The sequence below is a fragment of the Flavobacterium sp. GW823-FHT06G12 genome, from assembly GCF_058794775.1.
Genome location: NZ_JBXAHE010000001.1, coordinates 692,419 through 807,761, shown reverse-complemented (window position 1 = coordinate 807,761; position 115,343 = coordinate 692,419). Strand labels below are relative to the sequence as shown.

At 33.5% G+C, this 115,343-nt stretch carries 104 protein-coding genes (1 of these 104 running past the window's edge); 58 read left to right on the top strand and 46 right to left on the bottom strand.

All coding sequences use genetic code 11. The features are described from left to right. The 5 genes from AC1Q5Z_RS03525 to rpsF form a co-directional block, all read right to left on the bottom strand. A protein-coding gene (locus AC1Q5Z_RS03525; RefSeq protein WP_492443825.1) for an Ig-like domain-containing protein crosses the window boundary here: on the bottom strand, positions 1-6,505 show its 5' portion. It extends 4,601 nt beyond the left edge of the window; only the first 6,505 of its 11,106 coding nucleotides appear in the window; its start codon is at positions 6,503-6,505; its stop codon lies beyond the left edge, outside the window. Between the two features lie 1,174 nt (positions 6,506-7,679). Next, on the bottom strand, positions 7,680-8,153 hold the full coding sequence (locus AC1Q5Z_RS03520; RefSeq protein WP_492443824.1) for a DUF6495 family protein: 474 nt from the start codon (positions 8,151-8,153) through the stop codon (positions 7,680-7,682). Positions 8,154-8,285: 132 nt separating this feature from the next. Further along, positions 8,286-8,726, bottom strand: a complete 441-nt coding sequence (gene rplI, locus AC1Q5Z_RS03515) for a 50S ribosomal protein L9 (RefSeq protein WP_198856110.1) — start codon at positions 8,724-8,726, stop codon at positions 8,286-8,288. Positions 8,727-8,792: 66 nt separating this feature from the next. Next, entirely contained in the window at positions 8,793-9,089 is a 297-nt protein-coding gene (rpsR, locus tag AC1Q5Z_RS03510) for a 30S ribosomal protein S18 (RefSeq protein WP_002987043.1), read from the bottom strand. Between the two features lie 5 nt (positions 9,090-9,094). Further along, a complete protein-coding gene (rpsF, locus tag AC1Q5Z_RS03505; protein ID WP_068842999.1) occupies positions 9,095-9,436 on the bottom strand; it encodes a 30S ribosomal protein S6 in 342 nt (113 codons plus the stop codon). 177 nt (positions 9,437-9,613) lie between these two features. Here rpsF and AC1Q5Z_RS03500 point away from each other — a divergent pair, with 177 nt between their 5' ends. Beyond that, entirely contained in the window at positions 9,614-10,312 is a 699-nt protein-coding gene (locus tag AC1Q5Z_RS03500; protein WP_008463025.1) for a LytR/AlgR family response regulator transcription factor, read from the top strand. Positions 10,313-10,321: 9 nt separating this feature from the next. On the opposite strand, the gene priA is transcribed toward AC1Q5Z_RS03500, so the two are convergent. The 5 genes from priA to nadC all read right to left on the bottom strand — a co-directional run bounded on the left by priA (position 10,322) and on the right by nadC (position 15,866). Then, a complete protein-coding gene (priA, locus tag AC1Q5Z_RS03495; RefSeq protein ID WP_492443823.1) occupies positions 10,322-12,772 on the bottom strand; it encodes a replication restart helicase PriA in 2,451 nt (816 codons plus the stop codon). A 24-nt stretch (positions 12,773-12,796) separates the two neighbouring features. Further along, the gene (gene bla-B1-FLAV, locus AC1Q5Z_RS03490) at positions 12,797-13,555 is read right to left on the bottom strand and encodes a subclass B1 metallo-beta-lactamase (RefSeq protein ID WP_492443822.1); all 759 of its coding nucleotides are present in this window, start codon (positions 13,553-13,555) and stop codon (positions 12,797-12,799) included. A gap of 10 nt (positions 13,556-13,565) precedes the next feature. Next, entirely contained in the window at positions 13,566-13,994 is a 429-nt protein-coding gene (locus AC1Q5Z_RS03485; RefSeq protein ID WP_198856113.1) for a DUF2147 domain-containing protein, read from the bottom strand. Between the two features lies 1 nt (position 13,995). Next, positions 13,996-14,919: a YihY/virulence factor BrkB family protein gene (locus AC1Q5Z_RS03480; protein ID WP_198856114.1), complete on the bottom strand. Its 924-nt coding sequence runs from the start codon at positions 14,917-14,919 to the stop codon at positions 13,996-13,998. An 89-nt stretch (positions 14,920-15,008) separates the two neighbouring features. Further along, a complete protein-coding gene (nadC, locus tag AC1Q5Z_RS03475) occupies positions 15,009-15,866 on the bottom strand; it encodes a carboxylating nicotinate-nucleotide diphosphorylase (RefSeq protein ID WP_198856115.1) in 858 nt (285 codons plus the stop codon). Positions 15,867-16,070: 204 nt separating this feature from the next. On the opposite strand from nadC, the gene AC1Q5Z_RS03470 reads away from it, so the two are divergent. The 7 genes from AC1Q5Z_RS03470 to rlmH all read left to right on the top strand — a co-directional run bounded on the left by AC1Q5Z_RS03470 (position 16,071) and on the right by rlmH (position 21,587). Beyond that, positions 16,071-17,171 (top strand): DNA alkylation repair protein, encoded by a 1,101-nt coding sequence (locus AC1Q5Z_RS03470; protein ID WP_492443821.1) that lies wholly within the window; start codon positions 16,071-16,073, stop codon positions 17,169-17,171. Positions 17,172-17,422: 251 nt separating this feature from the next. Next, positions 17,423-18,304, top strand: coding sequence for a pirin family protein (locus tag AC1Q5Z_RS03465; protein ID WP_343588831.1), 882 nt, complete (start codon positions 17,423-17,425; stop codon positions 18,302-18,304). 2 nt (positions 18,305-18,306) lie between these two features. Continuing rightward, positions 18,307-18,702 carry an OsmC family protein gene (locus tag AC1Q5Z_RS03460; protein ID WP_198856118.1) on the top strand — a complete coding sequence of 132 codons (396 nt, stop codon included), beginning with the start codon at positions 18,307-18,309 and terminating at the stop codon, positions 18,700-18,702. A gap of 5 nt (positions 18,703-18,707) precedes the next feature. Beyond that, on the top strand, positions 18,708-18,992 hold the full coding sequence (locus AC1Q5Z_RS03455) for a GNAT family N-acetyltransferase (protein WP_343588833.1): 285 nt from the start codon (positions 18,708-18,710) through the stop codon (positions 18,990-18,992). Between the two features lie 211 nt (positions 18,993-19,203). Continuing rightward, positions 19,204-20,616 (top strand): adenosine deaminase, encoded by a 1,413-nt coding sequence (locus tag AC1Q5Z_RS03450; protein ID WP_343588834.1) that lies wholly within the window; start codon positions 19,204-19,206, stop codon positions 20,614-20,616. A gap of 50 nt (positions 20,617-20,666) precedes the next feature. Beyond that, positions 20,667-20,969 carry an antibiotic biosynthesis monooxygenase family protein gene (locus AC1Q5Z_RS03445; protein WP_343588835.1) on the top strand — a complete coding sequence of 101 codons (303 nt, stop codon included), beginning with the start codon at positions 20,667-20,669 and terminating at the stop codon, positions 20,967-20,969. Positions 20,970-21,113: 144 nt separating this feature from the next. Next, a complete protein-coding gene (gene rlmH, locus AC1Q5Z_RS03440; protein WP_035648259.1) occupies positions 21,114-21,587 on the top strand; it encodes a 23S rRNA (pseudouridine(1915)-N(3))-methyltransferase RlmH in 474 nt (157 codons plus the stop codon). Positions 21,588-21,634: 47 nt separating this feature from the next. Here the strand turns inward: rlmH and AC1Q5Z_RS03435 are convergent, their stop codons facing one another. Continuing rightward, positions 21,635-22,273, bottom strand: a complete 639-nt coding sequence (locus AC1Q5Z_RS03435) for a hypothetical protein (protein WP_492443820.1) — start codon at positions 22,271-22,273, stop codon at positions 21,635-21,637. Between the two features lie 139 nt (positions 22,274-22,412). Then, on the bottom strand, positions 22,413-23,237 hold the full coding sequence (folP, locus tag AC1Q5Z_RS03430) for a dihydropteroate synthase (protein WP_343588836.1): 825 nt from the start codon (positions 23,235-23,237) through the stop codon (positions 22,413-22,415). A gap of 217 nt (positions 23,238-23,454) precedes the next feature. Between folP and AC1Q5Z_RS03425 the strand changes: the two genes are divergently transcribed. The 7 genes from AC1Q5Z_RS03425 (at position 23,455) to tpiA (ending at position 28,597) form a co-directional block, all read left to right on the top strand. Further along, positions 23,455-23,997, top strand: coding sequence for a DUF1599 domain-containing protein (locus AC1Q5Z_RS03425; protein ID WP_198856124.1), 543 nt, complete (start codon positions 23,455-23,457; stop codon positions 23,995-23,997). A gap of 87 nt (positions 23,998-24,084) precedes the next feature. Then, positions 24,085-25,206 (top strand): BT_3928 family protein, encoded by a 1,122-nt coding sequence (locus AC1Q5Z_RS03420; protein WP_278022072.1) that lies wholly within the window; start codon positions 24,085-24,087, stop codon positions 25,204-25,206. Between the two features lie 86 nt (positions 25,207-25,292). Continuing rightward, on the top strand, positions 25,293-25,748 hold the full coding sequence (locus AC1Q5Z_RS03415) for a DUF2750 domain-containing protein (RefSeq protein ID WP_343588837.1): 456 nt from the start codon (positions 25,293-25,295) through the stop codon (positions 25,746-25,748). Positions 25,749-25,811: 63 nt separating this feature from the next. Beyond that, positions 25,812-26,267, top strand: a complete 456-nt coding sequence (locus AC1Q5Z_RS03410) for a hypothetical protein (protein WP_343588838.1) — start codon at positions 25,812-25,814, stop codon at positions 26,265-26,267. Positions 26,268-26,308: 41 nt separating this feature from the next. Then, entirely contained in the window at positions 26,309-26,968 is a 660-nt protein-coding gene (locus AC1Q5Z_RS03405) for an alpha/beta hydrolase (protein WP_492443819.1), read from the top strand. 325 nt (positions 26,969-27,293) lie between these two features. After that, entirely contained in the window at positions 27,294-27,788 is a 495-nt protein-coding gene (locus AC1Q5Z_RS03400; protein WP_488753904.1) for a TlpA family protein disulfide reductase, read from the top strand. A 56-nt stretch (positions 27,789-27,844) separates the two neighbouring features. Further along, a complete protein-coding gene (gene tpiA, locus AC1Q5Z_RS03395; RefSeq protein ID WP_198856130.1) occupies positions 27,845-28,597 on the top strand; it encodes a triose-phosphate isomerase in 753 nt (250 codons plus the stop codon). A gap of 164 nt (positions 28,598-28,761) precedes the next feature. Here the strand turns inward: tpiA and AC1Q5Z_RS03390 are convergent, their stop codons facing one another. Both AC1Q5Z_RS03390 and AC1Q5Z_RS03385 read right to left on the bottom strand, forming a co-directional pair. Further along, complete coding sequence (locus AC1Q5Z_RS03390; protein ID WP_492443818.1) at positions 28,762-31,095, bottom strand: hypothetical protein; 2,334 nt, start codon at positions 31,093-31,095, stop codon at positions 28,762-28,764. Then, positions 31,055-32,194: a hypothetical protein gene (locus tag AC1Q5Z_RS03385; RefSeq protein WP_343588842.1), complete on the bottom strand. Its 1,140-nt coding sequence runs from the start codon at positions 32,192-32,194 to the stop codon at positions 31,055-31,057. The genes AC1Q5Z_RS03390 and AC1Q5Z_RS03385 overlap by 41 nt, the downstream gene beginning before the upstream one ends. A gap of 112 nt (positions 32,195-32,306) precedes the next feature. Between AC1Q5Z_RS03385 and prmA the strand changes: the two genes are divergently transcribed. The 11 genes from prmA (at position 32,307) to AC1Q5Z_RS03330 (ending at position 40,039) form a co-directional block, all read left to right on the top strand. Beyond that, positions 32,307-33,140 carry a 50S ribosomal protein L11 methyltransferase gene (prmA, locus tag AC1Q5Z_RS03380; RefSeq protein WP_343588843.1) on the top strand — a complete coding sequence of 278 codons (834 nt, stop codon included), beginning with the start codon at positions 32,307-32,309 and terminating at the stop codon, positions 33,138-33,140. Positions 33,141-33,176: 36 nt separating this feature from the next. Beyond that, complete coding sequence (locus AC1Q5Z_RS03375; protein ID WP_198856133.1) at positions 33,177-33,452, top strand: ATP-dependent Clp protease adaptor ClpS; 276 nt, start codon at positions 33,177-33,179, stop codon at positions 33,450-33,452. 65 nt (positions 33,453-33,517) lie between these two features. Further along, positions 33,518-34,789: a sterol desaturase family protein gene (locus AC1Q5Z_RS03370; RefSeq protein ID WP_492443817.1), complete on the top strand. Its 1,272-nt coding sequence runs from the start codon at positions 33,518-33,520 to the stop codon at positions 34,787-34,789. Between the two features lie 8 nt (positions 34,790-34,797). Continuing rightward, complete coding sequence (locus AC1Q5Z_RS03365) at positions 34,798-35,484, top strand: lysoplasmalogenase (RefSeq protein WP_343588845.1); 687 nt, start codon at positions 34,798-34,800, stop codon at positions 35,482-35,484. Between the two features lie 20 nt (positions 35,485-35,504). Further along, a complete protein-coding gene (locus AC1Q5Z_RS03360; protein WP_343588846.1) occupies positions 35,505-35,957 on the top strand; it encodes a 2-dehydro-3-deoxyphosphooctonate aldolase in 453 nt (150 codons plus the stop codon). A 142-nt stretch (positions 35,958-36,099) separates the two neighbouring features. Next, a complete protein-coding gene (locus AC1Q5Z_RS03355; protein ID WP_492443816.1) occupies positions 36,100-36,441 on the top strand; it encodes a hypothetical protein in 342 nt (113 codons plus the stop codon). A gap of 230 nt (positions 36,442-36,671) precedes the next feature. Continuing rightward, positions 36,672-37,490 (top strand): 3-deoxy-8-phosphooctulonate synthase, encoded by an 819-nt coding sequence (kdsA, locus tag AC1Q5Z_RS03350; RefSeq protein ID WP_095927741.1) that lies wholly within the window; start codon positions 36,672-36,674, stop codon positions 37,488-37,490. Between the two features lie 19 nt (positions 37,491-37,509). Then, positions 37,510-38,415: a hypothetical protein gene (locus tag AC1Q5Z_RS03345; RefSeq protein ID WP_343588848.1), complete on the top strand. Its 906-nt coding sequence runs from the start codon at positions 37,510-37,512 to the stop codon at positions 38,413-38,415. Between the two features lie 99 nt (positions 38,416-38,514). After that, entirely contained in the window at positions 38,515-39,189 is a 675-nt protein-coding gene (locus AC1Q5Z_RS03340) for a YiiX family permuted papain-like enzyme (protein ID WP_492443815.1), read from the top strand. 88 nt (positions 39,190-39,277) lie between these two features. Continuing rightward, complete coding sequence (locus AC1Q5Z_RS03335) at positions 39,278-39,730, top strand: hypothetical protein (RefSeq protein WP_492443814.1); 453 nt, start codon at positions 39,278-39,280, stop codon at positions 39,728-39,730. Positions 39,731-39,736: 6 nt separating this feature from the next. Next, a complete protein-coding gene (locus AC1Q5Z_RS03330) occupies positions 39,737-40,039 on the top strand; it encodes a hypothetical protein (RefSeq protein WP_492443813.1) in 303 nt (100 codons plus the stop codon). 79 nt (positions 40,040-40,118) lie between these two features. On the opposite strand, the gene AC1Q5Z_RS03325 is transcribed toward AC1Q5Z_RS03330, so the two are convergent. The 15 genes from AC1Q5Z_RS03325 to AC1Q5Z_RS03255 form a co-directional block, all read right to left on the bottom strand. Continuing rightward, positions 40,119-40,643 carry a PsbP-related protein gene (locus AC1Q5Z_RS03325; protein ID WP_343588851.1) on the bottom strand — a complete coding sequence of 175 codons (525 nt, stop codon included), beginning with the start codon at positions 40,641-40,643 and terminating at the stop codon, positions 40,119-40,121. Positions 40,644-40,651: 8 nt separating this feature from the next. Further along, on the bottom strand, positions 40,652-42,043 hold the full coding sequence (locus AC1Q5Z_RS03320; protein ID WP_343588852.1) for a M20/M25/M40 family metallo-hydrolase: 1,392 nt from the start codon (positions 42,041-42,043) through the stop codon (positions 40,652-40,654). A gap of 164 nt (positions 42,044-42,207) precedes the next feature. Then, a complete protein-coding gene (locus AC1Q5Z_RS03315; protein WP_492443812.1) occupies positions 42,208-44,124 on the bottom strand; it encodes a discoidin domain-containing protein in 1,917 nt (638 codons plus the stop codon). Between the two features lie 31 nt (positions 44,125-44,155). Next, positions 44,156-44,929 carry a glycerophosphodiester phosphodiesterase family protein gene (locus tag AC1Q5Z_RS03310; RefSeq protein ID WP_492443811.1) on the bottom strand — a complete coding sequence of 258 codons (774 nt, stop codon included), beginning with the start codon at positions 44,927-44,929 and terminating at the stop codon, positions 44,156-44,158. Positions 44,930-45,021: 92 nt separating this feature from the next. Beyond that, a complete protein-coding gene (gene bglX / locus AC1Q5Z_RS03305; protein ID WP_492443810.1) occupies positions 45,022-47,322 on the bottom strand; it encodes a beta-glucosidase BglX in 2,301 nt (766 codons plus the stop codon). A 10-nt stretch (positions 47,323-47,332) separates the two neighbouring features. Then, positions 47,333-48,046, bottom strand: a complete 714-nt coding sequence (locus AC1Q5Z_RS03300; RefSeq protein WP_343588856.1) for a carboxylesterase family protein — start codon at positions 48,044-48,046, stop codon at positions 47,333-47,335. Between the two features lie 6 nt (positions 48,047-48,052). After that, positions 48,053-49,429, bottom strand: a complete 1,377-nt coding sequence (locus AC1Q5Z_RS03295) for a glucoamylase family protein (RefSeq protein WP_343588857.1) — start codon at positions 49,427-49,429, stop codon at positions 48,053-48,055. Positions 49,430-49,504: 75 nt separating this feature from the next. Further along, positions 49,505-50,962 (bottom strand): RagB/SusD family nutrient uptake outer membrane protein, encoded by a 1,458-nt coding sequence (locus tag AC1Q5Z_RS03290; protein ID WP_343588858.1) that lies wholly within the window; start codon positions 50,960-50,962, stop codon positions 49,505-49,507. 4 nt (positions 50,963-50,966) lie between these two features. After that, positions 50,967-53,975 (bottom strand): SusC/RagA family TonB-linked outer membrane protein, encoded by a 3,009-nt coding sequence (locus AC1Q5Z_RS03285; protein WP_198856150.1) that lies wholly within the window; start codon positions 53,973-53,975, stop codon positions 50,967-50,969. A gap of 244 nt (positions 53,976-54,219) precedes the next feature. Continuing rightward, the gene (locus AC1Q5Z_RS03280) at positions 54,220-56,964 is read right to left on the bottom strand and encodes a helix-turn-helix and ligand-binding sensor domain-containing protein (protein ID WP_343588860.1); all 2,745 of its coding nucleotides are present in this window, start codon (positions 56,962-56,964) and stop codon (positions 54,220-54,222) included. A gap of 96 nt (positions 56,965-57,060) precedes the next feature. Next, entirely contained in the window at positions 57,061-58,245 is a 1,185-nt protein-coding gene (locus AC1Q5Z_RS03275; protein ID WP_343588861.1) for an acetate/propionate family kinase, read from the bottom strand. A 164-nt stretch (positions 58,246-58,409) separates the two neighbouring features. After that, positions 58,410-60,503, bottom strand: coding sequence for a phosphate acetyltransferase (gene pta, locus AC1Q5Z_RS03270; RefSeq protein ID WP_343588862.1), 2,094 nt, complete (start codon positions 60,501-60,503; stop codon positions 58,410-58,412). Positions 60,504-60,570: 67 nt separating this feature from the next. Continuing rightward, positions 60,571-61,644: a magnesium/cobalt transporter CorA gene (gene corA, locus AC1Q5Z_RS03265; RefSeq protein WP_343588863.1), complete on the bottom strand. Its 1,074-nt coding sequence runs from the start codon at positions 61,642-61,644 to the stop codon at positions 60,571-60,573. Positions 61,645-62,399: 755 nt separating this feature from the next. Then, positions 62,400-62,702, bottom strand: a complete 303-nt coding sequence (locus AC1Q5Z_RS03260; protein WP_492443809.1) for a hypothetical protein — start codon at positions 62,700-62,702, stop codon at positions 62,400-62,402. Between the two features lie 206 nt (positions 62,703-62,908). Then, a complete protein-coding gene (locus AC1Q5Z_RS03255; RefSeq protein WP_492443808.1) occupies positions 62,909-64,627 on the bottom strand; it encodes an FAD/NAD(P)-binding protein in 1,719 nt (572 codons plus the stop codon). Between the two features lie 331 nt (positions 64,628-64,958). Here AC1Q5Z_RS03255 and AC1Q5Z_RS03250 point away from each other — a divergent pair, with 331 nt between their 5' ends. After that, entirely contained in the window at positions 64,959-65,465 is a 507-nt protein-coding gene (locus tag AC1Q5Z_RS03250; RefSeq protein ID WP_492443807.1) for a Crp/Fnr family transcriptional regulator, read from the top strand. A gap of 56 nt (positions 65,466-65,521) precedes the next feature. After that, positions 65,522-66,073: a DinB family protein gene (locus AC1Q5Z_RS03245; RefSeq protein WP_492443806.1), complete on the top strand. Its 552-nt coding sequence runs from the start codon at positions 65,522-65,524 to the stop codon at positions 66,071-66,073. Between the two features lie 80 nt (positions 66,074-66,153). Here AC1Q5Z_RS03245 and AC1Q5Z_RS03240 read toward each other — a convergent pair whose 3' ends face one another. The 7 genes from AC1Q5Z_RS03240 to AC1Q5Z_RS03210 form a co-directional block, all read right to left on the bottom strand. Continuing rightward, positions 66,154-67,785 (bottom strand): sensor histidine kinase, encoded by a 1,632-nt coding sequence (locus tag AC1Q5Z_RS03240; protein WP_492443805.1) that lies wholly within the window; start codon positions 67,783-67,785, stop codon positions 66,154-66,156. Positions 67,786-67,791: 6 nt separating this feature from the next. After that, positions 67,792-68,805, bottom strand: a complete 1,014-nt coding sequence (locus AC1Q5Z_RS03235) for a SpoIIE family protein phosphatase (protein ID WP_492443804.1) — start codon at positions 68,803-68,805, stop codon at positions 67,792-67,794. Further along, positions 68,798-69,088 carry an anti-sigma regulatory factor gene (locus tag AC1Q5Z_RS03230; protein WP_492443803.1) on the bottom strand — a complete coding sequence of 97 codons (291 nt, stop codon included), beginning with the start codon at positions 69,086-69,088 and terminating at the stop codon, positions 68,798-68,800. The genes AC1Q5Z_RS03235 and AC1Q5Z_RS03230 overlap by 8 nt, the downstream gene beginning before the upstream one ends. A gap of 103 nt (positions 69,089-69,191) precedes the next feature. After that, positions 69,192-69,590, bottom strand: coding sequence for an STAS domain-containing protein (locus AC1Q5Z_RS03225; protein WP_144338689.1), 399 nt, complete (start codon positions 69,588-69,590; stop codon positions 69,192-69,194). 18 nt (positions 69,591-69,608) lie between these two features. After that, complete coding sequence (locus AC1Q5Z_RS03220; RefSeq protein ID WP_492443802.1) at positions 69,609-70,436, bottom strand: STAS domain-containing protein; 828 nt, start codon at positions 70,434-70,436, stop codon at positions 69,609-69,611. Positions 70,437-70,564: 128 nt separating this feature from the next. Next, complete coding sequence (locus AC1Q5Z_RS03215; RefSeq protein ID WP_492443801.1) at positions 70,565-71,221, bottom strand: DUF6766 family protein; 657 nt, start codon at positions 71,219-71,221, stop codon at positions 70,565-70,567. Between the two features lie 23 nt (positions 71,222-71,244). Continuing rightward, positions 71,245-71,430, bottom strand: coding sequence for a hypothetical protein (locus AC1Q5Z_RS03210; protein WP_492443800.1), 186 nt, complete (start codon positions 71,428-71,430; stop codon positions 71,245-71,247). Positions 71,431-71,737: 307 nt separating this feature from the next. On the opposite strand from AC1Q5Z_RS03210, the gene AC1Q5Z_RS03205 reads away from it, so the two are divergent. Both AC1Q5Z_RS03205 and AC1Q5Z_RS03200 read left to right on the top strand, forming a co-directional pair. Continuing rightward, positions 71,738-73,879, top strand: a complete 2,142-nt coding sequence (locus AC1Q5Z_RS03205; RefSeq protein WP_492443799.1) for a catalase — start codon at positions 71,738-71,740, stop codon at positions 73,877-73,879. A 16-nt stretch (positions 73,880-73,895) separates the two neighbouring features. Continuing rightward, complete coding sequence (locus AC1Q5Z_RS03200) at positions 73,896-74,465, top strand: YciE/YciF ferroxidase family protein (RefSeq protein WP_492443798.1); 570 nt, start codon at positions 73,896-73,898, stop codon at positions 74,463-74,465. 393 nt (positions 74,466-74,858) lie between these two features. Here the strand turns inward: AC1Q5Z_RS03200 and AC1Q5Z_RS03195 are convergent, their stop codons facing one another. Further along, the gene (locus tag AC1Q5Z_RS03195) at positions 74,859-75,659 is read right to left on the bottom strand and encodes a DUF2490 domain-containing protein (RefSeq protein WP_492443797.1); all 801 of its coding nucleotides are present in this window, start codon (positions 75,657-75,659) and stop codon (positions 74,859-74,861) included. 647 nt (positions 75,660-76,306) lie between these two features. Here AC1Q5Z_RS03195 and AC1Q5Z_RS03190 point away from each other — a divergent pair. The 3 genes from AC1Q5Z_RS03190 to AC1Q5Z_RS03180 all read left to right on the top strand — a co-directional run bounded on the left by AC1Q5Z_RS03190 (position 76,307) and on the right by AC1Q5Z_RS03180 (position 80,138). Continuing rightward, positions 76,307-77,362 (top strand): HAD family hydrolase, encoded by a 1,056-nt coding sequence (locus AC1Q5Z_RS03190; protein WP_492443796.1) that lies wholly within the window; start codon positions 76,307-76,309, stop codon positions 77,360-77,362. A 19-nt stretch (positions 77,363-77,381) separates the two neighbouring features. Then, the gene (locus AC1Q5Z_RS03185; RefSeq protein WP_492443795.1) at positions 77,382-78,239 is read left to right on the top strand and encodes a hypothetical protein; all 858 of its coding nucleotides are present in this window, start codon (positions 77,382-77,384) and stop codon (positions 78,237-78,239) included. Between the two features lie 279 nt (positions 78,240-78,518). Next, the gene (locus tag AC1Q5Z_RS03180) at positions 78,519-80,138 is read left to right on the top strand and encodes an arylsulfatase (protein ID WP_492443794.1); all 1,620 of its coding nucleotides are present in this window, start codon (positions 78,519-78,521) and stop codon (positions 80,136-80,138) included. Between the two features lie 1,600 nt (positions 80,139-81,738). Here AC1Q5Z_RS03180 and AC1Q5Z_RS03175 read toward each other — a convergent pair. Together AC1Q5Z_RS03175 and dnaK are read right to left on the bottom strand one after the other, a co-directional pair. After that, the gene (locus tag AC1Q5Z_RS03175) at positions 81,739-82,998 is read right to left on the bottom strand and encodes a tyrosine-type recombinase/integrase (protein WP_492443793.1); all 1,260 of its coding nucleotides are present in this window, start codon (positions 82,996-82,998) and stop codon (positions 81,739-81,741) included. A 639-nt stretch (positions 82,999-83,637) separates the two neighbouring features. After that, a complete protein-coding gene (gene dnaK, locus AC1Q5Z_RS03170; RefSeq protein ID WP_492443792.1) occupies positions 83,638-85,521 on the bottom strand; it encodes a molecular chaperone DnaK in 1,884 nt (627 codons plus the stop codon). 265 nt (positions 85,522-85,786) lie between these two features. Here dnaK and AC1Q5Z_RS03165 point away from each other — a divergent pair, with 265 nt between their 5' ends. The 6 genes from AC1Q5Z_RS03165 to AC1Q5Z_RS03140 all read left to right on the top strand — a co-directional run bounded on the left by AC1Q5Z_RS03165 (position 85,787) and on the right by AC1Q5Z_RS03140 (position 91,015). Beyond that, positions 85,787-87,271, top strand: a complete 1,485-nt coding sequence (locus tag AC1Q5Z_RS03165; protein ID WP_492443791.1) for a TlpA family protein disulfide reductase — start codon at positions 85,787-85,789, stop codon at positions 87,269-87,271. Positions 87,272-87,279: 8 nt separating this feature from the next. Then, on the top strand, positions 87,280-88,581 hold the full coding sequence (locus AC1Q5Z_RS03160; protein ID WP_198856158.1) for a Na+/H+ antiporter: 1,302 nt from the start codon (positions 87,280-87,282) through the stop codon (positions 88,579-88,581). Positions 88,582-88,595: 14 nt separating this feature from the next. Then, positions 88,596-89,063, top strand: coding sequence for a hypothetical protein (locus tag AC1Q5Z_RS03155; RefSeq protein ID WP_198856159.1), 468 nt, complete (start codon positions 88,596-88,598; stop codon positions 89,061-89,063). Positions 89,064-89,145: 82 nt separating this feature from the next. Continuing rightward, positions 89,146-89,607 (top strand): SRPBCC family protein, encoded by a 462-nt coding sequence (locus AC1Q5Z_RS03150; protein WP_492443790.1) that lies wholly within the window; start codon positions 89,146-89,148, stop codon positions 89,605-89,607. Positions 89,608-89,667: 60 nt separating this feature from the next. After that, the gene (locus AC1Q5Z_RS03145) at positions 89,668-90,453 is read left to right on the top strand and encodes a TlpA family protein disulfide reductase (RefSeq protein WP_343589868.1); all 786 of its coding nucleotides are present in this window, start codon (positions 89,668-89,670) and stop codon (positions 90,451-90,453) included. 124 nt (positions 90,454-90,577) lie between these two features. Then, positions 90,578-91,015: an acyl-CoA thioesterase gene (locus AC1Q5Z_RS03140; protein ID WP_198856162.1), complete on the top strand. Its 438-nt coding sequence runs from the start codon at positions 90,578-90,580 to the stop codon at positions 91,013-91,015. Positions 91,016-91,102: 87 nt separating this feature from the next. Here the strand turns inward: AC1Q5Z_RS03140 and AC1Q5Z_RS03135 are convergent, their stop codons facing one another. Beyond that, positions 91,103-91,795, bottom strand: a complete 693-nt coding sequence (locus tag AC1Q5Z_RS03135; RefSeq protein WP_492443789.1) for a hypothetical protein — start codon at positions 91,793-91,795, stop codon at positions 91,103-91,105. A 281-nt stretch (positions 91,796-92,076) separates the two neighbouring features. Between AC1Q5Z_RS03135 and AC1Q5Z_RS03130 the strand changes: the two genes are divergently transcribed. The 7 genes from AC1Q5Z_RS03130 (at position 92,077) to AC1Q5Z_RS03100 (ending at position 97,756) form a co-directional block, all read left to right on the top strand. After that, a complete protein-coding gene (locus AC1Q5Z_RS03130) occupies positions 92,077-93,066 on the top strand; it encodes an alpha/beta fold hydrolase (protein WP_492443788.1) in 990 nt (329 codons plus the stop codon). 121 nt (positions 93,067-93,187) lie between these two features. Beyond that, positions 93,188-93,577, top strand: a complete 390-nt coding sequence (locus tag AC1Q5Z_RS03125) for a DUF1398 domain-containing protein (protein ID WP_198856165.1) — start codon at positions 93,188-93,190, stop codon at positions 93,575-93,577. Positions 93,578-93,589: 12 nt separating this feature from the next. Next, the gene (locus AC1Q5Z_RS03120) at positions 93,590-94,447 is read left to right on the top strand and encodes a ThuA domain-containing protein (RefSeq protein ID WP_492443787.1); all 858 of its coding nucleotides are present in this window, start codon (positions 93,590-93,592) and stop codon (positions 94,445-94,447) included. Positions 94,448-94,450: 3 nt separating this feature from the next. Beyond that, a complete protein-coding gene (locus AC1Q5Z_RS03115; protein ID WP_492443786.1) occupies positions 94,451-95,296 on the top strand; it encodes a sulfurtransferase in 846 nt (281 codons plus the stop codon). Between the two features lie 105 nt (positions 95,297-95,401). Next, complete coding sequence (locus tag AC1Q5Z_RS03110; protein WP_343589880.1) at positions 95,402-96,643, top strand: ATP-binding cassette domain-containing protein; 1,242 nt, start codon at positions 95,402-95,404, stop codon at positions 96,641-96,643. Next, a complete protein-coding gene (locus AC1Q5Z_RS03105) occupies positions 96,644-97,255 on the top strand; it encodes a 3-keto-alpha-glucoside-1,2-lyase-like domain-containing protein (RefSeq protein ID WP_343589882.1) in 612 nt (203 codons plus the stop codon). A 189-nt stretch (positions 97,256-97,444) separates the two neighbouring features. Continuing rightward, complete coding sequence (locus AC1Q5Z_RS03100) at positions 97,445-97,756, top strand: hypothetical protein (RefSeq protein ID WP_278022111.1); 312 nt, start codon at positions 97,445-97,447, stop codon at positions 97,754-97,756. 72 nt (positions 97,757-97,828) lie between these two features. On the opposite strand, the gene AC1Q5Z_RS03095 is transcribed toward AC1Q5Z_RS03100, so the two are convergent. Both AC1Q5Z_RS03095 and AC1Q5Z_RS03090 read right to left on the bottom strand, forming a co-directional pair. Continuing rightward, positions 97,829-98,869 (bottom strand): RluA family pseudouridine synthase, encoded by a 1,041-nt coding sequence (locus tag AC1Q5Z_RS03095; RefSeq protein WP_198856171.1) that lies wholly within the window; start codon positions 98,867-98,869, stop codon positions 97,829-97,831. After that, positions 98,859-99,476 (bottom strand): PASTA domain-containing protein, encoded by a 618-nt coding sequence (locus tag AC1Q5Z_RS03090; RefSeq protein ID WP_198856172.1) that lies wholly within the window; start codon positions 99,474-99,476, stop codon positions 98,859-98,861. The genes AC1Q5Z_RS03095 and AC1Q5Z_RS03090 overlap by 11 nt, the downstream gene beginning before the upstream one ends. A gap of 280 nt (positions 99,477-99,756) precedes the next feature. Here AC1Q5Z_RS03090 and AC1Q5Z_RS03085 point away from each other — a divergent pair, with 280 nt between their 5' ends. The 4 genes from AC1Q5Z_RS03085 to AC1Q5Z_RS03070 all read left to right on the top strand — a co-directional run bounded on the left by AC1Q5Z_RS03085 (position 99,757) and on the right by AC1Q5Z_RS03070 (position 102,800). Beyond that, complete coding sequence (locus AC1Q5Z_RS03085; RefSeq protein WP_343589374.1) at positions 99,757-100,728, top strand: D-alanine--D-alanine ligase; 972 nt, start codon at positions 99,757-99,759, stop codon at positions 100,726-100,728. Positions 100,729-100,858: 130 nt separating this feature from the next. Next, positions 100,859-101,551 (top strand): DUF421 domain-containing protein, encoded by a 693-nt coding sequence (locus AC1Q5Z_RS03080; protein ID WP_343589375.1) that lies wholly within the window; start codon positions 100,859-100,861, stop codon positions 101,549-101,551. 102 nt (positions 101,552-101,653) lie between these two features. Next, on the top strand, positions 101,654-102,115 hold the full coding sequence (gene coaD / locus AC1Q5Z_RS03075) for a pantetheine-phosphate adenylyltransferase (protein ID WP_198856175.1): 462 nt from the start codon (positions 101,654-101,656) through the stop codon (positions 102,113-102,115). 106 nt (positions 102,116-102,221) lie between these two features. After that, positions 102,222-102,800, top strand: coding sequence for a PhnA domain-containing protein (locus AC1Q5Z_RS03070; protein ID WP_198856176.1), 579 nt, complete (start codon positions 102,222-102,224; stop codon positions 102,798-102,800). A 277-nt stretch (positions 102,801-103,077) separates the two neighbouring features. Here the strand turns inward: AC1Q5Z_RS03070 and AC1Q5Z_RS03065 are convergent, their stop codons facing one another. Next, the gene (locus AC1Q5Z_RS03065; RefSeq protein ID WP_198856177.1) at positions 103,078-103,521 is read right to left on the bottom strand and encodes a hypothetical protein; all 444 of its coding nucleotides are present in this window, start codon (positions 103,519-103,521) and stop codon (positions 103,078-103,080) included. Positions 103,522-103,715: 194 nt separating this feature from the next. Further along, on the bottom strand, positions 103,716-105,077 hold the full coding sequence (locus AC1Q5Z_RS03060; protein ID WP_492443785.1) for a DEAD/DEAH box helicase: 1,362 nt from the start codon (positions 105,075-105,077) through the stop codon (positions 103,716-103,718). A gap of 225 nt (positions 105,078-105,302) precedes the next feature. On the opposite strand from AC1Q5Z_RS03060, the gene AC1Q5Z_RS03055 reads away from it, so the two are divergent. From AC1Q5Z_RS03055 to AC1Q5Z_RS03045, 3 genes are all read left to right on the top strand, one after another. Beyond that, positions 105,303-107,030 (top strand): M14 family metallopeptidase, encoded by a 1,728-nt coding sequence (locus tag AC1Q5Z_RS03055; protein WP_492443784.1) that lies wholly within the window; start codon positions 105,303-105,305, stop codon positions 107,028-107,030. A gap of 157 nt (positions 107,031-107,187) precedes the next feature. Beyond that, positions 107,188-107,412 carry a cyclic-phosphate processing receiver domain-containing protein gene (locus AC1Q5Z_RS03050; protein WP_343589381.1) on the top strand — a complete coding sequence of 75 codons (225 nt, stop codon included), beginning with the start codon at positions 107,188-107,190 and terminating at the stop codon, positions 107,410-107,412. A 435-nt stretch (positions 107,413-107,847) separates the two neighbouring features. Continuing rightward, positions 107,848-108,708: a hypothetical protein gene (locus AC1Q5Z_RS03045; RefSeq protein WP_343589383.1), complete on the top strand. Its 861-nt coding sequence runs from the start codon at positions 107,848-107,850 to the stop codon at positions 108,706-108,708. Positions 108,709-108,962: 254 nt separating this feature from the next. On the opposite strand, the gene AC1Q5Z_RS03040 is transcribed toward AC1Q5Z_RS03045, so the two are convergent. Continuing rightward, positions 108,963-109,382 carry a helix-turn-helix domain-containing protein gene (locus AC1Q5Z_RS03040; RefSeq protein WP_492443783.1) on the bottom strand — a complete coding sequence of 140 codons (420 nt, stop codon included), beginning with the start codon at positions 109,380-109,382 and terminating at the stop codon, positions 108,963-108,965. 228 nt (positions 109,383-109,610) lie between these two features. Here AC1Q5Z_RS03040 and AC1Q5Z_RS03035 point away from each other — a divergent pair, with 228 nt between their 5' ends. The 4 genes from AC1Q5Z_RS03035 (at position 109,611) to AC1Q5Z_RS03020 (ending at position 113,766) form a co-directional block, all read left to right on the top strand. Beyond that, complete coding sequence (locus AC1Q5Z_RS03035; protein WP_492443782.1) at positions 109,611-110,879, top strand: hypothetical protein; 1,269 nt, start codon at positions 109,611-109,613, stop codon at positions 110,877-110,879. A gap of 68 nt (positions 110,880-110,947) precedes the next feature. Next, a complete protein-coding gene (locus tag AC1Q5Z_RS03030) occupies positions 110,948-111,526 on the top strand; it encodes a hypothetical protein (protein WP_492443781.1) in 579 nt (192 codons plus the stop codon). 667 nt (positions 111,527-112,193) lie between these two features. After that, on the top strand, positions 112,194-112,709 hold the full coding sequence (locus tag AC1Q5Z_RS03025) for a hypothetical protein (RefSeq protein ID WP_492443780.1): 516 nt from the start codon (positions 112,194-112,196) through the stop codon (positions 112,707-112,709). A gap of 826 nt (positions 112,710-113,535) precedes the next feature. Beyond that, entirely contained in the window at positions 113,536-113,766 is a 231-nt protein-coding gene (locus AC1Q5Z_RS03020; RefSeq protein ID WP_250835607.1) for a DUF4287 domain-containing protein, read from the top strand. A 186-nt stretch (positions 113,767-113,952) separates the two neighbouring features. Here the strand turns inward: AC1Q5Z_RS03020 and AC1Q5Z_RS03015 are convergent, their stop codons facing one another. After that, positions 113,953-114,615, bottom strand: a complete 663-nt coding sequence (locus AC1Q5Z_RS03015; protein ID WP_343589393.1) for an NUDIX hydrolase — start codon at positions 114,613-114,615, stop codon at positions 113,953-113,955. A gap of 7 nt (positions 114,616-114,622) precedes the next feature. Between AC1Q5Z_RS03015 and pyrE the strand changes: the two genes are divergently transcribed. After that, the gene (pyrE, locus tag AC1Q5Z_RS03010; protein WP_343589395.1) at positions 114,623-115,267 is read left to right on the top strand and encodes an orotate phosphoribosyltransferase; all 645 of its coding nucleotides are present in this window, start codon (positions 114,623-114,625) and stop codon (positions 115,265-115,267) included. Positions 115,268-115,343 lie beyond the last annotated feature (76 nt).

Sequence of the window (115,343 nt, the reverse complement as noted above, 5' to 3'; positions counted from 1 at the left end):
CGTACCAAACCACATTGCTTTCATTCACTTGGATATTGGCAACTGTTGAAGCAGAAGACAGACAGAAATTCTGAGTGCTTTGTGTAGTTGTTGGAGTTGCCGGATCGGTAACATTGACTGCAACTGGAAGTCTTGTATTGCTTTCGCAGTTTGTAGTCGCGTCCTTAATAGCCGCATAATATGTACCGGTGGTTAAAGCCGTCGTAGAAGGAATCAATGTTCCGCCTGTTAAAGCCGTGTACCAAACAATATTCGATTCATTAAACTGAACGCTAGCAAATGTTGGCGCATTAACTGTACAGAAATTTTGCGTTCCCGCTGTCACTAATGTTGGAGTTCCCGGATCGTTTACATTTACTGTAACTGCCAATCTTACTGAACTTTCGCAATTTGTTAGCGCATCTGTAGCGGCTCCATAGTAGATTCTGCTTGTTAATAGATCTGTTGATGCAAATGCATTTCCTCCTGTAGCTGCATCATACCAAACTACATTGCTTTCATTCACTTGGATATTAGCAACCGTCGATGCACTAGACAAACAGAAATTCTGAGTCATATTTGTCGTTGTTGGTGTATTTGGGTCACTAACTATAATTGCTGCATGTTGCAATGTTCCTGCTAAATTTTCGCAAGTATTAGTGCTTGACACAGCAACATAATATGTTATTGGACTTACTGCTTTTGTCAAACCTGCGGCAGTCAAAATACCTGCAGCATTTATTGTATAAGTAACTCCCGCTATAACAGCTCCATTTGTAATAGGCTGTGTTTTATTTGCATCTAAATACCAAGTAAATAAAGGGCTTGATAATGTAGGTGCTGTTGGAGTTAATGATGCTGATAAGCCTGGGCAAACCGTTACATCATCTACTAAAATATCGTTTACTGTTGATGGAGGTAAAATTGTAAATGTGATTTGTTTTCTATCTGCAGCTGCAGTTTCACACAATTCATCTGAACTCACTCCAACAAAATAAGTATAAGTTCCTGGAATTAATCCATTAACTATCAACTGAGCAGTTGTTTCACCTGTAACTAAGTCAGTTGTTGAACCATTTAATTTATACCAATGATAAACAGGATTCGTTAAAGCAGGTGTTCCTGTTAAACCCGTTGCTAAAGTTACAGATCCTGAAGCTGAACAAATTGAAGTTGCAGTTCCTCCATTTAATGTAATATTAGCCAAAGCATTTACTGGAGCAGTACCTTTTACTTCAACAGTAACTTCTCCTCTTGCATAACTTTCACAGCCATAACGTACTGGCTGCACGTAATATCTGTAAATACCTGCAGTTAAATTATCCGGCACTGTGAAAGTTGGCCCGCTTGCAACTAAGTTTCCACCTGTCTGTGCATCGTACCATCGATAAGTAGAACAATCCACTTCAGGTATCTGGAGCGTAATATCGGTTCCTGGACAGACCGTAATCTTATTTTGAGGATCTGCTCCAATGACAGTTGTATTGGCTGTTCTTTCTACAGTATGAACTCTTAAGAAATCTAACACTCCTACGACACCACCTAAACGAATTCTAACTCTATCGTAAATTTCTGTTGGAGAAGATACCAATACCATTGCCAAAGAATTTCCTGGCAATAGCTTTATACTTAATAATTGACTCGTATTTTGGATTGGAGCACCAACCGCTACATTTCCTAAATAACGTTGAACTGAGAATCCTGTAAGTAGATTAACCGTTAAAAGAGCACCAGGTTTAGAAACTACAATTCTTAATGTATCACTAAGAACAGAAGGTGTTTTAAATTGCACCGTCAAATCTGCAGCTGCCGCAACCCCAACTCCACTATACATTGTAGCAAAAGTTGTTACGTCATTATCAGCAACATTCCAAGCATCACTTACTCCTATTAAAGCAGTTGCTGCGCCCACAGGAAGGTTTATATCTGTTGCACCGTAAAAAATATCCTGAATATCTCCTGGAGTACAAGTTACAGAGGTAACTGGTTTATTATAATGAGCATCAAAGACTTTTGTACTTTGAGCAACACTTAAAACTGAAGAAGATACAATACGAATACCATCATAATCTTGTGGACCAGATGCATCTGAAGGAACAAATGTAAACTCGTAAGTATTATCTCCTGAGATTAAGTTTAATAATGATCCTGATACTGGCTGCATTGCCCCAATAAGATTGCCATTTTTTGTCCCCACTACTGATAAATTCTGACCAACAGCCAATAAACTATATTCAGAACCTAATTTAACTGTAACTGGAGTACCTTTAGCTATAGTAGAAGGCCAAGTTAGATTTTGCCATGTTGTCCCAACACCTAAAAGCCCTAAACCTGTCGTAATTGTTGAAAATGTCTGAGGGTTTCCATCGACTGCATTTGGTCCATTTGTAACATCACCTGTAATTATAGAACCTTTAGTTTGTGCTGTAGCATAAACTCGTTCTGTTAAGTTTTGACAGCTTGTAAGATCAATCACATTGATTATCTTAGTTGCAGTTGTAGTACAAGTACCAATAGTTGCAACAGCCGTATATGTATAAACTCCAGGAACATTCAACGGACCAGTTGTAAACGGAGGACCTGTAAGGGCAACTCCTTGTGGATTAAACCATGTAATGGTTCCTGTAGAAGTAGCATTTAAGGCAACATCAGTTCCAACATTTACAGATTCTTGCGGATTGGTCACCACTAAAGTTGGCACTTGATTAATTGTTACCGTAACAGACTGTTTCGCTGACGGACAAGTGCTTGTAGTACTCTGTGCTTGTATAGAATAAGTACCACTTACTGTTACATTTGCAGCAGCGTCGGCTGTCATTACATTATTTGAAGGATCATAAAAAGTATAAGTAACAGTTGAATCAAAATTAGTAATTGCATTAGCCAAATTAGCACTGCCACAAGCTTGCAGTGGCGTAGGAATAACAGTCAAAGGTGTGACTGAAGGCAAGTTAACAGTCACTAACTTCAAATCTCCAGTACCATTTTCGCACGTACCGCCATTTACTGCAGAGATATAATAATTGTGCGTAGTACCTGTTAAACCTGAAATCGTAAGTACTCCATTAGCATCTTTAGCAAAAGTTGCCGTTCCAATTGTAGTTCCATTTACAATTTCCTGAGCTTTAGTCTGATCTGTATAATATTTAAATTGAACACCAGCAATATCAGAAGATGGAGTCAAAACAGCTGTTCCTGTGCAAGTAGCTTCGACTGGACTTGCTATTACAATATTTGCCGCCGTTGGAATTGGCAAGACATTAACCGTAACTGCTTGACGTAAACTGTTAACACAAGTTCCACGTGTTGATTGCAAGTAGTATGTAGTTGTAGTTGCTAATTGCCCTGTTGGACTTACAGTTACAGGATTTCCACCAGTTGCAGAATCGTACCATTCAAAAGTTTCTCCTGCTACTGGAGTTACAGATAAATTAGCCGTTTGTCCAACACAAATTGGTGCCGCAGCTCCAGCAACTGTAGCATTAGGGTATCTATAAGCCGCTTGATAAACATAAAGATTAGTCAACAGTGAAAGTCCTGCATTGAATCTAACTTCAATTCTATCAAACGGAGCTGTAGCTGTAAAACTAACCTTAAATTTATCTCCAGATAATAACTGAATACCCAATATATTGTTATTAATTGCTACTCTATCGTTATTATAGGTTGCCCCATCATTACTATATGTTGCTAAACTGATAAAAGATAAAGCATTAATATCTGCAATTCCACCAGGAATTTCCAAGTCTACATCAATAATATCCCCTGCCTGTCCTGGATTTGCAAAAATTAATTGCTGCTGCAAATAACCTCCAAGTCCAACTGGCACCGAAAATTGAGAATATGTATTAATATTACCATCTACAGCATTATTTGGATTTTGAACATTACATCCTACACATAATGAAAGAGGTAAAGTTGTATCTATAGATGTTATTTCTGTTCCTGCTTGCAAACATGTACTTGCACTCGCTATTACAGTAACTGTTACTGCACCTCTTGTTAAATTAGGGCAATCAGTAGTTAAATTATAAGCTTGTACATAGTACGTTTGATTGCCTGTTAATGCAGGAGTTGTATAAGACGTAACATTAAACGCGATTGGCGATCCTCCTGTTGCTACATTATACCAATTGTACCCTACATTAGAGTCTGGATTAGCAATAGTTAATGTAGCATTTTGACCAGACTGAATAATTACATTAGATGCTGTAAAAGTCGGTATAGCTGGTATCGGGCTAACTGTTAAATTTACTGGTGTGCGTGTTGGTGTAACACAACTTCCGATAGCTGCTTCTACAGAATAATTTGTATTTACAGTTAATGCAGGAGTTACAAACGAATTACCTGTAAACACCAAATTTCCACCTGCATCATACCAATTATAATCAGTACCTGCAACTGGAGCATCTACGGATAATGTTGTGGATTGCCCACTGCAAATAGTTGAAGGCGATGCTGTAATAGTAGGCAAAACAGGGTTATCAATTAATACTTGAACCGAAGATCTTACGCTATTTACACAACCGTTTCTTGTAACCTCAAGATAATAAGTTGTTGGTACAGTTAGAGCTGGAGTTGTAAATGCAGCTGTAGATGCTAGAGAAGTACCTCCTGTAGCAGTACTATACCAATTAACAGTTTCACCTACTGCAAGTGCTGCCGTTAATGTTGTTGTTGTTCCGCTACAAATAGCCATATTTCCTGTAACAACTGGTGCTTTGTAACGATATGTTGCCTGATAAATATTTAATGTAGACAAAACTGTTGCCACAGCTCCCAATCGAATCTCTACGCGATCAAAATTAGCTCCTGCAGTTACACTGGCTCTAAAGCGATTTCCAGACAATAATTGTAAATTAATTAAAGGATTTGTTATAGCTACTCTATCATTATTATATATTGTACCATTATAAGTTGCTAAGCTCACAGCTCCTAATAAAGAGAGATCAGCGAGACCTCCAGGTAATTCCAAATCGACATCAACAATATCACCTGCTTTCCCTGGATTAGTAAATTGTAATGTTTGCTGAATTGATGCAGCAACTCCAACTGGAACACTTAAACTTGCTGCAGTTCCAGGATTACCATCTACAGAATTACTCAAATTAGTTGCACTACACAATAAACATATCCCGACTTGACTAGTTACTTGACTGCTAGCTTCAAGACATCCTCCTAATGCTGCAGGCTGAACCGTAACTGTAACAGGAACTCTCGTTGCGCTAACACAATTTCCGTTAGCACTTTGCGCTTCAACATAGTAGGTTTTGGTAGCCGTTAAAATTGGTGTAGTAAAAGTTGATGTATTCGTTGCAACAGCTGTTCCGCCAGTTGCAGTTTCGTACCAATTTAATTGTGTCCCCACATCTCCTGTGGCGCTTAAAGTTGCATTTTGGCCAGATTGTATCGTTACACTTTGTGTAAGAATTGTAGGTGTAGCAGGTATCGCTGTTGAAACAACATTAACCTGAGTACGAGAACTAACACAACTGCCAATAGCAGCCTCCACAAAAAATTGAGTTGTTCCTAAAGGTACTGTTGGAGAATAAGTAGTTCCGCTAGATAAAATAGGACCACCAGTTGCCGAAGAGTACCAGTTGTAAGTTGTTCCAGGAGCAGCATTTACAACCGATAAAGTCGTTTGCTGAGTTGCACCTGTCGAACAAACCGTTGTTCCAACATTACTAACTGCTGGAATTATTGGATTAGAAACATTCAAAACCACAGGCACACGAACATTTCCTTCGCAACCTGCAGCTCTAGTTATTCCTATATAATATGTCGTATTTGCTGTTAAGGCAGGAGTCGTATAAGTATTTCCTACTGCCAAAGCAGTTGTTGAAAATTCAGAACTATACCAAGCTAGCGTAGTACCCGCAGCTGGTGTTGCTGTAAGAGTTGTTGGAACTCCCGCACAAATAGTCTGTGATAAACCACCAGATACAGTTGGTTGCGCAAATTCAAGCCTAACATCGTAAACTCTCAAGGTTGCTAAAAGAGCTACCAAACCACCTCCAACTTGAATTTGAATCTGGTTGGTATCACCTGTAATAGGAAATTTGGCAACCGCAACAGTATTACCACTTAATAAGTTTAAATTTAAAAGCGGACTGTTTAAAGCTACACTTGAACCTACATTAGCTCCAGAATTTTTAGCTTGAACCGTTGCATTTGATAACAAAGTTAAATCAAGCAATCCGTTCCCGGTACCAAAGTATATTGCAACTTGATCACCGGCTCGGGCCGTTTGGTTTAAAGTCATTGTTTCTTCTGCAAAACACCCAGCCACTGCAACACCATTTGATAAGGTTGCATAAGTGGATAAGCCAGCGCTATCAAAAGCATTGGCGGGACTATTAACATCTACTCCTATACACAAAAGTCCTCCTCCCGTACTATTTGTTTGAGACACTGGTCTACAAATAGTCTGAGAGAATGCATTAGTGCATACTAAAAATAAAGTTAAAAGTCCTAATAATCTCATTTGAGGATTGAGACTACAAAAAGTAAATTTTTTTTTCATAATTTGGAAGATTAGAAAATGGACAATAAAACACCTCTCGCAGTAAGTGCAAGCACCTACGCAATTAAACAATCAATTAAAAATGAAACAGTTAAAACAAAAAATAGTCAGCCCTATAATGAGCTTAAAAACTTTGTTTTATTAAAAAAAATTATGTTGAATTCGGTATACCAAAATATACCAGAGAACAAATTCTATCTCCGAGAGACAAAATAAGTTCCGTTTTTTGTAGGAAAAAATGATTATAATCAATTTTCCCTGAGGAGTGATTTGTTGCAGGTCTAATTTTCATAATGAAAATTTTTAGTTGAAGTAGAACTGGGGATTCTCTCTATATAGTCAATTCATTTTTTTAAGAAAGTTGATTAGTTCTTTCTTAAAATTATCGTACTAAAAAAGTCGATTTTGAATCTAGTTATATTCAATAAAATTTTTGCTCCTTATAAACAACCCTTCGAATAGGAAAATAATAAGACAGCAAACTAAAATGTAAACCTTTAAAAAAGAAATTAAATATTGAGTAACGATTAAATTTATCGTTGAAATGTAGTAAGCTTAATAAAATAAAAAATAAAGCTAGAATAAAGTAAACAACTAAGGTAAATTTGATAAAGAAAGTAATTGTCAATTCCATACGCAGATTTATTAGGTTATTTTATAATTTTTCAATTTTCAATCTTAACAACATGGTAAATAAATTTATAACCAATATGTCTTGAAAACCAGAAGAAAAACTTTGTTTAACTTTTGTTACCTAAAATTAGGAAAAACAAAAACATAAAACAAGCATAAAATTCTTATAATTTATTCTTAAAACGTCCATTTCAAAATTACAGACCCTACAAAACATCAGAAAAAACGCTACTTTTAACATAAATACGTATCAATTTTCTAATTAAGCAAAACATTAAACAAAATATGTTAAATTGATTTAAAATAAGTTTAATCTTACATTTAAAATAAAAAAAATCGATAAAATTATCCGTAATTAAGACCAAATGCAGAAAAATTATTTCACAGAATGTAAGATTTAGGAAATTTTAGAAAATTCTAAAAAAACAAGTAGAAGTACGGGGTTGAAATTCTTAAAAAAATTAAACAAAAGTTAAAAAAAAGCATAAAGCGGGCAATTATAGAATAATTGCCCGCTTTATTACAAACTTAAAAACTTACTTTAAGATTCTATAATTGTATTAATTTGATTAAATAACTGTCCATCGCTTAAAAAAGCACCTTGTTTAATCAATTCAAAAATCGAGGAATTTCGTTCATCTGTAAATACTTTTTTCCCTACTTTCATTTCGATATTTTCTGTAAACATATTATCACTTAACCATTGAAGTCCGTCTTTTGTCAAAAAGTCAACCTCTGGAGAAAATGTTTTCAAAACAATTGACTTAATGTAAGTGTCGAAACAATGAAATAGAAAAATATGGTTCTTAGAAAAATGTTCTAAATATTCGGCTCTCGACAAAACACCTTCCCAAATCAGATCTGAAAAAACATCAAGTTCCTGTTCTGCAACTTCTGGTTTATTGACCTTAAGCTCTTCCCACTCTTTTCTATCTATTGCTTGTGTTGCCAAAAAACTTGCAAATTCTGCATGTAATTCGTCAAACTGCTCTTTTGTTAATCTTGCGTACTTCATTTTTAATTGATGCTTTATACATTACTATTATGAGCTTTAAACAAACTTTTGAGCTCAATAATATTGCTTCTATCTTTATTAAACAAAAAAATCCCGATTTTCATCGGGATTTTTGTATAGATTTAAAAACTATTACTTTTCAGCAACAATTTCGTAAGCTAATTCAACGATTACATCTCTGTGTAAACGAACTGTAGCATTGTATTTACCTAAACGTTTTACAACACCGCTAGTGATGAATTTTCTATCGATAGCGTTACCAGATTTCTCTAAAGCTTCAGCGATATCGATGTTAGTGATAGAACCAAAAAGTTTCTCTCCACCAGCTTTTGCAGATAATTTAATTTCAAGAGCTTTTAATGTTTCAGCTAATGCTTTAGCATCAGCAACAATTTTAGCTTCTTTATGTGCTCTTTGTTTTAGGTTTTCAGCTAAAACTTTTTTAGCAGAAGGAGTAGCTAAAGTAGCGAATCCTTGAGGAATTAAAAAGTTACGTCCGTAACCAGGTTTTACAGATACTACATCATCTTTAAATCCTAAGTTCTGTACGTCTTGTTTTAAAATAATTTCCATGTTGTTGTCCTTAAATTTTAGAAGTTAGGTTCTGCATAACAGAAACCAGCGACTAGAGTTTTTATACTATTTTAATAAATCGGCCACGTATGGCATTAAAGCTAAGTGACGAGCTCTTTTTACAGCTACAGAAACTTTTCTTTGGTATTTTAATGAAGTTCCAGTTAAACGACGAGGAAGAATTTTTCCTTGCTCATTAACGAATTTCAATAAGAAATCAGCATCTTTATAATCGATGTATTTGATTCCTGATTTTTTGAAACGACAATACTTTTTAGTTTTGTTAGTTTCAATGTTTAAAGGCGTTAAATATCTGATATCTCCGTCTTTTTTTCCTTTTGCAGATTGTTCGATTGTAGACATAATAATTACGCTTTAGTAGATTTTAATTTTGCTCTTCTTCTCTCAGCCCATGAAATAGCATGTTTATCTAAACTTACAGTTAAGAAACGCATAACTCTTTCATCACGTCTGAATTCAGTTTCAAAAGCTAAAAGAACTTCTCCAGCTACTTTGAATTCGAATAAATGGTAAAAACCACTTTTTTTGTTTTGGATTTCGTAAGCCATTTTTTTAAGACCCCAATCCTCTTTCGATACCATTTCAGCTCCTCTACTAGTAAGAAATTCTTCAAATTTCGTTACTGTTTCCTTCACCTGAACCTCAGATAAAACGGGATTTAAAATGAAAACAGTTTCATAATGATTCATAAATAAAAAATTTATTTGTTAAAATTGGGTGCAAAAGTAAGCATTAAATTCATATATCCAACATTTTTTTTCTTTTATTCGTCATAATGCAAAAAAGATGCCTCAACCTTAGTTTTTTTTACAAAAAAATAATACATTTACTACTGCTATCCTGAATTTATTCTAAATTTAAATGTTATGAAACTAAACTGTGTTGTTGTAGATGATAGTTCTATACAAAGGACAATTATTGCCAAATTGGTAAATAATCACCCAGGCTTGCATTTAATCGGGGATTTTTCTAATGCAATTGAAGCAAAAAGTTGTATCTCATTAAATAATATCGACTTAATTTTTCTTGATATAGAAATGCCAGTTATTAACGGATTTGATTTTCTTGACGGATTAAAATCAAAACCGCAAATTATATTTATTACTTCTAAAGCCGAATATGCCCTTAAAGCTTTCGACTACGACGCTACCGACTATCTTCAAAAACCAATTGCAGTTGACCGTTTTAACGCCTCTGTAAAAAGGGCAATCGATATGCATTTGCTAAAAAAGGATATCAAAGAAGAAGAAGGCGAACATATTTTCATCAAAAGTAATCTAAAAAAACTAAAAATCTTCACTTCAAAAATAAAATGGATCGAAGCTTTTGGAGATTACGTAAGAGTAGTAACCGAAGACGACAGCAATCTGGTTCTATCTACTATGAAATCTTTCGAAAATGATTTATCGAAAGACAAATTTATCCGTGTTCATAAATCGTACATCATCAATATAGATAAGGTAGAACGCTTTAACAGCAAATTTGCCGAAATTGGAATCACAAAAATACCTTTAAGCCGTAATAAAAAAGAAGATCTTGTAAAAGCACTTTCAACCTCTTCTTAAATTACTGTTTTAATAAAAATCTACATTAATCACAACTTTTATAGCTCTGTATTGAGCCACAGCTTCAAAACTATTCAGCATTTTCTGAATAGTTTTTTTTGTGTTTCCTAAATGATGTTCTTGCGGAATTTTAACTAAAATAGTTCTAATGTATTCGTTTCGGATCCTACTTATTGCAGGCTCTTCTGGGCCTAAAACTGGCATCCCTAAGTTTTGACTTAAAACCTGATACAGCCACATAGCTCCTTCTTTCAATTTATCAAAATCTTTGTGCTTTAGCGTAAGCTTAATAATCCTAAAATAAGGCGGATATCTATAGATTTGCCTATCATACAATTGTTCTTTATACATACCCATATAATTATGATTTGTAACTTGCTGAATTGTATTATGATTCGGATTATACGTTTGAATTACAACCTTTCCTTGTTTTTCTGATCTTCCTGCTCTTCCTGCAACTTGTGTCATCATTTGAAAACTGCGCTCAAAAGCTCTAAAATCTGGATGGTGAAGCATATTATCGGCATTCATAATTCCCACCAAACCTACATTATCAAAATCAAGTCCTTTGGCTAACATTTGTGTGCCTACCAAAATGTCAATTTCACGATTTTTAAATGTATCAATTATCTTTTCAAAACCAAATTTACCTCTAGTAGTATCTTGATCCATTCTAGAAGTTTTTGCTTTTGGAAAAAGAGAAGCCAACTCCTGCTCTATTTGCTCGGTTCCAAATCCTTTTGTCGTTAAATCTATACTAGAGCAACTATGGCAATTTGTAGGCTTTGCAATTGAGTAGCCACAATAATGACATCGCAACCGATTTTTATGCTTATGATAAGTCAAACTTACATCGCACTGCTGGCAATGCGGAACATGACCGCAAGTCATACACTCTATTATGGGCGAATATCCTCTTCTATTTTGAAATAAAATAACCTGCTCACCCAATGACAAAGATTCTGCAATTTCTTCAATTAAAAGATCGCTAAAATGCCCTGTCATTTTTTTTCTGAAATGCTTGTCTTTTAAATCGACTAAAAGCACTTCAGGCAAACGCACATTTTTATAACGTTCAGAAAGCGTTACCAATCCATATTTATCGTTTTGTGTATTAAAATAGGTTTCAATACTTGGAGTCGCAGAACCCAACAACACTTTAGCTTTATGGAAATTAGCCAAAACAATTGCAGCGTCTCTAGCATGGTATCTAGGCGCAGGATCAGTTTGTTTAAAAGTCTGCTCGTGCTCTTCGTCAACAATCAGTAATCCTAATTTATTAAAAGGTAAAAACAAAGCAGATCTTGCACCTATCACAATTTGCGCTTTTGGCGAATTCTCGAGCGTTTGTCTCCAAACCTCTACTCTTTCATTATTGCTATATTTAGAATGAAAAACAGCTACTTTATCTCCAAAATGAAGACGCAATCTAGAAACCAACTGAGTAGTAAGTGCAATTTCTGGAAGCAGATATAAAACCTGTTTATCAGTATGCAAATACTCTTCTATCAGCTTAATATAAATCTCTGTTTTTCCACTTGAAGTCACACCATGAAGTAAACAGACTTCTTTCTCTAAAAAACTATCTTTTATAGCCAAAAAAGCATTCTCTTGAGCTTTGCTCAACTGCAATTCTTTATCCGATATTTCTCCACTAAATGTAACACGATCATGCTGTAAATAATATTCTTCAAATATTTCTTTTTCAATTAGAGCCTTTACAACTGCAGCTGTTACATTTGAAACTTCTGTAAGTTTTTTGACCGTAATTGGCTTTCTCTCTGAAGCATTCAACTGAAAATAAGTCAAAACAATTTCTTTCTGCTTATTAGCAGTTTTCAATACTTCGAGCAATTCAGCCAAACCATTATCTGATTCGTATTTTGAATGCAATTTTACATATCGCACCAACTTTGGTTTATATGTTTCTTTTATTTCTTCATCCAAAAAAATAATATCCCTAGCAATCAGCTTTTGAAGCACCGGAAGTATATTTTTTTTATTTAAAATTGAAGCAATTTCTTGAACCTTTAATGAACTCTGATGTTGCAAAGCCTCATAAATCAAAAATTCATCATCAGAAAGTTCGCTGTCGTTTACTACCACATCAGGTTTATGCGAAATAATGGTTTCACTCTCCAGTAATAATCCGCTTGGAAATGCACCTCGATATACGTCTCCAATACCACACATATAATAATTAGCTACCCAAAGCCAGTGTTTAATCTGAATTTCGGTTGCAATTGGTTTTTCATCCAAAATCTGATGAATTTCTTTCGCTTCATACAATGTTGGAGCATTTTCATGAACATCCAAAACAAGTGCTGTATAAATTTTACTTTTGCCAAATGGCACAGCAACCCGCATTCCTTTTTTAATGAAATGAAACTCGGCTTCAGAAACTCGGTATGTAAATGTCTTAGCTAAAGAAAGCGGTAAAATGACCTCGATGAAATGCATGGATTTTTTTTATATGTCAGCAAGTTATTTCTGACCTGATTTAGGAGAAGTATTATTTGAAAGATTATAATCCTGAATCAGCTTTAAAGTATGATTGATAGATTTATTGCTTGTTCCGCCGTCATGTCCGGGAATAATATAATGAGGATTCTTAAATTTTGACTGAACTTTTTTAATCGATTTTTGCCATTCTTTAACATCTGCATCGCCTAAATATCCAAGATTTTCAGCTTCAACACTTTTTATAAAACACCCACCATAAAGAATTTTCTCTTTTCCGAACCAAACTACAATATTATCTGGCGCATGGCCTTTACCAGGATAATACACTTCAAATTTGTATTGTCCAACTGTAAAAATTGTGTCATTCGGAGTTATAAATTCAGATCTGGGTTCGTTGTTCTTTTTCAAAATATCATCTGTCAGCTTAATAGAGTACGTTTTGATTCCCTTTTTTTTATAAAAATCAAATCCACCCGCACGATCGTCATGTGAGTGCGTTCCAAAAAGCATAACAACTTCTTTATTATGTTTTGATTTTATACTATCCAATAAAGGCTGAAACTGTTTTTTATCCCATGGCGCATCAAAAAGAACAACTCCTTTATCTGTAACAACATACATGGCATTGGCAGAAATCTTTGTTCCTTTATAATCGCTAAAAGTCTTATAAACATAAAAGTCACCCGTAAGATGACTTATTTGTAATGGCGAATTCTTAGATTGTCCAAAGCTGTTTGAAACTATAACTAAGAATAAAATTATCGAAGCTAATTTTCGCATTAGATTTTAATTAATTTTTTACCCTTGTCCAGTATTGCGTTCTACCCATTAAAGATATACCAACATACCCTCGAAGTTTTAGTTTATCGGCAGATTCTAATGAAATATAACATTTGTATTTTTTACCGCTTGTAGGATCTAAGATAGTGCCTCCATTATATTCATCACCATCTTTTTTTAAACCATTTATAATTACCATCCCTAAAATTGGCTTGTTTTTTTCAGCTCCTTCACACTTTACGCAGACATCTTTTTTATGGCTATCACGAAGTATATCTACTACTTTACCATATAATTTCCCTGATTTTTCGTAAATCTCTACGATCGATTTTGCTTCCCCTGTTTCATCATCAATTGTTTTCCATTTCCCAATTACACTTTGGCTTTGCATGGTTAACGCAAAGAAAAAAACACCGATTGTTAACATCCAATTTTTCATACTAGTAAGTTTTTTTTTGTTTTAATTTTCTGATAGAAGCGTTTAGTTCGAACCCTAAAAGCAGTATCATACAGTTTATCCAAATATAAAACATTAGAATTAATAATGTCCCAATTGAACCATAAAGTTCGTTATATTTTGAAAATTTTATAACCCAAATCCCAAAAAAGAACGAAGATATAACAATTAGGATCGTTGTAAAAACAGAACCAATGCTTATAAAAGACACTTTATTGTACTGTTTTGTACCATAACGCAATAATATTGAAGATGTTATCAAAATCATTAAAATAACAAACAAGTATCTTCCTAAGATGATCAACGGAATTCGATCACTCAATACATCCTGAATGATTGTTTTCTGAATAAAAACCTCAAAAACGACAATTGTTGCCACTGTTACAAACAAAATAACTGTCATAACAAGAGAAATTGCCAACGCAACAAGATACTGTTTAAAAAAACCGCGTTTATCAAAAACATGTTTAGAAGATTCAAAACCGCTCAAAATGCCATTTATACCATTTGCCATTAAGAAAATAGAAAGCAGGAAACCTGACGATAATAAACCCGAGTGACTATTATTTAAAATATCACTAATGATTTTACTAATCGCATCAAAAGTATTTGGCGGAACGCTTTGCTGAACGAACTGCAAGAAATCTTCCTGAAAATTATCTATCGGAATAAATGGAATTAAGTTTAAGATAAACAGTGCAAAAGGAAATAAAGCCATAAAAAAGCTAAAAGAAACCGCACTGGCATGATACGAAAATGCACCTTCAATAATTCCTAAGGTATACATTTCTAGCAAATCATACAGCGAAAAACCTTCTAGCCAAGGCAGTTTTATTCTTTTAAAAAGTCGGGCTACATTGCGTATAACAGGCAATTTCTCAATCCGATCTTCTATCTCCTGCGACATATTTTTAGATTTTAGATTTCTGAGTTTAGTCCCTCTATCGAGATAGATTTACAAAACTCATAACTTATAACTCAAAATTTATAACTTCGTTAAAAAGCTTTCAAACTCAAATCCATATTATAAACAGAATGCGTTAAAGCACCAGACGAAATATAATCTACACCGCATAAAGCATATTCACGAACTGTTTTTTCACTGATATTCCCTGAAGATTCAGTCTGGCATTTTGTACCAATTAATTCAACGGCCGTTTTAGTATCTTCATAATTAAAGTTATCAATCAGAATTCTATGAACTCCATCGCTCAATAAAATCTCTCTAATTTCATCTAGATTGCGAGCTTCAACAATAATTTTTAAATCCAAATTATTTTCCTCTAAATATTCTTTTGTTTTAGAAATCGCACGAGTAATTCCGCCTGCAAAATCAATATGATTGTCTTTTAACATAATCATATCATATAAAGCATAACGGTGATTCTCGCCACCTCCAATTTTTACAGCCCATTTTTCTGCCGCTCTAAAATTTGGAGTCGTTTTACGTGTATCTAAAATCTTTGTATTTGTTCCTTCCAAAAGATCCATTAAATGACTTGTTTTTGTAGCAATTGCAGACATTCTCTGCATGGTATTCAAAACAACTCTTTCAGCTTTTAAAATAGATTGTGAGCTTCCAGAAACTTCAAAAACAACTTCTCCGTATTCTACATGCGTTCCATCTTCAATAAAAGTTTTCACTTTCAATTTTGGATCCACATGTGCAAATATCATTTTTGCCAATTCTACACCAGCAATTATTCCTTGATCTTTTACCAACAATTTAGCTTGACCGTGAGCTGTATCTGGTATACAAGCCAGCGAACTATAATCGCCTGGTCCAACATCTTCTCTTATGGCGTTACTAATCAAAAGTTGTAATTCTGCTTGAAATTGTGCTTCGCTTATCATTTTTCTATTTTTAATAATATGCTAAATTAGGATATATTTTATGGATTTGAAAGTTACTGCACCATGAAAAATTACATAAAACATTAAATATCTCTTTTTTAACTATTAAGATATTCAGAAAAATAAAGTTACAATTCTTAACAAAACTTAATCTCTTAATAAGAGCTCAATTAAATATCTTTGAAGTTTATTCAAGCAAAAATCATGGGATTAATTAAAGATATTTACTCGGTTTCTTTTTACGAAAAATTTGGTCAGGCTGTCGCCGAAGTACATCCTTCATTCAACAAACAAAAATTTATTGATGCCATTTACGAAGGCGATTTTGTACAGAAAGAATGGAAAGACCGCATGAAACATACTACAGTTGTACTTCACCAATTTATGCCTCAGAATTTTGTAGAAGCCACTGCTTTAATTGATGAAATCATTGAAAACTTAAAGAAAAATAGTTTTACTGATGGCAATCTGGCTTTCATTTTCTTTGCCGATTATATCGAAATGTACGGTTTAGACGATTTTGAAACTTCCGTAAAGGCCTTTATTTCTATAACACAATTTATAAGCTGCGAGTTTGCCGTTCGCCCCTTTATTTTAAAATATAAAGAAAGAATGATCAACGAAATGATTAAATGGTCTTTGCACAAAAATCATCATGTACGAAGATTAGCTAGCGAAGGTTCAAGACCCAGATTGCCTTGGGCAATGGCGATTCCGTTTCTAAAAAAAGACCCAACTTCTATTCTTCCGATTTTAGAAAATTTAAAAAATGATCCTTCAGAATATGTTCGCAGAAGTGTTGCCAATAATTTGAATGATATTGTAAAAGATAATCCTGAGATTGTACTCGAAATCGCTTCAAGATGGAAAGGCCACAGCAAAGAAACAGACGGAATTATAAAACACGGTTGCCGAACTTTATTAAAACAAGGACATCCTGAAATTTTAAGTCATTATGGTTTAGAAAGCACCAATATCGAGCTTTCATCTTTCGAAATCAAAACGCCAACTGTAAAAATTGGAGATTATCTGCAGTTTCATTTTCATTTAAATAATAAAAACGAAGAACCAAAAAAAGTTCGTTTAGAATATGCTGTCCATTACAAAAAAGCAAAAGGACATTTGGCTAAAAAAGTCTTTAAAATCAGTGAGAAAGTTTATCATCCGAATCAATTAACCAAGATTGAAAGAAATCAGTCTTTTAAATTGATAACGACTCGAGTTTTTCATACCGGAATTCATCAATTGTCGATTATAATTAATGGAACCGAAAGTGAAGTTTTGGAGTTTGAGCTGATTGATTAAACAGAATATCTTTAGTGTTGTCAGACTGAGCGAAGTCGAAGTCTCGCAAAGTGATTCAGCATGCGGAACTTCGACTTCGCTCAGTCTGACAAAAATACACTTCACTTTACAATAACAAAAATGAAATAAATTATTCGGAGGTTTTCCTTACTTTTATAATTCAAAAATCCAAAAAAAACTTTTCTTAATCTAAATTAAGTTACAGATTTCTATCACCACTGTAATTTTGTTTTCAAATAAAATAATACCACATGTCAAACATCAGTTTAATCATCGAAGAACGTGCAGCCAATATTGGCAATTTTATGGTAGGAAGATTATTGCCTTTCCGTGAAAAAAGAGCCGTTGGACCATTTGTATTTATCGATCATATGGGGCCTGCGCATTTAAGTGACCATGAAAATATGGATGTTCCTCCGCACCCGCATATCGGACTTTCAACACTAACTTTTTTATTTGAAGGAAGCATTATGCACCGCGATAGTTTAGGAACCGAATTAGAAATAAAGCCAGGCGCTGTAAACTGGATGACAGCCGGAAAAGGAATTGTTCACTCAGAAAGAACTCCAGAATATTTGAGACATTCAGATAAAATGCTTCACGGTTTGCAGATTTGGGTTGCTCTTCCTAAAGAATTAGAGCAAATGGAACCTAATTTCACACACGTTGAAGCAGATGATATTCCTGCTTGGGAAGAAAATGGAGTTTCGTTCAAATTGATTGCTGGTGAAGCTTTTGGAAAAAAATCTCCAGTTCCTGTTTATAGTCCATTATACTTTATTGAAATTAAAAGCAAAGAGGCTCAAAAAATTAATATCGGAAAAGATTTGTTTGGCGAAAGCGGTTTATATATTTTGGAGGGAAGCATCAAAAATGGCGAACATACATACGATCCAAGACAAATTTTAATTACAACTGAAGCCTCTCTTTGCGAGTTCGAAATTGCTGCAAACTCTACAGTTTATATTTTTGGAGGAGAGCCATTTCCTGAAGAACATTTCATCTTTTGGAACTTTGTTTCTTCTGACAAAAACCTCATCGAAAAAGCAAAAATTGACTGGACAAACCAGACTTTTCCAAAAGTTCCTGGAGAAACCGAATTTGTACCATTGCCTGAACCAAGAATTAGATAATTATGAATACAATAGCAGCAAAAATAGATACGCGTTTGTATCGCACCGAAATAACATCTGCCAGCGGAAATGTAGTAATTGCAGATGAACCACAGGAAATGGGTGGCAAAAATTTAGGATTCAGTCCGTCAGAACTTTTAGCTTCGTCATTAGCCTCTTGCACACTGATTACATTAAGAATGTACATCAATAGAAAGCAATGGAATGTTGAAGAAATCAATATAAAAGTCGATTTTGAAAGAGATTCAGAACAAAACGTATCTCTTTTTACCCGAAAAATAGAAATCATTGGCGAAGTTGACGAAAAACAAAGACAGCGCCTAGAAACGATTGCAAATAGCTGTCCGATTCATAAAACATTAACACATTCAATCGAAATCAAAACCACATTATTTTAATCATCATGGAAATTCAACAAATAAACGATACAAGAAGAGGCTATTTTGAAGCTGTAGAAGACGGAAAAGAAGCTGGAAAAATGACTTATACTTGGGCAGGAGACTCTAAATTTATTATTGACCATACAGAAGTAAGTCCAGATTTTAATGGAAAAGGTGTTGGCAAAAAATTAGTTATTGCAGCCGTAGATTATGCCAGAGCAAATAATGTAAAAATTATTCCTCTTTGTCCTTTCGCAAAAAGCGTTTTTGATAAAGTTCCTGAAATACATGATGTACTTTTTTCTTAAAAGGTTCTAAGTTTTTTTAACCGCAAAGCGCGCAAAGAATAACGCAAAGTTCGCAAAGTTTTTAGACAAAGCTTTGCGAACTTTGCGTTTATACTAAGTCAAGTAAATAACAAAACCTTGCGCTCTTTGCGGTAAAAATTCAAGATAACGAAATTCGATTTTCAAAATTCTCCGAAAACTCGTATATTTGCGCGTAATTTAATCTTAGAGTATGACAAGAATAATTACGCTTTTCTGTATTTTTATAGCACAAATCGGCTTTTCTCAATCGGCTGAGAGTTATTTAGAAAAAATCAGAAATAATGAAGCTCTCTTAACAGCTTTTTTTCAACAAATGCCTAAAGGAGGCGATTTGCACCACCATTTTTCAGGATCAATTTATGCAGAACCTCTTTTAGAAAGAGCGATTGCTGAAGACTTTTATTTGAATCTAGAAACCATGGCAGTTTCTAAAACCAAACCTGAAAAAGGAAATTGGGAAAACTTTTCATCTCTTAAAAATAAAGGGAAATTAGATTACTATCAGCAACAAGTTATGCAAACTTGGTCTATTAAAGATTATAATGGCTCCGTTCCTTCTGATGATCAATTCTTTGATTCTTTTATGAAATTTGAACCAACTATTGCAGGTCATTTTGCAGAAGGAATGCTCGAATTAAAAAAGCGTGCGATTTCAGAAAATGTGCTTTATATTGAAACGCAATTATCGACAATTCCGTGCGATATGAATATTTCAGATTTAACCGATTTCAATTCAAAATTACGCAAAGCCGCAGAACAGAAAGATGAAAAAGCTGTTACGAAACTTTTAGATGAATTGTATAAATCATTTCAGAAAAAAGATGCTAAAAAATATGCTTTAGATTTCAATAATAATTTCATTGCAAAACTGCATAAAGACTTAAAAATAGATGACGATAAATTTACGATGCGTTATCAAAACTTTGTGCTTCGTTTTATGGATCCTGTTGATTTATTTAAAAATCTGACAATAGCTTTTATCTCTGCAAACGAAAGTAAATTGGTTGCTGGCGTAAACATTGTTTCTCCAGAGCATGGCGAAAATTCTATGAAAGATTACTGGCTTCATATGGTAATGTTTAAATATTGCCACTCTAAATTTTCAGACGTAAAATATACGCTTCATGCAGGTGAATTGACTTTAGGTTTAGTCCAGCCGGAAGAATTGACTTGGCACATCAACGATGCAATTTATGTTGCAGGCGCAAACAGGATTGGTCACGGAGTTGATATTGCGTATGAGGCAAATTCATATGATTTATTAAAATATATGTCGAAAAACAACATTCCGATTGAGATCAATTTAGCGAGCAATGAATTCATTTTGAAAGTAAAAGAAAACAGACATCCGTTTACACTTTACAAAGAATTTAATGTGCCAATTGTGATCAGTACAGACGACGCCGGAATTCTAAGAAGCAGTATGACAGAACAGTATGTTTTATTGGCAAAAAGATACCCTGACGTGAATTACGAAACGATTAAAAAATACGTTTACAATAGCATTAATTACAGTTTCATTCAAGATGCATCAGTTAAAAAACAATTAATCAAAGATTTAGACAACCGTTTTAAAACTTTTGAAACGAAGTTTAACAACTAAACGAAACCCGACAGGTTTTAAAAACCTGTCGGGTTTGATAACAGTAAACTATGATATTAGAAGCCGCATTTCTTTACGTAAAACCAGAATTAGCCAATCAATTTGAAGTTGATTTTACTAAAGCAAGCCAATATATTTCATCAATCGATGGTTATTTAGGGCATAGATTAGAGAAATGTCTCGAAGTCGAAAACAAATATCTTTTACTGGTCGATTGGAATACATTAGAAGATCACACAGTAGGTTTTAGAACTTCTGAAGCGTATCTGGAATGGAAAAATATTTTACATCATTATTACGAACCTTTTCCGATTGTAGAACATTTTGAAACGGTTTTTGAAAACAAAAAATAAAGTTTTCATTTTGCCACAGATTAAAAAGGATTAAAAAGATTTGTTTAAATTTAAAATAATCTAATCTATGTTAATCCTTTTAATCTGTGGCAAAAAAAATAAATTCGTGCGAATTAGTGTAATTCGTTGCAAAAAACTTAACCAATGAACATCAAACTTATAGCAATAGGCAAAACAGATAATAAATCGCTTCAGACTTTGATAGACGATTACACCAAACGCTTGTCGTTTTACATCAAATTTGATCTGGAAATTATTCCTGATATCAAAAACGTAAAAAACTTATCTGAAAGCCAGCAAAAAGAAAAAGAAGGCGAATTGATTCTATCAAAACTTTCGGCAACAGATCAATTGATTTTGTTGGATGAAAACGGAAAAACATTCTCAAGCGTTGGTTTTTCTGAAGAATTACAGAAGAAAATGAATTCTGGAGTTAAAACTTTAGTTTTCGTAATTGGTGGTCCTTACGGATTTTCTGAAACCGTTTATAAAAAAGCACAAGGAAAAGTTTCTCTTTCGCTAATGACTTTTTCGCATCAAATGGTTCGTTTATTTTTCATAGAACAATTATATCGCGGATTTACGATTTTACGCAATGAACCTTATCATCATCAATAGATTCTTTAAAGGGGCAAAGATTCAGAGAAACAAAGGTTCAAAGTTTTTTAAGTTTTAAAAATGTACTCTACTGGGAGTTTATCAAGGTTATATGTCACCTCTTTTTGCAGTAGAATTTTATACTGGATATACTCTTCGTAGCTCATATTCTTGTCGAATAAAAACACTAAATCTGGTACTCTTTCAAACTTTATACTGTAAAATTGCTTTAGTATTTCTGAGATTTTTATTTCCTGATTAGCCATAAAAACCTGTTGTTTCCCTTTTTTAAAGTAAACTACAAAACTTCCTTGAGCAGGTCTTTCCATTTTATAAAACACTTTCGTGAAAGGTAGAAAAGCTAAATTCTTCCCTATAGAATCTGCATAAGAATAATAGTTTTCAGATTCTTCGTTTTGATGCATTTTCTCATTACGCTTTTTTTCCTGCATTTTAATTACTTCTGGGATTACCTTTTTTAATGGCAAGCGTTTGTCAATATTGAAAATCCAATTGGTTGAAATTATGGCGCTTTTTCTATTTAAATCTGCGATTGTATCTTTTCCCTCAACTTTAAAAAAGAGGTAAATCGGCGAATGATCTTGTACGTCTTTTACAATTGAAACATTTGATTTTGGCAATAAAACGTCTTCTTTTTTTCCGCAGGAGAAAAGTAGGAAAGCTATAATTAGGGTAAAGTATTTCATATTTTTAAAATTCATTTTACACAAAGTTTGTCATTTCGACGAAGGAGAAATCTTCGCAAGTAACTCCGCAATGAGAATCCATTCTTTGTCGATCTAGCAACGAAGATTTCTCCTTCGTCGAAATGACAAAACTGGCGATTTACAAACTCATTTTACCAAACAAAGTAACACATTCCATCGCTTCTTTCACATCATGAACTCTCAAAATTTTAGCTCCTTTTGTCAAAGCAATCGTATTCAAGAAAGTAGTTCCGTTTAAAGCCTCTTGGGGTGTAATGTCAAGTGTTTTATAAATCATTGATTTTCTAGAAATTCCAGCTAAAACGGGTAATTCCAAAAGATTAAAAAGTTCCATTTTCTGCATTACTTCATAATTCTGATCGGTTGTTTTAGCAAAACCGAAACCTGGATCTAAAATCAAATCGTTGATTCCTAAACTTCTTGCTTTTTTCACTTTTTCAGAAAAATAAAAAAGCATTTCTTTTATAATATCATCGTACTGCGTCAAACTTTGCATCGTCTGCGGATTGCCTCGCATGTGCATCATGATGTACGGAACGTTATAATGCGCAATTACATCAAACATTTTTTCGTCTAGTTCTCCAGCCGCAATATCGTTTATAATTGCCGCGCCACTTTCTATGCTCGCTTTGGCAACCTCAGCTCTAAAAGTGTCAATTGATAATAAAGTTTCTGGAAAGTGTTTTAAAATCAATTCTATCGCTGGCACAATTCGGTCAATTTCTTCTTGTTCGGTTACAAACTCAGCACTTGGTTTACTAGAATATGCTCCAATGTCGATAAAAGTTGCTCCTTCTGAAAGCATTTTATCAACTCTCGAAATAATTTCGTCTTCGTTTTTATATTTTCCGCCATCAAAGAAAGAATTTGGAGTAACATTTAAAATTCCCATTACTTTTGGAATTTCCAAATCAATCAAACGGCCTTTACAATTAATTGTCATTTGTTCTGTTATTTTTTATTTCAGGTTTCAAGTCTCAGAACTTACGCAATCAAAGTCGACTTTAAACCTGAAACTTGAAACATTATATTTTAGTTTCAACTTCGTAGCATTAACACTTTGTTAAGAAAAAACTTGGAACAAAGAAAACCTTAAACTTGAAACTCTTAAAAAATTATGCTTATTTTTGAAGAAATTTTAGCAAATATACAGCATATAAATGAAGAATACTTCCCAAGAGTTTGATAATGTTATCGCGGTTTGCCGAACATTGTACATCAATAAAATGAAAGATTACGGTAGTGCGTGGAGAATTTTAAGATTACCATCGCTAACTGACCAGATTTTCATAAAAGCACAACGAATTAGAAGTTTGCAAGAGAACGATGTTCGCAAAGTTGACGAAGACGAAAAAGGAGAATTTATCGGAATAATCAATTATTCGATCATGGCTTTGATTCAGTTAGAACTTGGCGTTGCAGATCAGCCGGATCTTGACGTTGAAAAAGCAACTGAATTATACGATGCTAAAGTGAAATTGACTAAAGATTTAATGGAAGCTAAAAATCATGATTACGGCGAAGCTTGGCGCGATATGCGTGTAAGTTCTTTAACTGATTTGATTTTGCAAAAAATTCTTCGCGTTAAACAAATTGAAGATAATAAAGGAAAAACTTTGGTATCTGAAGGTATCGATGCCAATTACCAGGATATGATTAATTATTCTGTCTTTGCTTTAATTCTAAACCCAATAAACAAATAAAATTTCAAAAAATAAAATCCCAAATTCCAACTTTAAAATTGGAGTTTAGGATTTAAAAATTTGGAATTTAAACCCTAAATATTTGCCATGAAAAACATCATTACCCAATTCTCCCGATTATTTGTCGGCGTCTTATTTATTATTTCTGGATTAATAAAACTGAACGATCCTGTTGGTTTCTCTTATAAACTGGCAGAATACTTTAGTGAACCTGTTTTTAATATGCCATTTTTAGAGCCGTTGGCTTTAGGGCTAGCAATTTTCTTAGTTATTCTAGAAGTAGTTTTAGGTGTAATGCTTTTGGTTGGCTACAAATCAAAATTAACTATTTGGGCTTTATTATTATTAATCGTTTTCTTTACATTCCTTACTTTCTATTCTGCTTATTTTGATGTAGTAAAAGATTGTGGATGCTTTGGAGACGCTTTACACTTAACGCCTTGGCAGTCATTTACAAAAGATGTTGTTTTACTTTTCTTTATCTTGATTTTATTCATTAATAAAAAACTGGTAAAACCTTTATTTTCAAAATTGGTTACCAATATTATTACTTTAATCAGCATTATTTTATGTGTATTTATGGCTGTTTGGGTTTTAAATCATAATCCTATCAAAGATTTCCGTCCTTACAAAGTGGGAACAAACATCGAGAAAGGAATGGAAATTCCTGAAGGTGCTCCAAAATCGGTTGTAGAAATGATTTTTATCTACAAAGTAAATGGTGTTGATAAAGAATTTACAGAGAAAGATTTAATGAATATTCCAGAAGGAGCGGTATTTGTTGATCGTAAAGACAAAGTAATTACCGAAGGCTACATTCCGCCTATTCATGATTTCACCATGACTAAAGATGATTCTGATTATAAAGAAGAATTATTAAAAGAGCCAAAATTATTAATCTATGTAACTTATGATTTGAATTTATCGAATCCTGACGGAATGAAAAAGTTAGCAAAAGTTACTGCAGATGCAAAAGCAAAAGGTTATAAAGTAATCGGAATGACTGCTTCTGGAGCTGATGAAATAGCGAAAGCTAAAAAAGATTATGCTTTAGATATTGATTTTTATTTCTGCGATGGAACAGCTCTAAAAACTGTTGAAAGAGCAAATCCTAGCATTGTAGTTTTACATAAAGGAACTATCGTTCAAAAAGTACACTACAATGACGTTGATGATTTGAAATTATCTGATGTAGCTTACGGTATTTAAAATACCAACTAAAATAATTTATTAAACGCCAATTTCCTTTTCAAGGTTTTGGCGTTTTTTTTCATTTATAAAATCCTTTCAGTAGAATGTTTAAAAATCATATTGACATAAAGTTAAAGCACGAAAAATTCATTAAAGAAGTATGCGAAACAGAAATTGTATTCGCATTAAAAAGCAAAAACGGATTCGCTACTTCTTACTCTAATGAATTTGAAGACGAAGATGGAGAACCAATAGAAATCATTTGCTTTTGGTCAAAAGAAATTATGGCAAAAATATGTGCAAAAAACGAATGGGACGATTATCATCCTGCAGCAATTAATCTATCTGATTTTCTTGAGAATTGGTGTATTGGCATGCATAACGATGGATTGCTGGTTGGAACAAACTTTGATCAAAACCTTTTTGGCTATGAAAGTGAAGGCTATAATTTGATTCTAGAAATAATAACAGAATTAAAAAAGACAAAAAAAGAATTAGATCTTAAAAAATTCGAAAATATAGAAGATTTTGAAAATCAAACGAAGAAAACAATTAGATAGAAGGATATAAATAATTTTAAAAAATAATCCTACATTTGGTCAAACCAAAAACTATTTTTAATCATGAAAAAACTTCTAAAGATTTCAGTTTTACTAGTCCTAATTTTTACTACAGGATGCGATTCACCTCAAATAAATTGTGATACTGGACCTGTAATTTATACTTTCGAATTTGTTGATAAAGATTCTGGAGCAAATTTGTTTGACAATGGTACTTTTCCTCCACAAACGCCTGTGACAGTAACCGATTTAAATCAAAATAAGATAATTCAAACCTCTTATCTGAAAAGTAACAATTCAGATCGTGCTTTGTTAGTATTAGGATTTGCAGAAGGAACATTTAAATACGCTGTAAATATTGGAGACAAACCTGCCTTTGAATTATCTGTTGTTACAGAAAGAGTAAAAGGAAGCCAATGCAGTAGTATCGTAAAAAAGGCATCTGAAATTAAAAATGCTGAATATGAACAAGAAAAAACAACTGGAATTTATAAAATTCTCATGAATACAAAAAACTAAAATCGATTTAAATCCATTTTTACATTCTACATAATCTATTCATGAAAAAACTCTTTCAAACACTTACTTTCTCGTTCTCCATTTTATTTTGCATTGCGGGTTTCGGTCAAACAAAAAATGAAAATCAACGCTATATCTTCTTTTTTCATAACAAATTTGTTGAAGAAAATGATCTAAATGTAGCTCATCCAGAATACGGTAAAGCAGAATACAATGAGATTTTAGAATCTTATAGAAAAGATAACTTTATTGTCTTTAGTGAAAAAAGAAAGAAAAACACAAACTCTGCAGAATATGCTGAGAAGATAGCAAAACAAATTAAAAAGCTTATAAAGAAGGGCGTCCCAGCAAATCATATTACAGTAATTGGAACTTCACAAGGCGGTTATATTGCCCAATATGTTTCAACTTATCTCTCCAATCCTGATCTAAATTTTGTTTTTATTGGATGCTTTAGAGATGTCGACATTCAAGAAATTCCCGATCTTAATTGGTGCGGAAATATTTTAACTATTTATGAAAAATCAGATATTTACGGAGTTTCTGCTATTAAAAGAAAAGAAACTTCTAAATGCAAAATAGATTATTTTAAAGAAATTGAACTTAATACAGGCCTAAAACATGGCTTTTTGTACAAAGCTGCAGACAATTGGATTGCTCCAAGCAAAAAATGGGCAAATGGAAATTATGAGCTGAATTAAAGATTCAAAAACATAAAAAGAAGTCTTCAATAATTTTAATTTTATTGAAGACTTCTTTTGTTGAAACCTGACGTTTTTTTGATTAAAATCTTCTTCTTGAAATAAAATTTTTATCATTTTTTTTCTTCTAAAATAGCTTCATAAAAAAGAAACATCATTTTCAGCCTCTACTATTACGATTTCAAAACGTTTTTTTCAACCAAAAAACAGCGTTTTGTTACAAAATGAACGACTCTTCAAATTTTGTTAATGTACAATTGGCATTCCATTTGTTTGTTTAACTTTGTGAATTCAGTACCATAATAAAAAACAATTTTAATAAAATATGAAACAATTAGTCCTTGTCGTAATTGCATTTATTTCTTTTTCTTGCTCACAAGCTCAAAAAACAGCTTTTTCAAAAGAAGCTTTATCTGAGAAATTACTAGCTCTTGACGGAAGTCAGGTTACTTTCAAAAACGTTTTAAAAAAATATAAAGGAAAAACTTTGGTTATCGAAGTTTGGGCTTCTTGGTGTGGTGATTGCGTAAAAGCAATGCCAAAACTAAAAGAATTACAAGCTGGTAATCCTGAAGTATCATACTTATTCTTATCTGCTGACAAAACAGCTGATAAATGGAAAGCAGGAATCGAAAAACACGAATTAAAAGGCGACCATTTCATGATGAACGACGGAATGAAAGGTGTTTTTGGAAAAGCTATTGATTTAGATTGGATTCCGAGATATATCGTAATTGACAAAACAGGTAAAATTGTTTTATACCGTGCTATCGAAACTGACTTCGAAAAAATCAATTCTACTTTACAATCATTGAAATAATTTTTCAATCACAACATTTTAAACAAAAAACAAAAAAATAATATAAAACTACCAAAATGAGAAAATCGATTGTTGCAGGAAACTGGAAAATGCATAAAAATGCTGCGCAAACTGAAGAGTTATTAAACGAATTAATTGCTAAAATTCCAGCAAAAACAAATGCACAAGTAATTGTAGCGCCAACTTTTGTTAACTTACAAGCTGCAGCTGCAAAATTAAAAAATACAACTATTGGAGTTTCTGCTCAAAACGTTCACCAAGCTGAAGGTGGTGCTTTTACAGGAGAAATTTCTGCTGATATGTTAACAAGCATTGGTGTTAATACCGTAATCTTAGGTCACTCTGAGCGTAGAGCTATTTTTCACGAAACAGATGCTTTAATCGCAGACAAAGTTAATACAGCTTTAAAACATGATATGACAGTAATCTTCTGTTTTGGAGAAGAATTAAAAGACCGTCAGTCTGGAAATCACTTTAACATTGTTGAGAATCAATTACGTGATGGTGTTTTCCAAATCGCAAAAGAATCTTGGTCTAAAATTGTTTTAGCTTATGAGCCTGTTTGGGCTATCGGAACTGGAGAAACTGCTTCACCAGAACAAGCACAAGAAATGCACGAATTTATTAGAGAAACAATCCGCAAAGCTTTTGGAGCTGATATCGCTGACGAAGTTTCTATTTTATACGGTGGTTCTGTAAAACCAGAAAACGCTAAAGAAATCTTCTCTAAACCAGACGTAGATGGTGGTTTAATTGGAGGTGCTGCTTTAAAAGCTGACGATTTCTTAGCTATTGTTACTGCTATCTAAAAATTATTTTGCCACAGATTAAAATGATTTCCACAGATTTTATCTTAAGTTTTGAATAAATCCTTTTAATCCTTTAATCTGTGGCCTAAAACAAAAGCGATACTTAAAAGTATCGCTTTTTTATTTCTATATAATTTGAACCTCATCAAGCATTAACAATTTTACTAATTTATAAATGATGATAGTAACGGACAATTATACTTTTTAAACGTTGGTGTTGTTTTATAAATTGAATAAAAATTAACCAGTTCCTTCCCTGCTTTAAACGGATTTTTAGCTTCTTCTTCAGCTGTAATCAACTCAGCATAGTGATTGTAATAATTACATTCAAAAATCATTAAACTGGCCATTGCTTTTTCGTTACTGTTTTTAGACATTTTTAAAGCTTTTTCGTAATACATTTTGGCCATTTTCAAATTGTAATAATTGCCGTTTTGGTATTTCTTTTCGTTTTCGGTATTATCTCCATAAACATAATCGATATATGATGCGCCAGAACTCCAATCGTATGCAAGCATCATCCAGGAATTACCCAAATACGAAACATTAAAATAAGCGTGAGCCAATTGCAAATTACTGTTTGCTGTATTTTGCTTTTTCAATTGAATTAATTTGGCTATAAAATCGGTTTTATTGAAACTATAATCAAACTTTCTTTCTTCTTGTTTTTGAAGGATTTTAGGCGAAAATGGGTTTTCGTTTAAATATGTTTTATACTCATAGTTCTTTTCCCAAAAATCTTGCGGCATACTTGAAAAAGTCTCGTAAGCCAATTCGAGATTATTATTTCTAAAAGCAATGGTTCCTTTTAAATCTTTGTAATAATTGACATTTGGCGCAATTGTTCCAGAACAAATATATTTTTCGAAAGGCGTTTTATCTTTTTTCTGCTGTAGAGCCATCAAAAGATCCATATCTTTTACAGATGCATTTCTATCAAAATATCCTATATAATTAAAGAAACTAGAATTACTATATTCTGAATATTCTCCATCATTTTTAATATCCGATTTCATCGAAAGCAAGCCAGCCGTAACAATGTCGCTTTTTTTGCGAAAATCGCTACTTGCAATTCGGTATAAACTGTATAAATTTTTAAATAATCCGTGATCGGTTTCTACTAGATTTTCGACCGAATCAAAATAAGTATAAAGCTGGTTCTGAACTTTCTCATCTTTTAAATTATCTTGTTTTAATGAAACCAATGCCAGCTGAATATTCTTCTGCATTTGTATCGAAGCATTGGCTTTATTAGAAATTAAATCAGTATATTTTTTTCCTTCTTCAACCTGATCGTCAATAAAGCACAATTGAGCAATTGCTGCTGTAATATAATCTTTTTGCTCGCCAGAAGTTTGTTCACGAATCGAAATCAGGTAATACTCTAATTCTCTCAGGTATAAAATATCTTTATTGAAATTTTCTTCTTTTACTTTACCATAATTGTACCAATCAGTATCACCAAACACTACTGATGGCGCTCCATCACTTGTATATTGAGGTGTAAAAATCCAATCTTCGAGTTTATTTACTTCTCTTCCTATCAAGAAACTCAAAAACAAACTGTTGGGACTTAATGCATAAATTTCTTTAATCGCTTTCAAATCAGGTGCAGGATTTCTAAGACTTTCAATAGATAAAATAACGCTTCGTTCTTCATCGTTTTGAGCTAACGCTAAAGTCTCTGCTGTCAATTTCCAATTATAATGCTGTAAAACGGCAAACGATTTTTCTTCGCAAGTATTAAAAACTTTACTCAACAGGTAATTTTGCAAAGGCTTATTATCAATACATAAAGCATTATAATACAATGCCCACGGTTTAAGTATTGTATTCGATTCAGAAGCAAAATAAGTATTGTATAATTCTATAACGTTTTGCTTTTGCTGGGCGTAAAAATAATATCGCAACGCTAAAAAAGCATAACGCTGTTTTAGAAATGAATCTTTAGCCGATTTTATTTTCTTTTCAAAATCAAAAGTATCTACTAAATCATCATTCTTATAATTACTGCCAACTTGATCCCAAGATTCCCATTTTGTATATTCTACATTACCGTATTCCAGTTTTTTAGCCAGCAGAATATAATTTAAAAAGGCTTTGTTTTTAGACAATAATAAAGCCTCTACAAAAGTGTTTTTAGGAAATGTGCTTTTCAATGTTTTATTTTCAAAAGCAGTTTGAAACTGTTCAGAATCTGTTTCATACAAAATCACATGAACATCGTCTGGATTAATACTGTTTCCTAACTTCTTTTTCCACTCTAAACAATTCTTTTCCTGATCTACACTAGAAATAGTATTGGTCGCATAGTAATTATCTGCCGAATAATAAAACGGCGTAAGCTTAAAGAATCCTTCACGTTGCGCCTTAAACAAAGCTAATCGGCTGGTTTCGGGAGAAACACTCCATCCGCAGGCAAATGAAAACTGAACGCTTAAGAGTAAAAGTAAACTGTTAAAAGCGCGCATAAAAATTGGAGATATTTTCGGTTCCATAATCGTTTATGTATTTTTTATCAAAAGAGAAAAAAGTCACTTTTGTATCATTATCAATCTGAATTTTGTTTTTAACAATCGAAATCATTTTATCCAATTCATTGTCTGAAATTTTTTCGATTCTAATTTCATCACCATTTCTAAGATACGTCTGACCTATTAAAACATCATCTTGCAAAACATATTTTGAATCTGAAGTTTTCTTTACTTTAATCGTATCTTTTATCAATTGATCGTATTCGGACAAAATGCCTTTAAATTGATTTCCTCTAAAAGCAACTGCCCAACTGTATAATGGCAACGCAATATCTAATTTGAGTTTATAATCGCTATGTGTTATATATTGCGCCAATTCTTCGCTAGTTCCTATTGAGTTTTTAGTCTGAAAATCATCTGGTTTTGTAATATTATAACACATCAGCAAACCTCTATCAACTGGCGGAATTCCAGCTTTTGTAGCATATTTATATTGCCAAAGCCTTATAGTTGCCACAAGTTTTGACGACGGAAATTGTTTTTTAATTTGTTTTAATAAATAGAAATAATTCTTCTGTGATTTTTCGGTCCAGTCACAGTCAATCAGAATTTCTTTAAAATCAACTTTTAATTTGGCCGATTCTGCTTTTTTTACAGAATCGTAATCTAAGGCTTTGAAGTCTTTCTGCTTGTAATAATCTTTTGGATAAACGATATTATAAGCATTGCTTTCTGCTTTTCTGTCATTCATCCTTTTTCCAATCTGACCAATTCGGCGTGCCATTCTAGCAGCAAGACTATCCAACTGTTTTGTATCCGATTTTAAAACCACCTCATTAGTAATAAAAATACTTGGCGTAATCTCAATATTACTTTTATTGAGTGAAATATTCGAAATAGTTGCAACAGGCAGCGGTTCTTTGGAATACGGATTATAGTCGACATCAAAAAAACGGACATACATATGCTGGAGATCCATTTTCTTTACTAAAGAATCTTCTGCTTCTTGAAAATACATGTCGGTTTTCCAATAACAAAAAGATCTCACAACATCGTGTTCGTTTTCGCAGCTTGCGGCGCTTAAAACAACCAATAAAAGCACTAAAACAACATTTTTGACCATAATAAAAAACTTACAAAATTCAATTCAAAATTAGCATTAAAATTTATAAGAATATGATTTATTTATGAATAAATTTTACTTTGGATTCTTACCTTTGCAAAAATTTTTATTTATGTCGAATATATATTTAGGATATCATTTTACAATTGAGCCAAAAGAGTTAGGTTCTGAAATTTTAGTGGCTGAATTGGGCGAAAAAGCGTTTGAAAGTTTTACAGAAACAGAAAACGGAATTTCTGCTTTTGTGAAGAAAGATTTATGGGATGAAAATATTCTAGATGATATTTATATTTTACAATCTGAAGAGTTTAAAATTGAATATACAATTGAAGAAATCGATCAGGTAAACTGGAATGAAGAATGGGAAAAGAATTTTGAACCAATTGATGTTGACGGAAAATGTCACGTTCGCGCTCCGTTTCACGAGAAAACTAATGCTGAATTTGATATTGTAATTGAGCCAAAAATGAGTTTTGGAACTGGACATCATGAAACCACTCACATGATGATTCAGCATTTACTTGAAATGGATGTGAAAGGCTTAAAAACCCTTGATATGGGATGCGGAACTGCAATTTTAGCGATTTTAGCCGAAATGAAAGGCGCTGAACCAATTGATGCCATTGATATTGACAATTGGTGCTATTTAAACTCAATTGAAAATGCTGAACGCAATAATTGCAAACATATCTCCGTTTATGAGGGCGATGCAGCTTTGTTGGCAGGAAAAAAATACGATTTGATTATTGCTAACATCAACAGAAATATTTTGCTAAATGATATGCAAGCATATGTTGATGCTTTAAACCCAAAAGGTATTATTCTTTTTAGTGGTTTTTATGAAGAAGACATTCCATTTATCGATGCATCATGCGTTGAAAAGGGTTTAACTTATGTTAAAAAGCTTCAAAGAAACAACTGGGTATCTTTAAAATACGTAAATTAGATACTGATAATCAATTCAGTACAAAAACTATAAAATATGAGTACTAAAGAAAAAGTCAGAGAAAGAGTTCGCGAAAAAGAAGCGGTTGCTTTTAATAACGAGATCATTGTGTATAATGATGATGTAAACACTTTTGATCACGTAATTGATACTCTTATGCGCGTGTGCAGCCACACAGCCGAACAAGCAGAGCAATGCTCATTGATTGTACATTATAACGGAAAATGCACTGTAAAAACAGGTCCGATAGAAAAACTAAAACCTCAATGTACACAACTTTTGGAAGCTGGGCTTAGCGCCGAAATTGTTTAATTGACCCATAATTTAAAAAGCATTCTATTTTATTCTATATTTGGATAAAATAGAATGCTTTTTTTATGGAAGAATATGGCAAAATATTAATTATCGCAATGCCGATTTTTTTAGTTTTAATTGTAATCGAAAAACTATACGGCATTTACAAAAAGAACGATACTGCTCCATTAATAGACAGCGTATCGAGCATAAGTTCTGGCATTACCAATTCGGTTAAAGATGTTTTGGGGTTGAGTATAACTTTTCTTTCCTACGAATGGCTAGTTTCTAAAATTGCATTACAGCATTTAGAAGCAAATGTTCTCTCCTACTGCATAGCTTTTTTTGTAATTGATTTTTATGGTTATTGGAGTCATCGTCTGGCGCATCAGATTAATTTTCTTTGGAACAAACATGCTATTCATCACAGTAGCGAAGAATTTAATCTTGCCTGTGCACTTCGTCAACCCATTGCAAGTTTAGTCAATTTGTTTACTTTTTTGCTTATTCCTGCCGCTTTACTTGGCGTTCCTGCTTCTGTTATTGCTATCACACTTCCAATTCATTTATTTTTACAATTTTGGTATCATACAAAGCATATCAAGAAAATGGGTTTTATTGAGCATGTTTTGGTAACGCCGTCGCATCATCGGGTGCATCATGCCATTAATCCAGAATATCTAGACAAAAACCATTCGCAGATTTTTATTTTTTGGGACAAACTTTTTGGAACTTTTCAGGAAGAATTAGATGATGTCCCTCCTGTTTTTGGAATTACAAGGCCTGCCAATACATGGAATCCGATTAAAATAAATTTCCAGCATTTGAGTTTATTAATAAAAGATGCTTGGCGCGCTCCAAAATGGAAAGATAAATTAACCATTTGGTTTAAACCAACAGGCTGGCGTCCTGAAAATTTTGAAGAAAAATATCCTGTAAACAAAATTGAAAATGTTTTTGATTTTGCAAAATATGGCACCCAGAATTCTCAAAAATTAATATACTGGTCTGTTGCACAAGTTTTAATAACCTTGCTATTTGTGAGTTATTTATTTGACAATATTGCCAAAATTGGCCTGCCAAATATTTTTATCTATGGCTTCTTTATTTTTGTAACCATTTATAGTTACACAGAGTTAATGGATAAAAATCGGTTTGCACTTTTGTGGGAAGCAATCCGATTAGGAATTGTAATCTGTATTATTGGTTATTATGGTGATTGGTTTGGTTTAAATCGTGTAATTCCGATTAGTAATTATATTATTTTTGCCTACTTGTTTTTATCATTTTTAATGACACTTTATTTTGTCAATTTTGATTTTAAAACCAACCAAAACCAATATATCAATTCATAACCCCTATTATGAGAAACTCTTCTTTTTTTAAAATTTATTTAGCCTTTAGTATAGTTTATCTAATTATACTACTTTCGGGCTACGAGCGTTTTGATCTCTTTCTCAAACCCATTTTAATACCAATTATAGGATTTGGAGCTTATTTTTATAGAAAATTTCCAACTCAGAATATTTTATTGGCTGCGCTTGTACTTTCTTGGCTTGGAGACGTCATTTTGCTTTTTACAGATTTGGGCGAGATTTACTTTATCTTAGGTCTCGTATGTTTTCTAACAGCACATATTGTTTATTGTGTTCTATTTAATAAACAGAAAAGAATTAGAAAAAGGCAAAACAAACCACTTTTTATATTCGGAAGCGTCTTAATAGCATTTTATTTAATTGGAATGGTTTCTGTTCTAATGCCACATTTAGGAGATCTTGAAATTCCTGTTTCTATTTATGCTTCTGTAATTTCAATTATGCTATTATTTGCTTTTAATGGATTTTTGGTTTGGGAAAAACCAGGCAATCAACTTGTTTTTTTAGGTGCTATTTTCTTTATCATTTCAGATAGTATTTTGGCCGTAAATAAATTTTATGCTCCAATTCCTAAAAGCTCATTTTTTATTATGTTGACTTATCTTCTGGCACAATATCTGATTGTAGTTGGTGTTTTAAAACTAAATCCAAAAAAAGAACAACAAGAAGTTTAATTTTCCCAACAATCTCAACCATGAAAAAAATAGCTCTTTTAATTGTTTTATTAATCAGCGTTTCTTCTTGCGTAAGCACAAAATCAACTTTAAAGAATGTCGATGATAATGCTCCTGATTTAATTTTGAAAAAGGATAATACTTTTTCTATAACACAATTTGCTAAAGATAAAAAGTACGGTTACGATCCCGATTATCCTATTAATATCTTTTTTCAGAATACAAACAACGAGGCTTTAAACGAAGTTCGTTTCTTAAATGCTTTAGCTGGTCCAAATGGAGAAAAAATAACATTTCACAGATTAGAGACCTGCTGCCCATTTCCTACTAAAAGAAGCAATATGGGCGCTGGATTTTTGAATGTTTACGAATTGAAATGGGAAGGGCAGAAAAAACCTGTAAAGCTCTATTTAAATATTTATGAAAAAGGAATTTTGATGGTTCCTATGGGGTTGAGATTGAAGCAGAATTAAAGATTATATGCCACTTCTTTAAACAAAGATCGTTTAGAATCGGCAACAGTACTATTATTTGGATTTTGCTGAACAATCTTTATATTTATAATATATTTCTTTCTTTAGTTTATCTCTTAAGTTATTCATCTACAATTATAAAATGCTAAATATATTACCTTTAATACTTATTATTTTACCAATATTATCCCAAATAACATTAGGAACATTTTCAATCTATAAACCCACTTCTTTTAAATTCAGCATCATTTCTTGGATTAATTTTATTCTGCAAATTATACTCTCTTTTGTAGCTTTTAATATTGCCGATTATAATCTTGCGAAACTATATGAACCAAATCCTGTGAGATGCGGAATGCCGCTTGTAGGAATGGCGCTAGCTTGTTTCTTTTTCCTTTTTATGCTGATTTTGATTATTGGAATTCAATTTTTAATTAAAAGATGGAGAGAAAATAAATTAAAAAGACGTGTTAATGAAAACTAAAAAACAATATTAAACTATAAAACTTCAGAACATGACAAATGTCATCTATTAGTTTATTTTCATGCTTTAATATTGCCTCGGAAAAAGCATTTAATCATTTTAAAGAAATTTTAGCAATTCATTAATTCTACTAAGCTCGTAGCCAGTTATTCGACTTCTTAAAATAATCTTAAATCTTCATCTGCTATTCATAAATCATGACTACCTTTGCATTGCAAAAAAATAACTTTATGAACTTACAACATATTCCACAAATTAAGCATACTGATAGCGGAAATTTCTTTTTATTGGCGGGACCTTGCGCTATTGAAGGAGAAGAAATGGCTCTTAGAATTGCTGAAAAACTAGTTGGTATTACCGACAATCTACAGATTCCTTATGTATTTAAAGGATCTTTTAAAAAAGCAAACCGTTCTAGAATTGACAGTTTTTCTGGAATTGGAGACGAAAAAGCATTAAAAATCTTAAGAAAAGTTTCAGAAACTTTTCATGTTCCAACTGTAACAGATATTCATACTAACGAAGATGCTGATATGGCTGCTCAATACGTAGATGTATTACAGATTCCAGCATTCTTAGTTCGTCAGACAGATCTTGTTGTGGCCGCTGCAAATACTGGAAAAGTTGTAAACTTGAAAAAAGGACAATTTATGAGTCCAGAAAGTATGAAACACGCTGTCCAAAAAGTTTTAGACTGTAATAACGAAAATGTTATGGTTACAGATCGCGGTACAATGTTTGGCTACCAAGACATGATTGTAGATTTTAGAGGTATTCCTACTATGCAGCAATATGCTTCTACAGTTCTAGACGTAACACATTCTTTACAACAGCCAAATCAGACAGCTGGAGTTACAGGCGGAAGACCTGACATGATCGAAACAGTAGCAAAAGCAGGTATTGCAGTTGGTGTTGATGGTATTTTTATAGAAACACACTTTGACCCTGCAAACGCAAAAAGTGATGGTGCTAATATGCTTCATTTAGACTATTTTGAAGGCCTAATGAATAAGTTAGTTGCCATCAGAAAAACAGTTAACGCATTTTAAATTATAATACTTAAGTTCTTTGAAAACAAAAATTTTATTTTTCTTACTGATCTGTGTTTCTTTAAACACATTTGCTCAGGAAGAAATACCAGTACAAAAATATGCTGCTCACAACAAAGGAAAATTCTTTGTTATGTGGGGTGGCAATAGAGAAAGTTACTCAAAATCTGATGTAAACTTTAGGGGTAAGGATTACAACTTTACAGTTGAAAATATGGCAGCTCATGACAAACCAAAAGGATGGCATGTTGATTATATTAATCCTGCTAATATGACAATTCCTCAGACAAATTTGAGATTGGGTTACTTTTTTAGCGATCATTACAGTGTTACAATTGGTGTTGACCACATGAAATATGTAATGGCACAAAATCAAATTGCAAATGTTACTGGAAACATCAATTTACCTGCAGATGATCCTGCATCAATTTACAATGGCACTTACAATAACACACCTGTAGATATGTCTCAAGGTGGAGCTAAAGAAGGTGGTTATGGCAAAGGTGAAATAAATGTAAACGGTCCAGCTTTTTTAATGTACGAACATACAGATGGTTTAAACTACATTAATACGGAAGTTGCAAGATTTGATGATATCTCGAAATGGTTTGGTTTGCCAAATATTGATAAAGTTCAGATTAACTTAACTGAAGGTATTGGCGCCGGGGTTTTATATCCAAAAACCAACACTACTATTTTAGGTAAAGAACGTCATGATGATTTTCATGTTTCTGGTTATGGGGTTTCTGCAAAAGCAGGTCTTAACATTACTTTTTTCAAACATTTTTATGTTCAAGGAGAGTTAAAAGGAGGTTATATCAACATGCCGGATATCAAAACTACAACAAGTAATGAAGATAAAGCGTCTCAACACTTTACTTATTTTCAACGAATTATTGCTGTTGGAGGTATATTTAGAATCTAATATTTCGTAAAATATATTTAGAAAATAGCTGTCATTTTATTTGGCAGCTATTTTTTTTATTATTTACTTTGTAACTCAAAGTACTTTAATTTATACTTTATGAAAAACAAAAAATATCTATTTCCCATTATTACTTTTTTCTTGAGCTTTGGCTGTGCCTTATTTGTAGCAATAAAAGTTTTTCCTAATAATCCGTTTACGGGAAATAAAGAAGAAAAAACAATAGCGAGCAAGTTTAAAGATGGAGATCTTATTTTTCAGACTTCAGAATCTCAACAATGTGAAGCAGTTCGTATTGCTACAAACTCAAAATTTTCTCACTGCGGAATTATTTACGACATTAATGGAAAATGGTTTGTTTTTGAAGCTGTTCAGCCTGTAAAACTTACTCCGCTAGAAGATTGGATTAAACATGGAAAGGATAGTAAATATGTTGTTAAACGACTAAAAGATGATAACATTTTAAAACCTGAAGTTTTGCAAAAAATGAAAGATTACAGCCAGCAATTTGACGGTAAAGAATATGATGCTTATTTTGAATGGACTGACAACAGAATATATTGCTCTGAATTGATTTGGAAGATTTATAAAAATGCCGCCGGAATTGAATTGTCTAAACTTAGAGAGTTGAAAGATTTTAATTTGCAAGATCCGAGAGTTCAAAAAATACTAAAAGAGCGTTATGGCAATGATATTCCATTAGAAGAAAAAGTCGTTGCTCCTTCTGACCTTGCAGATTCTAATATATTAAAAACAATAATTGACACTTATTAATATTGTAAAAAGCTAGATTGCTTTATCGTCTCTAGCTTTTTTATTTAGCCATTTACTTTGAAATTCAAAGAACTTTTAAACCTACACTATGAGAGATTATTTAATTGAAAAACTATATGAATGTTCTAAAAAACCATATCAAAAATACTTTAAGAAAAATGATCCTTGGAATATTGATAAAAACACTCTAATGGATTATCCCGAAGAAAGTCTAGGATTTGGCTTGGGAAGTTTTCTCTACAAGAATCATTTTGATATTCAGGAAAAACTCGAAGATCACGACATTATTCATGTTTTGACCAACACGGGAGTTTCAGTTTATGAAGAAATTGGCATGCAGTATTATCTGCTTGGTAACGGAAAAAAAAGCTTGTATCTGTTTATGGTAATAGCAACTGGAACTATTTTTTATCCGAAACGTATCAACTATTTTATTCATCAATTTAAAAGAGGAAGAAAAGCAAATGCATTTCATTATCTCGATTTTTCAAAAATGCTTTTTATGCCTGTTAAAACTATTCAGCAAACTTTTAAAATTTAAAAACACATGAAAACAATTCACACCCCTTTTGAAGAAAAACAATCTATTGAATTGGCTGTTGGTACATTTATAATCAGCACAATTCTGTTTATTCTTTATATTGTTTCAAATGCAAACTCTATAATTTTGGTTATTGCATGGCCATTTGCTTTAGCTGCTATTGTAGTTAATATTATAATGTTTTTTCATTTGATGGAAAAGTTTATCCATTTACCTCATCAGCGAAAAGATATCGGAATCAAAATTTTAATCTTGCTTTCTAATATTCCTATCCTCTTTTTATTTTATTTGATTGTAATGAAACTTTAATCTCAATCGATACTAATTATCAAAAAAAAGCAGCAATCAAGTATTGATTGCTGCTTTTTTTTGATAGACACATGCTATTTTATCTTATGTCAAAATTCTCATACATGTATTGAAAAACGGGCATATAAGACAAATAATCTTCACTTTTACTACAAAAAGTAAGTATGTATAAATCTCTATCTTTAATAAAAAAATATTGCAAAATAGTACCGAAAACACCATTACTCATTAATTGCTTGTAAACAATTTCTTGTCCCTGCAAACCGTTTTTTACAACCTTACGATTAGAAATAATTTCGCTGCTTACTCCGAATCTTTTATCAATTATCTTTTTTACTGTTTTTGCTTTAACTCCTGAATATCCAAGATCAGAAATCCGTAAACTTACATTTTCAATAAAATTATCATTTGCCGAACTTTTTTCGCTTAAAAGCATAAACTTCTTTTGCAAAGAATCTGATTGTTGAAGATGCCAGTTATAAGGAAATAATATAGAATATTTTTTTTCGCTTATATATAATTTCCCAGAGGTATCTTCAGATTTATGCTGTCCAAATACGAATGTTACAAATAAGATAGTGATAAAATTTAAAAACAGCTTCAAAATAAATCTTAGTTAGCTTTTTTGGTCTCGATTCCGTTTTGGTCTAATAAATACATTAATGTAGTCATTGTCGCTGCTCCAAGCTCAAGCTCCCTTTTATTGATTGCATCAAATTTATCGTTTGCCGCGTGGTGATAATCGAAATAACGCTGAGAATCTGGCTTTAAACCTGCTTTTACAATTGCTTGAGAAGTCAAATGGCTAATATCTGAACCTGCGTGACCAATTGTAAAACTGTGCACTAAATAAGGTTCAAAAAGATCTTTATAACCTTGAATTTTTTTCAAATTAGCATCATCAGCTTCAATTGAAAACCCTCTTGGTGAAAATCCTCCTGAATCACTTTCTAAAGCAAAAATGTGGTTTTCTTTATTTTGTTTTGAAACTTCTTCGTATTTAGCACCACCTTTTCCGCCGTTTTCTTCGTTCATAAACAATACAACACGAATTGTATTTTTAGGTTTGTAGTTTAAGTTTTTCAAAATACGAATTACTTCCATACTTTGTACTACTCCTGCTCCATCATCGTGAGAACCATCTGCTAAATCCCAAGAATCTAAATGTCCTCCAACAACCATAATATTTTCTGGACTTACAGTTCCTGTTAATTCTCCAATTACGTTATAAGATAATACGTCTGGTAAAGTTTCACAAGATTGTTTGAAATAAAATTTCAAAGCTGGATTTCTTTTTAAAGTTTTACTTAATAATTCTGCACCGTTTGTACTAATAGCCGCTGTTGGAATATATTGCTCTTTTGGCAAATCTCCATAACTTTGAGTTCCTGTATGAGGAAAATCATCCAAACGCAAGTTCATTGAACGAACAATACTTCCTACTGCTCCTAATTTTGCAGCTTCTTTTGCTCCTGCATATCTTTGATCAACACAAGCTCCATAAGAAGTAAAAGTTTCAATATTTTCAGGATTCATTGGTCTGTTAAAGAAAACAATTTTTCCTTTCACTTTATCTGCTCCAAGTTCGTTTAATTCTTTAATTCCTTGAACCTCGATTATTTCTGCAGTAAGACCTGTTTTTGCTGTTGCAACAGAACCACCCAATGCACAAATTGGCACATTAGTTTTTACTTTTCCATCAAGAATATAAGCTGTTTCTTTTTCTCCTCTAACCCAATGAGGAACCATAACTTCTTGTAAATAAACTTTGTCAAGCCCTAAACTTTCTAATTGTCTTTTAGTGTACTCAACTGCTTGTTCTGCTCCTTTAGATCCAGACAAACGAGCGCCAATATCGTTAGATAAATATTCTAACCATGTGTAGCATTTTGACTCGGTTAAAGCTTTTTTGTAAAATAATTTAATGTTTTTTTCATCATTTGTCTGTGCAAAAGATGTCAATCCGCTTAAAACTAATGCAGTTAAAAGAATTGTTTTTTTCATAGTTTTGATAGTAATTTTGGAGTTTATAGTGCTTTTGGCACATTCACAAAGGAACAAAATTATTGACAGTTGAACGCTTTTCTTTAATCTTTTAACAAAAAAAAGCTCTTATTACAAATTATTCAATCTGTAATAAGAGCTTTTACATATTTTGCAAATAAAGATTATTTTATTTCAATAATCTTATTTTTTGTTCCGATTCCGTTTTCATTAAAAGGCTCAATTGTAAAATAATATTTTGTGCCTTTATCCAAACCTCTAAAATCATACGTATTGTCACCATAAACCATAATGCTGTTATACAATTTATCTGGTTCGATTCCATAATAAATATTATAACCAATTGCATCTGCTTGTTTTTTCCATGAAATCATAGCGTTTCTAGAATCTGCTTTGTTTCTGTCTACTTTGAAAGAAGCCACCGATTTTGGTTTTGCTGCCAATCCGTTTCCAAAAACTCTGAAATCAGAGATTGCAAATAAACCAGATGCATTGTGAATATTTTCCATCTTGATATAACGCGCTTTGATTGGTTTTGTAAGTTCTACATAATCGTGAGGTGCATCTTTATCGTTTTTAGATTTATCTACTACCAAAGTCCAATTTTTAGCATCGTCAGACATAAAGATTTTATATTGATAATAAATATCCATTGCTTTATTAAACTGTGTCGCTTTATGATCAGCGTAATTGATTTGAAGTGCATTAATCTCCATTGGTCTTCCTAAATCCATTTGAAGCCATTCTCCCGGATTATTAGTTTTTGCCGACCAATAGGTTTGAATATTTTCATCTGTTAGATTTTCTGGTCCGTAACAGAACTTCTCATATACTTTTTTCCCTCCATTATCCATTCTATGGGTTTCCACTTCCATACATTCCTCAGAAGAAGAAACAGTTACTGGCTTTTTATACGAAAGCAACATCCATCCTGAAGCAGCACCTTTAGTTTGATCACGCTGGCTTGTTGGCAATACAATTGGAAAATCTCCATAAGCTGTAATAGAATACATTACATCATCTTTGTCAAATCCTGCTGGAAACATATCTATACGACGTTCAAAACGATCTTTAATAGAAATTTTGCATGTTCCAGTATTCCAGTAGTTTCCATAATTATCGGCAAAAGTGTTTCCATGCCCAGCTCCAATTACAAATCCGCCTGGTTTATATGACATCGGATTGTGTTTCTGATATGTAAACGGCCCTAACGGATTATCTCCCACATGAACTCCATTTGCATAACCTTTAAACTCGGTTGCAGGAGCTCCGTATTGCATATAATATTTTCCATTATGTTTCGTCATCCAAGCACCTTCAATAAAATTTCCCCAAGGTGCTGGTTCCATATCATTATTTGGCCCAAAACGTTCCCATCCGTGAGCTGAAGGATCTAAAATGGCAACTTCTTTAATTTGTCCGTAAGGTTTCTGAATATCCTCTACTTCTGTCGCTTTATACAAAGTTGCATAATCAGCCTGATTTCCTTTTGGAAGCCAAGTATTATAATCAACTTCTACTCCAACAAGTGGTAATTTTCCGCTTGAACCGTAGTACATGTATACTTTTTTATCATCATCCTGAAAAATTGCAGGATCCCAAGTTGGAAGCATTGCTTTATCTACATGACGTGTCCATCTTCCTGATTTTGGATCAGCTGTTTTCCAAATTGGATGGTCTCTTTTCCAAGTTGAACCAACATAAAATAATGTATCGTTTACAACCCAAGCTGCAGGAGCACATTGGTCGTCGTCGCCTGGCTGTCTTTGAAAACTTCCGTAAACAAAATTCCAGTCTGACATATCTTTACTCCAAAAGAAACCTGCCTGATTGGTAGCAAATAAATAATATTCGCCTTTATAAGTAATAATTACAGGATCGGCGCTTGAACGGCGTGATTCTGGAATTCCGTTGTGATTATGAGTCGTAAAATTGTATCCAATATTTATCGGATTACAATAGGTTGTTGCGGGTCTGCTAGGGTCAAACCATTCTGTTTTACCAGAATTTTGTGCCAAAAGAGTGCTTCCGAAAAGCATCGAAAACAAAATCGGCGTAAGTTGTTTATATATCTTTTTCATGGTTAGATTTCTTTAATAAAGTTTAAGAAGATTAGTTTTTGACTTCCTTTCTTTCCTTTAAAAGTTCAGGTTCATTTGTGGTGATGTAATTGAATTTATGAGCTATAATCCAATCCATATCTTTTACGTCATTAACAGTCCAAGCATTTAAGATAATCTTATTGTCTTTAGCTTCCTGTATCCATTCTGGATGTTTTTGAAAAACAGAATAATGATAGTCAACCCCATTAATTTTATCTGCTTTTACTTCTTTTGGAGATTTATTTCCTTCTAAATATTGAAGAGAGGTTTTAGAATCTATTTCTCTAATTTTCTTTAGAATATCATAATCAAAACTGATGTAGCAGGTATTTTTATTGGCTTTTAGTTTTTTAATGGTTTCGACAGCTGCTACAGCAGTTTTTTGTCCTCTTTCTTTACTGATTTCCGAAGGTTTAATTTCGCACACTAAAAGAGTGTGTTTATTATTACGCATACCCTCCGAAATGTACTCGTGAAGGGTCGGAAGTTTTTCTCCGTTAGAAAGTTTAAATTTTATCAAATCTGCATAATTCGTTTCTTCAATAAGCAGTTTGTTGTAATGTGCGTCATGATTGATTACAAGTGAATCGTCTGCTGTTCTCCAAACATCAAATTCTGAACCTAGCAATTTTAAATCAATCGCATGTCTTAAAGATGCAATTGAGTTTTCGGGAAGATTGTTTTTTTTCCATGCACCTCGATGCGCTACAATTGCATTCTTTTGTGCATTACAAAATGAAAAAGCAATAAGACACACTGCACTAAATATTTTAATTTTATTCATAATAATCGTAGTTAAAAAATTACAAAAAAGGTTATTCATTTTAGAAAAAAAGCCCTCCAAACGAAGGGCTTTTAACTAATCAAATAAACCAACTATTTAGTTAACTCAAAACTAACTTTCTTATCAGCGTTTGAATTTCCTCCAACGAAAATATCAAACTGCCCAGGCTCGGCTACGAATTGTAAATCAGAGTTATAAAATTTTAAATCTTCAACAGTAATATCAAAACTTACTGTTTGTTTTTCACCTTTTTTAAGTGCTATTTTTTGGAAACCTTTTAGTTCTCTAACTGGTCTAGTTACTGAACCAACTAAATCTCTAATGTATAATTGAACTGTTTCTTTTCCGTCAAAATTTCCAGTGTTTGTTACATCAACAGTTACTTTCAATTTTCCGTTAGAATCCATCTTATCAGAAGAAATTTTCAAGTTTGAATAATCAAAATTGGTATAGCTTAAACCAAATCCGAATGGGAATAATGGCTCGTTTCTTTCGTCAATATAATTTGATCTGAATTTTTCAAATTTTCCTTCTGCGTTAGAAAGAGGTCTTCCTGTATTTTTGTGTGCGTAGTAAATTGGCAATTGTCCCACGCTTCTTGGGAAAGTTGAAGTCAATTTTCCTGAAGGATTTACATCTCCAAATAAAACATCAGCAATAGCGTAACCAGCTTCTGTACCAGCAAACCAAGCATTCAAAATTGCTGGAACTGTTTTTTCTTCGTCAGTAATTACTAACGGACGTCCGTCAAATAAAACCAAAACAACTGGTTTTCCTGTTTTTAATAAAGCGTTTAATAAATCTTTTTGAGCTTGTGGAATTTCTAAGTTTGTACGGCTGCTAGATTCACCGCTCATTTCTGCAGATTCTCCTAAAGCAGCAACAATTACATCAGATTGTTCAGCAACTTTTAAAGCTTCTGCTAATAATTCTTCTTTTGTACGAGCATCACGGTGTAATGTTTTACCGAACATTGTGGCGTTAGTTTCAAAAGTTTCATCGTAATCTAAATTGCTTCCTTTAGCGTATAAAACTTTAGTTCCTGTTCCAGCTACTTCTTTGATACCTCTCAATAATGAAACAGCATTTTCCATTCTTGTAGCCACACTCCAAGTTCCTGGCATGTTTTCTTTAGCATCTGCCAATGGCCCTATTAAACCAATTGTTCCAGATTTTTTAAGAGGCAACAACTGATTTTGGTTTTTTAATAAAACTAAAGATTGAGCTGCAATATCACGTGCTTCTTTTCTGCTATCTGTTGTAAAGATTTCAGTTTTCGCTCTTTTTTCATCACAATATTTGTATGGATCTTGGAATAAACCTAAATCATATTTTGCTTCTAAAATAAGTTTTACAGCATTATCGATTGTTTCGATTTTTACTTTTCCTTCATCTAAAGATTTTTTCAAAGTTCCTAAGAAACCTTCTCCAACCATATCCATTTCAACTCCAGCGTTTAATGCTAAAGCAGAAACTTGCTGTAAATCACCCATTCCGTGAGGAATCATTTCAGGAATTCCTGTAAAATCTGTTACTACAAATCCTTTGAAACCCCATTGTTTTCTTAAAACATCTGTCATTAACCATTTGTTTCCAGTTGCTGGAATTCCGTCAACTTCGTTGAAAGAAGCCATAACCGAACCTACACCTGCATCAACTGCAGCTTTGTAAGGAGGAAAATAGTCATTAAACATTCTGATGTGGCTCATATCAACTGTATTATAATCACGTCCTCCTTCTGGAGCACCGTATAATGCGAAGTGTTTAACACAAGCTAAGATTGAGTTATTTTTAGTAAGATCGTGTTGCTGGTAACCGTTAACCATTGCTTTTGCAATTTGGCTTCCTAAATATGGATCTTCTCCTGAACCTTCAGAAACTCTTCCCCATCTTGGGTCACGAGAAATGTCAACCATTGGAGAGAATGTCCAGTTGATACCATCTGCACTTGCTTCTTTTGCAGCGATTTGCGCACTTCTTTCAATTAAGCCCATATCCCAAGTACAAGATAATCCTAACGGAATTGGGAATGTTGTTTCGTAACCGTGAATAACGTCCATACCAAAAAGCAACGGAATTTTTAAACGGCTTTTTTCAACCGCAATTTTCTGTACTTCTTTAATTTTTTGAACCGATTTAATGTTGAACAAACCGCCTACTTTCCCTTCAGCAATATTTTTTGCCACATTTGAGCTGTTTGCCTGCCCAGTGGTAATATCACCAGATGTTGGCAAGTTTAACTGACCCAATTTCTCGTCTAAAGTCATTTTTGACATTAATTCCGCCACAAATTCAGACTTTGGTTTAATTTTCACTGTATTTTTAGCTGGCTTTTTTTGAGCATAACCCAAAACAGCGCATCCTAAAAAAAGTAAGACTAATTTGTTTTTCATTCTATTCTATTTATTTGTTTGTATTCGTTTTTCTTTGCTGCAACATCCAGTCGTAGATCTCTTTGTTATCATAAACTCTTGTCCAGCTGTCATGATTTGCATCATCAAAAATGGTCAGCTTTACATCTTTTGCATTACATTTTTTCAATTCATTATAAATTGTGATTGCATAATTCACATTTACCACATTATCCTGTAATCCGTGGAAAATTCTGGTTGGAATATTGGCTATTTCACATGCTTTTTCTAACTGAATTAAATCTACAAAGCCGGCGACAGGTACGTTTGCGGCAAATAGATCAGGATGTGCAAAAGCCAAATTCCATGAAGCCCAACCTCCTGAGCTTAAACCAGTAACATATATTCTTTCTGAATCAATTTTATTTTCTTTCTGAATTTTCACAATCAGCTGATAAATTGATTCTATATCCCAATTTTCGTCTTCTTTGCATTGCGGAGCCAAAACATAAGCATCTAATTGGTTCGTTTTTAAATATTTTAAAGGCCCATTAATTTTTACCTTTTCTAAATCGGTTCCTTTTTCTCCGTCACCCGAAATAAAAACAATTAATGGCTTCTTCTCCTTAACATTCGCTGGACGATGCAAAACATAACCCAGTTCGTATTTAGACATTATAACCGTATTGATTTTCCCAGTTGTTTCACTCTGCCCAAAAACAACTACAGAAAACAACATAAATATAAATGCTAATGTATTTTTCATAGAGACTTAAATTCCGTATTTTCCAGATTTAAATCCAAGTTTTGTTAAACCTTGTTTTACTTCTGGCGCGTTCATAAACAATTTCCATAATAGGCCTGTTCTGTAATTTTCAATCATTACAACTTCAGGGCCTTGATCAATTGCTAAATAACGTTTTGCTACCCATTTATTTCCTAAACTTAAAGCATCATAAAACCCCGCATCTCCCCAAGTTTCGTCTTTATGATTTTCGTATAAATTTCTGATTACGGCCATCGATTCTTTTGGCGTGTAAACAATTGAACTGATTGCTGCCGTTGGCGAAATTACACCTTGATCATTGCTTGGCATATGTGCGTTGTATCCAATTGATCCATCAGGGTTTCTAGAATAAGAAGCTGTTAAACCCCAATATTCTGGACCATAACCTGCATTTTTATTTGGATTTTGAACACAATACTCATAATTGATTTTAGTCTGATTTACATTTAAATCCCAATAATTAGCATATTTATCTGTTAACTGATTCGGATCTAAACCTACATAAGAATAATGAGCCCAAAATAATGGACCGCCAAATTCTTCTGCACCGTTGTGCTTTAAAATAAGTGGGATATTGTATTTTGTTTTTGAAGAAACTATGCCACCGCTTCTCGCCCATCCTTCGTGATATGCTTTCGCATCGATTGTATGAGTTGGCGAAGATGCTGCCATTACATAAGTAATAAGGCATTCGTTATATCCTTGTAGTGGGAAATTCATCTCCCAAGCATAGCTCGGAGACCAGTGCCAATATAAGACATTTTTTTGATTTGTGTACCATTGCCAATCAACACCTTTCCAAAGTGCATCATATTTTGCTGCAACAGCTTTCTCTTTTTCATTACCTGTCTTTAGATATTCTCGAACAGTAATAAATCCTGATACTAAAAATGATGTTTCAACTAAATCTCCTCCATTATCTTTAGTCCCAAAAGGTTTTACCTTTCCAGTATTTCCGTCAATCCAGTGTGACCACGCTCCATGAAAGCGATCTGCTTTTGCAAGGAAATCTGCAATTTTGTCTAATCTTTTTACTCCTTCTTCTTTAGACACATATCCTCTATCTATTCCTGCAACTAAAGCCATTAATCCGAAACCTGAGCCACCTGTTGTTACAATATTTGAATCGTTTTCAGGATAAACTCCGTCTGGATGATAACGTTCTCTGGCTAATCCAGAATTTGGTTCTGCATAATCCCAGAAGTATTTAAAAGTTTGTTTTTGAACAGCATCTAAAAGTTGCTCATCTGTTAATGCCGTAACGCCAGAAGTATTTTCCTGTACATTTTCTTTTGACTTATCTTCCTTTGATCCACAACTAAAAAAAGCAAAAGCTAAAAATAAAACTGAAATTCTAACCATTATAAAAATTTAAGATTTTTGATAAATAATCACTTCCCTCAGGAAATCTGAAGGAAGTGATTCTTAAGATTTTGATTAATAACCAGGGTTTTGCTGTGAAAGTGTTCCTGCTTCTCTCATAAATGTAGTTGGAAGAGGCCATAATTCATGTTTTCCAACTATAAAAGTTTTACCATCTGCTGCCATAGCCGCTTCTGCTTGTCCTGTTCTAACGATATCAAACCATCTGTCGTGCTCAAAAGCAAATTCTAATCTTCTTTCTTTATAAATTGCTTTTCTAATATCAGTTTGAGAAGTAAAAGGAGTATCTCCTAAACCTGCTCTATGACGAATTTGATTTACTAAAGGAATTGCTGCTGCTGTTTCTCCTAATTCGTTTAATGCTTCAGCTTTCATTAGTATAACCTCAGCATATCTTAAATATCTAAGATTTGTATCTGTAAATTCTTGGTTATAAAAAGATGATGAATATGCTTTATAATTATATCTTGCATTCGCTACCGTAGATGGAACTTCTCTACCATCATACAAAACTGAACCTCTGAAAATAATTGTAGCAGCTCTTCTAACGTCTCCTGCCTCGTATGCGTCTGCTAAGCCTTTAGTTGGTGTATTGAATCCCCAACCCCATCCTCCGGCGCCACGTGGCGCTTGAGAAACAGTGTAATTTCCAATTCCAAATCCAGGGCTAGAAGTTCCTCCAATCCCATCAATCTCAAAAATAGATTCTGGACCAAATTCTCCTTCTTTTTTATATTGCAAAGAATAATCAGAAACTAAAGAATAACCAGTTACTTTATCGCAATTGTCAATTACTTTTTGCCAATTTTTTTGATATAGATTAACTTTTGCTAATAAAGCATATGCTGCTCCTTTAGAAGCTCTTACGACATCTTTACCAGTGTATGCCGATTTTTCTGGTAAATTCGCAATAGCATCTGTTAAGTCTTTTTCTATAAAAGCATAAACTTCTGCAGGAGTTTTACGGGTTAATTGCATAATTCTGTCTGAGTCATTTCCAGGAATTGGCAAATGATCTACAATAGGAACTCCGCCGTATCCTTTAACTAAAGTAAAGTACATAAACGCTCTCATAAATTTAGCTTCTCCTTCTAACCTAACTTTTAAACTAGGCGTTACCTGATCTAACTTAGGAAATATAGCCAAAGCCTGATTACATCTATTAATTCCAGCATAATTTGCATTCCACGTAGACTGAAATGACGGAGTTGAAGCATTATATGTTAAAGCATCCATAATATCTTTATCTCCACCAGCATCTCCGGGATCAGAGCCTTTATCAGCATCATCGCTAATGATACTTGTAACTGCATTCCAACCAAAAGAAGACATATCCCAGCCTAAAAATTGATTGTAAATTGCTGTTACAAAACTTGAAGCTCCAGCATCACTATTTACCAAAGCTGGGTCAGCAGGAATAGACTCTGTTGGCTGTACATCCAAAAAATCATTTGAACATCCAGATAAGAATAATCCAGAAAGTACAAACATTGATATATATATTCTTTTCATGATATTAAAATTTTAAATTTGCACCTACTACAAAAGATCTCAATGATGGGTATGCATCTAGCTCAACACCCTGAGTACCTTCAACTAATTTACCATCAGACACTACATCTGGAGAGAATCCAGAGAATTTTTGTGTAATAAATGGGTTAATTGCGTTTACATATAATCTGCAATAGCTAATAAAGTTGTTCTCTTTTATTGGAAGTTTATATCCTAAAGTGATGTTATTTATTCTAAAGAAATCAGCAGACTCTAAGTAATACGTTGAAGCGTAAGGAGTCAAGTTCGAAGGCGCTGGAATTGAAGATGTAGTATTTGTAGGTGTCCAAAAACCATTAGCCATAGAAGCTTCTACATTTTCTCCTCCAAATCTTTGTGCTTTTTTTCCATTATATACTTTTGCTCCTCCTGTTCCGTAACCATCAACAGAAAAGTCAATGTTTTTGTATGTCAATCCTAAAGTAACTCCATAAGTAGAAGTTGGTAAAAGAGAACCTACATATTTTTTATCTTTAAGTTCATCTAAGCCAGTCTGAGGAACTTTAGAACCATCAGCTTTGTAATACAGCATTTGACCATTTGTTGGATCAACACCTGCGTACTCATACATATAAAAGCTACCTAATGGTTGACCTACTGATGTATTATCCAAGATTTTGGTATTTTGACCATTCCCTAAACTTCCTCCAATAATTGGATTTAGCTGAACATTTTTAAGACTCGTAAGTTCATTTTTATTATGAGAGAAATTCCCACCAACCCAATAGCTTAAATTATCATTGATTTTATCATCCCAACGCAATGCAATTTCATAACCTTTGTTAGACACTTCACCAACATGTGCAGGAGTAGCTAATGTAATTCCTGAAGTTGAATATGGTTTAACATTCAAAATTGTGTTTGTTGTATTTTTATCATACAAATCAAAAGATCCTTTTAATCTGCTATTAAACATTTCAAAATCAAAACCTCCTGAAAGTTCTTCCACAATCTCCCATGATAAATTAGGATCAACCTGAGAATTAATTGTAGTACCTGAACCAAGATCTGGATAATCTACCCCTGAAGTGAATACTTGAGTATTAAGAGGTACATTTTGATTCCCTAATCTACCCCAAGATCCTCTAAGTTTTAATAAATTAATTGGCTCTACATTACTTAAGAAGCTTTCTTTTGAAATAATCCATCCTAAACCAACAGAAGGAAATGTTCCCCAACGATTGTCTTCACTAAATTGTGATGAACCGTCACGTCTCACTGTACCAGTAAGCAAATATTTATCCATTAATTTATATTGAAAACGAGCAAAATAAGATGCCAATCTTCTTTGATTAAGTGCTTCATCTTTATAACCTGTTACATCAGCTACATTGTTAACATCTTTCAAAGACCAATAATTAGAATTTGGATTTACATTTTTTCTGTCAATCGTTAACTTTTCTCTTGTACCTTGAACATTCGCCTCAATACCTGCTGTAACTTCTACATCATGAATTTCTGCAAAAACCTTATTATAAGTTAAATAGTTTGATAAATTCCAATTAAAATACTCATCTCTGCTTCTGGTCAAAGTATTTTTATTTAAATCTAAAGGATATTTTTCTACTGTACGAGTAGGATCTGCCGATAACCAAAGAGCCACATTATCTACATAATTATACTGTTTATAAGTATAATACTCTCCATTAAATTGTGATGTGAATTTTAAAGATTTAAGAATATCCCAATCTAATTTTAATCCTCCTTGCAAAGTAACCGATTTTTGCTGTTCATTTGTATAATCTAATTGAGCTACTGGATTTCCAACATTATTAAAAGATGTACCCGTTTCAGATACTACTCCGTTTGAAATAAATGGTACTCCATACTTACCATCCGCATAACGAACAGGAACTAATGGTGATTGTCTGTAAGCATTTGTAAATGCGCTCAAAGGCATTGGCGTATTTTTAATATTACTTACACTAAAATTTTGAGTTAATTTAACTTTTTCTGAAAGCTTGAACTCATTGTTATTTCTAAAAGTAGTACGTCCATAATCAGATCCGTTTAAAATTCCTTTTTCTTCATAATTTCCAAGACTGAAAAAGTATTTTACATTTTCTGAAGAACCTGAAACAGAAATATTGTTCTGAGTATAAGACCCTGTTCTTGTAATTGCGTCTAACCAATTTGTGTTATACGGTTGATTAGCAGAGAATCTACCTTGTGGAAAATCGTTACTATAAGCGGCGTTACTGTAACGAACATACTCATCAGCATTTGCCATTTTTACAGTTTTTAACGGAGATCTAACTCCTGCAAAACTTTCGACATCTACAGTAAGTTTTCCTTTTCCTGCTTTGGTTGTAATCATAATTACACCATTTGCACCTCTAGTACCATAAATAGCTAATGAAGAAGCATCTTTTAATACTTCGTAAGATGTAATATCATTAGTATTAATGTTATTGATGTTATCAGTTGGCATACCATCTACTACATATAAAGGATTTCTTCCTCCTAATGCAGTACCTGCTCCCCTGATCACCACTGATGGAGTACTTCCTGGCGCATCTGAGGTAGATACCTGAACCCCAGCAGCTTTTCCTTGAATAGCTTGAGAAGCATTCATTACTTTCATTTTGGTAATTTCTTCGGACTTAATTGAGCTAACCGCCGAAGTATTATCAATTTTCTTTCTAGTACCGTACCCAATTACAACTACTTCTTTTAAGGCAGTATCTCCTGCTTCTTTTAAAGTAATAGTCATTGTTGCGGCAGTAGCTGGTACAGAAACTGAATCAAAACCCAACATAGAGACTTTTAGAATATCTCCAGGTTTTGCATTAATTGTAAAGTTTCCGTCGAAATCTGCATCTGCAGTTGCCCTAGCGTCAGCTGAAGCAATTATTGCTCCTGGAACTCCCATTCCATTACTGTCAACTACTTTTCCTTTGATTGCTTGCGCTTGCCCCATCATATATGTAGGCAATAGCAAGAGAGCTAAAAAGCTAAAAATAAAATTTTTCATACAGTACGTAATCGTTTAAGTTAGTAGAGCCAAATTAAACAATTACAACGTTGTAGTACATCAAATAACACTACAGCATAGCTACATCACTGTGTTAAATTTTAACTTTACCTTAATGATTATCAGTACTATAAATGTTAACAGAAATCCTTTAACATATCGTTATGATGTAGTAATGATGTATCGTAATTATATAAAAAATGATATTGAAAAATATAAAATCTGTAAAAAATAAAACCAAATCTTACAGACTTAATAAAAACTTTGACAGATTTTCGTCCTGTGTGAGGTTTAGCTTCTTTCTAAGGCGATATCTGTGCAATTCTACGCCTCTAAAAGAGATATTCATCATTGGAGCAATTTCCTTAGAGGAAAGATTCATTTTAAGATAAACACACAGTTTTATATCCTTAGGAGTTAATTGAGGATATTTTTTAGAAAGATTAATAATAAATTCATTGTGAATTTGGTTCAAATTGGTTTCAAAAGTTTCCCATTCGTGTTTATTCACTTCATTAATCTTAATTGCTTTTCTAATTTCGTTTTTAAGTTTGCCAAAATCTTTTTCCGTTTCCAAAATGCCTTGAATTTTATCAATCATTTCCGTTTGCTTGGCAATCGACAATGATTTGCCCGCTACTTCTGAAGATTTTGCTTGCAATTCCAATTCTAAGATGTGTTTCTCATATTCTTGAATGTTGAGTTCATTTTCTTTCTTTAACTCCATTTCAAGAATTTCTCTCTGATGTTTTAATTCTTCAGCCTGCAATTTTAATTTTTGCATATAACGAAGTTTATTCCACTTATAATAGAAAAACAAAACAGTTCCGATAATAAGAAGGTACAGTAGAATCATCCAAAAAGAAAAATACCAAGGTTCGGCAACTTTAAATTTGTAAAATGAAACTTTGTCATAAGTTGCTCCATCATGTTTGAATATTTCTACTGTATGATAACCGCTGTTTAAATTATTTAAAACAATTAATCCGTCAGAAATTGGGAGAAAATCTTTTTCTTTATCTAGCTTATAAAATAAATTTGGTTTACTAGCTCCATAAATTCCAGAAATGACATTAATCTTTAATTCTGTATTGAATTTTATTTTCTCATCAATTGGAACTAAAACGTCATTACTAAATGCTTCAATTTTTACTTCTGAGTTTTGTCTATTTTCATATTGAAGTTTAAGAGAAACAAATCCGTCATCTAGATTAAACAAATAATAATTGCCTTTCTTGAAAATTCTTAGATTCTCATTAATCAATTTCCCTTTGTAATATTTCTCTTGAATGATATTCCAAACAAACTTGTTGCCTTGCGCATAAATATGATACAAGATTCCATTTTGCAAAACCATAAAATGATCGTCGTCTATAGAAACGACATCGGTCACATTTTTAAAATTTGTATTAAACAATTCGTTTTCTTCCAATTTAGCAGATAAAGAATTGTAGGTATACCAAGAATTATTAATAAGAAAGAGTATTTCTTTTCTAAACTCAAAAATCTTTATACCAAAATCGTTTTGCATCTTACTCTGCTGCGTGACATTTTCAACTTTTAAAGTATTATAGCTGTCATCTAACGAAACGCGATATAAACCACGGTAATTATCGGCTGCCCAAATTTCATTTTTTTTGTTTTGAGCAACATATTTTATTGGTTTGGCAAGATCTTTTATGATTTTATAATGAGACATATTAGAAGGATCATCGTAAACCAAAATTCCGCTATAGGTAGACTGAAAATAAGTATCATTAATACTGCTTTTAGACATATTCCATCCTCCGCTCACTCCGTTTATTTTGGTCAAAGTATTATTTTCATACGAAAAAGTACCGTCGTTATGACCAATAATATATTTTCCGTCAATTTGAGAAATATTCCAGCCTTGCCCTTGCGTATTGGGCATCATATTAAATTTTCCAGCACTGTATTCAAAAATACCGTGATTTGAAGCAATTAAATAGCCTTTATTAATGGATGCCACCGCATAAACCGATCCTAAAATACCCGAATTATCGTAAAAGAAAGAAATAGGAGAATTAACCTCAACGTGCGCAATACCATTATCTAAACCAACCCACAAATCATTTTCTTTATCCAATCCTAAACTTAAAACTGAATTATTCATTAGAACATTGTCGCGCTCAATATTTTTAAAGGAATTATTTTTTAGATCTAAAATAAAAATTCCGCGATTTCCGGTTCCAATAATTAACTTTTCGTTCTTTACAAACTTAGCCACATTAATTGTAGCCGATTTTAAAGTTTCGTTTATCGGATGATCCCAACTTTTTAATCCATTTTTTTCTACAATAAAAACTCCCTTTTTCTGTGTAAAGATGTAAGTCTCATTTTTATATTTTTCTATGGCATGAACAACTGTATTTTTTAAAACATTCCATCCCTTTGGATTTGCAATATGTTTGCCATTCATTTTATAAATTCCGTCTTTAACAGAAGCAACATATAAATTGTTATCTACACCAAAACAATAGGAAATAAGAAACGGAAATTTAATTTTCTTAATTGTTTTTCCATCATAAATAAAAACATCATTAAAAGACTGAAAATAAAGGGAACCTTTGAATCTGAAAATTTTCCAGATTTCTTCGTTGTCTTTTTCATCAAATAATCTGAGGTTTTTGGTAATAGAAACATAATGCATTGTTCCATCTTTTCGATACCAATAGCCAAATTCTTTATAAGAACCAGAATAGATTTTATCTCCTTCAATGAGAATAGATCTAATAATGGTTTTGTTTGGCAGTGTATATTTTTCCCATTTTACTCCGTCGTAACGAAGCAAATAGTGATTATTTGCAAAGTACATCGCATTATCATTTCCTTGAGCCACATTCCAGATTTGATTATCTCCCTGATAATCTGATTTGCTGTAATTTTCGACAAATGGAAGTAATTCTTGAGCCTGAAGTTGTAAAGCGATGAAAAAGAAGAAAACTGATTTAAAAAGTATCGATTTCAAGATATTCGTTTTTAAACCCAAAGATACTCAATATTCATTTTTAGGACAAAAAAAACTCCTCAAGCTTGAGGAGTTTCTTTTGATGGTATTTTTATTCTAATTTTCAAGTAGCTGATAAACCTGATTTGCAATTTCGTATTCTTCGTCAGTTGGAACGACCAAAACTTTCACGGTCGATTTATCTGAATTGATTTCTCTTAATTCTTTAGAACGAATTTGATTTTTTGTTGTATCAATTTCAATTCCGAAATAATCCATGTCGGTACAAATCAGATTACGCATAAATGACGAATTTTCACCAATTCCTGCCGTGAAAACAATTGCATCCAATCCGTTCAAAGCTGCTGCATATGCACCAATTGTCTTTTTAATTCTATAAGCATTCATTTGTAATGCCAGCTGGCAATCTTTATTTCCTTTTTCTGCTTCTGCTTCAATATCTCGCAAATCGCTGTAACCTGTAAGTCCAAGCATTCCGCTTTGTTTCAGCAAAACAGCATTTACTTCATCTGGAGTATATCCTAAATTTTTTATCATATAAAAAATAACAGATTGATCAATATCCCCAGCACGCGTTCCCATAATTAAACCGTTTGATGGCGAGAATCCCATTGAAGTATCAATACATTTTCCGTCTTTAATAGCCGCCATGCTGCAACCATTTCCTAAGTGAATGGTAATTATTTTAGAATTATCTTTTAAATAATTAATTGCTTTTTCAGACACATATTTATGGCTCGTTCCATGAAAACCATAAACACGTACTTTATTTTCTGTTAAAAGATAATTCGGAATTGCATATTTATATGCTACTTCTGGCATAGTCTGATGAAAAGCGGTGTCAAAAACAGCAATTTGTTCTGCAGAACTGAAAATTTCTTCTGCGACATTAATTCCTTCTAAATTGGCAGGATTGTGCAAAGGTGCCAATTCAAAAAGCTGTTTGATTTTTTCTTTTACTTTGTCATTGATTTTTACTGTTGCGCTAAAATCGCTTCCGCCGTGCACCACGCGATGACCAACAGCAGCAATCTCTGAAGTCGATTTAATTACTCCTTTTTCAGGATCCAAAAGCATATTAGCTACTTTCTGTAAACCTACTTTATGATTCGAAATCGGAAGTGTTTCTTCAATTGAAGCTGTTGCTGTTTTAAAAGTTATATTCGAAGTTTCTAAGCCAATTCTATCAATCATTCCAGAACAAATTACTTCGTTTTCTGGCATTATCATTAATTGGTATTTAATTGAAGAACTTCCTGAGTTTATAATTAGTATTTTCATTTTTTTTAAAGATTCTAAGATGCTAAGTTTCTAAGGTGCTGAGTTTTTTTAAAGACTCAAAACTTTTTATTTTATATTTTTAATGTCATGAATTAAAATTGAAATAAAGGCAATTTTTAAAGCAAATTATAATTCATAATTTACCATTAGCAATTCACAATTATTTACATTCCTTGTGCTTGAATCGCGGTAATTACCACTGTATTGATAATATCATCAACTGTACAGCCACGGCTTAAATCGTTTACAGGTTTGTTCAAACCTTGTAGCATTGGCCCAATTGCCAAAGCTCCAGTTTCTCTTTGAACAGCTTTGTAGGTGTTATTTCCTGTATTCAAATCTGGGAAAATTAATACGCTGGCTTGCCCTGCAACCTCAGAATCTGGCATTTTGCTTTTTCCTACGCTTAAATCGACTGCTGCATCGTACTGAATTGGTCCTTCGATTTTTAAATCAGGTCTTTTTTCTTTTACAATTGCTGTAGCCGTTCTTACTTTATCAACCTCATCTCCTTTTCCTGAAGATCCAGAAGAATAAGAAAGCATTGCTATTTTTGGTTCAATTCCAAAAGCTAAACTTGATTCTGCAGAAGAGATCGCAATTTCTGCCAATTGTTCTGCCGTTGGATTTGGATTGATAGCGCAATCTCCAAAAACAGAAACTCTGTCTTCTAAACACATAAAAAATACAGAAGAAACTACAGAAGAATTGGGTTTTGTTTTGATGAATTGCAAGGCTGGTAATATAGTATGTTGCGTTGTATGCGCTGCACCAGAAACCATTCCGTCTGCGTGACCTTTGTATACCATCATGGTTCCAAAATATGATACATCTTCCATTAAATCTCTTGCCATTGTAATACTTACGTTTTTAGCTTTTCTAAGCTCATAATACGTATTAGCATAATCCTCATACATTTCAGATTCTATCGGATTGATGATATTTACTTTAGAAAAATCAAATGTAATTCCGAGTTCTGCAACTTTACTTTCGATTTGTTTTTTGTCTCCAATAATAGAAATATCAACCACATCCATGTCTAACAATCTTGATGCTGCAGTAATAATTCTATCATCATTCCCTTCTGGTAATACGATATGTTTCCTATGCTGTTTGGCTCTTTTAACCATGTTGTATTGAAACATTTTTGGAGTCATACCTTCTGGCTGAAAAGTAATTACTCTTTGCGACAAAGCTTCAATTTCAACATACTTTTCAAAAGTATTAATCGATGTTTCAATTTTGTGTGTATTGTTAGCATAAATCTCCGATTTAATCGAACCAATTTTATTGGTAATATGGTAAGTTCCGCCATCAACAGCAATAATCGGCACAATAGGAGAAAGTCCATCAATAAGCTTTAAAATACTTTCTTCTGGAACAATATTTCCTGTTAGAATAATTCCTGAAATCGTCGGGTAATTTGCCGATTCATTTGCTTGTAAAGCTCCTAAAATAATATCTGAACGATCTCCTGGAGTAATAACTAAAGCATTGTCATGCAAATGCACTAAATAATTGTGCAATTGCATTGCTCCAACACTATAATGCCCAATTTCGTTATTGAGATAATTTTCTCCAAATAAAACTTTAGCATTCAATTCGTGTACAATCTCCTGCATTGTTGGGTTATTAAGGCTCGATATCAACGGAATTGTATTAACCAGCACATTTGACGGTAAACTTTTCTGTAAACTACTCGTAACCAACTCTATATTTTCTGGTTGCACTTTATTGGCAAAAACCGACAAAACTTCAACTTCTTTTACTTTGAAAGAATCATAAACCAAATACAAACTGTCTAAAAGTTCTTCTAAAGTTTTACCAACTCCAGAACCTACAATTATAGTTGGAATTCCGAGGTTTTTTGCAATTAAAACATTTAAATCTAATTCGATTGAAGTTCCTTCACCTGTAAAGCTAGTTCCTTCAACCAAAACAAAATCGAAACGTTCTTCGAGTTTTTTGTATTTCTCGATAATGGTGTCTAAAACTTCTCCTATTTTTCCTTTATTCTTTTTCTTAATCAATCTGCTTTTGGTAATCGCATAAGCATCATCAAACTCAATATCTAGATTAAAATAGGACAAAACTGTTTCGATATGATTATCTACTTCCCCATCAACAAAATCTTCTATTATAGGTCTAAAGTATCCTACTTTGGCCGTTTTACCAATCAGAATACTCATTAACCCGAGTGTAATAATTGATTTACCACTATTATGGTCGCTAGTGGCTATATATATTGCTTTACTCATAATTATTTATATTTATTCTAAATAACAAAATTACATAAATCCTAATTCCTTACGGCTGTAACAAACGTTAAAACCAGCGTCTTTTTTTGAAATAGATAATTAGGGCTATTACCAGCAGAAACATAATGCCCATGACCACAAAATAGCCGTTTTGGGTTTTAAGTTCCGGCATGTTTTCAAAGTTCATTCCGTATACCCCAACGATGAAGGTAAGTGGAATAAATATGGCCGAAATAATGGTCAGGGTTTTCATTATTTCATTCATTTTTCGGCTTTGCTCCGAGAAATAAAAGTTTGAGGCACTTTCTAATGCGCTCATATCCGATTCTATTTGTTCTAAAAGTTCCAGACTTTTTTGATGTAGCCTAATAAAGAAATTAAATGTTTCTTTCTGAATTAAGCCGTTTGATTCGTCATCATCTTTAATTGTTTTTAAATAATAAAGTGAATCTCGAAGCGGTACAATGGAACGTTTTAAAAAATTAAAATTATCACGATGGTTTTCAATTTTTTCAAGAATAACAGGATGTGCTCCTTTTTTAGCCTGATTAATTAATTCTTCGATTTTATCTTCTTCATCTTCAATCGTAATGTAGAAGTTTTCCATTACAGCATCAAGCAATAAATAAAGGAGATAATCTACTTTTTTAGTTCTAACAATTCCTGCGTGTGTGCGAAGACGCTCTCTGATATGCGTAAAAAAATCGCTTCGTTTTTCTTGAAAAGAGATTAGAAGTCCATCTTTCAAAATAAAACTGATTTGTTCGACACTAAGATTGTCCGAATACTCAGAAGGCAAAAGTGATTTTATATTGAAGAATAAAACGTTTTGCTGTTCTTCTAGCTTGGTTCTTTTGGTGGTATTTAATATATCGGCCAAAAGAAAATCGTCAAGTTTAAAATGAGCGCCAATCGTTTTAATAAGATTAATGTCATTTAAGCCATGAATATTTAACCAATTGTTTTTAGTATAATCAAAACAAGAATTTAGAGCCAAGACGGTAAACTTATCGTATTCAATAACATCGGCATCATCGTATACAAAAAGCTGCATTTCGGTCTCATGCTCTTTATGTGAGCCTGTATACTCTAAAGTAATGTGTTGCAGCTTGCGTCCTTTCTTGTATTTGATCTTTCTCATTCATGAAAATTTACAATAGTAATATTACGAAAAAGAATCCGAACAGGAAATGACAATTATCAGTTTGTGAAAAACCTAGATTTAGACGAACTGTGGTGAATTTCTACGTAATTGATACAAACAAAAAAACCGAGCCATTTCTGACTCGGTTTTCATATTCAATTGTAAAGACGCAATACGTCTTTACGGAGTAAATTATTTTACCTCTTCAAAAGTAACAAACCTAGATATACCGGTACATTACAAAACAATGGTACAAATAAGGTACAGATAAATCTGCAAAAAAACAAGTAAAAAGACTACTAAATTAAAGATTTGCCCACTCATTGAATCTCAAAAGTTTCCAAATCAAAAAAAAAATTAATCAATTGAAAACAAATACATTACACCCTATTTATATTCTAATTTTTCAACAAACTTATTAATCAGAAATTTAATTTGATAATCTTTAAAACTGCTCAAATTTTAATGGCAGATTTGCGGCACATTGCATTTTTAAATTAGATAACTTAATAGCATTCAAACACCTGGAACCAAGAAGGATTATAATTTTATAACATCTAATTTTTTCCTAATTACTGTTCTTCAGAAAATGAAATTTGATTTTAAAACGGTTTAATATTTCAAAATTATTTGAATTTCATGTTCTATTATACAAATATACTTGCTGCTCGACTGAAGCAAAAAATTGATTTAGTTCCCTCTTAAAGTTCTTGCGTATACTGTTTTTTAATAAGTTATTCTTTAGTACCATCTTAAAGATCAACCTTTATGTCATTGCCACTTGTACTGATTTTAGGATTCCCTTTTTTAAGCATTTCTGACAGAAGATGGTTAATTTCTGATTCCTGCATGCTGTAATCCAGCTGCCGATCTGTATTAAAATGGAATACCAGCAGTGCAGCTTCTTTAGCATTTTTATTGTTTACAGCTGCAGTGCTCCCTATATAATCAAGTTCAAGCTGTCCAACGTGCAGCAGATCTGTGACAAAATGAAGATCAGTTTTTTCAGGAAGCAGCAACTGTCCTGTTTTGAATATAATAGTGTGTTTGTACATGATTTTCGTATTATAGTTATGATGTCCGTTTGAACAGTGTCCTACTAATTTAAGACAATAATTTATTAAAAGTTCCTTAGTGTCATTTCTTTCATTTTATATTTTTTAATGCTTAATTGTTTGATTACAGCAAACCATTTAAAGTTATAATACTGATTATTAAGCTAATAAAATAATTACTATATTATCAAAACATTACTAATTAATCAATCCTGTAAGAAATTCTGAATAATCTGCATTGAAGCTGCTTCACAAAAATCTAAGCCAGAATAATCAGGATTAAGTCCGCCTATGTAAGGCACTGCCATAATGTATAGGTTTTTATTATAGGCTCCGTACTGATCAATAACTTGAAAATTATCATTTATAGCTATGCCTGATACATTCATAAAATACTCTCCGGCCTCATCTCTTTTTACTGTATTCTCATTCATCATAAAAGCAGCATGGCCGGCTTGGTTAGATTTAAATTTTAAACGTGCAGGACTTACGGCTTTTTGTGAGAGCAGCGTTTTAAAAGGAAAATCATGGTATTCCATGTGAGGCTGGCCTACACAGTCTATAAATGTTTTGTAATAAATTGAATGTTTTTTCTGATCATCATCGCTGAAGTGGTATATTATTCCTCCCTTAAGCTGGGGTTCAATTGTACTCTCAGAACCGACAGAAATAAGATCAAGAACGCCTGCGTGATGAAGAGCGAGAAGCTCTTCACAGGATTTCTGAGGAATATAGGCAATTACAATGGAAATAAGCGGCATGAGGACTTTCTGAAGCCGCTGCATGTCTTCTGCCGACAGGTATTTTGCAGGATGGTTCATGGCAAAGCTAAGCACGCCCAGCATTTCTTTCCAATAAACTGATTCGTGTCTTTTAATAGATTTCTCGGCCTCAGCATATTCAGCTTTTAATAACTGAAAAGGTTCCAAACGCTCGCGAAGTTTCATCATTTCTTCAACAAAATCTTCAATTGATAAATCTTTGATACGTTCATAAAAATTATAATCCCTTTCATGGAATATTTCTTTAAAATTCTTTTCAAATACAAAATCAAGCGAGAGAAAACCATTATTATTTTTTCTGTGATCTTCTATTTCATCACTGCTCAATAAAGAATCATTGGAAAGGCGAGAATCTTCCAGATGGAATCGTACAGCAGGCAGCATGCCGCTTTTCGAATGCATCATAATTTTAAAATCACTACTTTCTGCAGATAAAGTAAAAAGTAAGTTCCCATCTTTATCTGATTCAAATGAACCATTATTTCTTGCAATAGTCCTCACTGCATCTATGGCTGTTAAAGAAGAGCCTTTAATTGCAACAGTATGATTAAACTTCTGTACTAGTTTTTGAGGCGGATAAGGAGCATCGTAATAACCTGGTATTTTTCCTTCATAAGTTACAGGCCAATTATGTCCTGTGCAGATAACAACAGAATCAAATATTTTTGTCAGCCCTGCTTCGGTTTGAATCTCTACTGTACTGTTTTCTACATCATACTTAATGTCAGCAACTACACTATCAAAATGTATTTCTGAACTGATTCCGACTTTAGATCCTGCCTCAATCAGCATTTTAAATTGTGCAGCAAGATATTCTCCAAAAAATAATCGGGGAAATACTTTATAATCGTTAAATTTATTGGGATCAATTTTAAATCTTTCCAGCAGTTCTGCAGGCGCAATGTGTACCCATTCTGACATTGGAATTACAATATCTGGAATCTCATTGCCAGAAACATTGGTAATATGTTCATTATTTGCACCTTCACTACTGTAGGGCATTCCTGAACCAAGCTGTGCTTTACGTTCGAAGATTTCTACTTCAAAATTATTCTTTCCAGATTCAACCAGTCTTTTATATATAAAAAGCCCGCTTGGACCTCCTCCTATAATTGCAATACGTTTTTTATTGTTGGCGGTCATTGAATTTACTTTTATAAGGTTCAGATTATTTTCTTAAAATAAACACGACTGATATTTTACAGAAGCATTTACATTTTTTATCATGTCTTTGACACCAGATAAACGGAAAATGAAATGCGGTATTCAGCTACTTACACTTCCACTTTATCATATTCCAGTCATAAATTTAAATCAAATAAAGATCTTCATATTACAGAATCTTACCTATAAATTACATGATATCACTTAATTCAAATTCCGTTTGAAAGAAAACTTAATTTATAATATAATCTGAATCAAATTTTAGATTTTTGTCATCAAAGCAGATTCCTAACCCACAAACAAAGACAAAATGAAAGAAATCATAGCACTTTCAGATAGACAGATAAGTATTAATAGAAATGAATTTCTGAAAGTAAATGGCACCATAGATACCAATTTATATTATATAGAAAGCGGCAGCATGAGAATTTTTGTTTTGGATGGCAGCGATGAACAAAATATTAGATTTGGATATACTGGAAACTTAATCGTTGCTCTTGATTCTTTTCTAACAGGACAGTCTTCTAATTTATATATTCAATCCATAAAAAAAACAGTTTTAAAAGTGATAACCAAAAAACAGATTGACGAATTTTTATCAGTAAAAAACAACCAGATTTTATGGACAGAAATTTTAGAAAATCTTGCAGTCCAGCAGCTGGAACGCGAAATTGACCTTCTCACAAATTCTCCAAAAGAACGATATGAAAGAGTCTTGAAACGAAGTCCGCAACTTTTTCAGGAAATTCCAAACAGACATATTGCTAATTATTTAAGAATGAGTCCTGAAACTTTATCACGCCTAAAAAAGTATTGATTTGAATCAAGATTTATAAAAATCTATTTTTTGACCTTTACATTAAAATTAAACTTATGCAGTCAGAAAAATTTATTACAGCTCTTTTAGAACAGACAGAAAAGATTATCCAGGAAGCCGAAAAACTAAAAACTTATGATTTAAATGTATTAACATGGAAAGAAGATGAAATTTCCTGGAACATTCTGGAATGCCTGGAACATTTAAACAGATACGGGAATTTTTATCTACCAGAAATAGAAAATGAAATCAAGAATACTGACAGCAGATCTGAAATTGAATTTAAAAGCGGATTAATAGGGAGTTACTTCTCAAAAAGCATGCTGCCCAAAGAAAAATTAAACAAAATGAAAACTTTTAAGGATAAAAATCCTTTAAATGAAAATCTTGACAAAACGGTTATAGACCAATTTATAAATCAGCAGTACAAATTGCTGGATTTGTTACAGCAGTCCCGAAATGTAAACTTGAATAAGGTAAAAATTAAAATATCGATCTCTAGATTAATCAATCTAAAACTTGGCGATACTTTTGAATTTTTCATTAATCATATTGTAAGACATTTTAAGCAGATAGAAAAAATAGAATCATTGGCTAAAATCTCCTAACATTATAAAAATTGTTAAACAGACATAAAGATCATAAAATAAAATCGGTCATATTTATCTCTGATGTAATAAAAAAAGCTTTAATTCTTTGGCAAATAGATCCAAAAAGTTGTTCCCTGTCCTGGCATACTGGTAAAATTAATGACTCCATTATGGTTTTCAATAATACGCTTGCACAATGCCAGTCCAATACCGTTACCGCTGTACTGGTCTCTTTGGTGCAGCCTTTGGAACATATCAAAAATACGGCCTGAATATTCACTGTCCATTCCAATTCCATTATCTTCAATAGAAATTACATGAAAATTACCTGAGGGAGCAGCAGGATCAAAAGCGGTGTCAGTTTGGGCGGAAATTATAAGTGAGGAAATATTTACTGTCGGCTGTGCTGAGTTAAATTTTAACGCATTGTTTATTAAATTATAAAACAGCTGGCGCAGCTGGGTATCGATGCCATTAACAACTGGCAGCGGACTTAAATTTATGACGGCTTTTTTTTCTTCTATAATAAGACTCAGATCTTCTAAAGTCTGTGCAGCAACATCATTAAGATCAACCCTAGCAGTAAATTTATCATGATTATTGACACGGGAATAATTAAGAACATCTGAAATCAAGTTAGATAATCTTCCAGCTGCCAAGGTAATTTTATCAAAATAATAAAGCGTTTTCTGCTGTTCTGTGAGATGTTCTGCTGCTCTTGAAATCATAATCATGATTTTTCGCAGCGGCTCCTGCAGATCATGACTTGTTATAAAGGCAAACTGTTCTAGTTCCTTATTCTTGAATTGAAGTTTCGAGTTTGCACTTTCCAGCTCAAGCTGAATTTTTCTTAGCTCTGAATTATCCTTCAGCGCTTCAACAATCATTTTCTGGGCATTATTATTCACAAAATAAATAAGCCAGCTGCCTATAGAACCGTCTTCGGATTTATTTGGCATAATAGAAATATTGTGCCAGATATAAATTTCCTCTTTTTTAACACGAACATCCGCAGAAAAATATCCTCTATTTTTTTTTACATTACTCCATCCTTCAATAATCAGGTGCACATCATCATGATGTATAAATGCGCCCAGACTTTTTTTATCAAAAGAAAGTAAAGGAACTTTTAGATAAATTTCAAATGCATTATTTGCAAGCAGTATATTGTTTCGGTCATTGACAATGCAGATTAAAACGGGAATTGTATCAACCAAAGTTCTATATCTATTCTCACTCTCTCCCAGCTTTTCTGAAAGCGCTACAAGCTCAATATTCTTCTTTCTGATTTCATCATAAGCAGAAATTGGCGGTTCGTATTTGAAATAATCTGCCAGAGTATTGATTTTTGCTTCTGAAAGAAGTCCAGGTGATGGGACCTGATGGCTTAAAGTTGTTACCGATTTGCTGTCGGCATATTTATATTCTATATTTCCTGATATTTTGGCGGCATATTTATAGGCTTCAGGATTGCATTTTTTAAGATCGACTTTATCGGTAAGGACGGCCATTATTTCTTTGTGGCTTGCTCTGATGATATTGATTCCCAAAACCAGCACAGAATTTTTCCCATTTGCAATGGAACATCTTGCCACTTCTGAAACAGCTGTAGAAAAACGGGTTTGAGCAGGAAGTGGCATGCCGCACATTTCAGCAATTTTCATTGACCGTTTATGAGCCAGTATGAGGTCCATTTCATTGTCAAGATTAATTTTTACAATTTCCTTCATAAAGCCTTAAATTATTTTTCCAACCAGAACTGTAGCATCATCAGTTCCCCTTACATTGTCTTTATACAGAGCCGAAGCTATAATTCCAGGACTCTGTTTAATTATAGAAGCCAGTTCACTGAGATTCCATCTGGTACGCAGTCCATCACTGTGCATGATAATAATCTGATGTTTTTGATAGGCAACACTGGTGCTGTTGATAGTTCGTGGAATATTATGGCCTATAATACCATTATATGGAGTATACGTTTTGTTATCAAGTCCGTTATAAATGCGTGTATTGATATTGCCTATTCCGCAGATATTCCAGCTTTCTGTTTCATAATCAACTGCGGCAATAGTAGCAACAAGTCCTCTGCTTTTTTTAACATGTTCATGAATATAACGTAGCACTTCTGCAGGATCATTTTCAGCGCATTGCTTAAAAGCCCTCACTGCCTGTTCTACTGCTTGGTGAGCATTTAAGCCATGACCTAATCCATCTCCGACAAAAATCTGGAAACCTTTTCTGGAATATTTAATATGATACCCATCTCCGCACACCCGCTCACCGGGATAGTTTACGCTTAGTGCGGCCACATCCAATCCCGTATTGGAATTCGGAACAGATACATCAGCTTTATCACAGATTTTAACATATTGGACAGTTCCCCATCCTCTCATGGAATAAATCTGAAAATCATTGCTTAATCTTTTGATAGCACCAATTCCCTGCCCCAGTGTGCTCGAGGTAGAATAACCATCTTTCATTATCTTGGTAATATTTTCAATACCAGTTCCTTTATCAAGACAATATATTTCTATCTCATTACAGCTTCCATTATAATGTGATCTATATAACAGGTCCCCTCCGCCTGCATATTTAATAAGATTAGAAGTAAGTTCGGCAATTATAATATCGGTTTCAGCTGCTCTGTGCGCTTTATAACCTAACTCAAGTGCTAAATTATGTATTTCTCTTTTGATGAATGCGATAAGACTCCGGTCATCAATTTTGTAAACGGAAAAAGTATTATCCATTTTTCCATTTTATTATAGTAACGGTTGTACCGTTTCCTAATTCTGTCTGTATATCAAATTCATTTACCAGCCTTTTTGTGCCCGGCAGGCCGAGGCCTAAACTTTTTCCGGTGCTGTAACCGTCCTGCATGGCCAGAGCAATATCTTTTATACCCGGTCCCTTGTCAATAAAAGTTACGCGTACTCCCAGATCACGTCCGTTGCTTACAGATTCTATAATAACCTTTCCTCCACCTCCGTATTTGAGAAGATTTCGGACAAGTTCACTTGTGGCGGTAATCAACTTGGTCTGGTTTAAAATACTCATTCCAATTTTTACGCCGTACTCCTTTACACGGTTGCGTAATGGAACTACATCCTGCTCCTTTACTATAAGCAGTTCTTCTTTATTGGTTGCTGTCGTCATACGTCTGCTCCTCGTTATCGCCATTGTACATTTTCGCGCGAAGCAAATCCATGCCCTTCTCAACATTTAAGGCACTAATAACACCGTTTAAAGATAATCCAAGTTCAACCAGTGTAATAGCAACCGCAGGCTGCATGCCAACCACTACAGTCTGTGCATCCATAATTTTTGACATAACGGCAATATTTCCTAAAATCCTTCCCATAAAGGAATCGATAATGGAAACGGCAGATATGTCAATCAAAACGCCTTTTGAATTATTCTTATTTATAGTATTTATTAAATCAGATTCAAGATTTTCAGCTAATTGGTCATACAGATCGACCTGTATGGTAACCAGCAGAAAATCCCCCATCTTGAGTATTGGAATTCTTTCCATGTCAGTAATCTTAATTCGTTATTTTCTTTTCACAACCGTAAGCTGCAGCATGTCAAAGGCTGTCTGAAGAGCGCTTGCCAATGACGCCTTGGTAATAATTCCAGTAAGATCTATGCCTAAATGCACCACAGTCTGTGCAATTTCAGGGCGGATGCCGCTGATAATGCACTCTGCACCCATTAATCTGGTTGCACTCACCGTTTTTATAAGATGCTGCGCCACAAGTGAGTCTACTGCCGGCACGCCTGAAATATCAAGTATGGCGATAGAACTTCCCGTGTCTACAATCTGCTGTAAAAGATTTTCCATTACCACCTGTGTTCTGGAGCTGTCAAGGGTTCCAATAATAGGAAGTGCCACAACACCATCCCACACACGGATAACCGGAGTCGAAATCTCGCTGATCTCGTCAATCTGTCTTGAAATGACATCTTCACGTCCTTTCATATACGATTCAAAAGTTAAGATAGTCATATTATCCACCACTGTGCTTAATTCTAAATTTGCATTGTATAATGCTGCAGGATCAGACTCTATTTCAGAAAGAATTTTTGAAGCTGCCTCTTTAAAAGCAATAAGGTACTGGGCATTTTCACGGGGAGAAAAACCACGCCTTCCTCTCGAACTTGAAATTCCGATTAACAGATCATGAACCTTTTCAAATTCATCTGAATCACTATTTCCATTTGAATGCTGCAGGGCATCCAGTAAAAGGGCTGCGAACTCCTTTGATTCTTCTTCTTCTGTTGCTCCATCAGTAGAACCGTTTGCTTGTAAAAGCTGAGACCATATGGTCAATAATTTATTTTGGTGCTCTTTCAAGCTTGCCAGGAGATTGTTCTGCATTTGCTGTGATATTTTGATATTCATGTAAATGTAGACAATTAATGTTAGCAAAACTCTAGAAATTCAGAAAATACTTGTAAAAAAAATATCTACATTCTCTAATTTATAATCAAAATTTAGTAGTACAGTTATTCTCCTGTCTGCATATGAGGAGCATCCACAGGTTTAGACTGCGAAGAACCAATCTGTCTCAGATAAATGGAAAAAATCACTATAGCAAATACAGAAAGAAATTCGCTCTGCCAGTTCTGGAAAGACTCAAACCAAAACCGGGAATCTCCGATATATGCTGAAGCAGTTTCAAGAGGCAGACCTTTTAATGCCAGCTGTTCATTTTCATCTTTTAAACTTCCATAAAAATGTGCGGCCATTGAAAGAAAAAACAATAAAAACATGGCAATACTTAGAGAATGCTTGTACACAGCTAATATCCAGCCTCCTTTTTTAACAGGCCATGGAACATTTTTTCTCTTAGCTGTTGGTTCTCTGTCAACTTCTTCTTGTTTATCTAAATCTTTAGATTCTGAAGACCCTTTCTGCTGCAGGAAAATTGTCAGCACCACCAGCAATGCCATCTGCAGAAATTCACTTTCCCAATTTTCAAATGTAGATTCTATAAAATGCCCTGTTGAGAAATACGAAAATAGATTGATCTGAGCTGCGCCGTCTTCTAAAAGATCTTTATTGTGCTCTGCAAATCCAAATAAAATCTGTCCTGCAAAAGAGCCAGCAAACAATAATAAAAAACAAATTGAAAGCCCGTTATTGCGTAAAAAATTTTTCATGATTTTAGGTATAAAATTGCATACTACTTTTTTTCTCCTTCATCTTCCGCAGGCAGTAACTGAGATTCCATAAATTTTCCTTTTACAATTGTTCCTGCTTCATCCTCCCATTCTGTCACCACATTCTCTATCAAGTGTGGCTCAAAACCAATAACTTTCATTACTTGTAAGCCAAATTCCTGCTGCACCTTTTCTCCTTTTTTAAACATAAAATTTAATTTTAAAAATAACATTATTGATATTGAATTCGAAATTAAAGATATAGAAGCTTTACTGGAATACTTTATATTATTGTTATACTTTATTATATTATTACACTTTTCAAAAACAAAAATAAACAATTGTATATCAACAACTTAAAATCATTAATTCTGTAACATGAGATTGTAATTCTATAACTGGATCTATTATAGTAGAGGTAAATTTGATAGCCTGAAAAAATGATTTACAGTTTATTAGAGCTGAATTTCTACACTTCTTTTCAGGTTCTATTTTTAACTAATAACACTACCTTATATGAAAAATTTTCAGGATGAAAAGCAGCGAGATCTGCTGATCAACAAATCAGACGGCACGAATAAGTTTCTGACCACCGATCAGGGTGTTAAGATTAACGACGACAATAATTCCCTCAAAGCAGGCCAAAGGGGGCCTTCCTTACTGGAAGATTTTATCCTGAGGGAAAAAATAACACATTTTGACCACGAAAGAATACCTGAAAGAATCGTACACGCGAGGGGATCTGGTGCACATGGCTTCTTTGAAGTTACTAATCCAATACCAGAACTAACCAAAGCAGGTTTCCTTCAGGAAAAAGGTCTTAAAACACCTGTATTTACAAGGTTTTCTACAGTTGCAGGGTCTCGAGGTTCTACAGATCTGGCACGTGATGTGCGCGGATTTTCGGTTAAATTTTACACGCAGGAAGGCATCTATGATCTTGTTGGAAATAATGTGCCTGTATTCTTTATTCAGGATGCATCAAAATTTCCTGACCTTATTCATGCGGTAAAACCCGAACCACATAATGAAATACCACAGGCCGCTTCTGCCCATGATACCTTCTGGGATTTTATATCACTGATGCCGGAATCCATGCACATGATAATGTGGGCAATGTCTGATCGTGCTATTCCGAGAAGCTATCGTATGATGGAAGGTTTCGGAGTTCATACTTTTAGATTAATCAATGAAGCAGGCGAATCTGTATTTGTGAAATTTCACTGGAAACCTAAATTAGGCACCCACGCAGTTGCCTGGGATGAAGCACAGAAGATTTCAGGAAAAAATCCTGACTTCCATAGGCAGGATCTTTGGGAAGCCATTGAATCAGGAAATTTTCCAGAATGGGACTTAGGTGTTCAGATCATTCCATCGGAAGACGAAAATAAATACGAATTTGATCTACTGGATCCTACCAAACTGGTACCCGAAGAACTGGTGCCTGTAACAATTGTGGGAAGAATGGTTTTGAACAAAAACCCTGATAACTTTTTTGCAGAAACAGAGCAAATAGCTTTTCATCCGGGACATGTAGTGCCAGGAATCGATTTCTCAAATGATCCTTTATTACAGGGACGTTTGTTTTCATATACAGACACACAGCTTTCCAGATTAGGAAGTCCTAATTTTCATGAAATCCCTATTAACCGCAGTGTAGCACCTGTACATAATAATCAGCGTGACGGACATATGCGCCAGGAAATTAATACTGGGCGTGTCAGCTATCATCCTAATTCTCTTGGAGGCGGCTGTCCGTATCAGGCAAAAATTGCAGAAGGAGGATTTGCTAGTTTTAATGAACGCATCGATGCACATAAAATAAGAGAAAGAAGTGAAAGTTTTAATGATCATTTCGGACAGGCAAAATTATTTTTCAATAGCCAGACATCTGCAGAAAAAAGCCATATTGTTAAAGCACTTCGTTTCGAACTGGGAAAAGTCGAAACCACAGCCATAAGACTTAGAATGCTGGGACTTTTATCACAAGTAGATCGAGATCTTGCTGAAAAAGTAGCCATTGGACTTGGAGCGACAGTTCCTCCTGTATTGGAAACACCTCTTAATCACGGTGTATCTCCTGAAAATGAAAACGGAAAACAGGAATCGACCACAGTCGAGCAGTCTGTAAAATCATCTGATGCATTAAGCATGCTGAAAAACCCAGCTAATTCACCAACAATTGCCTCGAGAAAAGTCGCTATTATCTGTGCTGACGGAGTTTCTGAAGCTGCAGTGTCTAACATGAAAAAAGCATTACTGCAGGAAGATGCGAAAGGCTGTATTGTAGCACCACATCTCGGAGCTGTAATTTCGGATACTGACGGAGAAATTCACGCAGATTTCAGCTTTCTTACAGCATCATCGGTATTGTTTGATGCTGTTTATATACCAGACGGACTCGGCTTGAGTATTTTGGCGGAAAGCGAAGAAGTAAATGAATTTTTAAATGATGCTTATAAACACTGCAAAGTAATTGGAGCCGATGGAAGGGCTGTTTCTTTATTAAGTGCTGCAAATTTTGCTTCTAAAATCACAAATGATGATCAGGGTCTTATTGTTACGAAAGAAGCTGCAAGTGAAAAATTTACAAAAGACTTTATACAAGCAATGGGAAAACACAGATTTTGGGATCGTGAACAAAACCTATACAATTAAAACTAAATTAATAACTATGAAAAATTCAGAAAAACCTAATAATACAAAAACTGCAGACAAAACTCCTAAAACTGGAATTGTACAACCTGCAGCCGATGCTGCCACAGAATTAAAGGCTTTATTTGTTGACAGCCTTAAAGATATCTATTGGGCAGAAAATGCCTTGGTCGGCGCACTGCCAAAAATGCAGAACAATGCTACAGATGCAGCGCTTGCTTCGGCTATAAAAGAACATCATGCCGTAACACAAAATCAGGTCAAAAGACTTGAAAAAGTTTTTGAACTGCTTGGTGAAAAAGCAGAAGGAAAAAAATGCGAAGCGATGGCAGGATTACTTAAAGAAGGAGACAGTATTTTGGAAGAAACACAGCCTGGAGCAGTTCGTGATGCAGGAATTATTGCAGCTTCACAAAAAATCGAGCATTATGAAATTGCAACTTATGGAACGCTTGTAGCATTTGCTAAAACGCTGGGAGAAAACGATGCCGCAAAATTACTGACACAGACACTTGCTGAGGAAAAAGAAGCGGACTGTTTGTTAAATGATGTTGCATTAAATACTGTGAACATTGTTGCTGCGGAATAATTTTTTAATTGTTAAATGATAAACAAAAATCTGCACTAGCTGCAGATTTTTTATTGAGTGTTATCTTTTTGCGACTAAAAGTTAAGATTGCAGCCTGCAGAAATCAATCATTATAAATTTTGACATTAAATGGAATCGCTTTACTACTTTAAAAATTTACAAAAATGTTAATCGGGATTTTTAAAAGCTAAATGAATTAAGAATCCAGTATTCCTAATACAAAAAAGTACTATTGTTTATTAACACGTTAGTATTTTTTATTTTTGTGAATGATTTAATATTGAAATAACAAAATTGGATTTGGTTTAGAATCGTGGCACATGGTAGATTTAGTTCTAAAAAACTAGCCATTGATTAGAAATGATGGAGATACATTCGCATATTATGAAATAATTACCCGCCGCCTCCACTTGGAGCACCATCATCCACTGCAGTTGTTTTGCGCTTAAATGGTTTTACTGCCTTTGATAAAAGATTATTGAACGTAACATTCAGCTGCAGGGCATTATAAACCTTATCAGCACTGGAACGTGGCAGGTATTCATTGGCATACGAAACTTCAAATTGGAAATCCTTTGTTGCCTTGTAGCCTAATCCCAAAGTAAATCTGTTTCTATCAAAAAAATCGTCGCCGCTTATTTCACTTTCCGTCTTGAAATATATCTCTTCAGATAAAAAGGCATATATGGATTTTTCTTCAATCTTCGCCTTATTGATTGGGTAAACCGCCCGCCCCTGGAATCTGAAGCGCTCCACCGCTTCAAAAATGCCTGATTCATTTTGAATATTCCGGTCTTCAAACCTTGCCCTTAAATTTACACTCAATCGGTACTGTTTTAACAAATTATATGTTACCTGCAGAGCAAATCTAAACTCAGGAGCTTTATTTTGGTTCAATTCAGGCACATTGACATTGTAATAGTAAGCATAAAAAAAAGAAAGTTTCCAGCGATCAGCAGGATAATAGTGTATCCAGGCTCTTGCACTGAACTGGGTGAATCCATAAAAAATAGTATTATGTCCCGGGACACCGCTTGAATTGAGACCCGCATCAAGTTCAGCCACCCACTTCTCGCTTATATCCTGTGTAAAAGCATATTCATTCCAAAACTGCTGAAGTTTCTCAGTCTGTCCAAAAGCGGGAAAGCAGATAACCAGCATTATTGCTAAAGTCAATTTTAAATAATCACCCATATCTCAACAACTTGATTATATAAATTTTAAAGCAGCTTCACCAGAAGCATAATTCATTTAAGAGGCAAAATATGTGAACTTTCAAATCATTAATTCTCTCTTGCAAATTCAATAGCTTATTTTTTAAACAGCAGTGCAAATGCACAAAAAATCAAACTCGGAAATCACTTGTAATGCATGATTATTCAAGTATAAAAAAGGGCCGTCTGTTTTACCAACTTATTAACACCCTGCTTTTCAATGGCCTAGAGCATTTTTTATATAAAAATATTGAATATATGATCTGCTAATAAATAATTATAAAATAATTCTTCCTTTAGTTCAAATTATTTGGTTACAAATCCTAATTATTGGTTGCAGATTGTAATCTGCAACCAAATTCAAGAAAAAATTATGACTTTTTTCCTATAGTATATTTAATTTTCAAATTGCATCCAGCCATTTACTGTTTGTATAGCTTTTCAAAACACACGCATTTGCTTTCTATAAAAAAATGCTTTATCACATTAAGCTCTACAAAAACAATTGCCCTTCATATTTTTTTCACTCGTTAAGCAACGGGTTATTTAACAAAGTATTCGTCAAATCTTATTTTTTTTTTATAATAAAGCATTGTCAAAGAATATTAATTACTTAAACCATACAAGATGAAAAAGACTAAAAAATCAGCGAGCGCTAAAATAATAGCTTTAGCTATTTTCTTTCTACTCAGTACAGGCTGTAAAAAAGAAGCTGCAAAAGATGAAACTTCTGCAGAAGAAACAAAAGAGTCGGCAACTTCAAATGAAGATCCGCTTGCTTCATGGAATGATACCAAAGTCAAAAAGGATATTATTGCTTATGTCAAAGATGTCACAAACTCAGAAAGCGCCAATTTTATTCCCGTGAAAGACCGTATCGCAACTTTTGACAATGACGGGACATTATGGTCAGAACAGCCTTTTTACTTTCAGCTTTTTTTCGCTCTTGATCAGGTAAAAGCACTAGCCCCAAAACATCCGGAATGGAAAAACAAACAGCCTTTTAAGGCCGTATTGGAAAACAATATGGGTGAGCTGATGAAACAGGGCAAAGCAGGCCTTCTACAGATAGTTGCTGTAAGCCATGCAGGAATGAGCACAGATGAGTTTGAATCCAATGTTGCCGGCTGGATCAATACAGCCAAACATCCCACAAAAAAGAAATTGTATAAAGAACTCATTTATCAGCCCATGTTGGAGCTTGTAAAATACCTCCAGGCAAACCAGTTTAAGGTATTCATCGTCTCAGGCGGAGGAATCGACTTCATGCGCGCATGGGCAGAAGACGTTTATGGAATTCCAAAAGATCAGATTGTGGGAAGCACGCTGCAGGCAAAATATGACTATAATAATGGAAAGCCCGTAATCATCAAGCTTCCTACGCTTGACTTCAATGATGATAAGGAAGGGAAACCGGTAGCCATCGAAAAATATATCGGGAAAAAACCTGTTTTCGCCGCTGGAAATTCTGATGGCGACCTTCAAATGCTCGAGTGGGCCGCTTCCAGCAAATATAAAAATTTCGAATTATACGTGCATCACACGGATTCCATCCGTGAATGGGCTTATGACAGAAAATCACATGTCGGCACTTTAGATAAAGGCCTTGATGAAGGAAAAGCCAAAAACTGGTCATTTGCAGATATGAAAACAGACTGGAAAGTTATTTTTCCGGGCAATTAGACAATCTTAAAACCATGCTATGAAATTACACCATACAATAAAAAGCAATACCAAATCATATAGGTCTCTAATCATAACCCTGTTTGCAGCTATCATCGGATGTGGTTCTCTGAACGCTCAGGAGAAACAGGAAACCCAAGAACCGGAAACAGGCGGAACTTCAGTAAAATTATCCCAGGAAGTGATGAATCCCACTACTCTGGCCTGGCAGCTGCAGCTGGAAGAGTTCGCGATCTTTAAAACTGAAGGCCAGGATGGGTTTGCACAGAACTTTCGCTTCAGGGGAATTATTCCCCTTAAAGAAGGGCTTCTAATCAAAGTACCGCAGCTCATCAGGGTGATCACCTTTTTAAATACGGCTCCGGATGGCAAAACTGGTTTGGGAGATTTGACTTTAAATCAGTTTTTTCTCCTGAGCAAGAAAGACTGGGGACAGTTTGGCGCCGGGTGGAATATCCAGATTCCAACAAGGACTGATGATCAGCTGGGCTCTCCGCAATGGAGCCTGGGACCTGCCTTTACCATAACATTTACCGATTTGGGAAAATGGCAGATGTATTGGATATGGGAAAATTTCTTCTCAATATCCGGAAATGACAAGTACGGTTCATCAGCATATGCTGTTCTGCAGCCCAATGTTTTTTACACCTGGTCCAATGGTGTCTATGCAGGAATCGAACCCGAATGGCAGATCGATTACAAAACAGGAAAAGTGGCACTGCCGATGGACTTCAGGGTTGGCTACATATGGTCAGGCAAGCTGAAATACAATGCGTATGTTGAACCTGAAATTATGATGTACAGATCAGACGGCTATCCCCGAAATGCAAATAATTTCGGAGTAAGGCTTGGCTTTAGATGGTATCTGCCAATGTAAAAACAGGAAAAAGCTTCATTTTCTTTTGAGGCAAATGAAATGTTTTTTTGACATGGAATATCCTATTAGCCCCAATTTGGAATACAGCTCACAATTTTCTTGGATCTAGCGGAAAAATCATGTTGCAGATTATAACCTGCAACATGATCAAGCATAAAAAACTGTTTTAAAGGGTTTTAAATAAATAAATTTGAAAATAAGGCACCTTTATTTTTTACCAGCCTTTAAAACTGTCAATAATTATTACAAGGTTTTAATATTAATTTAAACAGTTCATCTATGAAGACGAAATTATTAAACAAAAAGCTGCACATTTTTAAATTTCTGGCCTTGCTCTGTCTGGCTCTGAGTAGTGTAATTGGGTACTCCCAAAAAAGTCCCAATATTATTATTTTATTATCGGATGACACCGGATGGGGAGATTTAGGCCCTTATGGCGGTGGTGAAGGCCGCGGTGCTGCAACACCAAATATAGACAGGATGGCAAATGAAGGGATGCAGTTCTGGTCCTTCTATGGACAGCCAAGCTGTACACCTGGACGAGCAGCCTTAATAACCGGAAGAATTCCAAACCGCAGCGGTATGACAACAGTTGCGTTTCCTGGAGATGGTGGTGGTCTTCCTAAAGCGGAATGGACATTAGCATCTCTTTTAAAACGAAAAAACTATAATACCTTTTTTGCCGGCAAATGGCATCTTGGCGAAGAAGATTATTCCATGCCTATCGCTCAGGGATTTGATGTGATGAAAAACGTAACATTGTATCACTTGAACGCCTACACGTACACAGATCCGGATTGGAATGCTGACATGCCGGATGATATTAGAGCAACATGGGTCAAAGGAACCAAAGGCGCTTTAGAGGGAGAAGCTGGAAAACCATACAGGGAAGTTAGAAAAATAGACGGAAAAGTGATCCCGTTTTTGGATCAGTATACAGAAGAGGAATCTATAAAGTGGCTTAAGGAAAATGGTAAAAAAGATAAGCCATTCTTTATGGAAATCTCTTTTGCAAAAAATCACCAGCCTAACCTGCCTCATCCTGACTATGTAGGGAAATCAGCCGGTAAAAACAAATACGCCGACTGTATTGTTGAATTGGATGCAAGAATTGGCCGTATTATGGATGAAGTCCGCAATATGGGAATTGCCGAAAACACTTTAATCATTTATACGGTTGATAATGGAACATGGCAGGATGTTTACCCAGATTGCGGCTACACGCCTTTTAGAGGAACAAAAGGAACAGATCGCGAAGGCGGCAGCCGTATTCCGACATTGGCATGGTGGCCCGGAAAAATCAAAGCGAATTCTAAAAATAATGATATTTTAGGAACTCTTGATTTTATGGCAACTTTTGCTGCTTTATCAGGACAGGAACTGCCAACTGTAGACAGAGAAGGAAAACCAACAATTTTTGACAGTTATGACATGTCTCCGGTTTTATTCGGCACAGGTAAATCTAAAAGGGATATGTGGTTCTATTTTACAGAAGACGAATTATTGCCGGGAGCCATCAGAGTCGGAAAATTCAAAGCAGTTTTTAATTTACGCGGAGATAACGGACAGGCAACAGGAGGTTTGGCGGTAGATTCTAATTTAGGATGGAAAGGTGGCTCCAGTTATGTTGCAACCGTACCGCAGATATTTGACTTATGGGCAGATCCGCAGGAGCGTTACGATTTATTCATGAACAACTTTACAGAGAAGACATGGTTCCTGCCGACTATTCAGAACATTATCGGGGAATTTGCTAAAACCTATGAAAAATACCCGCCTCATAAAGTGCAGAGCAACCTATATCCTGGTCCAATTACTATTGATAATTATCTGAAGCTTAAGGATGCACAGGAAAAATTAAAATCCATTTCGACTTCAAAAAGAAGCGGAGGCGGATGATTTAAAAACAACTAATTTACTGGATTGTAAATTATCTTTATGATATGAAATTAATATGGCAGCCATTAAATCGATGATTTAATGGCTGCTCTGTTTTTTCTAACTTAATAAGACAAAATCACTTACGATGCTTTTTTGGAGTTGATAACATTTTTTTGCGACTAAAAGCTTAGGTAGTGTTATTCTGAAACTGTAAAAAAACAAGGATATGATACATAAAATTTCTGATTGGAAGCTTACATTATGATTGCTAATTTTAAAAGCTTGATAAATACATGATTGCTTGGTCGGCGACCGATTTCCATCGCTCTGGGATTTTCACCCATACAGACCTTAATCCTCACTTGGCTGATAGAACACTGTTCTCAGCACTTCAGACTATTTTTTTACTTCTAGCCTTTCCAAGATTACCGGCAGTGTGACTGAAACTGCTTTTGTGAGCCTTGAAACCTTGCAGAAATGTCTCACATCTACTCGGGCATACCAGATATACTGGGAAATCTTTCAAACAACTTAAATGTTATGAAATTTATTAAAGACTTGACTTTTATTCTGGTGTTTCGTATCTTAGAGGTATATTCCTTCCCCTTCGGTTCAGAAGCAACAGTTATAATCAAACTTCTTCTTCATGCGCTTAAAGGCAGAAGTATCAACTTAAACATTCAACCCCTCAGACTATTCTGAGGGCAATTTCATTTCATCAAAATCCGTACCAAAACAAAGGATGTCAGTATTTTAAAAATTAACGGTTCACAAATATCAGTTTTTATTATTTTTGACTAATTAATATAATTTGATGCTTTCTTAGTTTTTTAAATTTTAATAAAAATATGTTAAGTGCAGAAGTAGGTATTAATACGAAAAATGAAAAATCGTTAAAGGATAAAAAGCATTCTAATGATTGCTTTTTTAATAGTATATCAATAATAAAAGTAAACATAAACAAACTTAAAACAATCAGTAAGGAATGGTATACTTTTAATTTTTTATATATTTGAAAATTATAAAATAATTAAAATCTCAGGTAGTACATATCTAGTACACTGCTGAAATGACATCAATACAAAGGCCTTTAAATACTGAATATAACGGAGTATATTCACATCTCTCTTTATCCGAAACCTGTGTTAAAAAATTCTGTATTATCACAATTCAGCCTTTGGTTGCAGTATCGGTGCAGTGCTGTCTCGTAGTTGATTTTTGACACAAAAAGCTAAGCAAAATTCAGTGATCTAATAAAGATATTATCAAATCAATAAATGGTGTATTTTGCCCCTCAACTTAATCTCTAATTTTTGTTAACACATATAATTTCCAACATATTTCCACACGAACAGAATTATATTACTGTATGTTAATATAGTAGTTTTGAATTATTTGTACAATAATAAAAGTGAACAATTGAATTTGGGTGTAGAATTGGTGCACTAAATTAAAATCTATACTTAAAACTGTGTATAGAAGCTATTTTGAAGAAGAAGTTCCAATCTTTGAATGATCATCATCTTTTTGTAGCAGCACCAGTCTTCCGATTATGCCGACAAAACGCAGACTAAAAAAACAGACAAGTAAACTGCAATATATTCGAAGTACTTTATTTTCATTTTGGCATGTTTTTTAAAGATTCCAATTGTATTGCCTGCGAAGCTTTGTTTTTCTTCTCATCGACTACTTTTGCATAGATTTCAGTAGTTTTTACATCGGTGTGCCCTAGCATTTTACTGACCGTATAAATGTCTGTACCGCTCGACAGCTGCAATGTTGCAAATGTATGGCGGAAGCAATGGAAGGTAATATTTTTTTTAATACCTGCAGATTCAACCCATTTTTTTAGAGGACGTGAAATCCATGATATGTCTATCAAATCCTCAAAAACAAGCTGCCGGGGAAGCCTCGGTTCTCCGCAGAGCTGAAGAGCCTGCTCAGAAATTGGCATATATTCGACACCCTTTGTCTTTTTCTGCGTGAAATGAAGTCTGGCAATACCCTCTTCCAAACTTATCTCTTTCCAACGGAGCTTCTGAATGTCGGAATGTCTCAGTCCTGTAAGCGCTGAGAAAAGTGCCGCTCTTTTAAGGACACCTTTTTCACATGCTGTTGATGCCAGTACATTCAATTCTTCAATAGTCAGATATTCACGTCTTGATTCCTGCTCCGGGATGCCTTTTATTTTTGAAGATAAATCAACCGTTAAATATCCATCAATAAAAGCCTGTTTCAAAGTTGCTTTGAATATTGAAAAATAGGCTCCCGCAGTGTTGCTGGAAATGGTTCCTTTTCTCTTTCCTTCTAGTGGAGCAGTTAATAAAAAAAGTTTAAAATCTTGTGCCATTCTGTAGTCAATCTGAGAAAATATAAGACTGTTTCCTGAATAGCTTTTTAAAAATTCTTTGGTCCGCTTCCAATTGATCTGTACAGATTTTGAACTTCGAGCGTGTCTTTTAGCCGACAAAGCTGCAATGTATTTAATAAAATCCTCCTGCCCTTTTTCTTTCTGTTCAACTAATATATTCTCAGCATCACTGTAGAGATCTCTATTATCATATTCTTTCTGCCGAACTTTACGAATTCCGTCGGCATACAGCATTATTTCACGATCGCTATCGCTTCTGCACATTATTATTCCGTTATCGTTGCGCTTTGGTTTGTAGGATTTTGTTCCCTCTGCATCCGTTCGGGCGGTTCTTTTTTTGTCCCACTCCACTGTTGTTACCGATCTGTTTATATATTCGCGGATTCTTTGGGGAGTTTTCTTTCCGTAAACCTCAACAGGATAGCTTTCTATATAAACATACCATTCATTTTTGTTTTCTGCTTTTCGAAGACGCACAGTTGCCTTGGTTTTCAGTAATTGTTTCATACAAAATCATTTCTGTTATACAAGTTATCAATTTCCATTGGAGCATTTACATACTTTCCGCTATGTCTGGTTGGTATTGAATATTTCCGGATATAGCTGTAGACAGAACCTTCAGATATTTGAAATCTCTCAGCTATTTCGCTAATGGAATAGCAGTCTTCTTTTTCAAGTCTGTATATTTTTTTCTTCAATGTATTTTCAGATTCCGGCAGGCTGTGGAAAATGGCAAGCAACTCGGCAATGATTTTCCGATCAATCCCTAGAAGGTAGGTTCCCAGATTAACTGACGAAATTTTTCCCTCGCAGATAAGCCGATAAAGAGTCCTCTTATAACACCAAAAAATTACTGCATTTAGTCGACCAGTATACAGAAGCGCGCTTTTGGGGCAACAATTCCTCCCCACAGAAAGACATTCTTTATTTTTCTCTTTTCATCGCCTATTTCCCTTTATTAAGGTACAATAAGTATGCATAAGAGACACTTTGTCTCCATTTAAGTGCCGGTGCAAATGTGGTACAAATATATGATGAAAAACGATTAAAAAAGAGCAGAAACAATAAAAAAGAAAAAGAAAAAACCGCTGTAAACATTAAGTTTACAGCGGTTTAGTACTTATTATTAATTGAAGTTAATCAATACTATCGAACCTCTTCGAATTCAACGTCTTCAACGTTATCTCCAGAAGACTGCTCTTGTTGTGGAGCAGCTTGTTGTCCTTCACCACCTTGAGCGTACATTGCTTCTGTAGCTGTTTTCCAAGCTGCATTTACATTGTCTAATCCTTTTTGGATTGCATCAAGATCTTGAGATTGGTGAGCCATTCTCAATTCAGTTAAAGCATATTCAATAGCTGTTTTTTGATCATCTGTCAATTTATCTCCTAACTCTTTCAATTGAGATTCAGTTTGGAAAATAGTACTGTCAGCTTCGTTCAATTTCTCAGCTCTTTCTTTTGCAATTCTGTCAGCATCAGCGTTAGCTTCAGCATCTTTTTTCATTTTTTCGATTTCTTCAGCTGTTAATCCAGAAGAAGCTTCGATACGGATATCGTGAGATTTTCCAGTTCCTTTATCAGTTGCAGAAACTTTGATGATACCATTAGCATCGATATCGAAAGTTACTTCGATTTGAGGAACTCCTCTTGGTGCTGGTGGAATACCATCTAAGTGGAAACGACCGATAGTTTTGTTATCAGCAGCCATTGCTCTTTCTCCTTGTAATACGTGGATTTCAACAGATGGTTGAGAATCAGCAGCAGTAGAGAATACTTGAGATTTTTTAGTTGGGATAGTTGTGTTAGACTCGATTAATTTAGTCAATACACCACCCATAGTTTCGATACCTAAAGAAAGAGGTGTTACGTCAAGTAACAATACATCTTTTACATCTCCAGATAAAACTCCACCTTGAATAGCAGCTCCAATAGCAACAACCTCATCAGGGTTAACACCTTTAGATGCTTTTTTACCGAAGAATTTTTCAACTTCGTCAGCGATTCTTGGCATACGAGTAGAACCTCCTACAAGGATTACTTCGTCGATATCAGATGTAGATAAACCTGCATCTTTTAATGCTTTAGCAACTGGCTCCATAGAACGTTTTACTAAAGAATCAGATAATTGCTCAAATTTAGCTCTTGTTAATTTTTTAACTAAGTGTTTTGGTCCAGAAGCAGTAGCAGTTACGTATGGTAAGTTGATTTCTGTTTCAGCAGAAGATGATAATTCAATCTTAGCTTTCTCAGCAGCTTCTTTCAAACGCTGTAATGACATTGGATCTAAACGTAAATCAATACCTTCTTCAGTTTTGAATTCGTCAGCTAACCAGTCAATAATAACTTGGTCAAAATCATCACCACCTAAGTGAGTATCACCATTTGTAGATAATACTTCAAATACACCATCTCCTAATTCAAGAACAGAGATATCAAAAGTACCTCCACCTAAATCGTAAACAGCAATTTTTTGATCATTTCCTTTTTTATCTAATCCGTAAGCAAGTGCAGCAGCAGTTGGCTCGTTGATGATACGCATAACTTTAAGACCAGCAATCTCTCCAGCTTCTTTAGTAGCTTGACGTTGCGCATCGTTAAAGTAAGCAGGAACAGTAATAACTGCCTCAGTTACTGTTTGACCTAAATAGTCTTCAGCAGTTTTTTTCATTTTTTGAAGTGTCATTGCAGACAATTCTTGAGCAGTGTATAAACGACCGTCAATATCCACACGTGGAGTATTGTTGTCACCTTTTACTACTTTGTAAGGAACTCTTTTTGCTTCATTTTCAGTTTCAGCAAAAGTGTGTCCCATAAAACGTTTAATAGAAGCAATCGTTTTTGTAGGGTTAGTTACTGCTTGTCTTTTTGCAGGATCACCTACTTTAATTTCTCCACCTTCAACAAAAGCGATGATAGATGGTGTAGTTCTTTTTCCTTCTGCGTTAGGGATAACAACTGCTTCGTTACCTTCCATTACAGAAACACAAGAGTTCGTCGTACCTAAGTCAATTCCGATTATTTTACCCATTTTTTATATATTTAATTTTGATTTTATTTTAATAACTCAGGTGGCATAAGTCAATCTTTGTGCCAATATAAAAAACTAAATAAAATTGTCAGTTTTAGCGTCAGCCTCCTAAAATCTATCTGACAACATGACATTTTCGTTGCCTGACATGTATGGCATATCGTTGTTTTACATGTCATTATTTACTTATTAACCAAATTATACTTCTTAATTTCTTTCAAAAAATATATATTTGAGACATTTTAAAAATTCTTAAATTGAAAAAATGAAATGGTTCCCTTTAATCTTATTTCTTCTGTTTTCTGGATTGGCCATTTGCCAGACAAAAAACAGCATTCAAATCACAGGAAAAATCACAGGAAAAATTCCAGACATAATTGAATATACTTTACCAATTCACGGAATCGATTATTTCGGATTTACAGATTCTGCCCAAATCGATCCAAATGGCAATTTCCAAATTATTATCCCATTAGACAAAACTTCTTTTATTGATTTATCCAACAGTTACAAATCTTACGGAACTCTAATTGCAGAGCCAGGTATGGCTTATAAAGTCACCATTAATACTGAGAATTCTGAAAACAAATTTGCAGTAGAATCTCCAAACCAAAAAGGTCAGATGCTTTACAATCAAATTCCAAATCGAAGCATGATTGTAGGCGGACATTTTGAACTCGAAACAAAAAAATATCTGCAAGACAGTATTCCTTCAGAAATAGAACAAAAAATAGAGCAAAGCAAAGAAGCTGAAATGGCAGGATTTAAAAAGCTTCTTAAAGAAAAAGTAATTTCAAAAGATTTTTATCATCTCGTAGAAATAGACCGAGATTATTTTCATAAGGGAATACAAGGAAGTCTCGCTTTTATTAACTATTTGTTTGTGGCAGAAAACAAAAACAAACTTTCCAATGAACAATTTACTAAAATGTGGAAAGAAATTTTCCAATCAAATCCTGTTACAAATCCTGAGCTTTTAAGTTCACCATGGTTTTATTTTTATGTCGAAAATTTTCTTCGTTACAACGAATTAATTCTTGAAAAAACAGATACTAAAATATTAGCTGAATTTCATAAAAAAGGCCAGATTCATACACATAACATAGACAATGCAAAAAAATATTTGTCAGGACTTCAGTTAGAATATTACTTTGCCGCTTACATTTATTATGAAGCGATAAACAATAATTACGAAAAAGAATTAATTACTCTTTTTGATCTATTCAAAAAAGAATATCCTTCAAGTTCGTATACACCCTTTTTGGAACCCGTTATCATGCCAATTATTTCCTTTCAAAATAAACAGGCAGAACCATTAAATGAAAAAGTTAAATTCGTAAACAATGCTTCAAACCTTAACTCTGTAAATGATGTTATAAAAAGTCTAAACGGGAAACAATATTACATTGACATTTGGGCAACATGGTGTGGTCCTTGTAAAGCCGAATTTAAAGACAATGCGAAACTTTACCAATTGTTAAAATCAAAGAATATAACGATGGTTTATATCTCTATCGATAAAGAAAGTAGAGAAAAACAATGGAAAGAAATGATTCATTTTTATAATTTAGAAGGATATCACATTAGGGCAAATGAAAAATTAGACGCCAATTTAAGAAGCCTATATGGTAATCAGTCTATGGGAATTCCATGGCATTTTTTGACAAACGAAACCGGAGATATTATAAAGAAAAATATTAGCGGCCCATCTGAAATAGAAAATTTAGAAAAACAGCTAAACAACAATTAAATACCAGAATGGAAAACTACACCATCATCATTTTCATATTAGCCATTGTAATTGGTCTTTCTGCGTTTGCAGAAAAATCAAAACTTCCCTACCCGATTCTTCTTGTTATTGTCGGAGTTGGAATTGGTTTTATTCCAACAATGAATGAAATCGAAATTAATCCAGAAATTATTTTCTTGATTTTTCTTCCTCCATTGCTTTATGATGCTTCTTTTAATATTTCTCCTAAACATTTTAAAACAAATTTAAGCACAATCAGCACTTTAGCGATTCCGTTAGTATTTCTTACTACATTCTGGATTGCGGTTGTTTCTCATTACATGATTCCAGGCATGACATGGCCTTTATCTTTTGTACTTGGAGCTATTCTTTCTGCCACAGATGCTGTTGCGGCTGTAAATATTACAAAAGGTCTTGGCATACCCGAAAAAACACTTACAATATTAGAAGGCGAAAGTCTTATTAATGATGCTTCTGCTCTTGTTGCTTATCGCTTTGCAGTTGCAACCGCAATGGGTTCAGCATTCATTATCTGGAAAGCCGCTTTTCAGTTTGTTTTCTTGCTCGGAGGCGGTTTTTTGGTAGGTGTAGTAATGGGAAAAATATTAGGAATCATACTTAGAACAGTTAGAAACAACATTAATGTTGTTGTGAGTTTTATGCTTTTAATGCCTTTTCTCACCTATCTTGTTGCCGAGCATTTGCACGTTTCTGGGGTTATAGCAGTGGTTTTCTTAGGTTTGGCAATGGCGCGTTTAAGCAGTAAAGCTTTTCCTGACCACTTAAAAAACAGCTCCAAAAGTCTTTGGGATGTTATTATCTTTTTACTCAACGGATTAATTTTCATCTTAATCGGACTCAATTTTAGATATGTTCTAGAAGATATAGAGAATGATATGATTTTGCCTTACATTGGTTACGCTGTAGTTATTACAATCGTTGCACTATTAACCAGAATGACAAGGGTCTTTTTTCAGAAGAAAAATCTGCAGAAAGCCTTTCAAAGCAATAAAAAGGGAAAACGAAAAATTAGTGAGCATGCCCTACTCGATTTTGGCAACAGCCTAATTATAAGCTGGTCAGGAATGCGAGGCATTGTTTCTTTGGCAATTGCTATGGGACTTCCAAAATTTTTAGAAGATGGAACTCCGTTTCCACATCGCAATGCCATCATTTTTATTTCTATAGCGACGGTATTATTGACTCTGATTGGGCAAGGATTAACACTGCCATGGATTGTTAAAAAAATAAAACAAATAGAAGAGAAAAAACAACTAAACCAACAGACTCCCAAAACAAATAATAACTAACTAACCAAAAAAAGATGGAACAGGAATTAAAAGGCCAATTTGACGAATTTGAAAAACCAGAAATAATAAGACGTAAATTGCTCCCTTGGTGGATCAAAGTCTTTTGCTGGATTTTTATGCTTATGAGTGTAGGTGCAATAGCTTCGCTTATTACAAATCTCTTTGTTCCAAATGTAAATTTATCTCTTTACGGATTTTCTACCAATACTGCTTATTCAGGAATTGGACTTTTTATTATCGCAGTTATGCTTTTAAAAGGATTTGCTGCCTACTCGCTTTGGTTTGAAAAATCAAATGCCATTACGATTGCCAAAATAGATGCAATAGTTGGCATTGCAATATGTATTGCTTCATTATTCATTCTCCCTTTTAGCACTGCTGACGGTCATTTTTCTTTACGTTTAGAAATTTTGCTTCTAATTCCGTACTACTGGAAAATTAATAAAATAGAATATGAATGGGATAATCTTGAAACCATTTAAATCTTGAAAAAGTTGAATTATCATTTGATAAAATAAATGTAACTTTACTTATTTCACTGATATTCAATCAAAATCAAAAGAGATGACTTCAGATATTCTAACAACAACACCAAATTCAGAAATCGTAACCACACGAATTTTGAATTTTCCGCAAGAACTTGTTTTTAAAGCATGGAGTACACCAGAACATTTAAAAAATTGGTGGGGACCAAAAGGTTTTACCAATACGTTTCATGAATTTGATTTTCGCGAAGGCGGAATATGGAAATTTACCATGCATGGCCCTGAAAGAGGAAATTTTGAAAATGAATGCGAATTCATAAAAATAGATAAACCTAATCTTATTGCTTGGAAACGCCATTCGAAACCGCTTTTTCAGATCTTAACCACTTTTGAAACTCTTGCTGAAAATGAGACCAAAGTAGTTTTTAAAATGCTTTTTGAAACTGAGGCAGAATGCCAGAAACTAAAGCCTTATGTTGTCGATAAAAACGAAGAAAACTTTGATAAACTTGAAATTGAACTGTCTAAAATGAATTTATAAAAACATAATTCATTACATTTACCATAATCATCAATCATTAAACAATCAAAAATCAATCACATGAAAAAAACTATTTTCCTTGCGATACTATTCGCAACGCAACTTTTTTACGCTCAAAACAAAGTTGCTAAAAAACCTGAAACCGTTATTATCATCAACAACGAAATTGCTACAATGGATCAAGTGATCAAATATGGCAATGAAGGTTATGTAAAATCAATGAATAAAGGTGTTAGTGAAGAAGAACGAAATGCACTAGCAAAAAAGTTTGGCGATAAAATTGGCGATAGAGAATTTATAGTAGTCGTAGAAGTTTTTACCGAACAAGAAAAAATCGAAAACGATAAAAAAAATCAAACCGCCGTTGCCGAGCAAAAACCTCAAGTCAAACAAGAACAATTTATCTTAAACGTAAACGATCAAGCCAAAGACTTCACTCTAAAACTTGTAGACGGAAAAGAAGTAAAACTTTCTGATCTGAAAGGAAAAGTGGTGCTAGTAAATTTTTGGGCAACCTGGTGCGCACCGTGCTTACAAGAGTTTTATGATATTCCATCAAAAATTCTTGAACCATTTAAAAACGATAATTTTGTGTTTTTAGCAATCTCAAGCGGTGAAGCTGAAACTGCGGTGGCTAAAAAAGTAGTGAAGCTAAAGAATGACGGTCTAAATTTTAATTTCGGCGTCGATCCAAAGGAAGTGATATGGAATCAATATGCAATGAATGCAATTCCTAAAAACTTCTTAATCGATCAAAACGGAATTATAAAATATGTGGCCGTCGGAAATGCAGAAGGAAACTTAGACAAGATAGCGAGCGAAATCAAAAAACTGCTTTCTAAATAGATTATTCCACTAGAATATTTGTAATCTCAAAAACAAAAAAAAATTATGCACGCATAGTAATTTTATGTAATTCGTCTATTTTTTATTCGTAATTTCGAGTTTTTAATAAAATACAATATTCAAAATGGCTTCATTTATAAAAGAAATATCTTTTCGTTGGTCAGATCTTGATCCAAATTTTCACGTTCGACACAGCGCTTATTACGATTTTGGTGCCCAGCATCGTATCGAAATTCTAGAAGAATTGGGTTTAACTTTAAAAGTAATGCAAACACAGGGTTTTGGTCCTGTTTTATTTAGAGAAGAATGCATTTTTAGAAAAGAACTAAAACTTTCTGATAAAATATTCATTCATACTAAAACTTCAAAAATGAAAGCCGATGCTTCTCGCTGGTCAATCGTTCATGAATTTAGAAGAGAAGACGATACACTTTGCGCAACAATTACTGTAGATGGTGCTTGGATGGACACAAAGCTAAGAAAGCTAGCTTCTCCAACGCCAGAAATCGCAATTCAAGCTTTGAGTATCTTTCCAAAAAGTGATGATTTTGTCGGACTATAAACGAGAATATTCCATCTTATGAAAAAATCCCAGAAACAATTTTAGATCTTGTTTCTGGGATTTTTTTTTCAGCTAAAACTTTTCTGATTATTCAAACTTTAGCCCAAAGTTTACTCTTTCAAAAGTTGTACTGCAGGAAACTGCAAATCGACCGATATTTAAAGTTCCAAAAATGCCTCCTACCGAATGTCCAGAATAAAATCCTCCAGCAGAAAATCGGCGAACCTGATATTTTAAAGCAATATCATTTACTCTTGAACTCAGTTGTCCAAAAGCAATTACATTTGGAATAATTTCGTAGCTTCCAAAAACTTTAGGAACCAGTTTTTTGTAATAATCAAAACTTTCGTCAGTATCATAATCAATAATCGACGAATGCAAGTTTTCTAGATTTCCGCCAATATAAGTGTTTTCAGAAAAATGCCACGAGATACTAAAACCTGTAAAAGTTCCTTCGTAACCGCTTCTAGAATCTACATATCCAATACCTATTGTAGCTCTAAATTTATCGCAAATTTTTCCGATGTAACCAACATATGTACGGTCGATTTCTGACTTGTCAATTCCAGCGCCAAAAATGATATCGTCTTCACACATCGTAAGAGCATACTGAAAATAAGCTGAATATTGATCTTGATTTGCAGCAATGACACTCCGGCCTTTATCTAGATCTATATTTGCAGAAATTAAGGTTGAGTTTATAACGGCGAAATCAAAAGTATTGAGTTCTTGGGCAAATGTGGGGACTGCGAGCAGGAGCAAAAGTAGTGTCTTCTTCATAATACTATTTTTTAAGGCTTACAACATTCTGATACTAAATTACATACATTTTTCCTGTTAATAAAAGAACTCCCGTGAAGTGCTACATTACTCGTCTAAATACATTATTTTCATAATCGGCTTCATTTAATCGATAAAAAATCAAAAAAACATCGATTATTAACACTAAAAACAATGAAATCATTTTGAATGCCTTTTTTCTGATAACTTTAAGATTTTAAGCTTTGTTTTAAAAATGCTTCGGTTTAATTTTATAATTCCTAATAACAAATGCTATTGAAATGAAAATCTTGAAACTATTATTTATACTAATTCCTTTCTTAAGTTTTGGCCAACAGGGAAATATAAAAGCCTTGGACATTAATTTAAGTAATTATGAATATCCATTTCCTGTTCATTTTATCGAATTGAGCAATCAGCGCCAGTACATGAAAATGAGTTATATGGACATTATTCCAGAAAATTACAATCAGAAAAATATTGTTTTACTGCATGGAAAAAATTTTAATGGCGCTTACTGGGAAACTACTATTAAAGCTTTAGCAAAAGAAGGTTTTAGAGTAATTGTTCCCGATCAGATTGGATTTGGAAAGTCGACAAAACCAGACAATTTTCAATACACATTTCAGCAATTAGCCGAAAATACCAAAAAACTTTTAGACCATTTAGGAATTCAAAAAACAACGATTTTAGGACATTCTATGGGCGGAATGCTAGCCACTCGTTTTGCGTTAATGTATCCAGAAACAACAGAAAAATTAGTTTTAGAAAATCCGATTGGTTTAGAAGACTGGAAATTAGTCGTTCCTTATAAACCTGTTGATTGGTGGTATGAGTCGGAATTGAAACAGAATTACGAAAGCATTAAGCAATACCAAATGGCAAATTATTATGATGGAAAATGGAATGCCGATTATCAAAAATGGGCAGAACTTGGCGCAGGATGGACAACTGCTCCAGATTATAACATCGTTGCCTGGAATTCTGCTCTTTTGTACGATATGATTTTCACACAACCTGTTTTATATGAATTTAAAAACATCAGATGTCCAACATTATTAATTATCGGAACAAGAGATAAAACAGCTTTAGGAAAGCCATTAGTTCCTGAAGAAGTGAGAAAAACGATGGGAAATTATGCTGAATTAGGCAAAAAGACACAGAAAGCAATTCCGAATTCAAAACTCGTAGAAATTCCAAATACAGGACATTTGCCACATATTGAATCTTTTGATTCATTTATAAAACCATTAATCGTATTTTTGAAATAATATTTTTTTCTGCCACGAATTTCGCGAATTGACACTAATTAATTTTCCGAAATTTTTAAATAAAAAATTCGTGTAAATTGGTGCAATTCGTGGCAAAACCTAACTTAAAAATCATATAAATATGTTTACAATACAACAAATAAAAGAAGCGCATTCAAAAGTAAAATCAGGTGAAGATTTTCCAAATTATATTCAGGATCTAATCATATTAGGCGTAAAAGGATATGATACTTATGTACATGATGGAAGCACCGTTTACTACGGCTTAAATAATTATACCGCAGCTGCTGAAGAAAAATACGCTGAAATTAAAGTGGCAGATTTTCCTAATAAAGAACTTTTTATCGAAAATCTGGTAAAGCATCAGCATGGCGAAACCGATTATATGACTTTCTGCAATCATTGTGCACAAGCTGGAATTGCGAAATGGCGTGTTGATATTGTGGAGATGACTTGCACTTATTTTGATAAATCGGAGAATGAAATTTTAATCGAAAAAATTCCTGTTTAATCACCAAACTGAATGACTGTTTTCAACCAAAACCATCAAACCCTTTTCAAAAGAAGCATTTTACTTTTAGTTTTAGTTCTTTCTTTCTCTAGCTTTTCACAAAAGAAAAAAGAAAATCCAAAATTTAAAGTCATTGCTTTTTATACTGCAAAAAATGATCAAGCGCATATCAGTTTTGTACACGAAGCCAATAAATACTTTCCGAAATTAGCTGCAGAAAATCATTTCCAATATGATTCTACAAGCAATTGGGACAATTTAAACGCAAAGTTTTTGGCAAAATATCAGGTCGTTTTATTTTTAGACACAAGACCAGAGAAAAAAGAACAGCGTGAAGCTTTTCAAAAATACATGGAAAATGGAGGCGGCTTCATCGGATTTCACTTTTCGGCATTTGCTTTAAACGATTCGAGCTATAATCAAGATTGGAGCTGGTATCACAATACTTTCCTTGGTTCTGGCGAATATGGAAGCAATACTTGGCGACCGACTTCGGCAGTTTTAAGAGTAGAAAATCAGCATCCAGTAACTAACAATTTGCCTAAAACTTTTGCTTCTGCACCAAACGAATGGTACAGATGGTCGAACGATTTAACCAAAAATCCAGATATCGAAATTTTATTAGCAATAGACGAATCAAGTTTTCCTTTAGGAACTGGGCCAAAAGCGCATGAAATCTGGCATAGCGGTTATTATCCAGTTGTTTGGACCAATAAAAAATACAAAATGCTGTATGTAAATATGGGACATAATGACATTGATTATGAAGGCGGAACAAACAAAACGCTATCGTACACTTTTGAAAACAAAACACAAAGTCAATTAATCCTGAATGCCTTGCTTTGGCTTGGCAATTCAAAGAAAAAATAAAAAATGTCTACTACTCTTTCTCCATTAATTACGGCTCAAGAATTAATTGCTAATTCTAAAATCATTTTAGTTGATGCTAGAGCTGGCGCAAACACTTTCGAAAATTATCAAAAAGAACATTTAAAAGGCGCTCGTTTTGTCGATTTAAATCGTGATTTGGCTGCAATTCCAGAAAATCCTGCAAACGGAGGAAGACATCCTTTGCCTTCTCCAGAGGAATTTTCTAAAACCCTATCTTCTTTAGGAATTTCACCTTCAGATCATGTAGTCGTTTACGATGATAAAAACGGTTCTAATTTTGCGGCTCGTTTCTGGTGGATGATGCGTGCGGTTGGACATGAAAAAATTCAGGTTTTAAATGGTGGTTATCAAGCAGCAATTCAAGCGGGTTTTCCAACCAATTCTGGCATCGAAACTTTTGACCAAACAACATATCCTTCTCAAGAATGGAAATTGCTTTTAGCTGATATCGATGAAGTCGAAAAGGCTCGAAAAAACGATCAAAATATAGTAATCGATGTTCGTGATAAAAACAGATATGATGGTTTAACAGAACCGCTAGATTTAATTGCTGGACATATTCCTGGAGCTATCAATGTTCCGTTAACTGAAAATTTAGACGAAAACGGATTATTTAAATCGGCTAATGAATTAGCTGCAAAATACAAAGCTGTAATTGAGGATAAAAAATCAGAAAATGTGATTGTTCATTGCGGGTCGGGCGTTACAGCTTGCCATACATTATTAGCAATGGATTACGCCGGACTTCCAATTCCGAAATTATATGTGGGTTCGTGGAGCGAATGGTCAAGAAATGACCGCGAAATGGCAACCCAAAAAACAGAATAAAATATTTTTTTGTCACAGATTAAAAAGATTCGAATGATTAATCTTTTTTAATCCTTTAATCTGTGGCTCAAAAAACAATACAACCAACAAATTTAAAAATACACAATGCAACACTGGGATATACTCTTGTCAAATCAAGTAAACAAAAAAGCTTTTATAGACGCTTTACTTGAAGGCAAAGCAAAAGGAGATTTAGCCGCTTTTAATAACCAAAAAGGAATTCTTTTCTCTGATATTGCAATCGAGAAATTCATCGAAAAGGAATTTCAATACGATAGCGTCGAAGCTTCCACAACCTCAAATAGACAATTAAGAACTTTTTCTTCTGGAGAACGCAAAAAAGAGTTTTTACGCTACTGTATTAACCAAAAACCCGATTTCATCATTTTTGATAATCCGTTTGATCATTTAGATCAAGCTTCTCGAGTTGTTTTAGCCGAATCGCTGCAGAAATTAACCGATTCTATTGCGATTATTCAGTTATTGAATCGTACTGTCGATATATTAGATTTTGTTCCAAATAAAGCTTTAATTAAAGACAATACATTCGAATTGCATCCATTTGTAAAAACCGAAAATCATTTTAAAACATTAAATACCGCTACAATTCCGAAAGCGACAGAAACACACTCTTTTCAAAATAATGTATTAATAAAACTAGAAGATGTTTCTGTAAGCTACGAAGAAAGAAAAATCATAAATAAAATTTCTTGGACAGTTAAGCAAGGCGAATTCTGGCAATTAATTGGCCCGAATGGCTCAGGAAAAAGTACTATCTTATCCTTAATTACAGGCGATAATCCGAAAGGTTTTGGACAGGATTTATTTTTGTTTGGAAGAAAAAAAGGAACAGGAGAAAGTGTTTGGGAAATCAAAAAACAAATCGGAATTTTTACTACTTCTATGACCGATTTATTTCAAAAAGGCCACACATTAGAACAAATGATTTTATCAGGATTCTTCGATTCTATCGGATTGTACACTGAGCCTACAACGCATCAAAAACAAATTGTAAATCAATGGCTTGAAGTGATAGAAATGACGCATTTAAGAAAAAAACGCTTTATTGATCTTTCTATTGGACAGCAGCGTGTAGCTTTAATTGTTCGTGCCGTTTTAAAACATCCGCCGTTATTAATTTTAGACGAACCAGTTGAAGGTTTGGATGATGAAAATGTAGATTTGGTTATCCAATTAATCAACACCATCAAACAAGAAACAAATGTGAGTATAATTTATGTTTCTCACCGAATTGAACAAGGCCTTGCCCCTACTTCTGTTTTCGAACTTTTGCCTTCAGAAACAGGTTCAATCGGAAAAATAAAATACCATTCAGAATTAAATTAAATGAAAATAAAATTTGCAGTCTTTCTGATTTTACCACTCATCTTGATTTCGTGTTCCAACACGATTTCAACGGTAAAAAAAGAATATACTTTAAACAATTCTAGAGAACTAAAATCAAATTGGACAATCGATTCTAAAGAGTGGATTCTAAAAAATGATACTCTTATAGGAAACGGTTCTCTTTCGCCTTGGGGAGTTTTAGTTTCAAAAAAACAGCTCCCAAAAAATTATGCTATTGATTTTAAAGTCAACATGACAAATGCATCTTTATTCGAAATTATGCTCAATTTGGATAAAGGAAAATACATTAGAACATACTTGTATCAGATTGATCAAAACATAGTAATTGGCGACGGAATGTATGATAAAAAAGATGATTCGTATGGCAAACGAGGTGGAAAAACGTTGTTTAGAAAGCCAATGCAATTAGAAAACAATAAATGGTATTCAGTAAAAATTAAAGTTTTAAATAATCAATTATCATTTTCTGTTGACGATAAAACAACTTTAGAATGTTCTCTTGAAAAAAGCAATCTAAACCAAAAAGGAAAATTAGGTTTTATAACCAACGGAGAAGTCAAAATAACTGGTTTAATTATTAAAACCCTATAGCTAAAAGTTCGTAATATGAAAAAATACGAGATACGGCAAAATGGAGATAATGAAATGACTATTTCATTTTATTTCAATAAAAAATCACTGATTGTTCCTTGAATAATTTTCTTTTCAATATTGCTATTAATTGTAAGCAAGTTAAACCCTGACCTAATCGCTGAAACCTTTATCTCAATAATCATTGCAATGTCAGCACTCACATATGTACTGTTTAATGATTATTTTGAATGGTACAAAAACAAATTTCATGTGTTTAGCATTAGAGATGAAGATTTGTATATCAATAATAAATTTCACTGCAAATTGTACAAATTACAATCCGTAAATGTAGTTTATCTCAACGGGAAATACAGTTTAGGTTGGAAAGTATACTTGGATGTTTTTCCTATTTCATCAAATGACTACATCATAAAAAAACATTTATTAGAAAAAGACGCACACGAAATAGCAGAAAAAATTTCAATATTTCTAAACAGAAATGTAAAAATAGAATCATAAAAAAAAGCTCCTTTTGGGAGCTTTTTTTTATGATTCTACATTATCTAATTTTCTAATTGACAAATTATCTAATTATTCCTCATCAACATTATGCGACTTCACATAATTCTGCCACTTCTCAATACAATCTTTAAAATCTTGCGGAAGTTCAGTATCAAAACGCATCATTTCGCCAGTAGTCGGATGAACAAAACCAAGCGTTTTAGCATGCAGTGCCTGACGTGGTAATGCTTTAAAACAATTCTCTATAAACTGTTTGTATTTGGTAAAAGTCGTTCCTTTCAAAATCAAATGCCCGCCGTAACGTTCATCATTAAATAAAGGATGTCCGATGTGTTTCATATGCGCACGAATCTGGTGTGTTCTTCCTGTTTCCAGTTTACAAGAAATAAGAGTTACATAACCAAAACGTTCCAAAACTTTATAATGCGTAATTGCAGGTTTTCCAATTTCTGGATCATCAAAAACTGCCATTTGCATACGATCTTTTAGATGTCTTGCAAGATTTCCTTCAATTGTACCGCTATCTGCCACAACATTTCCCCAAACTAGAGCAATATACTCACGTTCGGTAGTTTTAGCTTCAAACTGCTTTGCCAGATGCGTCATAGCAGCTTCAGTCTTGGCTACAACCAAAAGACCCGAAGTGTCCTTGTCAATTCTATGAACCAAACCTGGACGTTCGCTGCTATTCATTGGCAAATTATCAAAATGATGCGCCAAAGCATTTACCAAAGTTCCAGTATAGTTTCCGTGACCAGGATGCACAACCATTCCAGGCTCTTTATTAATCAATAAAAGAGCATCGTCTTCATAAACAATATTCAACGGAATATCTTCAGGAAGAATATGATTTTCAAACGGAGGATGCGACAACATTACCGTTATCACATCAAAAGGTTTTACTTTGTAATTTGATTTTACAGGAATATCATTTACAAAGATATTTCCGTTAGTTGCCGCATTCTGAATTTTATTTCGTGTGGCATTCGGAATCAAATACATTAAATATTTGTCAATACGCAAAAACGCTTGACCTTTTGGGACTTCAAATCTATAATGTTCGAATAATTCGTCTTCTAGATCTAAATTTTCTTCAATATTATTGTTCATCTGCTGGGGTTTCTACAGGCACTGCAGTACTGTCTGCCTGACTATCATCTACATAACTTGCTTTTCCGTCTCCTAAAACCAAATCAATTTTAGAAGCCTTAAGCACGCGATCTCCTACTTTTAAGTTTCTTCCTTTATAACGCATTTCCAAAACCATATCTTTTCCAAGATTTGGAATATACGTAATCGTTCCTGGCTCAAGACCTAACGCTTTTAACGTTGGTACAGCTTCACGATATGTTTTCTCGATTAAATCTGGAATTTTCACAGAAGAAAAACCAGAAGCATTAATCTTGATATAAATTTTTCTACCCACTTTTACCATTGTTCCTGGCAACGGATCTTGCTCAACAACACTATATTTTGGGTATTCACTTCTGTAATCAACACTGTCCAAAAGAACGTAATCTAAATCCAACTCGTCCAGTTTTTGTTCTACTTGCTCTTCAGTCAATTTAGACAAATTCGGCACCGCAATTTCGTGTCCGTGATCTGTTGTAAAAGTTAACCAATGCATAAATAAATAACCAATAACCGCAATTATAGCTGCGGCCGCAAGCAATTGCAAGAAAAAAACTCGGCTTGTTAAATACTGACGTAAACTCATAAATTTATTTTTATTAGCGACAAAGATAAAGTATTTCGTTTCAAAAAAAATGATAATTTTGTTTAAAACAAGAAAGTGCCATTATTGTCATTCTGAGCGTCGCGATCCCGAAGCTTTAGAACCGAGAAGGATTTACATACAGTAACATTGACAATTTTTGCGGAGCTACTTGCAGAGATTTCTCCTTTGTCGAAATGACAATATTGGGAAAAATCATTTTTATCTGCGGAAGAAACTTGAAAACATTAAACTTAAAACAAATAAAAAATAAAAATATACAATGAAAAACATTGCCATCATCATGGGCGGCTATTCTAGCGAATACAAGATTTCTTTAATCAGCGGGAATGTCGTTTATCAATATCTTGACAAAACAAAATACAACGGATTCCGTATTCACATTTTTAAAGAAAAATGGGTTTATGTAGACCAAAATGATGCCGAATTCCCAATCGATAGAAATGATTTTTCAGTTACTGTAAACGGCGAAAAAATCACATTTGACTGTGTTTTCAACGCTATTCATGGAACTCCAGGAGAAGACGGATTAATGCAAGCGTATTTCGAATTGATCGGAATGCCACAATCTTCTTGCGATTATTACCAATCTGCTCTAACATTCAATAAAAGAGATTTATTATCTGTTTTAAAACCATACGGAATCAAAACAGCGATTTCTTATTATTTAAATAAAGGAGATAAAATTAATACACAAGAAATTATAGAAAAAGTTGGACTTCCTTGTTTTGTAAAACCAAACAAAGCAGGTTCAAGTTTCGGAATCTCAAAAGTAAAAACAGAAGCCGAACTTCCAATTGCAATTGAAGTAGCTTACAAAGAAGACAACGAAATTATCATTGAAAGCTTCCTTGACGGAACCGAAGTATCTGTAGGTGTAATTAACTACCAAGGAGAAATCAAAGTACTGCCAATTACAGAAATTGTATCAGACAATGATTTCTTCGATTATGAAGCGAAATACGAAGGAAAATCACAAGAAATAACACCAGCTAGAATCTCTGACGAAATGACTAGAAAAGTTGGAGAAACAGCAAAACGTGCTTATGAAGTTTTAAAGATGAAAGGTTTCTCAAGAAGCGAATTCATCATTGTAAACGACGAACCACATATGTTAGAAATGAATACTATTCCTGGCTTAACTACAGAAAGTTTGATTCCGCAACAAGCAAAAGCTGCAGGAATTTCTCTAGAAGATTTATTCACAAATGCAATTGAACTAGCTTTAAAATAGTTGCTAAGATTTTAAGGTGCTAAGATCCTAAGATTTTAGCACCTTATTTTTTAACCTTATTGTCAGACTGAACCAAGTCAAAGTCAACCTTTGTCACTTTTGTCACTCTGCATCTTTGAACCTCAAAAAAATGAAAGAAATCTTTGAATGGAATAGGTTATTCTACAACAATCTCCCAGAAACCTTTATTCTGGAAGTGATATTTCGTTCAACGGTAATGTTTACTATTTTACTTCTTACATTAAAGTTAGCAGGAAAAAGAGGCGTAAAACAATTATCTGTTTTTGAAACCGTAATTATCATTGCATTGGGTTCTGCCGCTGGCGATCCGATGTTTTATGAAGATGTCGGAATAATTCCTGCTGCAATCGTATTTCTAAGCATTATAATTCTTTATCGTTCTGTTACTTGGCTCACAGGAAAAAGCAAAAAATTCGAAGAGTTCATAGAAGGTAAAACCGAATGCTTGATTAACGACGGAAAATTTTCTATATCGAGTTTTAAAAAAGAAAGTTTGGCGCAAGATGAGTTTTTTGCTGAATTACGCATCAAATCGATTGAACATTTGGGGCAAGTAAAACATGCATTTATAGAAACAAGTGGCGAAATCAGTGTTTTTTATTATGAAGACAAAGATGTTGGATACGGATTGCCGATTCTGCCTTTGCTTTTTGAGAAAAAAAATAGAAGTATCCCAGAAGATGGAGTATATTCCTGTTCTTTTTGTGGTAATACTGAAAAATTAAAAAAAGGAACTTCAACTTGTAAAGACTGCAATAAAGACGAATGGGTTCCTTCAATTAATACCAAGAGAATAACATAGTAAAAATTCCAAATTCAAAAAAAAGAAAAAGAAAACTAAGATTCACCATAATCCTAATAACTTAGAATCTTAGCATCTCAGAACCTTAGAACCTTAATAGAAATGCGAAAAGCCATATTCCCAGGATCATTTGACCCAATTACATTAGGACACGAAGACATCATCAAAAGAGGAATTCCTTTATTTGACGAAATTGTAATAGCAATTGGTGTCAATGCCGAAAAAAAATACATGTTTTCATTAGAAGAAAGAAAACGTTTTATCGAGGAAACCTTCAAAGACGAACCAAAAGTTACGGTTATCACCTATGAAGGATTAACAATCGATTTGGCAAAAAAAGAAAAAGCCAATTTCATTTTGAGAGGTCTTCGCAACCCAGCCGATTTCGAGTTTGAAAAAGCCATTGCACATACCAACAGAAAACTTTCGAAAATAGAAACTGTTTTCTTATTGACAGCTGCAAGTACATCATTTATCAGTTCGAGCATTGTACGCGATGTATTGCGTCATGGTGGCGAATATGAACAATTGGTTCCAAAAGCTGTTAGGATAAAAGAAAAATAAGGCGAAAAATCAATCAACCGATTTAAAGAACATCCAAACCTTGACATAAACTTGCAATCCAAACAAATTATAAGTAATTTCGCATTTTTAAAATAAAACCCAAATAATGAGCATCGAGAGAGAATTAAGCAAAAGAAGTGGCGCTAAATGCGAACTTTGTGGAGCTGAAGAAAATTTAAAAGTTTATCAAGTCCTTCCAACTAAAAAAGGAGGTATTGATGAAGCCGTATTTGCCTGTAACACTTGTATTGACCAAATTGAAAATCCAGATAATGTAGATTTAAATCACTGGAGATGCCTTAACGACAGTATGTGGAATGAAAATATTCCGGTACAAGTTGTGGCTTGGAGAATGTTAAGCCGTATGCGCGCTGCGGGATGGCCACAAGAATTGCTTGATATGATGTACTTAGATGAAGATACTCTTGAATGGGCAAAAGCAACGGGAGAAGGCGAAGATGATGAAAATAAATTAGTTCACCGCGACAGTAACGGCGTAGTACTACAACACGGAGATTCTGTAGTTTTAATCAAAGATCTTAAAGTAAAAGGATCTAGCATGGTTGCCAAACAAGGAACTGCCGTTAGAAACATCCGTTTAGACCACGAAAACGCTGAATATATTGAAGGAAAAGTAGACGGCCAGCAGATTGTAATTATTACACAATACGTGAAGAAGATTTAAAAAAAGGTGCTGAGGTTCTGAGATGCTAAGATTCTAAGCTTTTTTTTAGAATACTAATAATTTAACCGCAAAGCACACAAAAAAATACGCAAAGTTCGCAAAGTTTTATCCACAAAGCTTTGCGAAATTTTTACTTTTATAAAGTCTTTAAAATTAAAAAACTTAGCGTGCTTTGCGTTAAAATTAAAGACAAAGTTTATCAGCTTGAAACCTGAAACAAAAAAGCCCGTTCATAAAACTGAACGGGCTTTTTAAATATATTGTTTCTAACGAAAAATTATTTTTGGAATAATTTACTGATTTGATCTTTTACGAATGGCTCAGAAACGTTGTTTGTTGCTGCGTCTCTTTCTTTTCCAGAAACCATAAATTGAACTGTAGCTTTGTCTGGAACCACATTTCCTGTGTAGTGCAACCAAATGTAGTTGTTAGGTAACTCTAATTTGATGTCGTACAACGGAGAAGCTGTAAATCCGCCCATGATAATGTTGTATAAAGAGTTATAAGCATTATCAATGTTTTTGAATGAAAATTTTCTCAAAGTCGAATCATCATCACTTTGAACGATAGTGTAATACACAGTGTATTCGTCACCAATTTTCTGAATGTAATTATTATTTACTTTTCCTAATTTTTCTACAGGAACTGTTTCTAGTACCTTAACCTGTGCAAACGAAATAAAAGTAAAAAACAATGCGGCAAGAGTAATAATCTTTTTCATATAGTATTTGGGGTTACAATTTTACGAACACAAAAAAACATAGAAATATTGAAAAAACACCTATCAATTCGTTATTTTTTTAACATAAAATTGTAAAACTTAGCTACATAATCATAATTCACTGAATTACAAACACATAAATCGTAAAAAACTCCAAAATGCAAATCTAAATTAACGCTCTAAAATCTAAAAATTTAATACTTTCCTCTCTTCTCCTCTTCTTCTTTCTTAATAACATTACGGGCAACTTCGATTTTAAACTTCTTGCCTTTCATTTTTTCATCTTTAACGTTTTTCAGAAGATCTTTTACTTTATTGTATTTTACCGCTGCAAACGAAACAAAATCTTTTACTTCAATTAATCCTAAATCGTCTTTTTCTAGTTTTCCCTTTTGAAAAAAGAATCCTACGATATCAAATTTATTCAACTTGGTTTTCTTTCCGCCACTGATATAAATAGTCTGAAATTGAGGCGGATTCGGAAGCGAAACTTTTCCTTCAACATCCAAAACCTCCATTTTGTAGTCAATGTAGTCTAATTCTTTTTCACTTTCGTGAATGATCACATACGCAGTTCCTGTTGCCTGCATACGCGCTGTACGTCCGTTTCTATGCGTAAACTCGTCTTCTTTTAAAGGCAGATGATAATGAATAACATGTTTCATTTCTGGAATATCCAAACCTCTTGCTGCCAAATCGGTTGTTACCAAATACGTTACACTTCCATTTCTAAACTGAATCAAAGCACGCTCACGTTCTTCTTGATCCATTCCGCCATGATAATAAACCGAATAGATTCCTTTTTCGTTTAAAGTGTCACTAATACGCTCTGCCGCATCACGATGATTACAGAAAATAATAGCCGATTCTGACTTTAAAGAACAAATCAAGTTAAACAAACTCTGCAGTTTATCTTTTGCTGGCGAAATCACCATTTTCATAGAAAGATTTGTCTTTTCTTCTTCCTCTGGAATAAAATCCAAAACAACTGGATTTATAACTCTAGTATATTTCGGAATCTCAATATCTGAAGTTGCCGAAACTAAAACGCGTTTGTTTACTTTCGATAATCTTCCAATTATAAAAGACATTTGCTCATGAAAACCTAATTGCAACGATTTATCAAACTCGTCTAAAACTAAAGTCTGAATTTTATCTGTTCTAAAAGTTTCTCTCTCGATATGATCGGCAATTCTTCCAGGCGTTCCAATTAAAACCGCTGGCGGATTGCTTAAGTTTTTGATTTCAGTATCAATTGAATGTCCTCCGTAACAAATATTGACTTTGTACTGCGTTCCCATTTTCTTCCAAACTTGTTCAATTTGAAGCCCTAATTCGCGTGATGGAACCAAAATCAAACATTGAACAGAAAGTATTTCAGGCTGTAACAATTCTAAAATAGGAAGCAAAAACGCTAATGTTTTTCCAGATCCTGTTGGAGAAAGTAATAAAACGTTGTTTTCGTTTAAAATAGCATCGTGTGCCATTTCCTGCATTTCGTTCAGGCTCTGAATCCCTAAATTCGAAAGTATATCGTTGGAATGGTGTTTTTTCATGCTGCAAAAGTAGGGAAAGTTTTTTAACCGCAAAGCACGCAAAGGTTTACGCAAAGTTCACAAAGTTTAAGTTCAAAGCTTTGCGAACTTTGCGTTTTTACAAAACCTCAAAGACAAAAAACTTTGCGCGCTTTGCGGTTAAAAAAACACAAAGTACATGAAACCTGAAACTTGAAACCTGAAACAAATAAAACTATTATATTTGACCATCAAAAACCCAAAACCATGAAACTTTTTACATTTCTCTTTTCACTTTTCACCATCACTATTTCCGCTCAAAACAATAAGAAATACGATACCTTTTTTGAGAAAGGAAACGGAAATCAATCTGCTTCTTATCAAGAAACTATCGCCTATTGGAAAATGCTTGCCGCTGATTTCCCAACGATTCAAATGAAAGAAATGGGACTGACAGATTCTGGAGAACCTTTGCACATGATTACTTTCAATCCTGACAAGGAATTTGATTTTGATAAAATCCAGAAAACCAAAGCCGTTTTGTTTGTAAATAACGGAATCCACGCAGGAGAACCTGACGGAATAGATGCCACAATGCAATTCTACAGAGATTTGGCAACAGGAAAAATGAAAGCGCCAAAAAACACTGTCTTGGTAACGATTCCTGTTTATAATATTGGCGGAGCTTTAAATCGAAATTCGACAACTCGCGCGAATCAGGACGGACCAGAGATTTATGGTTTTAGAGGAAATGCCAGAAACTACGATTTGAATCGTGATTTAATGAAATCGGATACTCGAAATACAAAAAGTTTTGTAGAGATTTTCCAGAAAATAAACGCCGATGTTTTTATTGACAATCATGTAAGCAATGGTTCTGATTATCAATACAAACTGACGTACATTATGACACAGCACAACAAACTGGGAACGGTTTTGGGCGATTTTATGAATAACGAAATGATGCCGGCTTTGGTAAAAGACCTTCAGAAAAAGAAAATTGAAACGACACCTTATGTTGATTCATTTAAAGATACGCCAGACAAAGGTTTTGGGCAATTTGTAGATAGTCCGCGATATACAACGGGTTATACTTCTTTGTTTAATACGATTGGTTTTGTGGTCGAAACGCACATGCTGAAAAAATATGCCGAACGCGTAAAAATGACCTACGAATACATGAAATCGACTATGGATTTTACCGATGCGAATTATCAAAAAATAAAAGAGTTAAGAGTACAAAATTTAGAGCAATATCAGCCTAAAAAATCATACACATTAAAATGGGAATTGGACAGCACAAAAGCGACCACTTTTTCATTTTTAGGTTACGAAGCAGGCTATAAAAAAAGCGACGCTACAACAGGAAATCGTTTGTATTACGACCGCACAAAACCATACAAAAAAAACGTTCCGTACATTAAAGAATTTAAATCGGTTAAAGAAGTTGTGATTCCGACGGCTTATGTTGTTCCTAGAGGATATTGGAATATTATTGACCTTTTAAAAAACAATAATATCTCCTTCAAACAAATTAAAAACGATACCATTATAGAAGTCGAAAGTTATAGAATTGCCGATTTTAAAACCGTTCCGTCTGCTTACGAAGGGCATTATATACACAGAAACACAACGGTAACTTCTAAAATCGTTAAAATGGCTTTCGCCAAAGGAGATTACCTAGTTCCAACCAATCAAAAAGGCGTGAAATATATCGTAGAGGCTTTTGAACCAGAAGGCATTGATTCGTTCTTTAATTGGAATTTCTTCGATGCAATTTTACAGCAAAAAGAGCATTACTCAGAATATATTTTTGAAGATACTGCTGGACAGCTTTTAAAGGAAAATCCGTCGCTAAAAGCAGAATTAGAAGCTAAGAAACAAAACGACCGCGAGTTTGCTAAAAACGCAGAAGCACAATTAGATTGGATTTATAAGCATTCTGTTTATTATGAAAAGGCGCATATGCAGTATCCTGTCTATCGAGTGCTTTAGTTTTTTTGATGACGTATATTTTTAACGCAAAGTACGCTAAGATTTTTTCTCTTTAGAGTGGTTTTGAAAAACGTTAAGATCGCAAAGCTATACGCGCAGAACTTTGTCAAAGTTTAAAACTTTGACAAAGTTGAATCTCAAATTTTACATTAAAATTATGACATACAAACTTTTTCTTGACGATATTAGAGACGTAAATATGGTTTACAAAAAATTAACTAATAATGATTTTGTTGTCGTCAGAAATTTTCATGATTTTAAAAAAGTGATTCTTGAAAAAGGACTTCCTGAATTAATTAGTTTTGACAATGATTTAGGTCTTGACGAAAATGATAATATTGCCAAAGATGTGTTATGCTTGCGCCAAATGGCTGGTTTATGAATCTGAAATAGATTTACATAATCTAAATTTCAATGTTCATTCTGCTAATCGTGTAGTTTCTCTTCAAACTCAAGGTTTGCTTGATAATTATATTAAACATTTGAAATCACAATAGCACAAATTTACCTATAAGAAAAGTACTTAGAGGAAATATAAAACGCTTTACTTTACGAGCACAGATTACAAATACGCGCTATCGGAAAATAATTTTAGAAGTTCTTTTTTTTCTAAAGATTTATTTTTTTTATATCCTATAAAATTATTTCAAATTATTATAAGTTATTTTTAAACAATATTCTAAAAAAACAAATACTACAATATAAAATCCTACGTATTAATACGTTAAATACACACTACAAGATTAAATCGGTTAAAAAAAGCAGATATCATTAAAAATTTTACATAATTTTAACGAGAATTTTAAACCCAAAAAATATGAAAAAAAATTTAATGATTTTACTAGCAACATTGGCATTTCTTTCTTGTGAGAAAAAGAAAGATGTCCAATCAGTCTATTTAAAGGACGATTTAAAAGAAAAAACTGGTGATTCAATTACCCTAGAATTTTTTAATATTGGAGATTCAATTAAAAATAAAATAGCATTGAAACAATATAATTCTCAAGAATCAATTGCCCCTGCAAATGAAAATATTCCAAATACAATTCCCTTTGACTTAACGAAACGTGATTTCTTGCACAATACTGTAGGCTACAAAACAAATTTAGAGCAGTTAGTTGGAAAACTAGTAAGAAGAACGATGAAAGACGGTAAGTTAGTTTATGTCGTAACAACTGATTATAAAAAAGATTCTGTTCGACTAGAAACAAAAATTCCTGAAAAATCAAACTTAATTGAAAAGAGATATGATAGTAAAGTTGGTGCAGAAGTTAAGTATTTGTTTGCAAGCGTTACTGGGGAAGCAAACAAAGCATTTAGTTTATTAATTAATGACACTGCTGAAGTTCTTATAAAAGATGAGCAAATTAATAAGAGAAAGTTATATAATAGATTTAAAGACGATATCCGTATAGCAGAATACTTCGTTATTACAGCTGCAGTTGTAACAAGCATTGCCACAAAACAATATGTAAAAATGAGCAGTAAAGGAGGATATAACACAGGTGCCATAAAGGTTAATGCAGATTATTACAACGAAGATGTCAATTTTACTCAAGATTGGTTAGTAGGAATTAATGTAACTGAAGTCAGCGAGTATGTAAAAGACTATGCAGCTGAAATTAAAGACCCCGAACCACATCAAGTAAATCCAACAGACACAACTCAAAATAAATAAATTAAAAATGAAAGGTTGTTTAGTACTAAGAACCTTCCTTTTTAATATTGATTAATTAAACAATGCACAAATACTAGTCAAATAGTTATAAAAACTTCCCCCGCTAGCGCGAGCGTCCCGCTCGTGAACGCAATCTAACTCAAAACTAAAAGAGCACGAGCGAGACGCTCGCGCCAGCGACAATAAACCAAATTAAAAAGCCTAATAAAAACAATTTTATTAGGCTTTTCTATATTCCAAAAAGAACAAAAAAATTATTTATCCTTCAATATTTTTTCTAAATACTCCACTTTATCTTTTTCAGCTTGAACCAAACGTTCGTAAAGCTTTTTATTTTCTTCGTAAGCTTCAACTAGCTTATCAAGAGGATTAAAATTACATACATTATTGGTTCCGAAATTAGTGCCATGACTTCCACTATTATCATAGAAATTATTAAAAAAATTAATTGCTGCTTCGTCAGAAAAATTTTTAATAGCTTCAACACTTACTCCCAAAGCTTTTGCAATCTGTTTTAGCTTTTCTTCATCAATCGTTTCACTGTTTTCTAAAATAGATATCGCCTGTTGGTTTGTTCCTAAAGCCTGAGCCAAAGCTTCTTGCTTCATATCACGAAGTTCACGAATTCGGCTAATTTTTCGCCCAATATGGCTTGGTTTTGTAAATGTGCTCATAATTCAAATATTGCTTATTAAACAAAAGTACGATTTTTGAGACATGAAATTAAATAAGTTTTAAGTTTTTAGGTTTCTGAAATTCTAAAATGCTAAGCTTTGACAAAGTTAAACCAGATTTAAAAATGAAAGAAATGTCTTATTTTATTATTTAAATGTCTTTTTAGGGAGTTTAATGGAAAACATAAGGATTAGTTTTAAACATACTAACCTTATAACCATTTAATTATGAAAAGATTGAAAAAATCGCTAGTACTTTTTCTAGCGTTTGGCGCTGTCATCTTAACCAACAGTTGCAACAATGAAGAAGTTGACACAGGTCAATTAAGAACTCAAGATCCTAAAATTAATGAAGCTAAAGATTGGTTCGAAAGCTACAAATCAAATTCTACAACCAATAAATCAGAACAGGGAGAATTTACTGAAGCATTTAGAAATCTTGATTATTATTGGGAAAATGCTCAAGTAATCAAATTGGGCGATAACGCTACAGGGATAACCGTACCCGTTAAGGACAATCCCGAAAATCCTGAGTACAAAGGGCAGAAAATGTTATATTTGTATGAATCAGATTCAAAATATGAAGCATTAATTCAGGAGATTTTTCCAGAATCGCAAGATAAAATTGATGACGACCAAAAAAAGCTGGGTTTTGAGGACCTAACTTTATTTAGCGGTTATATCATTACTTGGGATTTAAAAAAAGGCTTTTTAAAAGGCGCTAAATTAAAAGACGGTCTTGTTATTGGCGATGTGCAAAATGTGATAACACTTCTTGACGAAGATATCAAAAACGGCACAGCATCAAAGATGATAGAAATGTTTGATGAAAGCGCCAATTACGGTGGAGAACGTGATGATACATTACAGAAAGGTGGGTCTGTTGCAATCCCGTTAAATAATGTTATTGTCGTGCAGAAATCTCCTGCTCCTGCTCCTAGAGATTTTAGTATTGCTGGTGCTTTTGGCGGAGATGGAGGTTCAAATGGGAATTCGGGAACTCCTACAGGTGGTGGAGGAAGAACAAGTGATGGCGACGAAGCAACTAATATTGAAATCGCTCCACCTAGTTGTGAAAGCTTTTATTTCACATCAAAGAAAGGAGCCAATTGGCAAGAAGCTGCGGTCAAAAATATAACCTTAAAAATTGTAGTTCTTACTCAAAACAGGATAGAAATAACGCATACAATGATTTTTCCTCAAGCAGTGCTTTTTGGTATGCCAATAAATTTTAACAAAGGCAATGGAGATGTTACTGCTGATGCAGCGGCTACAGTTTCCGCTATGTCCCTTAATGAATCAATGAAAGAGATGGCTAGACTATATACTCGAACAGTAATAAATGAGTTAACATTACGTACTAAATTTCAAGAACTTGTAATAAGGAATTATAGAATTCATACAAATGGTGGGACGGTAAATTTTAATTCCACATCCTCTTTACCTGCAACAAACTATAAAACAAGCCCAAGAGAGACCGGTCTTTGTGATAATTGATTCCATAAGATCAAATAATTTTAAAAATTAAAGTAAACAAATCAAAATTATTAAAATTAAATTTGAAAATGATAAAAGATGTTTTAACAAATTTTGCATATATATATTATCCCAAAAACATTTGTCCTTGGGATGATAAAGAAAAATATTTATATACTAAGGAATATAGAAGATTACAATCTATAATTAACTATTTTGATTCGGATGAAAATCAAACACTACGAAAAAACATAAAAAAAGAATTCCAAGATGACTCAATTTTAAAAGATTTTGAAGATTTCTCTGTTCTGGACAGCAATCAAGACAGATGTTATACATTTTTTCTAAACGTATTTGAAGAAGGAGAATTATACTCTATTTCTTTATATTTAAGTTTATTAATTCCATATTACACAATTAGAAAACAATCACATCCAGCTGAGCCTTTTTATTCAAAAGCAAGAATTGAAGAGATTGAGAGAGAAAAGACTGATACAAGAAAAATTAATGAATTAATTCTTGCTATCGAAACTTTAGTTGAAGATAAACTTTTCTATACAAAATTTCCTCATTTATTAATGGATGAGAAAATTTCAAACATAAGTTTTGGCGATATTTATCTTGGTAATTTCACGATGTTTAATGCTTTTTTTAACAATCGAAAATAAATGAAAACAATAAGTAAATACTATCTAATTTTTCTAATTATCGCTTTTTCCTTTCTAATATATTTTTATTTTAATATGCATCTTTATGTTTTTGCGTATTATGATACGTATTACTGTATAAGCTATTTCTATTTTATATTATTATTTCTATTAATAGGCAGTCTTATTTTTCTAATCTTGAATTTTTTAAAACGGAGAAATAGAAAATTTAGATAATTATGGATGTGCTTATAAAAGATTACGACTATTCGTTAATGGCTTGGCAAATTTTTTGCGTGCTTTTTAGTTTATTTTTTTGGATCACAATATTTTATTTGCTGTACAAAATTTATAAAAAAGTTAAATAAGTGTGCCCAAGATTTCATATGAAATAAATAGCCCTAGAATGCTCTAGGGTTATTTAACCCAACTTCAACTCACAGCATAAACCAACACTTTAAAATCTTCAATTATCGATAACAAATTTGTAAATATTACTATTGACAATCTTTCTGCGAACTTTTCAGAAATAAGCGATTGTTTAAAGAAGTATTATCCAATAGGAATAACAAGAGAAGATAAAAATTACTTTTCTTATTCAGGAATAACAGCATTAAATGAAATAATAAAGAAAAATAGTAAAAAAGATTATTATGAAGAAGAATGGAGTATTGGTCTTTTAGAGAAATTGAAATTAGATTTTCATGACATATCTGGGAGCACAGCTGGATTAGTGCCAAATTTTTCGGGAGTTATAAGATTAAAAAATACGATAGAGAGTCGAACAGAGTTACACTTTTATAAAAGCTTGATTGGCAATTATTTTACAATTGAGATTTTAGAAAATATTCATCTTAAGGAAATTTCACATCCTGTTTTTGGCAAACGAAAATCTTGGGCTATTGAAAATATAATTGTTTCACCTGTTGGAGAATATGAAGAAGTTTTCCTTAAAGTATATCAATCAATTACCACAAAATATAAGGGAGTAAAATTTCTCCCTTATGTTTTTGATTTGTACAGAATAACCAATTTAGATGTCCCTTACAAGTCAAATAACGAGCAAGTAACAATTGCTGGAGCATTTTTTCAAAAATTTTCTTCTTACGATAAATCAATCACAATAATAGGGGATATTAATTATGAAATTGATCGATTAAAAAAAGATAGTGATAATGCTCAAAATGACGGCAAGTTATTATAGAAATACCTTAGTAAAGGTAATAATTAGCAATTTGAGAGTCATTGTGCTCTCTGCTCTACCTTGTATTCGTGCTTGATTTGGTTCAATCCAAAGACAGATCAAATAACACTTAAAATAAATCATGTTCATTAATTTACGAGTTGCAAAGTTTATTGCAGTACTATCTTTTTTATTAACTTATGGCGTTCAAGAGAATGGAGTACCAAATTTTATTCTTTTAATTATATACTTCTGTCAGTTTTTGTACGACCTCTTTAATAACACGTCGTCAATACTTTGGCAAGGATTAATAGCCATTCCTACATCTGGTCTGCTTGTTTTATTTTTAAGAAGCAGAAATTATAAAATTTTGCTAAGCTGTTTTGTTATTTTATTGTTTATAATGTTTTACATTACAGGGCTAGTATACAATTACAAGAGAATAAATGATGCATTTACAATTCCAGCAATTTTACTCCTAACTTCTTCTATTTATGCCATAATATTGGTAAAAAAAAGCAGTCATTTGATATCATAACATACTAAAAGAATCTATTAAAATAGAAAACTAAAATAATCATGGATATACTTATAGAAGACTACGACTATTCGTTGATGGCTTGGCAATTTTTTTGCGTGCTTTTTCTTTTATTCTTTTGGATCACAATATTTTATTTATTATATAAAATCTATAAAAAAGTCAAATAGGTAATACCGATAAAACAAATAATAGGCTTAGGATATCCTAGGCCTATTTTATTAAAAAAAATTAAATCAAACAAAAGTTAATACTAATCCTACTTTTAATTTGTATTTTCGTTTTACTTAACTATTTAACTTCTATTTTATGTCATTTCAAGGATACCTAAAAACGATTAAAGAAAAAACAGGAAATGGTCCCGCTGAGTTTAGAACTTTGGCAGAACAAAAAGGTTTTACTGCAAACGGCGAGTTAAAACCTGAAGTAAAAGCTGGAGATATTGTAAACTGGCTTAAAAATGATTTCGCCTTAGGGCAAGGCCATGCAATGGCAATTTATGCTTTGCTTAAGGGCATTAAAAACGAGGATAGCGAATAAAAAAGTTCTCACTAAAAACCAAATGAACTTTTAACGACGAGTGCCCGCGTGAGGGATAGAGCCAGGCTACCGAAGTAGCGGCGAAAGCCCGACAGCAATAAAAAAAGACCCAATGAACGCAAAGTTGATTGGGTCTTTTTTTTTATTGGTGGCACGTCCAAATGATTGATTTCTAATCTAAAAACTTTAAATATCTTTTATTTTAGAATCTGGGCCTGAGCGATAAGCAATTGGCGCAGCCATTTTTTCTCTTGGATTTTTTTCTTCTTCGAATAACAATTTGATGTTTTCGTAGGAGTTTTTAAGTGCTTCTTTAATTTGTTCTGGGTTTAACCATGCTACTTTTTCTATTCCTTCTTCGATTTGTCCGTGTGGTGTTCCTTCAAAATCGGAAAACATTTCGAACCAATGCGTGATTTTAAGTTTGTATTTTCCGTTGCGTTTAAAGATATGATAGGTTTTTTGAAGTTTATTCGTAATACGAAGCTGGTTTACTCCTGTCTCCTCCTCTACCTCACGCATAGCCGTCGCTTCAATGTCTTCCCCTTTCTCGATTCCGCCTTTTGGCAGATCCCATTTTCCGTTTCTAAAGATAAACAAGACTTCGCCTTTCTTATTGTAGACAAAACCTCCGCCTGCTTTATTCACGGGAATCTTGGCTTTAAGGGTTTTCATTATCTCACTTTCGTCGGGATGATATAGAATGGCTTTTTGAATTTTATTTTGAAAAATTTTTATAATAAGCTGCTCGATATCAATACTCTCCAACAAGAACAATTGGAAATCTGTTTCACGCGAGATTTCATTTGTCAAAAAAAGTGGTTTGTCGTTTACAAAAACTTTATACATTTGTACTATGATTTTTAATAAAGATACTGCCGAAAAAACAGCCGAATTGCTTTTGCAAATAAATGCAATTAAATTGAATCCCGAAAATCCTTTTACATGGGCTTCTGGTTGGAAATCTCCTATTTACTGCGATAATAGGTTAATTCTTTCATTTCCGAGCATCAGAAACTATGTTCGTGATGAGTTTGCTAAAAACATCGAAAAACAATTTGGAAAACCTGATGTGATTGCTGGTGTTGCTACTGGAGCCATTGGAGTTGGAATTTTGGTTGCCGAAAGTTTAGGCCTTCCGTTCGTATATGTGCGTCCGGAACCAAAAAAACACGGTAGACAAAACCAAGTAGAAGGTTTTTTACAAAAAGGACAAAATGTTGTGGTTGTAGAAGATTTAATTAGTACTGGAAAAAGCAGTTTATTGGCTGTTGAAGCTTTAAGAAACGAAGGTGCAAACATAAAAGGTATGGCAGCTGTATTTACTTATGGTTTTGGCGTTGCCGAAGAAAATTTCAAAGAAGCTAATGTTGATTTGTTCACTTTAAGCAACTACGAAAACCTATTAGATTTAGCAGTTCAGAAGCAATACATCACAGAAGAGCAACAATCTACCTTGCAAGAATGGAGCGTGAGCCCATCAACTTGGGGACAGGAGTAAGATTTTAGATTTTAGATTTTAGATTTTAGATTTTAGATTTTAGATTTTAGATTTTAGATTTTAGATTTTAGATTTT

What these genes read in the sequence shown, in the direction of transcription:
- AC1Q5Z_RS03520 (WP_492443824.1), bottom strand. Translation starts at nt 8,153, where the DNA reads ATGAAGTACGCAAGATTAACAAAAGAGCAGTTTGACGAATTACATGCA.
- rplI (WP_198856110.1), bottom strand. Translation starts at nt 8,726, where the DNA reads ATGGAAATTATTTTAAAACAAGACGTACAGAACTTAGGATTTAAAGAT.
- rpsR (WP_002987043.1), bottom strand. Translation starts at nt 9,089, where the DNA reads ATGTCTACAATCGAACAATCTGCAAAAGGAAAAAAAGACGGAGATATC.
- rpsF (WP_068842999.1), bottom strand. Translation starts at nt 9,436, where the DNA reads ATGAATCATTATGAAACTGTTTTCATTTTAAATCCCGTTTTATCTGAG.
- AC1Q5Z_RS03500 (WP_008463025.1), top strand. Translation starts at nt 9,614, where the DNA reads ATGAAACTAAACTGTGTTGTTGTAGATGATAGTTCTATACAAAGGACA.
- priA (WP_492443823.1), bottom strand. Translation starts at nt 12,772, where the DNA reads ATGCATTTCATCGAGGTCATTTTACCGCTTTCTTTAGCTAAGACATTT.
- bla-B1-FLAV (WP_492443822.1), bottom strand. Translation starts at nt 13,555, where the DNA reads ATGCGAAAATTAGCTTCGATAATTTTATTCTTAGTTATAGTTTCAAAC.
- AC1Q5Z_RS03485 (WP_198856113.1), bottom strand. Translation starts at nt 13,994, where the DNA reads ATGAAAAATTGGATGTTAACAATCGGTGTTTTTTTCTTTGCGTTAACC.
- AC1Q5Z_RS03480 (WP_198856114.1), bottom strand. Translation starts at nt 14,919, where the DNA reads ATGTCGCAGGAGATAGAAGATCGGATTGAGAAATTGCCTGTTATACGC.
- nadC (WP_198856115.1), bottom strand. Translation starts at nt 15,866, where the DNA reads ATGATAAGCGAAGCACAATTTCAAGCAGAATTACAACTTTTGATTAGT.
- AC1Q5Z_RS03470 (WP_492443821.1), top strand. Translation starts at nt 16,071, where the DNA reads ATGGGATTAATTAAAGATATTTACTCGGTTTCTTTTTACGAAAAATTT.
- AC1Q5Z_RS03465 (WP_343588831.1), top strand. Translation starts at nt 17,423, where the DNA reads ATGTCAAACATCAGTTTAATCATCGAAGAACGTGCAGCCAATATTGGC.
- AC1Q5Z_RS03460 (WP_198856118.1), top strand. Translation starts at nt 18,307, where the DNA reads ATGAATACAATAGCAGCAAAAATAGATACGCGTTTGTATCGCACCGAA.
- AC1Q5Z_RS03455 (WP_343588833.1), top strand. Translation starts at nt 18,708, where the DNA reads ATGGAAATTCAACAAATAAACGATACAAGAAGAGGCTATTTTGAAGCT.
- AC1Q5Z_RS03450 (WP_343588834.1), top strand. Translation starts at nt 19,204, where the DNA reads ATGACAAGAATAATTACGCTTTTCTGTATTTTTATAGCACAAATCGGC.
- AC1Q5Z_RS03445 (WP_343588835.1), top strand. Translation starts at nt 20,667, where the DNA reads ATGATATTAGAAGCCGCATTTCTTTACGTAAAACCAGAATTAGCCAAT.
- rlmH (WP_035648259.1), top strand. Translation starts at nt 21,114, where the DNA reads ATGAACATCAAACTTATAGCAATAGGCAAAACAGATAATAAATCGCTT.
- AC1Q5Z_RS03435 (WP_492443820.1), bottom strand. Translation starts at nt 22,273, where the DNA reads ATGAAATACTTTACCCTAATTATAGCTTTCCTACTTTTCTCCTGCGGA.
- folP (WP_343588836.1), bottom strand. Translation starts at nt 23,237, where the DNA reads ATGACAATTAATTGTAAAGGCCGTTTGATTGATTTGGAAATTCCAAAA.
- AC1Q5Z_RS03425 (WP_198856124.1), top strand. Translation starts at nt 23,455, where the DNA reads ATGAAGAATACTTCCCAAGAGTTTGATAATGTTATCGCGGTTTGCCGA.
- AC1Q5Z_RS03420 (WP_278022072.1), top strand. Translation starts at nt 24,085, where the DNA reads ATGAAAAACATCATTACCCAATTCTCCCGATTATTTGTCGGCGTCTTA.
- AC1Q5Z_RS03415 (WP_343588837.1), top strand. Translation starts at nt 25,293, where the DNA reads ATGTTTAAAAATCATATTGACATAAAGTTAAAGCACGAAAAATTCATT.
- AC1Q5Z_RS03410 (WP_343588838.1), top strand. Translation starts at nt 25,812, where the DNA reads ATGAAAAAACTTCTAAAGATTTCAGTTTTACTAGTCCTAATTTTTACT.
- AC1Q5Z_RS03405 (WP_492443819.1), top strand. Translation starts at nt 26,309, where the DNA reads ATGAAAAAACTCTTTCAAACACTTACTTTCTCGTTCTCCATTTTATTT.
- AC1Q5Z_RS03400 (WP_488753904.1), top strand. Translation starts at nt 27,294, where the DNA reads ATGAAACAATTAGTCCTTGTCGTAATTGCATTTATTTCTTTTTCTTGC.
- tpiA (WP_198856130.1), top strand. Translation starts at nt 27,845, where the DNA reads ATGAGAAAATCGATTGTTGCAGGAAACTGGAAAATGCATAAAAATGCT.
- AC1Q5Z_RS03390 (WP_492443818.1), bottom strand. Translation starts at nt 31,095, where the DNA reads ATGGAACCGAAAATATCTCCAATTTTTATGCGCGCTTTTAACAGTTTA.
- AC1Q5Z_RS03385 (WP_343588842.1), bottom strand. Translation starts at nt 32,194, where the DNA reads ATGGTCAAAAATGTTGTTTTAGTGCTTTTATTGGTTGTTTTAAGCGCC.
- prmA (WP_343588843.1), top strand. Translation starts at nt 32,307, where the DNA reads ATGTCGAATATATATTTAGGATATCATTTTACAATTGAGCCAAAAGAG.
- AC1Q5Z_RS03375 (WP_198856133.1), top strand. Translation starts at nt 33,177, where the DNA reads ATGAGTACTAAAGAAAAAGTCAGAGAAAGAGTTCGCGAAAAAGAAGCG.
- AC1Q5Z_RS03370 (WP_492443817.1), top strand. Translation starts at nt 33,518, where the DNA reads ATGGAAGAATATGGCAAAATATTAATTATCGCAATGCCGATTTTTTTA.
- AC1Q5Z_RS03365 (WP_343588845.1), top strand. Translation starts at nt 34,798, where the DNA reads ATGAGAAACTCTTCTTTTTTTAAAATTTATTTAGCCTTTAGTATAGTT.
- AC1Q5Z_RS03360 (WP_343588846.1), top strand. Translation starts at nt 35,505, where the DNA reads ATGAAAAAAATAGCTCTTTTAATTGTTTTATTAATCAGCGTTTCTTCT.
- AC1Q5Z_RS03355 (WP_492443816.1), top strand. Translation starts at nt 36,100, where the DNA reads ATGCTAAATATATTACCTTTAATACTTATTATTTTACCAATATTATCC.
- kdsA (WP_095927741.1), top strand. Translation starts at nt 36,672, where the DNA reads ATGAACTTACAACATATTCCACAAATTAAGCATACTGATAGCGGAAAT.
- AC1Q5Z_RS03340 (WP_492443815.1), top strand. Translation starts at nt 38,515, where the DNA reads ATGAAAAACAAAAAATATCTATTTCCCATTATTACTTTTTTCTTGAGC.
- AC1Q5Z_RS03335 (WP_492443814.1), top strand. Translation starts at nt 39,278, where the DNA reads ATGAGAGATTATTTAATTGAAAAACTATATGAATGTTCTAAAAAACCA.
- AC1Q5Z_RS03330 (WP_492443813.1), top strand. Translation starts at nt 39,737, where the DNA reads ATGAAAACAATTCACACCCCTTTTGAAGAAAAACAATCTATTGAATTG.
- AC1Q5Z_RS03320 (WP_343588852.1), bottom strand. Translation starts at nt 42,043, where the DNA reads ATGAAAAAAACAATTCTTTTAACTGCATTAGTTTTAAGCGGATTGACA.
- AC1Q5Z_RS03315 (WP_492443812.1), bottom strand. Translation starts at nt 44,124, where the DNA reads ATGAAAAAGATATATAAACAACTTACGCCGATTTTGTTTTCGATGCTT.
- AC1Q5Z_RS03310 (WP_492443811.1), bottom strand. Translation starts at nt 44,929, where the DNA reads ATGAATAAAATTAAAATATTTAGTGCAGTGTGTCTTATTGCTTTTTCA.
- bglX (WP_492443810.1), bottom strand. Translation starts at nt 47,322, where the DNA reads ATGAAAAACAAATTAGTCTTACTTTTTTTAGGATGCGCTGTTTTGGGT.
- AC1Q5Z_RS03300 (WP_343588856.1), bottom strand. Translation starts at nt 48,046, where the DNA reads ATGAAAAATACATTAGCATTTATATTTATGTTGTTTTCTGTAGTTGTT.
- AC1Q5Z_RS03295 (WP_343588857.1), bottom strand. Translation starts at nt 49,429, where the DNA reads ATGGTTAGAATTTCAGTTTTATTTTTAGCTTTTGCTTTTTTTAGTTGT.
- AC1Q5Z_RS03290 (WP_343588858.1), bottom strand. Translation starts at nt 50,962, where the DNA reads ATGAAAAGAATATATATATCAATGTTTGTACTTTCTGGATTATTCTTA.
- AC1Q5Z_RS03285 (WP_198856150.1), bottom strand. Translation starts at nt 53,975, where the DNA reads ATGAAAAATTTTATTTTTAGCTTTTTAGCTCTCTTGCTATTGCCTACA.
- AC1Q5Z_RS03275 (WP_343588861.1), bottom strand. Translation starts at nt 58,245, where the DNA reads ATGAAAATACTAATTATAAACTCAGGAAGTTCTTCAATTAAATACCAA.
- pta (WP_343588862.1), bottom strand. Translation starts at nt 60,503, where the DNA reads ATGAGTAAAGCAATATATATAGCCACTAGCGACCATAATAGTGGTAAA.
- corA (WP_343588863.1), bottom strand. Translation starts at nt 61,644, where the DNA reads ATGAGAAAGATCAAATACAAGAAAGGACGCAAGCTGCAACACATTACT.
- AC1Q5Z_RS03260 (WP_492443809.1), bottom strand. Translation starts at nt 62,702, where the DNA reads ATGTACAAACACACTATTATATTCAAAACAGGACAGTTGCTGCTTCCT.
- AC1Q5Z_RS03255 (WP_492443808.1), bottom strand. Translation starts at nt 64,627, where the DNA reads ATGACCGCCAACAATAAAAAACGTATTGCAATTATAGGAGGAGGTCCA.
- AC1Q5Z_RS03250 (WP_492443807.1), top strand. Translation starts at nt 64,959, where the DNA reads ATGAAAGAAATCATAGCACTTTCAGATAGACAGATAAGTATTAATAGA.
- AC1Q5Z_RS03245 (WP_492443806.1), top strand. Translation starts at nt 65,522, where the DNA reads ATGCAGTCAGAAAAATTTATTACAGCTCTTTTAGAACAGACAGAAAAG.
- AC1Q5Z_RS03240 (WP_492443805.1), bottom strand. Translation starts at nt 67,785, where the DNA reads ATGAAGGAAATTGTAAAAATTAATCTTGACAATGAAATGGACCTCATA.
- AC1Q5Z_RS03235 (WP_492443804.1), bottom strand. Translation starts at nt 68,805, where the DNA reads ATGGATAATACTTTTTCCGTTTACAAAATTGATGACCGGAGTCTTATC.
- AC1Q5Z_RS03225 (WP_144338689.1), bottom strand. Translation starts at nt 69,590, where the DNA reads ATGGAAAGAATTCCAATACTCAAGATGGGGGATTTTCTGCTGGTTACC.
- AC1Q5Z_RS03220 (WP_492443802.1), bottom strand. Translation starts at nt 70,436, where the DNA reads ATGCAGAACAATCTCCTGGCAAGCTTGAAAGAGCACCAAAATAAATTA.
- AC1Q5Z_RS03215 (WP_492443801.1), bottom strand. Translation starts at nt 71,221, where the DNA reads ATGAAAAATTTTTTACGCAATAACGGGCTTTCAATTTGTTTTTTATTA.
- AC1Q5Z_RS03210 (WP_492443800.1), bottom strand. Translation starts at nt 71,430, where the DNA reads ATGTTTAAAAAAGGAGAAAAGGTGCAGCAGGAATTTGGCTTACAAGTA.
- AC1Q5Z_RS03205 (WP_492443799.1), top strand. Translation starts at nt 71,738, where the DNA reads ATGAAAAATTTTCAGGATGAAAAGCAGCGAGATCTGCTGATCAACAAA.
- AC1Q5Z_RS03200 (WP_492443798.1), top strand. Translation starts at nt 73,896, where the DNA reads ATGAAAAATTCAGAAAAACCTAATAATACAAAAACTGCAGACAAAACT.
- AC1Q5Z_RS03195 (WP_492443797.1), bottom strand. Translation starts at nt 75,659, where the DNA reads ATGGGTGATTATTTAAAATTGACTTTAGCAATAATGCTGGTTATCTGC.
- AC1Q5Z_RS03190 (WP_492443796.1), top strand. Translation starts at nt 76,307, where the DNA reads ATGAAAAAGACTAAAAAATCAGCGAGCGCTAAAATAATAGCTTTAGCT.
- AC1Q5Z_RS03185 (WP_492443795.1), top strand. Translation starts at nt 77,382, where the DNA reads ATGAAATTACACCATACAATAAAAAGCAATACCAAATCATATAGGTCT.
- AC1Q5Z_RS03180 (WP_492443794.1), top strand. Translation starts at nt 78,519, where the DNA reads ATGAAGACGAAATTATTAAACAAAAAGCTGCACATTTTTAAATTTCTG.
- AC1Q5Z_RS03175 (WP_492443793.1), bottom strand. Translation starts at nt 82,998, where the DNA reads ATGAAACAATTACTGAAAACCAAGGCAACTGTGCGTCTTCGAAAAGCA.
- dnaK (WP_492443792.1), bottom strand. Translation starts at nt 85,521, where the DNA reads ATGGGTAAAATAATCGGAATTGACTTAGGTACGACGAACTCTTGTGTT.
- AC1Q5Z_RS03165 (WP_492443791.1), top strand. Translation starts at nt 85,787, where the DNA reads ATGAAATGGTTCCCTTTAATCTTATTTCTTCTGTTTTCTGGATTGGCC.
- AC1Q5Z_RS03160 (WP_198856158.1), top strand. Translation starts at nt 87,280, where the DNA reads ATGGAAAACTACACCATCATCATTTTCATATTAGCCATTGTAATTGGT.
- AC1Q5Z_RS03155 (WP_198856159.1), top strand. Translation starts at nt 88,596, where the DNA reads ATGGAACAGGAATTAAAAGGCCAATTTGACGAATTTGAAAAACCAGAA.
- AC1Q5Z_RS03150 (WP_492443790.1), top strand. Translation starts at nt 89,146, where the DNA reads ATGACTTCAGATATTCTAACAACAACACCAAATTCAGAAATCGTAACC.
- AC1Q5Z_RS03145 (WP_343589868.1), top strand. Translation starts at nt 89,668, where the DNA reads ATGAAAAAAACTATTTTCCTTGCGATACTATTCGCAACGCAACTTTTT.
- AC1Q5Z_RS03140 (WP_198856162.1), top strand. Translation starts at nt 90,578, where the DNA reads ATGGCTTCATTTATAAAAGAAATATCTTTTCGTTGGTCAGATCTTGAT.
- AC1Q5Z_RS03135 (WP_492443789.1), bottom strand. Translation starts at nt 91,795, where the DNA reads ATGAAGAAGACACTACTTTTGCTCCTGCTCGCAGTCCCCACATTTGCC.
- AC1Q5Z_RS03130 (WP_492443788.1), top strand. Translation starts at nt 92,077, where the DNA reads ATGAAAATCTTGAAACTATTATTTATACTAATTCCTTTCTTAAGTTTT.
- AC1Q5Z_RS03125 (WP_198856165.1), top strand. Translation starts at nt 93,188, where the DNA reads ATGTTTACAATACAACAAATAAAAGAAGCGCATTCAAAAGTAAAATCA.
- AC1Q5Z_RS03120 (WP_492443787.1), top strand. Translation starts at nt 93,590, where the DNA reads ATGACTGTTTTCAACCAAAACCATCAAACCCTTTTCAAAAGAAGCATT.
- AC1Q5Z_RS03115 (WP_492443786.1), top strand. Translation starts at nt 94,451, where the DNA reads ATGTCTACTACTCTTTCTCCATTAATTACGGCTCAAGAATTAATTGCT.
- AC1Q5Z_RS03110 (WP_343589880.1), top strand. Translation starts at nt 95,402, where the DNA reads ATGCAACACTGGGATATACTCTTGTCAAATCAAGTAAACAAAAAAGCT.
- AC1Q5Z_RS03105 (WP_343589882.1), top strand. Translation starts at nt 96,644, where the DNA reads ATGAAAATAAAATTTGCAGTCTTTCTGATTTTACCACTCATCTTGATT.
- AC1Q5Z_RS03100 (WP_278022111.1), top strand. Translation starts at nt 97,445, where the DNA reads ATGTCAGCACTCACATATGTACTGTTTAATGATTATTTTGAATGGTAC.
- AC1Q5Z_RS03095 (WP_198856171.1), bottom strand. Translation starts at nt 98,869, where the DNA reads ATGAACAATAATATTGAAGAAAATTTAGATCTAGAAGACGAATTATTC.
- AC1Q5Z_RS03090 (WP_198856172.1), bottom strand. Translation starts at nt 99,476, where the DNA reads ATGAGTTTACGTCAGTATTTAACAAGCCGAGTTTTTTTCTTGCAATTG.
- AC1Q5Z_RS03085 (WP_343589374.1), top strand. Translation starts at nt 99,757, where the DNA reads ATGAAAAACATTGCCATCATCATGGGCGGCTATTCTAGCGAATACAAG.
- AC1Q5Z_RS03080 (WP_343589375.1), top strand. Translation starts at nt 100,859, where the DNA reads ATGAAAGAAATCTTTGAATGGAATAGGTTATTCTACAACAATCTCCCA.
- coaD (WP_198856175.1), top strand. Translation starts at nt 101,654, where the DNA reads ATGCGAAAAGCCATATTCCCAGGATCATTTGACCCAATTACATTAGGA.
- AC1Q5Z_RS03070 (WP_198856176.1), top strand. Translation starts at nt 102,222, where the DNA reads ATGAGCATCGAGAGAGAATTAAGCAAAAGAAGTGGCGCTAAATGCGAA.
- AC1Q5Z_RS03065 (WP_198856177.1), bottom strand. Translation starts at nt 103,521, where the DNA reads ATGAAAAAGATTATTACTCTTGCCGCATTGTTTTTTACTTTTATTTCG.
- AC1Q5Z_RS03060 (WP_492443785.1), bottom strand. Translation starts at nt 105,077, where the DNA reads ATGAAAAAACACCATTCCAACGATATACTTTCGAATTTAGGGATTCAG.
- AC1Q5Z_RS03055 (WP_492443784.1), top strand. Translation starts at nt 105,303, where the DNA reads ATGAAACTTTTTACATTTCTCTTTTCACTTTTCACCATCACTATTTCC.
- AC1Q5Z_RS03050 (WP_343589381.1), top strand. Translation starts at nt 107,188, where the DNA reads ATGACATACAAACTTTTTCTTGACGATATTAGAGACGTAAATATGGTT.
- AC1Q5Z_RS03045 (WP_343589383.1), top strand. Translation starts at nt 107,848, where the DNA reads ATGAAAAAAAATTTAATGATTTTACTAGCAACATTGGCATTTCTTTCT.
- AC1Q5Z_RS03040 (WP_492443783.1), bottom strand. Translation starts at nt 109,382, where the DNA reads ATGAGCACATTTACAAAACCAAGCCATATTGGGCGAAAAATTAGCCGA.
- AC1Q5Z_RS03035 (WP_492443782.1), top strand. Translation starts at nt 109,611, where the DNA reads ATGAAAAGATTGAAAAAATCGCTAGTACTTTTTCTAGCGTTTGGCGCT.
- AC1Q5Z_RS03030 (WP_492443781.1), top strand. Translation starts at nt 110,948, where the DNA reads ATGATAAAAGATGTTTTAACAAATTTTGCATATATATATTATCCCAAA.
- AC1Q5Z_RS03020 (WP_250835607.1), top strand. Translation starts at nt 113,536, where the DNA reads ATGTCATTTCAAGGATACCTAAAAACGATTAAAGAAAAAACAGGAAAT.
- AC1Q5Z_RS03015 (WP_343589393.1), bottom strand. Translation starts at nt 114,615, where the DNA reads ATGTATAAAGTTTTTGTAAACGACAAACCACTTTTTTTGACAAATGAA.
- pyrE (WP_343589395.1), top strand. Translation starts at nt 114,623, where the DNA reads ATGATTTTTAATAAAGATACTGCCGAAAAAACAGCCGAATTGCTTTTG.